This is a genomic window from Rhodococcus sp. Leaf278 (assembly GCF_001426085.1).
Classification (GTDB): Bacteria; Actinomycetota; Actinomycetes; order Mycobacteriales; family Mycobacteriaceae; genus Rhodococcoides.
On record NZ_LMRR01000004.1, the window covers coordinates 56,996 to 172,338 of the forward strand.

Genomic DNA, 115,343 nt, shown 5'->3' on the forward strand with positions numbered 1-115,343 from the left:
GAACTACGCGACGGTCGGGGCGACACCCTGCTCCGCCTCGCCGACACCTACTCGGGGCGGCTGGAGGACGGTAGCTACACGAACATCGACGACGCGTTCAATGCCGTCCGATGCGTGGACGGGCCGCCGACCACGGACCGGGCGGCGGCCGACGAGGCCGACGCCAGGTTCCGCGCTGCCGCGCCGTATCTGGACGACGGCCGAGCCACCGGCAACGCGCCGCTCGACCTGTGCGCGTTCTGGCCGGTGCCGAACACGAGCGACCCGCATGTCGTCGACGTCGAGGGGCTGCCGACGCTGGTAGTGGTGTCGACGACCAACGACCCGGCCACTCCGTATCAGGCCGGAGTGGAATTGGCTGCGCAGCTGCGAGGGAATCTCGTGACCTACGAGGGCACCCAGCACACGGTGGCGTTCTCGGGCGTGGGTTGCATCGACGATCCGCTGGTGAATTACCTCGTCGATCTGGTCCCGCCGGGTGACGGATTGCGCTGCTGACCTGCTACCTCACCCGTCGCGATGTGGGCAGAGAGTTTCACGAAGTGAGACTGAATTCACGATGTAACACAGATTTAACTCCGTTTGCTTACTCTCGCGTTCATGGATCGTCAAAAGGAATTCGTGCTCCGGACCCTCGAAGAGCGCGACATTCGTTTCGTCCGCCTCTGGTTCACCGACGTTCTCGGGTATCTGAAGTCGGTGGCCATCGCCCCCGCCGAGCTCGAAGGTGCATTCGACGAGGGAATCGGCTTCGACGGTAGCGCCATCGAAGGATTCGCCCGAGTCTCCGAGGCCGACACGGTCGCCAAGCCCGATCCCTCGACGTTCCAAATTCTTCCGTGGTCCACCAGCAAGGGCCACCAGCACTCTGCTCGCATGTTCTGCGACATCGCCATGCCCGACGGCTCGCCGTCCTGGGCCGACTCTCGCCACGTGCTGCGTCGCCAGCTGAGCAAGGCCGCAGACCTCGGATTCAGTTGCTACGTACACCCCGAGATCGAGTTCTTCCTGCTCAAGGATGCTCCCCAGGACGGCTCACCACCGACCCCCGCGGACAACGGCGGCTACTTCGATCAGGCCGTGCACGATTCGGCCCCGAACTTTCGCAGGCATGCCATCGACGCACTCGAGTCGATGGGGATCTCGGTGGAGTTCAGCCACCACGAGGCTGCACCCGGACAGCAGGAGATCGACCTGCGGTACGCCGACGCTCTGTCGATGGCCGACAACATCATGACCTTCCGCTACGTGGTCAAAGAGGTCGCCATCGAAGAGGGTGTGCGCGCGACGTTCATGCCCAAGCCGTTCAGCGATCAGGCCGGCTCGGCGATGCATACGCACATGAGCCTCTTCGAGGGCGACACCAACGCCTTCCATAACCCGGACGATCCGATGCAGCTGTCGGAGACCGGCAAGTCCTTCATCGCCGGCATTCTCGAGCACGCCAACGAAATCAGTGCGGTGACCAACCAGTGGGTCAACTCCTACAAGAGGCTCGTACGCGGCGGCGAGGCCCCTACCGCCGCGTCCTGGGGACCGGCCAACAGGTCGGCGCTGATCCGCGTGCCGATGTACACCCCGAACAAGGCCTCGTCGCGTCGCGTCGAGATTCGTAGCCCCGATTCCGCCTGCAATCCGTATCTGGCGTTCGCAGTACTCCTGGCGGCCGGTCTGCGCGGAATCGAGAAGGGCTACACCCTCCCGCCCGAGGCCGAGGAAGACGTGTGGGCACTGACTTCCGCCGAGCGTCGCGCCATGGGCTACAAGGAATTGCCCGGCAACCTCGATCAGGCGTTGAACGCGATGGAGGGTTCCGAGCTGGTCGCAGAAGCGCTGGGCGAGCACGTGTTCGACTTCTTCCTGCGCAACAAGCGTCGTGAGTGGGAGGAATACCGCAGTCACGTCACGCCGTACGAGCTGAGGGCGTACCTGGGTCTTTAACAACCCAGGTACGTCATGGGCTACGTTCTAGTCGATCGAGAATGTAGTTCCGATGCCGGCGCGGGCACCCTCGCGCCGCATTACCGACGACGGGGTAAAACTGTGGCACGCCGAGGTGGATTCTGATGGTGCGTCCTCCGACTTCGAGATCCGTCGTTCCCGGGCCGGGCCGTCTCGGTCTTGTCGAAGAATCTGCTCCGAACGACTTGCGCACCCTCGGTTGGACGGGTGAAGAAAGCCTCGAACTGCTGTGGTCGCTCTCGCGTGCCCCCAACGCCGATCTCGCGCTGCGCACTCTGGTGCGAATGTACGAGTTGCTCGGTGCCGGTTGGGCGGAGTTCGACGCCGCACTCCGTGACGACAAGGGATTCCGTGGCCGGCTCCTGGGTCTCGTCGGCGCGTCCAGCGCGCTCGCCGACCACCTCGTTGCCGACGACACCACCTGGCGATTGTTGCTGACCGCAGAAGGTCAGAGCAGCGGAGTATCGGCGAAGATCCAATTGCCCACCAAGGCAACGCTGGTCGCCGAACTGCTCGAGGCCGTCGGGGCCGAGCCGGAGACCGGGCCCAACGCCGCGCCCGATCTGTATCGGGCGTCCGTCACCGGGCCGCCCGCGGTGATCGCACTGCGCAAGAAATACCGCGACCAGATCATGGTGCTGGCGGCATACGACCTCGCCGCGACCGTCGAGAACGAACCCGTCCTGCCGTACACGGTCGTGGGAGCCCAACTGTCCGATATGGCAGACGCGGCGCTCACCGCGGCTCTGTCGGTAGCCGTGGCGACCGTGTGTCCCGATGCCCCGTGTCCGATGCGGCTGGCGGTTATCGCCATGGGCAAATGCGGTGCGCGCGAACTCAATTACGTATCCGACGTCGATGTCGTGTTCGTCGCCGAACCCGCCGACGCGCAGGCCAGCCGCATCGCGGGTGAGATGATGCGCATCGGATCGTCCGCATTCTTCGAGGTTGACGCCGCCCTGCGTCCCGAGGGCAAACGCGGCGAACTGGTCCGCACCCTGGATTCGCATGTGGCGTACTACAAGCGGTGGGCCAAGACCTGGGAGTTCCAGGCGCTGCTCAAGGCCAGGCCGATGACCGGTGACATCGCACTCGGCAACGACTACGTCGACGCGGTCAACCCTATGGTGTGGCTGGCCAGTCAGCGCGAGGACTTCGTGCCGGAAGTGCGCGCGATGCGTCGTCGCGTCGAAGAGATGGTGCCGCCCGAGCTTCGTGAACGGGAGATCAAACTCGGACGCGGCAGTCTGCGGGACGTCGAATTCGCCGTCCAGCTCCTGCAATTGGTGCACGGTCGTACCGACGAGTCGCTACGCGTGCTCGGCACGACCGACGCGTTGACCGCACTCACCGAGGGCGGCTACGTCGGCCGCGACGACGCCGCGAATCTGACGGCGTCCTACGAATTCCTGCGGCTGATCGAGCACCGCCTGCAGATGCAGAGGATGCGGCGCACGCACACCCTGCCTCCGCAGGACGACGAGGAAGCTCTGCGATGGTTGGCACGCTCGGCGCACATGCGACCGGACGGCAATCGCGACGCTCTCGGCGTACTGAACGCCGAGATCAAGCGCAACGCGCAACGCATCAGGCGACTGCACGCCAAGCTCTTCTACCGGCCACTGCTGGACTCGGTGGTCAAGTTCGACTCGGAGACAGTGCGATTGACTCCGGATGCCGCGACCCGACAGCTCGCCGCGCTCGGATACCAGACCCCGCAGAACGCACTGGGTCACCTGCGCGCGCTCGTCGGCACAGGCACCCGCCGCGGTCAGATCCAGGCCGTGCTGCTTCCGACTCTGCTGGAGTGGCTCGCGGACACCCCCGACCCGGACGCCGGTCTCCTCAACTATCGCCGACTGTCGGAATCGGCAGGTGAGCAGACCTGGTTCCTGCGGGTACTTCGCGACGAAGGCGCAGTGGCTCAGCGGTTGATGATCGTGCTCGGATCCTCGGCGTACGTACCGGATCTGCTGATCAAGGCCCCCGAGGTCATTCGGCTGTTCGCCGACGGCCCCACCGGCCCGCGACTTCTCGATGTCGAGCCCGAAGAGACCTATCGCGCCATCCTGTCGTCCTCGGCCCGTTACGAGGATCCGGTGCGGGCGATCAACGCGGCCAGGGCGCTGCGGCGTCACGAGCTGGCCCGGGTGGCGTCGGCAGACATCCTCGGCATGCTCGACGTGCCTGCGGTATGCCGGGCGCTGTCGTCGGTCTGGGCCGCCGTCATCAATGCGGCTCTTGCCGCTGCCATCAGAGCCAGCGAGATCGAGCGCGGCGAACCGGCACCGGCAACTCTGGCCGTCATCGGCATGGGGCGGCTCGGCGGCGGCGAACTCGGCTACGGCAGCGATGCGGACGTGCTGTTCGTCTGCGAACCGGTGGAGGGCATCGACGAGACCGTTGCAGTCAAGTGGGCCAACACCATTGCCGACCGCATCCGCAAACTGCTCGGAGCGCCCAGCACCGACCCGCCGCTCGAGGTCGACACCGGCCTGCGACCAGAAGGGCGCAACGGGCCGGTGGTGCGCACCCTGGCGTCGTACGCCGCCTACTACTCGCAGTGGGCGCAGGCCTGGGAAGTGCAGGCACTGCTGCGCGCGCACCAGGTGGCCGGTGACCAAGACCTCGGTATTCGGTTCCTGTTGATGGCCGACAAGGTGCGTTATCCCGAGGGTGGAGTGTCCGCCGACGCCGTTCGTGAAATTCGCCGTATCAAGGCACGGATCGACTCCGAACGGCTCCCCAAGGGAGCCGACCCGGCGACCCACACCAAGCTCGGACGCGGGGGACTGGCCGACATCGAGTGGACGGTCCAGCTGATCCAGCTCCGGTACGCGCACAAAGTTCTTTCGCTGCACAACACCTCGACGCTGCAATCTCTCGACGCGATCGGGGCGGCCGAGCTGATGAGCGAAACAGACATCGAACTGCTACGCGAAGCGTGGATCCTGGCGACGAAAGCGCGCAACGCGCTCGTTCTGGTGCGCGGCAAACCGACCGACCAGCTGCCGGCCCCCGGTGCGGTGCTGTCCGCCGTGGCGCAGGTGGCGGGGTGGGAGAACGGCGACGCGGGGGCGTTCCTGGACAACTACCTGCGCGTCACGCGTCGGGCAAAAGCAGTGGTGGAGCGGACGTTCGGCGGTGCCTAGTCCCATCTCCCTCTAGTCACCGTCGACGGTGACGAAGCCCTGCTTCACCATCCAGTCGCGCGCGACATCTGCTGGCTCACGGCCGTCTATGTCCACCTGCCGGTTGAGCTCGGTGATCTCGTCGTTCGTCAACACTGCGGAGATCGGAGCGGTGACCTCGGCGATCTCCGGGTATTGCTCGGCGATCGGCGTGCGGATCACGACCGTGGCGTTGTAGCGGGGAAAGAATCTCTTGTCGTCCTGAATCACTGTCAGATCCAGGCCTTTGATGCGGCCGTCGGTGGTGAACACTTCACCGAACGTGCACTGCGAACCGTCGGCTGTTGCTTGATAGATGATGCCGCCCTGCAACACCTGCCGCGGAACGACATTGGGGTCGAAGCCGTAGGCAGCGGCCATACCCGGAAACCCGTCCTGTCGCGAATTGAACTCGGTTTCCACACAGGTCTGTGCCGCGGCCGGATCGGTCTTGGCGAGCGCGGCATAGTCCGACAGCGTCTTGATGCCGGTCGCGTCTGCCGTTGCCTGATTCATCGCAAGTGCATACGTGTTGTCCATCGGTGCTGGGTTGACCCAGGTGAGTCCGTTGGCCGCGTCCTGGTCGCGTAGGGCTTCGAACTGCCCGGTGGCGTCCGGGATGGCGGTTTCGTTTCCCAGGAAGTTGATCCAGGCTGTACCGGTGTATTCGTAAGTGACGTCCACCTGGCCGGAGACCATAGCTTGTCGAGTGCTGTTGGACCCCGAAATGTTGGTGAGATCGCGAACGTCGGCTCCGGCGGCCACCAGTCCGAATTCGAGTATGTATCCCAGGATCACCTGCTCGGTGAATTCTTTCGAGCCGACGATCAACTTTGCGCCCTCGAGACCAGGCACAGGTTGGATGCTGCCGGGTTCCACGGACAGCGGCACCGCACTACCCGACTCCAGACCGCAACTCGTCAGCGCCGTCAGCAGAACGGCGCACAGGGCAATCGATCGTCGTACGGTGTGCCGCATCAGCTTCGGTCCTTACGGTTCGAGGTAAGAGACGGCTAATCCGCGCCGGCGGTGACAAAGCCTTCTTTGACCATCCAGTCACGGGCGACCTCGGCGGGTTCGCGACCGTCGACGTCGACCTGCTTGTTCAGTTCGGTGATCTCGTCGTTGGTCAGCTTTGCCGAGATCGGTGCCGTCAACTCGGCGATCTGTGGATACTGCTCGGCGATCGACGAGCGGATCACCACCGTGGCGTTGTACCGGGGAAAGAAGCTCTTGTCGTCCTCGACCACAACGAGATTCAGACCCTTGATTCGGCCGTCGGTAGTGAACACCTCACCGAACTTGCACTGCGAACCCTCGGCCGTCGCCTGATAGATGATTCCGGTCTGCAGAATCTGACGGGGAACAGCATTGGGGTCGAAACCGTAGGCCGCCGCCAGCCCGGGAAATCCGTCCTGCCGAGAATTGAACTCGGTCTCGACGCACAACGCCGACGCGGCCGGATCGCGCGCCACGAGAGCCGCGTAGTCCGAGAGTGTCTTCACTCCGGTCTGGTCCGCCGTCGCCTGGTTCATCGCCAGTGCGTACGTATTGTCCATCGGCGCGGGGTTGACCCACGTCAGTCCATTGGCGACATCGGCGTCGCGGACCGCATCGAACTGCTCGGTGGCGTCCGTGATGGGACTTTCGTTGCCGAGGTAGTTGATCCAGCCGGTCCCGGTGTACTCGTAGGTGAGATCGACCTGCCCGGAGACCATGGCTTGGCGAGTACTGTTGGACCCCGAAATATTTGTCAGGTCGCGAACGTCGGCACCTGCGGCCGACAACGCGAATTCGAGGATGTAGCCCAATACGATCTGCTCGGTGAAGTCCTTGGAGCCGACGGTCAATTCCGCGCCCTCGAGACCCGGCATCGCTTCGATGCTCCCGGGCTCCACCGACAGTGGCACCGCGCTGCCCGATTGCAAACCGCACCCTGCCAGTGCGAGCGTGCTGATCGCGCACAGGGCAATGAGCTGTCGTGTCGAGCGCCGCATCAGCGCAGTCCTTTCGGGCCGAGAAAGGCCTCGGCGAGCGCCCCGAGCCAGTCCACGAACAACGCGAGGGCCACGGCGAGAACGCCTCCCACGACGAGGATCAGCGGCTGATAGAGCTTGTATCCGGTATCGATCAGAACTCCGAGACCTCCCGCTCCCACGAGAAAACTCAGTGTGGCCGTGCCGACAGCGAGCACCAGCGACGTGCGGAGACCGGCCAACATGTAGGGCACGGCGAGCGGAAACTCGATACGCCACAGAATGCCGCTACTCGACATGCCTTGTCCGCGTGCGGCATCGATATAGCTCGGGTCGACCTGCTGGAAGCCGAGCATCGTGTTTCGGAGAACCGGAAGGAGTGAGTAGAACGCGATGGGGAGTACGCCGATCCAGAAACCGGTCTTGCCCGTCGCGAGGAACAACAACACCAGCAGGCCGACAGCCGGAGCGGCCTGACCGATGTTGGCAATACCGATGAAGATCGGCGCCAACTTTCGGTAGCCGTTGCGGGTCAACAGAATTCCCAGTGGAACCGCTATCGCGAGCACGAGCGCGGTGACGACGACGGTGATGACGACGTGCTCGGACAGCCGCTGGAACAAGGTGCTCGCGTTCAGTGTCTCCTTTTGCGTGGCACTCAAGTCGCGGGTGAACGTGTAGGCAAGCAGAACGACGACGACCAACAAGATGATCGCGGGTTGCACCAGCAAGCGAATCCGCTCGGCTCGCTTGGCAGCCTGCTTCGCCGCCTGCGCGCCGCTGTCGTCTCCCGCTGCATCGACGACCGAGGGGTCCGCAGAGGTCGTCACGACGGACTTCCTGCAGTCACGTCTTCCGCTGAGTTGTCCTTGTCGTGGTCGTGAGCATGCTGCGAACGGATGGTCTTGATGGTGTCGATCAGTTGCTCGATGGTGATCGTGCCGGCGTATTCACCGCGCTGACCGGTCACCGTTGCGGTCGCATTTCCCTCGGCGAGAAGCGCTTCGAGTGCGTCCTGCAGCGTCGACTGCGTCGAGACCATTTCGCCCATCGGAACACCGACGTCGCGCAGGCTCTTCGCGTTCGTGAGGTGGCGTCGATCGGTCCATCGAATGGGCCGCTTGCGCGCGTCGAGAATGATTCCCCATGCTTCCGGGTCGTTTCCGAGAGCCGCGTTCATCGACTCGACCGGCTGATCCTCGCCCATGACCGGAACATCGGACAATTCGATGTCACGCACTCTCATCAGGGTCAGTTGCTTGAGAGCTGCACCGGCACCGACGAATCCGGCAACGGTGTCGTCGGCCGGATTGGCCAGTACTGCCTCTGGGGTGTCGAACTGCAGAATCCGAGACTGATTGCCCAACACAGCGATTCGATCACCGAGCTTGACGGCTTCGTCGAAGTCGTGGGTGACGAACACGATGGTCTTGCCCAATTCTGCCTGGAGGCGCATCAGTTCGTCTTGCAACAGGCCGCGGGTGATGGGGTCGACGGCACCGAAGGGCTCGTCCATCAACAGAACCGGGGGATCGGCGGCCAGAGCGCGTGCAACACCGACCCGCTGCTGCTGACCTCCCGACAGTTGGCGCGGGTAGCGGTCTCGGTACAACGCCGGATCGAGACCGACGAGATCGAGCATTTCGTCCGTGCGATCCGAGATCCGGTTCTTCTTCCAGCCGATCAACCCTGGAACCATCCCGACGTTCTCGGAAATGGTCATGTGCGGGAACAGTCCTGCTTGCTGGATGGAGTATCCGATCGTGCGGCGGAGCTCGTTCGGGTTGATCGACAACGCGTCCTTGCCGCCGATGGTGATGCGGCCCGACGTCGGCTCGATCAATCGATTGATCATGCGCATGGTCGTCGTTTTGCCACAGCCGGACGGGCCGACCAGGACGACCACCTCGCCGGCAGGAATCGTCATCGACACGTTGTCGACGGCCGCATCCTTCTGGCCCGAGTAACTCTTGGTCACGTTCTCCAGCACGATTTCTGCACCGGATACGGTCGTTTTCTCACTCACGGATACCCCTCGAGGTGGTCAATTTGCCGATCACGACGTAGATCCCATCGAGTATCAGCGCCAGCAGGACGATGAGGATGGTGCCGGTCAGGGCCTGTGGAACGGCCGTGGGGCTGCCGACCCGCGCGAGCCCGGAGAACAGAAGGTTGCCCAGTCCAGGGCCTTTGGCGTACGCAGCGATGGCCAGAATGCCCATGGCCAGCTGTGTGCTGATCCGCATCCCGGTCAGAATCGAGGGCCACGCCAGTGGAATCTCGATGCGCCGCAATACAAGAATTCGGCTCATACCGATTCCGCGAGCAGCATCGGTGACCGCTGGGTTCACCGCATCGAGCCCTACCACCGTGTTCCGGATGATCGGAAGCAGCGAGTACAGAACGAGAGCAGTTACTGTCGGTCGAACGCCCAGTCCCAGAATGGGAATCAGCAGACCCAACAGAGCGAACGACGGGATCGTCAGTACAGTGCTCGCGAGAGCTGTCGCCACGGCTGATCCGGCCGGACTGCGGTAGACGAGGATGCCGATGGCCACGCCGAGCACGGTAGCGATGATCACGCATTGCACGACGGCCGAAACATGCAGATATGAATCGATCGCCAACTGTCTTCGCCGCCCGACGATGAATTCCCACAGTGCATCCATGCAGTTGTCGTCCTCTGTTCGCCGGTAGCGGATGATTTCTTTTACCCCGCGTACCACTTATCAAACGCCGACCGGTCCGAATTCTTTGCGGATTGCTGCAAAAGTTGCCGATCGGAAACAATCGAGAACGCGAAAACGCCCGGCCGAAAAGATTCGGCCGGGCGTTTGTTCGTGCAAATCTATCGACTCACACGTCGTAGTACAGCGAGAATTCGTACGGGTGCGGTCGCAGGTTGACCGGCGCAATCTCCTGCTCACGCTTGAGCGAGATCCAGGTCTCGATCAAGTCGGTCGTGAACACGCCACCCTCGGTGAGGTAGTCATGATCGGCCTCGAGACGGTCGATCACCGCGTTCAGCGAGGTAGGTGCCTGAGGAATGTTCTTGGCTTCCTCGGGCGGCAACTCGTAGAGGTCCTTGTCGACCGGAGCCATCGGCTCGATCTTGTTCTTGATTCCGTCCAGGCCCGCCATCATCTGAGCAGCGAAGTTGAGGTACGGGTTGCCCGAGGAGTCCGGGGCGCGGAACTCGAGGCGCTTGGCCTTCGGGTTGTTGCCAGTGATCGGGATGCGGACTGCCGCAGACCGGTTGCGCTGGCTGTAGACCAGGTTGATGGGGGCTTCGTAGCCCGGCACCAGACGATGGTAGGAGTTGATCGTCGGGTTGGTGAACGCCAACAGTGACGGCGCGTGGTGCAGGATGCCGCCGATGTAGTGGCGTGCAAGATCCGACAGTCCGGCGTATCCGGCCTCGTCGTGGAAGAGGGGCTTTCCGTCCTTCCACAGCGACTGGTGCACGTGCATGCCCGAGCCGTTGTCACCGAAGAGCGGCTTCGGCATGAACGTCGCCGACTTGCCGTTCTGCCATGCGGTGTTCTTGACGATGTACTTGAACAGCTGCAGATCGTCGGCCGCGCGGAGCAGCGTGTTGAACTTGTAGTTGATCTCCTGCTGACCGCCGGTGCCGACCTCGTGGTGAGCGCGCTCGAGCTCGAAGCCCGCGTTCTGCAGGTTGGTGGAGATCTGGTCGCGCAGGTCCACGTAGTGGTCGTACGGAGCGACGGGGAAGTAGCCACCCTTGAAGCGAACCTTGTAGCCGAGGTTCGGGCTGCCGTCTGCCTCGGTCTCGGCTCCGGTGTTCCACCAACCCGAGGAGGAATCCACCTCGTAGAAGGCACCGTTGGCCTGCGAGTCGAAGCGCACGGAATCGAAGATGTAGAACTCGGCCTCGGCACCGAAGTATGCGGTGTCGGCGATGCCGGTGCTGGCCAAGTACTCTTCGGCCTTGCGAGCCACGTTGCGGGGATCGCGGCTGTACGCCTCACGCGTGAACGGATCGTGGACGAAGAAGTCGATGTTCAGCGTCTTGGCGTTGCGGAACGGATCGACCTGAGCGGTGGCGTAGTCCGGAAGCAAGATCATGTCGGACTCGTGGATGGACTGGAAGCCACGGACGGACGAGCCGTCGAACGCGAGACCGTCTTCCAGGGTATCGGCCGTGAACGCCTTGGCAGCGATCGAGAAGTGCTGCTGCGCACCCGGCAGATCCGTGAATCGGATGTCGACGTATTCGATTCCTTCATCTGCGATGAACTTGATGACCTCTTGGGCCGTGGAAAACGCCACGCTTTTGCTCCTTTGTTGAGTCCGTCGAACTGACGTTATGGACTTGGTGTTGCCCACCCGTCAAGGTCGTGTTTCGCCCGTGTTACGCGTCCTGGTTCACGAGCGGCACGGACAACAGTACGTCCGTGTGTTTTCCCGTGTGTCCGGTCGCGCCTATCCTGGAAATCATGGCACGAATGACAGGGTCCTGGTTGTCCGGACCGGCGGCCGCGAACCCACGACAACCACAGAACTTTCGCGGCGAAGAACTGGGCCTGCCTCAGCAGGGGGTCGGAGCACTGGCTGGTGCAGGGCGCAGAATCTTGGCCCTGATTCTGGACTGGACCATGGCGACCGGCGTGGCGTCGCTGATACTCGGCGGTTACACCACGAGTGGGCTGATCTCGACGATCGTGCTCGGCGTGTGGTTCGCAGTAGGACTGGTGACCGTCTCGTTGTTCTCGTTCACCCCGGGGCAGTTCGTGGTCGGCATCCAGGTCGGCCGCATCGACGCTCACGCCCGAGTCGGTTTCGTCCGAGCCTTGGTTCGTCAGCTGATACTGCTGTTCGTCGTCCCGGCCGTCATCACCGACATGGACGGTCGCGGAATGCACGACCGCGCAACGGGAACAGCCCTGCTGCGAACCCGTTGAGGGGGCGCACCAGGGCTGCTGTCGAGTATCGATCGGGGATCTAGCGGCGCTTCATGGTCCGCTGGACGCCCTTCATCTTGGCCCCGCCGGGAACGGGTCCCTTCGGCATTGCCGGGCCGCCCTTCGTGCCGAGCGCGGAGAGCCGTGACTCGATGGTGTCCATGCGCTTGCCGTCGATGTTCTTGGGCAGCTTCGACAGATACTTCTGCAGACCCGACAGAGGAATCTGGTTCTCTCCGTTTCCGACGATGACGTCGTAGATCGGGGTATCGCCCACCAGGCGGGCGGTCTTCTTCTTCTCCTGCGCCAGCAATGCCTTCACTCGCTGGGGCGCACCCTCGGCGACGAGAATGACCCCGGGCTTGCCGATCACCCGATGCACGGCGTCGAGGTGAGTGGTGCCGGCGATCGCGTTGGTCACCCGCCACGAACCCTGCAGGTTGTCCAGGGCCCAGGCCGCTGCACCGGCCTGACCGTCGGCCTTCTTGTACACCGACTTCTGCACTCGGCGACCGAAGATGATGAAGGCGACCAACACGCCGAGCAGTAAGCCGATGGGGAGCAAGAACCACTGGAAGCCGAAAGCAAGGCCGATGAGGAAGCCGACGAGCCCGAGCCCGACCACCGCCCCGATCATCAGCGGAAGGAGAGCCTTGTCGTCCTTGCGCTGCATCTGGAACGCCTGCCACAGCTGACTGCGACGTTCCTTCGATGCCTTCTTGCGGGCCGCTTTCGCGGCTGCTTTTACTTCCTTGCTGGGCTTTGCTGCTTTGCCAGCCTTACTGCCGTTCGCCATACCTCACAGGATACGTCCTGTGCCGACGCTCACGTGCACCGCTCCGGGTTGGGAACGACGATCAGCGCGCGGCCAAACGGGCCATCAGCGAACTGGCCTCCTGTGATGCTTCGCCGCCGTCGGTCAGATGGCTCATGCTCTCGGGCAGCTCACGACCGTGGTGCGCCATGGCCTGCGCGTACAGGCGGCCGGCACGGTAGGAGGAGCGGACCAACGGCCCGGCCAGAACTCCTGCGAAGCCGATCTCGGTGGCATAGTCGGAGTGCTCGACGAACTCCTCCGGCTTCACCCACCGCTCGACGGGGTGGTGTCGCGGCGAAGGCCGCAGGTACTGGGTGATGGTCAGGATGTCGCAACCTGCCTCGTGCAGGTCGCGAATCGCTTCCTGCACCTCCTCGGGTGTTTCGCCCATGCCGAGAATGAGGTTGGACTTGGTGACCAGACCGTCGTCGCGCGCTGCGGTGATGACGTCCATCGAGCGCTGGTAGCGGAACGCAGGACGGATGCGCTTGAAGATGCGCGGCACGGTCTCGACGTTGTGGGCCAGCACCTCGGGTCGCGAGGAGAAGACCTCGGCCAGCTGATCGGGCTTGGCGTTGAAATCCGGGATGAGCAGCTCGACACCGGTGTTCGGGTTCAGCTTCTTGATGAAGCGCACCGTCTCGGCGTACAGCCACGCACCGCCGTCCTCGAGATCGTCACGAGCGACGCCGGTGATCGTCGAGTAACGCAGACCCATGGCCTGTACGGACTCCGCCACGCGGCGTGGTTCGTCTCGATCGAGGTCCTCCGGCTTACCGGTGTCGATTTGGCAGAAATCGCACCGACGGGTGCATTGTTCACCGCCGATGAGGAAGGTCGCCTCGCGATCTTCCCAGCATTCGTAGATATTCGGGCAGCCGGCTTCCTCGCACACCGTGTGCAGACCCTCGCGCTTCACAAGACCCTTGAGCTCGGTGTATTCCGGGCCCATCTTGGCTTTCGTCTTGATCCAGTTGGGTTTGCGTTCGATGGGGGTCTCCGCGTTTCGGATCTCGAGGCGGAGCAGCTTGCGTCCTTCTGGGGCCACAGTCACAGATTCGATGCTACGCGCCGAAGCGAACGGTGGTGAACTGCGGGTTGTTTGACGCGCCGACAGTCGCCGGATGCTCTATGTCGTGGTCCTGCACCGGCATCGAACCGTCGAGGGCTGCCAGTATCGCGGAGGTGACGGCAGCGACGACGTCGGCGGTTGTCACGTCACGTCCGAGTTCGAGTGACAGAGAGGTGACGCCCGCATCGGCGATACCGCACGGGACGATCGCATCGAAACCGGTCATGGCCGCGTTGCAGTTGAGCGAGAAGCCGTGCAGTGTCACTCCGCGTTGCACGCGGACCCCGATCGCGGCGATCTTCCGCTCGGGAAGCCAGCTGCCGTCGCGCATCTCGGCTGCGAGCCACACCCCGGAGCGGCCGTCGACACGTCCGCACTCGATGCCGTAGCCGGACACGACGGAGATCAGCGCTTCTTCGATACGCCGCACGTACTTGACGACGTCGATGGGCTGCGCGAGCTTGACGATGGGATATCCGACCAATTGGCCAGGTCCGTGCCAGGTGATCTTGCCGCCGCGGTCCACCTCGACGACGGGAGTGCCGTCCCGGGGCATGTCTTCATCGGCAGTGCGTCGACCAGCCGTGTAGACGGACGGATGCTCGAGCAGCAGCAGTGTGTCGGAGCCGATGTCGTCGGCCCGAGCACCTGCAAGATCACGCTGGAGAGCCCACGCCTCGGTGTACTCGACGGTGCCCAACTCGCGCACCTCCACAGGGTCGGTGCTCGCGCGTGCCGATGTTCGGACCGACGAAGAGTTCGCGTCACTCATGATTCGGAACGGTACGCCGCGTCAGCTGCCCACAGCTACTCGCAGTGCCTCTCCCACGGTGTTGTGCTCGAAGGTGTACCCCGCGTCCTCCAGAGCCTTCGGAATGGCGCGTGGACCGGTGAGAATGGCTTCCTCGGCGAATTCACCGATCACCGCCTTGAGGGCGAAGCCGGGGACGACCCACGGTGCCGGGCGGTGCACCGCACGCGACATCGCACTGTTGAACTGGGCGTTGGTCACCGGGGTCGGACCCACCATGTTGACCGGTCCACGCAAGGAATCGTTCTCTATGCCGTGAACGATGGCACCGATCTCGTCTTCCAAGGAAATCCACGGGAAGTACTGACGTCCACTGCCGAGGCGCCCGCCGAGGGCGAACAGGTACAGCGGGCGGAGCTTGCCCAACATGCCGCCGCGCTGCGACAGCACAACACCGCTGCGCAGCATGATCGTGCGAACACCGGCTTCCGACGCGGCAGACGTGGCGTTCTCCCAGTCGCGACAGACCTCGGCCAGAAAACCCCCACCGACGGGGGCGCTCTCGTCGACCACTCGATCGCCGGTGTCACCGTAGAAGTTGACGCCGCTGGCGTTGATCAACGTCGGTACTCCCGCGTCGGCGGCAGCTCCGGCGAGCACCTCGGTCGGAGCGATTCGACTGTCGCGCACCAACTGCTTGTACGCACCGGACCATCGCTTGTCGCCGATTCCGACACCACACAGATTGACGATCGCGTCGGCACCATCGAGGGTGGCCGCGTCGATGCTCCCGCGGGACGGGTCCCACTGCGACTCGTCCGGTCCCGCCGGTGAACGCCGTACGAGACGGGTGACATCGTGGCTCCGCCCCCGCAATGCTGCGACCAGGGCTGTGCCGATCAATCCCGATGAACCTGCAATGACTACGCGCATATGAACGAAAGCCTCCTTGACGCAAGCCGGGGCATCATTCGCGAACGAATGATGCCCCGGATGCTCGGTTCGTGCCCCGCTTGTCGAGACTCCGATGCGAATGTGTCGCGCTCCTACGAGAATACGTGAGGCGCGAGACCCGCCGGTTGTCTAGAGGCCGAGATCGGCCTCGAACGACGCCACTTCGAGACGCTGCTTGATCGTCGTCAGGAAGCGGCCTGCGTCGGCTCCGTCCACCAACCGGTGGTCGTAGGTGAGCGGCAGATAGCACATCGAGCGGACACCGATCGACTCGTTCCCCGAGTCGTCCTTGACCACCACGGGGCGCTTGACGATCGCACCCGTGCCCAGCATGGCCGCCTGCGGCGGAACCAGGATCGGGGTGTCGAACAGCGCGCCCTGGCTGCCGATGTTGGTGATCGTGAACGTGCCACCGGAGAGCTCGTCCGGCTTCAGCCCACCCGAACGTGCGCGGGTCGCGATGTCGTTGATCGCCCGAGCCAACCCGGCCAGCGACAGGTCACCGGCGTTGTGGATGACGGGGGAGAGGAGACCCTGCTCGGTGTCCACGGCAATGCCCAGGTGGACATCGGCGTGATAGGTGATCTCCTTGGCGTCCTCGTTGATGCTCGCGTTGACGTTGGGGTGCGCCTTGAGTGCCTCCACGACGGCCTTCGCGAAGAACGGCAGGTACGTCAGGTTGACGCCCTCGTTCTCGGCGAACTTCGCCTTCGCCTTCGTCCGCAGACCGGCGATCTTGGTGACGTCCACCTCGAAGGTCTGCGTGAGCTGCGCTGAGGTCTGCAGCGATTCGCGCGTCTTCTTCGCGGTGATCTGACGGATCCGGTTGATCTTCTGCGTGGTGCCACGAAGATGCGCGAGCTCCGGACGAACACCGGCGGTAGCCGGCGCCGCAGGCTTGGCGGCAGCTGCGGGCGCAGCCTCGGCGGCCGGGGCAGCCGGAGCCTTCTTGGCCTCGGCGGCAGCGAGCACGTCCTGCTTGCGGATGCGTCCACCGACACCGGTGCCCTTGACGGTGGCGAGATCGACGTCATTGTCCGACGCCAACTTCCGCACGAGCGGTGTGACGTACGGGCTGGAATCACCCGACGGTGCCGACTCCTTGGCGGGAGCGGCCTTGGGAGCTTCCTGCTTGGGCTCGGGCTTGGGCTCGGCCTTCGGAGCTTCCTGCTTGGGAGCCTCCTTCTTCGGCTCTTCCTTCTTCGGCTCCTCGGCCTTGGGGGCCTCGGGCTCCGGGGTGGCCTCGGGCTCGGGGGCCTTCTCGGCCGGCGATCCGGATCCGATGACGGCGAGCTGGCCACCGACGGCGACCGTGTCGTCTTCCTCGGCGGAGATCTCCAGCAGAGTACCGGCGACCGGAGAAGGAATCTCGGTGTCGACCTTGTCGGTGGAGACCTCGAGCAGCGGCTCGTCGACTGCAACCTCGTCGCCGACAGCCTTGAGCCAGCGGGTCACGGTGCCCTCGGTGACGGACTCACCCAACTCGGGCATCGTCACCGGTGTACCGGAGCCGGACGAGTCGGACGATGCACTCGCTGCGGGTGCCTCCTCCTCGGCCTGCGGCTCGGGCTCGGCTGCGGGAGTGGGCTCCTCGGCAGCCTCTTCGGGTGCGGACTCCTCGGCGGGAGCAGCGTCTTCGGCCGGTGCGTCCGACGAGGGGGCCTCGCCTGCGTCACCGATCTGGGCGAGCTCGCCACCGATCTCGACGGTGTCGTCTTCCTGAGCGACGATCTTGGTGAGAACACCGGCAGCAGGCGACGGGATCTCGGTATCGACCTTGTCCGTGGAGACTTCGAGCAATGGCTCGTCGACTTCGACGGTGTCGCCTTCTTGTTTGAGCCACCTCGTGACAGTTCCCTCGGTGACACTCTCACCGAGAGCTGGCATCTGGACGGAGAAGGCCATGTCTGTTGACTCCTCGACAGTTGTATGCGGGTGATGTAGTTCTTACGACTTGTGGTCGCAGACCATTGTGCTGGCGGAACAGGGTTCATGGACGAGAGTTGCGTGATTCGGTTCGACGGAGGCACCGGTGCACCAGACACCGACCGAGCATGTTCGGCTCGATACAGCGCCCACGTCGACACTCCCTCTCGGCAATTCACTCACTCACTTCACGAGCCTTGGTTCACTATCAAGAGAGTTGAACCCTCTACCGGCATCCTTCCATTGTTATCGCCTCGCCGTTCCCCTAGGGCGCAGAACACGCCTGGCAAACTGGCGGGTAACAACATTTCCGGCATCCGTGCCGGGAATCCATCGGCCGTACGAAAAGGATGTTCTCGTGGGATTGTTCGATCGACTCAAGCGGCGCGGCGGGGCCGCGAAACGTGGTCCCGAAGGGTCGGTCGCCCAGTACCTGGCCGATTGGACTGCGGCGCGAATCGGTGTGGAGGCCTATGTCGAGCCGAAGACGACAGTGACTCCACTGACCGTCGTCCTGGTGGCGAACGACGGCGAATGGACCCGGCGTCCGCTGGATGAAAAATATGCACGAAAGATCGGACCCGACCTGAAGATCCCGGTCTACGACGTCCGGAAGACCGGGTACCCCCAGCGAATGCGCGACCACGATGCTCGCCAGAAGATCGTCAAGAGACGCGAACAGGAACGGCGCGACCGGTGATCGCGTCCGTGCGCGCAGATCCGCGCGCACGGACGTCCGCGATCAGCCGTTCTCGACGATGTCTTCGAGAACCGCGAACATGGTCCGCACGGGAACTCCGGTGCCGCCCTTGCCGGTGTAGCCGAAGGGGCCTCCGGTGTTGTAGGCCGGGCCCGCGACATCGATATGAGCCCATTCGACGCCGTCGGCCACGAATTCCTTCAGGAACAGGGCTGCTGCCAGCATTCCGCCGGCCCTGCCATTGGTCACGTTCGCAAGATCGGCCACCTTGGAGTCGAGTTCACGTCGAATCTCTTTCGGCAGCGGCATGGCCCAGCCGTTCTCGCCGATCGCTTGGGAGATTTCGGCAACCCGGTCACGGAAGGTGTCGGTACCCATCACGCCGGGCGTTCGGTTGCCGAGCGCCACGACCTGAGCTCCGGTGAGCGTTGCGGTGTCGATGAGGTAGTCCGGATCGTCCTCGCAGGCACGCACGATCGCGTCGGCCAGCACCAGTCGACCTTCGGCATCGGTGTTGATGACCTCGACGGTGATCCCGCCGTATTGCGTCAGCACATCGCCGGGACGCTGCGCGGTTCCCGACGGCATGTTCTCCGCCATAGGCACCGTCGCGATCACGTCGAGCGGCAGACCGACCTTGGCGGCCAGCACGACGGTGGCGATAACCGCCGCGGCACCGCCCATGTCCGAGGTCATGTTCTCCATTCCCGCAGCAGGTTTGATGGAGATGCCGCCGGTGTCGAACGTGATTCCCTTGCCCACCAGAGCAACCTTCTTGGCACCACGCTTGCCGCCGGTGTGGGAAAGGCGAACCAATCGCGGCAACCGCGAAGACCCCTTACCCACTCCGTGAATACCGCCGTAACCACCCTTCTCGAGGGCCTTGTCGTCGAGAATCTCGACCTTCAAGCCTGCCGCAGTACCCAGGGCCTTCGCCTGGTCCGCAAACTCCTCGGGATAGAGGTGGCTCGGTGGGGTGTTCACGAAATCGCGTGCTAGCGCCACTGATTCGGCAATGGCGACAGAGCGTGCGAGCTCGTTCTTCGCGTCCTTCGATCGAGTGTCGGTAACGAGCAATTCGACGCGTGCGAGAGGAAGAGCGTCGGCCTTCGGTGCCGACAGTGCGGATTTGAACTCGGTGAACTGATACGCGCCGAGGAAGAACCCCTCTGCGGCCGCTCCGAGGTCGAGTGCGGACAACGTCGTCGCTACCGTATCGACACCTTTGAGCGAACGTGCCGCGGTACCGGCCGACTGACGGATGCGCTCGCTGTCGATGTCGGCAGCGTTGCCGAGGCCCACCGCCAGGACACTGGAGACGGGCAGCCCGGACGGAGCCGGGATGCGAACGAGCTCGTCGGCTTTGCCGGTGGCACCGACGGATTCGAAGGCGTCCAGGAGTCCGGCAGCAACGGCGTCGTCGGAAATGTCGTCGGTGATGGCGAGCTCGAGGCCGTCGTCACTGGTACTCAGCGCGACAACGAGAACGTCGACTTTCTTGCCGAGCTTGCCCGCGAGGACCAGGTCGGGTCCGAGAGTGCGGGATAGCGTCGAAGGTGAAGGCACGTGGCTGCTCCTGTAGGGGTTGACGTGTAGGTACCTCGATCCTAATGACGACCCATGGCGCAGCGGAGCGAGGGACGAACTCGGTCCGCAGCGCCCGCACGAGCCGTGATGTGGACTAGCGTGACCGCCATGACCGACACCGACCTGATCGAGGGACCGCTGCACGCCGTACACACCGAATTGGGTGCGACATTCGCACCTTTCGGCGGTTGGACCATGCCGGTGTCGTACGCCGGAGTGGTCGTCGAGCACACCGCGGTGCGGGAAACCGTAGGCCTGTTCGACGTCGGCCACCTGGGCAAGGCTTCGGTCACCGGACCTGGCGCTGCCGCCTTCGTCAATTCCGTCCTGACCAACGACCTCGGCCGGATCGAACCCGGTAAGGCGCAATACACCCTCTGCTGCACGGAATCCGGTGGTGTGGTCGACGACCTCATCGCGTATTACGTCTCCGACGACGACGTGTTCCTGGTGCCGAACGCCGCCAACACGGCCGATGTCGTGGCAGCGATGGCAGCGCAGGCACCTGCTGGGGTGTCGGTGGTGAACCAGCATCGCGAGTTCGGGGTGCTGGCCGTTCAGGGGCCGAAAGCGGCCGAGGTGCTACAGGAATTGGGTCTGCCGACCGAGATGGACTACATGGCATTCGAGGACGCGACCTGGAATTCGGTGCCCGTACGGGTGTGCCGAACCGGTTACACCGGCGAGCAGGGGTACGAACTGGTTCCACCGGCGGGTGAGGTGGAACCGCTCTTCCGTGCGCTGATGGCCGCAGTGCGGACTCGCGGGGGACAGGTGTGCGGGCTCGGAGCACGTGACACTCTGCGCACCGAGATGGGATACCCACTGCACGGACACGAACTGTCGCTGGACATTTCGCCCCTGCAAGCTCGATGCGGTTGGGCGATCGGGTGGAACAAGGACGCATTCTGGGGCAAGGAGGCATTGACCGCAGAGAAGGCCAGTGGGCCTGCGCGAACATTGCGCGGACTCAAGGCTCTCGACCGCGGTGTACTCCGCCCCGGTCTCACCGTCCGTGCGTCGGGCCAGGACATCGGGACGACGACGTCCGGAACGTTCTCGCCGTCGCTCAAGGTCGGTATTGCCCTGGCCCTGCTCGACGCCGAGGCAGCTCCGGCGGTCGGCTCCGAGGTCGAGGTCGACGTTCGTGGGCGGGCGCTGCGCTGCGAAGTGGTCGCGCCACCGTTCGTCGCTGCCAAGACCAGGTGACCGCTGAGGGAGCGAGTGACCTCCACGATAGGATCTCGGGCATGACAGGTGTTTCCGAATTCACGTACGTGCAGCATCCCTCGCCCGCTACACCGGCGGAGCGCGACGCCGTGCTTGCCGCACCGGGATTCGGAAAACACTTCACCGACCACATGGTGTACATCGACTACACCCGCGACCGTGGCTGGCACGACGCGACGATCGCGCCCTACGGCCCGATCGAGCTCGACCCGGCGGCGATGGTGCTGCACTACGGGCAGGCGATCTTCGAAGGCCTCAAGATCTACCGGCAGCCCAACGGTGATCTGTCGACGTTCCGGGTGAACTCGAACGCCGAGCGGTTCCGCAACTCTGCCCGTCGTCTCGCCATGCCCGAGCTCTCCGACGAGTTGTTCATCGGGTCGATCGAAAAGCTCCTCGAGCTCGATCACGAGTGGGTTCCCGCGGCCGGCGGCGAGGACGCGCTGTACGTCCGCCCGTACATGTTCTCCACCGAAGCGGGTCTGGGTGTGCGCCCGGCGGACTCGTACCGCTACATGCTGATCGCCTCACCCGCAGGTGCGTACTTCCCCCGGGGGGTCAAGCCGGTGAGCGTCTGGCTGTCCACCGAGTACGTCCGTGCGGCACCGGGCGGCACCGGTGCGGCGAAGTTCGCCGGCAACTACGCCGCATCGCTCCTCGCGCAGGCGCAGGCCAGCGACGAGGGATGCGATCAGGTGGTGTGGCTCGACGCCACCGAGCGCCGTTTCGTCGAGGAGATGGGTGGCATGAACCTGTTCTTCGTCTTCGGCTCGGGTTCCGATGCACGCCTGGTGACGCCGTCGCTGTCCGGATCTCTTCTCCCCGGCATCACCCGCGACTCGCTGTTGGCTCTGGCGACGGACGCCGGCATCCCCGTCGAAGAACGCCGAATCTCCACCGAAGAGTGGCGCAAGGGTGCCGACTCGGGCGAGATCACCGAGGTGTTCGCTTGCGGCACTGCGGCTGTCATCACTCCGGTGGGCAGCGTCAAGTCCACCGAGGGAGCGTTCGAGATTGCGGGCGGCGAGCCGGGCGAGATCACGCTGGCACTGCGCGACACGTTGACCGGTATTCAGCGTGGCACCTTCGCCGATACCCACGGATGGATGACGACACTCCGCTAGCTCCCGACGAGAATGCCGATCGCGGCCAGGGCGGTGGTGGTCTCGATTCCGGCTCCGAGTACGTCGCCGGAGAGGCCACCGAAGCGGCGGACGCAGTGTCGAGTCAGAATCACCGCAAGGGCAAGTACGGCGACGACGATCAGTGGTCCCTGCCACGGTCGGTCGGGCCGAACGTATACGGACATGGCCGTTGCCATGCCTATCCACAACGCCACGGGTGCGGCCGACTGAGTGCCTGCCACCAGCGCGCCGAAGCCGCTCGGTGCGGCCGCGTCGATCCCTCGGCGGCACGCGACGACCACCGACACCCGTCCGATCACCGAGACGCACACGATGGCCCACCACAGGTGTTGTTGAGCGAGCTGGCCCTGGCTCGCGGCCTGAACTGCGGAGACGAGGGCAATGGCAGCAACCCCGAACGGGCCGGCACTGCCGGACTTCATCACTTCTCTCGCCCGCTCGGGCGGGCCGTAGCAACCGAGTCCGTCTGCGGTATCGGCCAAGCCGTCGAGATGCATACCCCGAGTGAGCAGTGCCGAGGCCGCAACGGCGATCAGTCCGCCGAGCAGGGGCGACAGTCCGGCTGCGATCGACACCCACAACAGCGCTGCGGAGATGCCACCGAGGGTGAGGCCGACGAGCGGAGCGAGAGCAATGGCCCGTCCGGCCGAGTGCCGATCGACGTTCTCGGGGCCGCGTACCGGCAGCACGGTCAGCCAGGAGAACGCGAGCGACAGAGCACCCGCTCGCCTACTCACCGTCAGTGGTCTTCGATGGTGCTGTGGTCTTCGATACTGCTGTGGGCTTCGGTGTCGCCGGTGCTGACCCCAGCGTCGGCGAAGGTCGCCATCGAGTTCAGAGTGTCGACACCTGCGCGAACCAATGGCAGTGCCGCCAGCGCGCCCGAGCCCTCGCCGAGTCGCATGTCCAGCTCTACCAACGGCTCGAGACGCAAGTGCCGCAACGCAAATGAGTGTGCAGGCTCGACCGAGCGATGCCCGGCAACCCACCAGTCCCGTGCCCCGGCCGCGCCGTCCTCGGCCACCAGAGCTGCTGCAGTCACCACGAGACCGTCGAGGATCACCGGGGTTCGCCGATGCGCAGCCTGGGCGAGAAATCCTGCCAGCGCCGCTATGTCGGCGCCGCCCGCGACCCGCAGCAGATCGGTGGGGTTCTTCGCGACCGGACGCGCCCGGCGCATCGCGTCCCGGATGGCTGCGGTCTTTCTGATCCATCCGGCGTCGTCGATTCCGGTGCCGCGGCCGACGGCGGCGACCGGTTCGGTGTCGGTGAGGGTTGCGATCAATACCGTTGCCGGAGTGGTGTTTCCGATGCCCATATCGCCCGCGATGAGCAGATCGGCACCGCCGTCGACTTCTTCGTCGGCAATGGCGGCTCCCGCGGCGAGGGCGGCAAGAACCTCGTCCTCGCTCAACGCATCCTCGCGGTCGATCGATCCACTGGACCGTCGGACCTTGAACGCGGACACGGTGGGATCGGTCTCGGCATCGACGGCGATGTCGACCACCCGCACGGTGGCACCGGCGATGGCGGCGAGGACGTTGACCGCTGCGCCGCCGGCGCGAATGTTCTCGACCATCTGCGCTGTCACCCCGGGCGGGTACGCAGAGACCCCGTGCGCTGCGATGCCGTGGTCACCGGCGAAGACGACGACACGTACTCGCTCGAGAGATCGAGGCGGGCAAGTGTCCTGGCAGGACGCTATCCATTCACCGAGTTTCTCGAGGCGGCCGAGGCTGCCTGCGGGCTTGGTCAGCTCACGTTGCCGATCGACGGCAGAAGTACGAGCCGCGTCGGACGGAGCGGTCACCGGACGGAACGGCGACGACTTCGAGCTGTCCTCCGAAAGAGTTGTCACACTGTGCCTTTCGCGGTGATGAAATCCGCCGGTGGTTCCTTGAGGGTCAGTTCGAGTCCCGCGACGACCAGCAGAACCCTGTCACACACCGCGGCGAGTCGAGAATTGAGCAGTCCGAGCTCGTCGCGGAAGAGGCGTCCGGAATGAGACTCGGGAACCACGGACAGACCCACCTCGGGGCTGACCAGCACGAGGGTCGACGTGCAGTGCGCAACCACCCCGACCAGATCGTCGACAGCCGGCGTGATCGTGCCCCGTGGCCGTTCCCACGCCCGAGCGTCGTCGAGCATCCCGGTCAGCCACGTTCCGAGGTCGTCGACCAACGTGGTGCCGCCCCAGGGCTCCGAGATCGATGCGGCCAGCGAGGTCACCGTCTCGACGGTGGACCAATGCTGCGGTCTCGACGCCCGGTGGAGCTCGATGCGACGCTGCCAATCCTCGTCGGCGGGGTTGCGCCTACCGGTTGCGAGGTACCGAACCGGCTCGGTGACGGCACACGACTCGGCATATGCGGACTTACCGGATCGGGCACCACCGAGTACGAGGGTTCGAGTCGGTTCACCCACCGACGTCAGACAGCCGCGCCGGCGCTGACTCGCGGCTTGGGTGCGCGCATCTTGCGAATCTGCGACGCGCGAACGAAGGCGTACCACCCGATCTTGAAGCCGCCGTCCGTCGTCTCGGGGAAGCGCACGCGAATCTTGTTGTTGATCATCTTGCCCAAGTAGATGCCCTCGCCCACCATGAACAGCATCATCACGAACATGCCGAGAGTGACGTACTGCTGCACTGCAGGCTGTAGGAACAGCGCGAAAATCAGGATGAGTGCGAGCGGCATGAACAGTCCGACGAGATTGCGCCGTGCATCGACGATGTCGCGGACGTATGCGCGGACCGGGCCCTTGTCGCGGGGGAGCAAGTACTTGTCGTCACCGGCCAGCATGCGCGCACGACGCTCGGCCGCTGCGGCGCGGCGTTCGTTGGACGCGGCCTTGCGGTCTTCTTTGCTGCCCTTGTTCGCCTTGCGGCGCTCGCGTGCTTCTTTGCTCGTGAGGGGCGCCGGAGCAACAGGCCCGCGACGACGACCCTCGGCGTCACGGCGCTTGGGTGTCGGGCGGCCCTTGCCGAGGGACACCGGAGACGCAGCTTCGTGCCCGGACGCAGTCGACTCGGATTCGTTCGAGTTCTGTTCGTCCGAATTGTCGGAGTTTCCACGGCGTAGCAGCTTCACGCACCCAGAGTATGGGATGACCTATCGATATCGAACACCGGCCAGGTCAGCTCGCAGACCAGCAGATGCCGTCTGCATGCTGCAGCCCTAGACTTTCCACGATGCGAGTGATGATTGCGCCTGATTCTTTCGGAGACACCCTGACCGCTGCAGACGCGGCACACGCTATGGCGAGGGGATGGACATCGGTCAGGGGTCAGGACGAACTCGAGCTCGCCCCCCAGTCCGACGGCGGGCCGGGGTTCGTCGAGGTGCTGGCCTCGCGCATCGGCACTGTTCAGGTCGCCGACGTCGACGGACCGCTCGGCACTCCTGTTCGGGCTCACTGGCTGCTCGACGGCACAGTGGCGTACATCGAATCCGCGCAGGCGTGTGGGCTGCATCTGCTCGACGGCCCGCCGAGCCCATTGTCTGCGCTGAAGGCGAGCAGCTACGGCGTCGGGCAGTTGATCGATGCGGCGATCGGCAGCGGAGCTCGAACGATCTTCGTCGGGCTCGGCGGCAGCAGCTGCACCGACGGCGGCCGCGCACTGATACGCGCGCTGGGCGGGTTGGGATCGGCGGTCGGTCGTCTATCGGGAATCGACCTCGTCGCCGCGTCGGACGTAGAGAATCCGTTGCTGGGCGAGTGGGGTGCGGCCCGGGTGTTCGGACCGCAGAAGGGTGCCGATGCCGAGACGGTCGGTCGACTGGAGGAGCTGAACACGGACTGGGCCGCCGTCCTGTCCGCAGCGGGTCACGACGTGGCGGACAGGCCGGGTGCCGGAGCGGCGGGTGGTCTCGGTGCCGCGCTGTTCGCACTCGGCGGCACGCAGCAACCCGGAGCCGTCGTGGTGGCCGAACGGACCGGACAGCAGGACCTGTTGGGGACCGTCGACCTGGTGTTGACCGGTGAGGGCAAGTTCGATTCGCAATCGCTGCGCGGCAAGCTGGTCACCAGAATCGCGGCCGCCGGCGGCGCGACCGGCGTGGAGACGATCGTGCTTGCGGGCCAGGTGACGTTGACCGACGACGAACTGGCGTCGGCGGGTATCGAGGCGGCACATTCGATCAGCGAATTCGCGGGATCGGTCGAGTTGGCGATGTCGGACGCCGCGAACCAGCTCGAACTGCTCACCGCGCGCATCGCGGGCGAGGTCGCAGACTTTGCCGTGAATCCGAGGCGGCGAGCGTGAGGAATAGAGGCACCGAGAGTACGGTTGAGTAGTTCACGGGTTTTGTACGACTGATAGGGAGAGCCCATGACCGTTTCAAGCGAGACCACAACAACCGAAACCACGGCGCACAAGGTCACCATGACCGAGACCGCGTCGGCCAAGGCCAAGGCGTTGCTGGATCAAGAAGGCCGCGACGACCTCGCGCTGCGCATCGCTGTGCAGCCAGGTGGTTGTGCAGGACTGCGTTACCAGCTCTTCTTCGACGATCGAAGCCTCGACGGCGACCTCGCGGTCGACTTCAACGGCGTCACTCTCGCAGTGGATCGGATGAGCGCCCCCTACGTAGAGGGTGCATCCATCGACTTCGTGGACACGATCGAGAAGCAGGGCTTCACGATCGACAACCCGAACGCCACGGGTTCGTGCGCGTGCGGCGACTCGTTCAACTGAGCTGACTCGTTTTCGACTGTGACCGATACACGCATGCGTGTATCGGTCACAGTCGTGTCTGCCGGTCAGTAAACCAGCACCCCCATTCGAAAGGCTCTTCTTCGTGACTCTCGCGGTATCAGGCTCGATAGCGACCGACCATCTCATGCGATTCCCCGGACGGTTCGCCGAGCAGATAGTCGCCGACCAGATCTCGAACATCTCGTTGAGCTTTCTGGTCGACGACCTGGTCATCCGCAAGGGAGGGGTGGGCGGCAACATCGCCTACGCGCTCGGAGTCCTCGGCGGCTCACCGTTGCTCGTGGGAGCGGTCGGACCGGACTTCGCCGACTATCGCGGCTGGCTCGAAGACCACGGTGTCGATTGCAGTGGCGTGAGCATCTCCGCAACCGCCCACACAGCGCGTTTCGTGTGCACCACGGACCAGGACATGGCGCAGATCGCATCGTTCTACCCCGGGGCCATGAGTGAGGCTCGCAATATTTCCATCGAGGCGCTGGCCGGCGAGCGCGACCTCGATCTGGTGTTGATCGGTGCCAACGACCCGGATGCGATGACCGCGCACACAGCTCAGTGCCGCGCCGCGGGAATCCCGTTCGCGGCCGACCCGTCCCAGCAGCTCGCTCGCCTCGATGCGGCGCAGGCAATGGAGATGATCGACGGAGCCGCGTATCTGTTCACCAACGAATACGAGTGGGCTCTGCTCAAGCAGAAGACCGGCATGTCCGACGCCGACATCGCCGACAAGGTGGATCTGCGTGTCACGACTTTGGGCAAGCGGGGCGTCGACATCGTCACCAAAGACGGTGTGCATACCCACATCGGTGTCGTACCGGAAACGAGCAAGGTGGACCCGACCGGCGTCGGCGACGGCTTCCGGGCCGGCTTCCTCACCGCACATCTGGCCGGAGCGAGCATCGAACGTGCGGCGCAACTCGGATCGCTCGTCGCCGTTCTGGTCCTGGAAACCACCGGCACCCAGGAATGGAGCCTGAACCGCGACGACGCGATCAAGCGGCTGAGCGCGGCTTACGGCACCGAGGCAGGCGAAGAGATCGGCGCGCTGCTGCCGGCCTGAGATCGCTTCCCCCCCCAGAACGGGATCAATGTGGCCTTGTTGCAATCAGAGTGACTGAAACCCACATTGATCCCATGAGGGGAGGGGTGTACCGGTCAGATGTTGACCGGGTATTCCGGTTCGGCGATCTGGGGCACGATGCGCTTCTCGACGAAGATGCCGTGCCACACCATGAAGATCAGCAGCGTCCACAGACGTCGGCTGTGATCGGATTTTCCGGCGCGGTGGTCGTTGAGCATCGCGACTATGGCGGGCTTGTTCAGCAGGTGGTCGGTCTGGGAGTCGGCGATCTGCTGGTGTGCCCAGTCGAAGAGCTCGGTGCCGCGTAGCCAGTGGCGCAACGGCACGGGAAAGCCCAGCTTGGCGCGATGCAGCACGTGACCGGGAACTATCCCCTCGAGCGCTTGGCGTAGGGCGTACTTGGTGGTGTTCTTGGTGATCTTCTGCTCGAGGGGCAGCTTCTCGGCGACCCGATAGATCTCCGAGTCCAGGAACGGGACTCGCAGTTCGAGTGAATTCGCCATGGTGATCTTGTCGGCCTTGACCAGGATGTCGCCGCGCAACCAGGTGAACAGGTCCAGGTGTTGCATCCGGGCTACCGGATCCCATCCCTGCGACTGCGCGTAGATCGGCGCAGTGACGTCCTGGTGGGTCCACTCCGGTCGGAAATCGCGCAATACGGACCGCAGTTGTGCGTCGTTGAAACTACGAGCGTTTCCGTAGTACCGCTCCTCGAGAGTCATCGATCCACGGTTCAGCAGGCTTTTCCCGCGGGTTCCTTCCGGAATCCGCTCGCTCAACGACCCGGCAGCGCGTCTGAGGAATGCAGGAAGCGACTCGAACGGCTTCAGCGACAGCGGCTCGCGATAGATGGTGTACCCGCCGAACAACTCGTCTGCGCCCTCACCGGAGAGCACGACCTTCACGTGCTTCCGCGCCTCCTTGGCGACGAAGTACAGCGGTACCAATGCGGGATCCGCCACCGGGTCGTCCAAGTACCAGACGATCTCGGGGATGGATGCCGCGAACTCCTCCGGCCCGACGACCTTGACGATATGGCGGGCACCGATGGCCGCCGCCGACTCCGCGGCGACGTCGACCTCGGAATAGCCTTCTCGCTCGAAACCTGTGGTGAAGGTGATCAGGTCAGGATTGTGGCGAATTGCCAGCGCCGCGATGGCCGTCGAATCGATGCCGCCCGACAGGAAGGATCCGACTGTCACGTCGGCCCGCATGTGCTTGGCAACCGAATCTTCGAGCGCTTCGGCGATCTCCTGATAACGAGCTCTTTCGCTGCCGGGCGCGAAGGGTCGGACCGGAAACTTCGGCGTGAAGTATCGGGTGACCTCGGGCGCGGTACCGGGGGAGAGGGTGGCGTAGCAGCCGGATTCGAGTCGACGGATCCCCACGTGGAGGGTCTCGGGCTCGGGGACGTACTGCAGCACGGTGTAGTGCTCCAGGGCGCGCTGGTCGAGGTCGTCGTCGACCCCGACCAGATTCGTCAACTCCAGCACGCTCTTCTTCTCACTACCGAATGCAGTGCCTCCCGGGCCGGTGGCCAGGAACAACGGCTTGATGCCGAAGGGATCGCGTGCGATGAACATCTGGCGGGTCTCGGTATCCCAGACCGCGAACGCGAACATGCCCCTCAGTCGCTGCACCGCGGCTGGACCCCAGTAGTGAAACGCGGCAACGATCGATTCGCTGTCGCCCTCGGTGGCGAACTCCGCGCCGTGATCGCGCGCCAATTCCGCGCGCAACTCCAGGTAGTTGTAGATCTCGCCGTTGAAGACGAGCGCGTACCGGTTCGGTGACTCGGGCGGACCCCAGCGCATCGGCTGATGCGAGTGTTCGATGTCGATGAACGACAATCGGTTGAACCCGTAAACGACGTCGTCGTCGTGCCACGTCCCACCGGGCTCGTCAGGCCCCCGGTGGCGCATGCAGTGGGTTGCCGAGCTCACCAGCTCGACTCCGGCGGCGGTCGTTCCGTGAGACGTGAGTACTCCGAGCAGTCCACACACAGCGTCTGCTACCTCTTCTCGCAGTTGGGGACAATGCAGCGGTCCGAGTCTCCGCGAGCGGCGTCAGCGGGACGGCAGATCAGGAACCGAGTATGCCGCAGACACGCACGAGCGTAGGTGACGACCCAAGGATGGCTATCCGTCGGCTTTGGTCTACGCTGCGTAGTACTAGAGCATCTCCATGTGGAAGCTCTTATTCTTCAGTGGTGGGCAATCAGGAAGGCGTGAACGTGGCGCAGAGTCGGATCCTTCGTCGAGCGGGGCTGACAGCATTTCTCGGTGTAGCCGCGTTGATGCTGTCGGGCTGTTCCATCAGCAGCGACAACGTACTCAATTTCGGTTTCGCTTCGGGAGTCACTCCGCAGGGGCAACGCATCGGGGACCTGTGGACCTGGTCGGTTATCGCTGCCCTGGTCATGGGCATCATCGTGTGGGTCCTGATCTTCTGGGTGGTGCTGTTCCACCGCAAGAAGAAGAACTCACCGGAGTTCCCTCGCCAGACGGCGTACAACGTTCCGCTCGAGCTGTTCTACACGGCCGTGCCGTTCGTCATCATCGCCGTCCTGTTCTACTTCACCGTCGTGGTGCAGAACTACGTCGACGAGAAGCAGGCCGATCCGGACGTACAGGTCGACGTCACCGCTTACCAGTGGAACTGGAAGTTCGGTTACCGGACCATCGACCTCAAGGACGGTGCCGCCAAGTACGAGGGCACCGACGAAGAGGAGCAGGCGGCAGCGGAAGCCGCCGCCACTCCCGGTGAAGGTGCCGAGGGCAGCGAAGACGGCGAGTTCGTTCCGGGACCCATCAACGGCGCGCTGACGCAGGACTTGTCCTACCTGCACTACAACAAGATCGAAACAGTCGGATCCAGTGACGAGATCCCGGTGCTGGTCCTCCCGACCGGCAAGCGCATCGAATTCGTGCTCGCGTCCTCGGACGTTATCCACGGATTCTGGGTTCCGGAGTTCTTGTTCAAGCGGGACGTTCTTCCGAACCCCGAGGAGAACCATTCCGACAACGTGTTCCAGATCAGCGAGATCGAACGTGAAGGATCGTTCGTCGGTCGGTGCACCGAAATGTGTGGCACCTTCCACTCGATGATGAACTTCGAGGTTCGCGCGGTGTCGCCGGACAAGTTCGAGCAGTACATCGAGCTACGCAAGCCACTGTCCGAGGGTGGCGACGCACTCACCAATGCGCAGGCACTCGAGGCCATCGGTGAGAGCCCGATCGCTACGAGCACCTCGCCGTTCGAGACCGATCGCACCGTCCGTACCGCCACCGTCGCCGAAGGCAACTGACCAAGGAAGCATGCTGATATGAAAATCGAAGCCAAGATCTTCGAGATCCTCACTGTCTTCTTCCTCCTGGTCGGCATCGTGTACGCGTTGTTCACGGGCCTGAGTCGCACCGGAGTGGAGTGGGCAGGCGTTACCGCGATCTTCTTGTCTGTGGGCCTGACTCTGATCGTCGGCACCTACTTCCGGTTCGTTGCTCGACGCCTCGACACCCGTCCCGAGGACTTCGACGATGCCGAGGTGAGCGACGGCGCAGGCGATCTCGGCTTCTTCAGCCCCGGCAGCTTCTGGCCGATCGTGCTCGCCGGCGCTGCATCCGTCACTGCTCTCGGATTCGCTTTCTTCCAGCCGTGGCTGATCGCACTGGGAGTCGTTTGTGTCATCGCAGCGGCTGCCGGCTTGGTGTTCGAATACCACCTCGGAGCCGAGCGCCACTGATTGGCACACACCAGAGGAAAGGCCCCGATCGTTCGCGAGAACGATCGGGGCCTTTTTCTGTACCAAGAGTGACCGCTAGAGCAGCACCGACGTCACATGGAGCATTCACGACGTAGAGCGGTGCTCGACCATAGGCGAGTGACTGTGGATGGGCGTCCGGAACGTCAGGAGGCGTCGGCCTCGGAGTGTCTCGCCGTCGAGTCCGAAGTCGAGTCCGCCACGGCGTCCAAAGAGATGCCGAGCGCCTCGCACAGGGCCGCGACCGTGAAGAAAGCAGGTGTCGGTATGCGTCCGGTCTCGATCTTTCTGAGCGTCTCGACCGAGATGCCGGCGGAGTCGGCGACATCGGTCATGGTGCGGCTGCCTCGGTGACGACGCAGTGTTGCGCCTAGCCTGGCACCGCGAGCGAGCTCGCCGGGGGTGAGGGGAATGCGGACCATGTGCCGATAGTAATACCGGTGAGCCGTCCTGTTGCGGCGCAGTGGTGTCCCGTATACGAGGATGGCCCGCCGAGTATTCGAGTTCGGTGCGAGGGGTCGCCCGAGACCGGGGGAGGGGAGTGGCACGAACATGCCACGTGTCGATGCGACGCTTCGTTTCGTTCCAGATCAGTAGACACGAAGAAGGGCGACACCGTTGCCGGTGCCGCCCTTCCGTTGTGCTGTGTCAGATGTCAGCGATCGCTGTCGCTGTCCTGACGACCCGACGTGATCGCCGCGTCTTCGTGCCCGTTGCCGTTCGAGTGGCCGTTACCGTTCGAGTGGCCGTTCCCATTTGTGTGGCCGTTACCGTTCGAGTGGCCGTTGCCATTGGAATGACCGTTGCCGTTCGAGTGGCCGTTCGAGCCGCTGCCGAGAATTCCGGCCTGGTAATTGCGGAGCATTGCGAGCTGCTCGTGCTCGCCCTTGTGCAGTGCATCTTCCAGAGCCTTGCTCTGAGCAACAGGGTCCGGGGTGAACAGCGATCCGGAGCCGGGCTTTCCGGCCGAGCCGAGCTTGTTCATCTTCTTGGGTACCGGTGCGCCCTGGTAATCGAGGGGAATCGGATGTCCGTGATCGTCGACCGGTCCGAGCGGCTGGTGAATTTCCACGTACTGGCCGTGCGGAAGACGCTTGATGATTCCGGTTTCGATGCCGTGCTCGAGTACCGCCCGGTCGCTGCGCTGCAGACCGATGCAGAACCGGTAGGCAACGAAGTAGGCGATCGGAGGCAGGATCAGTACGCCGATGCGACCGATCCACGTCATGGCGTTGAGCGAGATGTCGAACTTGTACGCAATCAGATCGTTGACGCAGGACAGCGTCAGGACGACGTAGAACGCGATCGACATCGCGCCGATGGCCGTGCGGACCGGCACGTCGCGGGGACGCTGCAGCAGGTTGTGATGTGCAGTGTCACCGGTGAGGCGCTTCTCGATCCACGGGTAGGCGATCATGACCGTGAATACGAGACCCATGATCACTGCCACCCAGAACACAGCCGGGATGGTGTAGCGACCGGCGATGTAGATGTCCCAAGCCGGCCACAGTCGGGCCAGACCGTCCGTCCACATCATGTAGAAGTCGGGCTGCGAACCTGCCGACACCTGCGACGGGTTGTACGGACCCAAGTTCCAGATCGGGTTGACCTGAAGCAGGCCACCCATTGCTGCCAGCACACCGAACGTCACGGCGAAGAATGCACCGGACTTGACCGCGAACACCGGGAGAATACGAACGCCGACGACGTTCTTCTCGGTGCGTCCCGGTCCGGGGAACTGCGTGTGCTTCTGGTACCAGACCAATGCGAGGTGAGCTGCGATCAACGCCAGGATGATCGCGGGAAGTAGCAGCACGTGGGCTACGTACAGGCGAGGAATGATGATCGTTCCCGGGAAGTCGCCGTCGAAGATCAGCCAGTGCATCCAGGTGCCGACGATCGGGATACTCATCGTGATGCCGGAGAAGGCGGCGCGAAGACCGGTGCCCGAGAGCAGGTCGTCGGGGAGGGAGTATCCGAAGAAGCCCTCGAACATCGCCAGGATCAGCAGCAGGCAGCCGATGACCCAGTTGGCTTCGCGGGGGCGACGGAATGCACCCGTGAAGAAGATGCGGGCCATGTGCACGATGATCGACGCGGCGAACATCAGTGCCGCCCAGTGGTGGATCTGTCGCATGAACAGACCACCGCGGACCTCGAACGAGATGTCGAGGGCAGTGGCGTACGCACGAGACATGGTCACACCGTTGAGCGGGGTGTAAGCGCCCTGGTACACGACCTCGCTGAGCGATGGATCGAAGAATAGGGTGAGGAATACGCCGGAGATCAGCAGGATCACGAAGCTGTACAGCGCGATCTCACCGAGCAGGAACGACCAGTGGGTGGGGAACACCTTGTTGATCTGGCGGCGCAATCCCGGTGCCAAGTGGTAACGACTGTCTACGTCGTCTGCCTGCTTGGCTGCGAGGGTTTGCAGTGAAGGACTCATGAATCACGCTCCGGTCGACGTTCCCAGAAGGCGGGGCCCAGTGCTTCCTTGAAATCGGCTTGTGCCACTAGGTATCCCTCCTCGTTGACTGTGATGGGAAGCTGAGGCAGCGCGCGCGCGGCCGGTCCGAAGATCGGCTTGGCGTACTCGAGCGCGTTGAACTGCGACTGATGGCAAGGGCAGAGAATGCGGTTGGTCTGCTGCTCGAACAACGATGTCGGGCAACCCAAATGCGTGCAGATCTTGGAGTAGGCGTAGTAGTCGCCGTAGTTGTAGCTCTCCTGGCCCTTACGCTTGACGACCGTGCTGGCATCGTCGGGGCGGAGGCGGATGAGCATGACGGCGTTGCGAATCCCGCGGAGCGAGACGAGAAGTTCGTGCTCGCTTTCGCGGTCCGCTTCGCGGAACGGGAAGACAGTCTCCATAGCACCAGCGTCCAAGTCCTCGGGCCGAACGAGAACGACATCTTCCGGTCGCCCGGTGTCTCGTCGGAGGTAGATGGTCTCCCCATCGTACCGAGGAGTCCAGCCGGATACCCACAACGGAGAATCTTCGCCCTTCGCCCACGGGTTCTTGATCAGGCCTCCGAGCGGGAGCAATGCCATGATGCCCAGTGCGCCGCCGCCGAAGAACAGTGAGCGCTTGATCACCTTGCGACGACCGATGGTCGACGTGTCCAGGGAGTCGCCCAGCTCGGCCACCAACGTCTTGCGGTCCGTCTCCGACGAACTTCCGTCGTGACGGTCCTGGATGGAGACCTCTTCGGGAATGAACTTCTTGGTGAACTGCACAGCACCGACGCCGACGGCGAGGATTGCCAGACCCATCGTGCCGCCGATCAGCGGCGTGTACAGCGAGTAGAGGTTGTAGTTCTCGTCACCGATCCCGGCGTACTGCCAGGGCCAGAACAGGTAGACACCGATGAACGCGACGGCAGAGAGGCCGGCGATGGCGAACCAGATCGCGACACTGCGCTCCGCGCGCTTCTCCGCCCGGGTGCCCTCGACAGCCCAGCGGTTTCTGCGGAAAGCAACGTCGACACCGTCGAGATTCGTACCGAGTTCGACCAACTGGTCGCGGCTCAGAGAAGCCAGTTCCTCGTCGGTGTACTTCTTGTCGGCATCCACACCACCGGTGTTTGCCGCGTCCTTGCGGCCGGAATCGCCGTCGCTCATGACCTCGCTCCGATCCACAGTGTTGCGCCGACGACTGCGGCGATTCCGACAACCCACAACGCGATCGCCTCGGTACCGGGACCGAAGCCTGCGAGACCCCAGCCGCCCGCGGCCTTGGTTTCCTGGGCCGACTTGACGTACGCGATGATGTCGCCCTTCTCTTCGAGCGTCAGCTGACGGTCGGAGAACTTGGGCATGTTCTGCGGACCGGTGACCATCGCGGTGTAGATCTCCTGCTCGTTGGCAGGTCCGAGGTCCGGCGCGAACTTGCCGGAGGACAGGGCACCGCCCTGACCGGTGAAGTTGTGGCAGGACGCGCAGTTCAGTCGGAACAGTTCGCTGCCGCGTGCGATGTCGTCGCCGCGCAGGGACTCCTGGGCGACCTCGCCGTTCTCGTCGAGGATGACTGTGGGTCCGCCTCCGTTTGCCTGGATGTAGGCACCGAGGGCGTCGATCTGCTTGTCGTCGAACTTCGGTGGCTTGCGGAGTGCCTGCGCCTCGTTACGTACGGCGGGCATGCGACCACTCGAGACCTGGAAGTAGACGGCCGCTTCGCCGACGCCGATAAGGCTCGGTCCGCGATCTTGAACGCCCTGCAGGTTTGCGCCGTGGCACGTCACGCACGACGTGTCGTACAACTGCTTGCCCTCGCGAATGAGTGCAGCCGAGTCCGTGTCTGCCGTAGCGACCTGCGGAGTCGGAGTCAGGGCCGAAGCGAGGAAACCCGCGCTCAGAAGGCCCATCATGAGAACGAGAGCACCGGTGATGCGTCGGCGCGTCTTACGCTGACGTCGCGTCTTGACGGCGGCTTTGTCGACGGATGCTGCTGGGGGAGATGTACTCATCTTCTATCCCTTGTCGTGTCGGGACGGACCGAACGTCGGGGGCTGAATCCGTTCGTTCGTTATCTTTGGCGTGCTGACTGTCACTAGCGGATGAAGTAGATCGTCGCGAAGAGGGCAATCCAGACGATGTCGACGAAGTGCCAGTAATACGAGACGACGATGGCGGCGGTGGCCTGCGCGGGAGTGAACTTGCTGACCAGAGTTCTGGTGATCAGGAAGACGAACGCGATGAGTCCGCCGATCACGTGCAGTCCGTGGAAGCCGGTCGTGATGTAGAAGACCGATCCGTACACGCTGCTCGACAACGTCGTGCCCTCGTGCACCAGGTGGTAGTACTCGTACGCCTGGCCTGACACGAAGAAGGCGCCCATGGCCAGCGTGACGATGTACCAGCGTCGAAGTCCGAAGACGTCTCCACGTTCCGCTGCGAACACGCCCAACTGGCACGTGAACGACGACGCGATCAGCACGGCCGTCACCGGTACGGCCAGACCGAGGTTCAACTCGGTCGGTTCCGGCGGCCAGTTTCCGTTCGCCTGGGCTCGTGCGACGAAGTACATCGCAAACAGCCCGGCGAAGAACATGAGTTCACTCGACAGCCACACGATCGTGCCGACGCTGACCATATTGGGACGGTTCAGCGAGTGCACGCGTTGGGTGATTGCCGATCCTTGAGTCCCTACAGCGCTCGTCACAGAAAGAAGTATGACCCGTCGTAGTACGGAAGGCATATCCGGGTCCGCTCTGGGCGCGTCGCAACGCAACGAATCCACGAGCGTGCTTGTTCCCGGGCTGGTCAGAGACCCCGTACGGGCCGGTAGGGTCCAGTCGTGCAAGGCTGGCCTCATGGCAAAGAGCACCGAAGGTGGGTGGTTTCGGCGGCTGTTCTCGCGGTCGACCGCAGAACGTCTGGACCCCACGCGCGAGGATCTGGTGATAGTGGCGAGCTGCTTCGACGACGCGCAGGCGTGTTCCGCCGTGCTCGACGACGCGGCCCGAATTCCGCCGGTGTGGACGGCAGCGTCGGATGTGTTGCTTCGGCATCATCTGCTGCTGCCGGCGCACGAAGTAGCGGATGCGGCTGCGGTCGCGGCGCAGGACGATTACGAAGTGGGGCATGCGGTCGAATTGTCGGACATCGATGGATACCGCCCACACGTCGACGACGGCGTTCCGCTGGTTCTGCAGCGCGTGCAGGTGCTCGACGCGCTTCACTGTTCACAGGAGCGATCTCGAATGGCGGGACTCGCCCAACGCCGGGGTGGCGCTGTACTCGGCTGGGACGCGCTGCAGCCGTCTCTGCCCGACCCGGGCTCTGGCTAAGCTTCCACCGCCCCATGTCCGCCGCCAGGGACCGACGAACGGATCCAGCCATGAACGCACCGACCACTGACGAGCAGCCGCGAACCTGGCGTCGAATTCTGGGCGCGTTGAGCAGTCGCATCGACCTGTCCAGCGCCGATACCGGCTGGGCGATGGACGAGATCATGGCCGACAACGCGACAGCGGCACAGATCGCCGCATTCGGCGTGGCCCTCAGGATGAAGGGTCCTACTCCGGCGGAAGTGAACGGGCTCGCCGAGTCGATGCTGGCCCACGCGGTGCTGGTGGACACCGATACCGACGCCGTCGACGTCGTGGGCACCGGCGGCGACGGTGCCGATACCGTGAACATTTCCACCATGGCTGCGATCGTCGTCGCCGCCAGCGGAATACGAGTGGTCAAGCACGGCAACCGGGCGGCGTCGTCCAAGAGCGGCACCACCGACGTGCTCGAAGCGTTGGGTGTCCGCGTGACTCTGGGGGCCGATGCAGTGGCGTCGAGCGTCGAACAAGTCGGTATCGGGTTCTGCTTCGCGCCGATCCACCACCCCGCTCTGCGGTTCGCCGCGGCACCGCGGAAGGAAATCGGCATTCCGACCGTGTTCAATGTGCTTGGGCCACTGACCAATCCGGGTCGGCCGCGCGCAGGCCTGATCGGCTGCGCCTTCGAGAGTCTGGCCCCCGTGATGGCGGACGTGTTCGCCGGCCGGGGCAGCTCGGTTCTCGTTGTGCGTGGCGACGACGGACTGGACGAGATCACCCTCTCCACCACGACGACCGTGCACGTCGTGTCGGGTGGCTCGGTGACCGTGGAGACGATCGACCCAGTCGACTTCGGGATCGAACGAGCTCCCATCGAGGCCCTGAGAGGCGGCGACGCGGAGTTCAATGCCGCAGTGGCGCATCGCGTGTTCGCCGGCGAGCACGGACCGGTACGTGACGCCGTTGTGCTCAACGCCGCCGCAGCCATAGCCGCATATCAGGGCATCTCCGGGAACCTGCGTGAGCGAATCGAAGCCGGATTGGCAACCGCCGCAACGGTTGTCGACAACGGTTCAGCGGCTCGGCTACTCGCCGACTGGGCGCGCTGCACCACCGCACTGGCCGACTGACGAGCTGCGTCCTACTCGCCGATCGAGAACCCTGCGTCGACGTCGGCGCTCGAATACGACTGAAACGCAATGTGAGTCGTGGTGCCCCGCACGCCGCGCACACGATTGATGTGTTTGGTGACGACGTCGGCGATCGAGGCGTGATCGCGCACTTTGACGATGGCGATCAGATCGACATCCCCAGCGCACGAATAGACCTCCGTCACACCATCGACGTCGGCAACGGCCTGCGCCGCCTCCGGAATCAGGTCGGCCTCGGCGTCGATCAAGACGATGGCATTGATCATCTGTGCTCCTCATGCGTCTCGAGCCCGATGTGCGACGAGCTCCCACCCAACCCTAGTTCTACCGGTCGTTCCGCGGGCTCCACTCCTGCCGCGCGGCTTCTCTCGCCGTTCGACACCAGTCTTCCCACGACCCCGCAGAGCGTGCCGGACTGCAGTAGCCGCTGCTGGTACGCACGATACGAACCCCATCGGTGCGGAGCCAGGACGCGATGAGACCGACCTCTTCCGGCGGCGCACCTCGGAGCGGCGTCGGATCGGGAATCACCGTTTCGGCGGACGCGGTGATGGCATCTACGACGGGCATCGGGTGCACTCCGCGGGGAGCGACCGCAGCACCGGCCAGCCGGCCGAATCGCACGACGATCAACTCCCATCCTCCGTCGGTGGTTCGCCGTGCGGCCACGAGTTCGGCGATGGCGGCCACAGCCGCCGACCGATGCATTCTGCGTATCGCGTCCACGGTGATCGCGATCCGGTCTCGCAAGCGTGCGGCCGTCTCGTATAGCTCCCTGTCCGCGAGTTCGGCGACCCGTCGGCGCATCGAATAGAGGATGGCGTCGTCCTGGCCGCACACGAGCGCCAGAAACTGCGCTGGTGCTCCGGAGTACTCCTCGGCTGTCAACGGCCCGGACAGTGCCGCTGGGCAGCCGCCGACGTCCGTTGCCGGGCAGTCGTCACCGTGCCGAACCGAACGGGCCAGTCGGCGAGTGCACGTGCGGAGACGACAGAACTCCGCCACGAGCGCCGAAGCCTCTGCGGCGTCGCCGCGAACCGAGAACGGACCGAGACTGTTGGGGGCCGGCGTCCGGACTATCGACAGACGTGGGAACGCCTCGTCGGTGAGAGTGATCCACCAGCCCTTCTTCGGAAACTTCGAGCGTCGGTTGTACGGCGGGATGTGCGCGGAGAGCAGGCGCAGTTCTCGGACACCGGCTTCGAGTGCATGCGCGCACTCGACGTGATCGACACGCGTGGCGAGGGAGACCATCTCCTTCATCCGACCCCTGGTCTCCGACCCGGTGAAGTAGTTGCGTACACGGCGCTTGAGGTTGTTGGAGGTGCCGACGTACAAGACCTCGTCGGACGGGCCGCGAAAAAGATAAACGCCGGGCGTGCCCGGCAGGTGAGCAGCAAGTCCGCGTTTGGCGCGCTGGCCGGCCGACACCGCCGGAAGGTAGTCGACCAACTCGGCGTAACTGTGCACGCCCTGATTGCCCACTCGCTCGATGAGGCCGTGCAACACGTCGACCGTTGCCCGGGCGTCGTCCAGGGCACGGTGCGTAGGCCGGGTGCCGGACCTGAACAGCGTGGACAGTGCGGAGAGCTTGACCGAGGGTGCTTCGTCCCGTGTGAGAACCCGTCGCGCCAGCTTGACGGTGCACAACACCTGAAACCGGGGCCACGCTATGTCCAGACGGCTGGCGGCGGCCTTGAGGAACCCGGTGTCGAAGCCCGCGTTGTGGGCCACCAACACAGAGCCGCGAGCAAACTCGAGGAAGCCGGGTAGCACTCGTTCAATCCGTGGCGCGCCGATCAGCATCGCAGACGTGATTCCGGTGAGTTCCACGATGTACGGCGGAATGGACCTGCCCGGATCGACGAGGGTGGCGAACTCGCCGAGAATCTCGCCTCCTCGAACCTTGACCGCTCCGATTTCGGTGATGGCCTCGGTGTCCGAGCTGCCGCCCGTGGTTTCCAGGTCGACGACGACGAACGTCGTGTCGTGCAGTGGGGTGTCCAGTTTGTCGAACGACAGCTGGATGGGCAGGCTCACTCGGAAGACGGTAGGTCCGACCTCCGACACAAACACTCACCGCGGTGATGAGTTCGGGCCGTGTCGTCGCCCCGCACCGTGATGTGTCACGAAACCTGTCGGTGGTGCGCGCTACCTTTCGCTCGATCGGCCGATTCGGCCGCCGGAAACAACAAAGAGACGAGGATCACAATGATCATCGACTGCAGCGACTGCCTGGTCCGTGACATCGCCTGCGCGGACTGCGTCGTGACCGTCCTTCTGGGGCCGCCGGGAATGCCGACGAGATCGGACGGTCGATGGGTCGGTCCACCCTCGCCGATCACGCTCGAGCAGGAAGAACTCGGTGCAATGGGGGTGCTAGCGGAGGTAGGTCTGGTGCCTACTCTCAAGCTCGTGACCGACGTCGACGAGACGGCCGAAGTGTCGTCGTTACCGACTCGTGACACTCCGAAGGATCAGCGGGCCGTCTAGCGAATTTCGGGCCTGATCCGGTCGTGTCGGCGCGTTGGGGTCGACACGGGGGTATGCCATTTCGTAACCTTCCTGAGACCTTGCGGAGTCTCGCCAATCCAAACCGGAGTGGCGTCGCAAGTCACCGCCTAATCGTTCACTCGCGAGAGTGTTCGTACCGGGAACCCGATATCTACTGGGGTGAATCCCGCCGAGCCACCTCGAGTGGCCGGTGGGTAGGGCTGCTCTTCCCAGCCCGAACCCGTCAGCTAACTCGGTCGGCGGACGATAGGAAGAAACGGAGCACCATCTTTCGTGGCGTCACAACTTTCCAACCGATCATTGCGTCGAGTTCTCGTAGCCGGAGCGCTCACGGCAGGCGTGGTCATTCTTCCCGCTGCACCCGCGATGGCGGCCCCCCTCACCATTCCCGGCGTCGGAACCTTCGAGATTCCCGACATCCCGGGCCTCCCTCCACTCAACCTTCCGGGTATGCCTGCACCGGGTGCGCCGCTGGTGCCCCAGGTCACCCCCGCAGCGAAGGCCGTTCAGGCCGCTGAGTCCAAGATCGGCGCTCCGTACGTGTACGGCGCTTCGGGTCCGGATTCTTTCGACTGCTCGGGACTGATCCAGTGGGCGTACAAGCAGGCCGGCGTCAGCCTGCCGCGCACGAGCTACGACCAGGCAGCCGCAGGCACCCCGGTGTCGCGTAACAGCCTGATGCCCGGCGACGTCGTCTCGTTCTACGGTGGCTCGCATTCGGGCATGTACATCGGCGACGGCAACGTCGTGCACGCATCCACGTCCGGCGTGCCGGTCAAGGTCGCTCCGGTCGACTCGATGCCGTTCGATGGTGCTCGCCGTTACTGATACCGACAGTCGACGTTCAGCGTGACAGACCGACAGGGTCGAGCCGTATTCCGGCTCGACCCTGTCGTCGTCTCCGGGCGCGGTGACACGCCGCCCCGGTGGACAGCAGAGCGTCGAGTTCGTAATCTGATCGAGACCTGGTCGACGTTTATTTTGTGATCGGTCACCTGGAAACCCCGTCGATTTCGGACTGTGTTCACGTCCATCCCCGTAATCGCGTGGGTAGGGTTTGTTTCGGTTTACTTTTCCAACCGTTGCCTCGTTCGAGGTGGCATGTGCGAGGACGGAGAGTCGCTTTCCGTGGCGATATCGAGATCTACCCGAGTGTGGCGTCTGACCGGTAACTCGGTGGTGGCTGCCACGTTGGCGGCATGCATCGCCTTTGCGCCGACCACGCCCGCGGTTGCGCAACCGGGCTTCGATTCCGCGTCCGACGCTCAGGCCGAGCTCGCCGAGCTCTCGCGCCAGTCCGAGCAGACCAACGAATCTCTGAACAACGCTCAGATCGATCTGGACGCCAAGATGCAGCAGCAGCTCGACGCGCAGGCCGTTGTCGACCAGAGCCGGGCCGCGCTGGACGCAGCACAGACGCAGCTGGCGGCGCTGAAGCCGGCCATGGACAAGGTTGCCAACGTCAACTACCAGGGCGCTCGGACCAATCGGTTGTTTGCCGTGATGGTGAGTGATTCACCGCAGCAGTTGCTCGACCAGATGTCGGCACTCGACGTGATTTCGGCCGATACGGCCGACCAGGTCGCCCGGTTCAAGCAGGCGAGCGCGGACGCCGTCAGTGCCGAGCAGGCCGCAGCGACGGCCGCCGACCAAGCCCGAATGGCAGCAGAGCAAGCCAAGGCGGTCAGCGACGATCTACAGGCCAAGCAGAGTGAACTCCAGGGTCAGATCGCCGAGGTGATGGCCGCCTACAGTGCGTTGTCGTCCTCAGAGCAGCTCGCTCTCGCCGGATCGTCCATGCCAGAGGGTTTCGATCCGACTGTTCTCCTGCAGAATCTGACGCCCGGATCGGGAGCCAGCGCGTTGCAGGCCGGTCTGACACAGATCGGTAAGCCGTACGTCTGGGGCGCGACCGGACCGGACGGCTTCGACTGCTCGGGGCTGGTCATGTGGGCGTACAAGCAGGTGGGCAAGACCGTGCCTCGGACGAGTCAGGCCCAGGCCGAGGGCGGAACTCCGGTGGACCAGAAGGACTTACAGCCCGGTGATGTGGTGTTGTTCTATCCGGACGCGTCGCACGTCGGCATCTACGCCGGCGGCGGCAACGTCCTCCATGCCTCCACCTACGGAGTGCCCGTCAAGGTGCAGTCGATGGCATCGTTCCCGTACTACGGGGCGCGTCGATACTGAGGTGTGTCGCGACGGTCCACGTATGCGCGTATGAGCGAGCCTGATCGGCCCGGAGGGATCCGCCTCCTGGTCCGATCGGCGCGGTTGCGGTGGCTTGCACTTGCTCTCGTCGCCGCGGTGACCCTCTCGGTGGTCGTCGTGCACAACGTTCACCGCACCGACACCGAATCCCGAGCACCGTCGACCGACGCCACCGTCGGTCAGGCCCCGCCGACGTACGACCAGCAGCGTCGAGCCGACGTGACAGTCCTTCTCGACCAGTGGGCCGACGCTGTTCGCGCCGGAGACGTCGACAGTCTGCGTGCACTGATGGATCCGCGGGCCGATCCGAATTTCGTCGAGGCGCAAGTGCGGCGGGCGGCGTCCGTTCCGGGCGTACCGTTCTCCGAATTCGGCTACGTCCTGGGCGACGAGCCGGAAACGCCGGTTCCGCCTTCGATCGCAGAGCCGTTGGACGCCACCGACATCTGGGCACCGCCGGTGTATCTGCGCTACGCCGTGGCGGGGCCGGACGCGTCGCCGACGAGTCGGCCGGTCTCGCTCGTCGTAGCCGAGCGGGACGGTCGATGGCGGCTCGTCGACGATGCGGACCTGCCCGAGTATCGACGCCACACCTGGCGTGGGCCGTGGGACTTCGGATCGTTGACGATTCGTTCGGTTCCGACGTCATCGGGGACATCGGTGGTGATGGGGCATCCGGATCGAATGCAGTTCGTCGGGGCCCTGGCTGCCGAGCTCCCGTCGGCAATCGATGCGGTCACCGACTTCTGGGGAGATGACTGGGCTCGAGACGGTCTGGTGTTCGTTGCTTCGTCCGCGGAGGAGTTCGGCGAGCTGACCGAATCGGATCCGTCGACCGACGTCGCTGCGGTGACGGTGTCCGACGCGGTGGCAGCGGACGGCTCGCGTCCGACCGGCCAGCGGGTGGTGTTCGGTCCCGAAGCCGCGGCGCGATTGACGCCGTTCACCGTTCGATCGGTTCTGCGGCACGAGTTGACCCATGTGGCAGCCAGGGCGCGGACGGCGGACGGTACGGCGTTGTGGGTGGCGGAGGGGTTCGCCGACTACTCCGGGTATCGCAATTCCGGTGCCCATTTCGTGCAGCTCGCTCCCACTCTTGCCTCGATCGTGGCGTCCGGTGGGCCGCCGACGGTGCTGCCGAAGGACGAGGATTTCAGTGCCGGAGGGGCACGTTCGAGTGTTGCCTACGAGTCGGCGTGGTCGGTGTTCGCCTTCGTGGCCGATCGGTTCGGAGAGTCGACCCTGCGCAGGCTGTACGAGGCATTGGCGTCTGAACCGGACTCGGACGGCTCCATCGATGCCGCCTTCGGGTCGGTACTGGGATCGGACCGCGCCCAGTTCGTCGCCTCGTGGGGCAACTGGGTGGCTGATCGGGCCCGCTGACGTCGAGCGCTACGGTTGTCGCCATGCGTCGTACTCTTCTCGTGACGAACGACTTTCCGCCTCGCCCGGGTGGAATCCAGTCCTACCTGCACAGCTTCGCCTCGCAACTACCCGCTGACGAACTCGTGGTCTACGCTCCGCGGTGGCGCGGTGACTCGCACGAGAAATTCGATGCCGAGCAGCCGTTCGAGGTGATCCGGCATCCGACGACACTGATGCTGCCGACCCCGCTCGTGGCGCGTCGGGCAGCCCGAATCCTGAAGTCGCGTCGGTGCGATTCGGTGTGGTTCGGTGCATCGGCACCGCTGGCCGTGATGTCATCGCACCTGCGTAAAGCTGGAGCCGAGCGCATCGTGGCCAGTACCCACGGTCACGAGGTCGGCTGGTCGATGGTGCCGGGCGGGCGGGCGGCCCTCCGCACGATCGGCGAGAACACCGACGTGGTTACCTACGTCAGCAAATACACCCGGGGTCGATTCAGCTCGGCGTTCGGTCGCACCGCAGCCCTCGAGCACCTGCCGCCCGGAGTCGATACGGATCGCTTCGTCCCCGACGACGCCGCACGAGCGGAACTGCGCGCGCGCTACGGCCTCGGTGATCGACCCACCGTTCTGTGTCTCTCGCGGCTCGTACCCCGTAAGGGACAGGACTTCCTGATCCGGGCACTCCCGGGAATTCGGCGAGCCGTCGATGGTGCCGTTCTGGTGATCGTCGGAGGAGGACCGTACGAGAAGACTCTGCGTGAGCTCGTCCGATCCACCGGCATGGAGCAACACGTCGTGTTCACCGGCACGGTGCCGTCGGTGGAACTTGCCGCCCACCACACCATCGCCGACGTGTTCGCGATGCCGAGCCGCACTCGTGGCGCGGGTCTCGACGTGGAGGGCCTCGGAATCGTCTACCTCGAAGCGTCTTCCTGCGGTGTGCCCGTCGTAGCCGGAACATCCGGGGGTGCGCCGGAAGCTGTGCAGCACAACAAGACCGGGCTCGTTGTCGACGGAACTTCGGTCTCGGAGATAACCGATGCGATCGTGCGCATCCTGTCCGATCGCACGCTCGCCGCCCAAATGGGTAACGCCGGCCGCGCGTGGGTCGACGCCGAGTGGCGCTGGGACGTACTGACGGAAAAGCTGCGGTCGTTGATCTAGCGCCCGACGTTTCGGAGACCGGACGCCTCAGCGGGCGTAGATGGATTCGATGTCGTCGGCGTACGCCTTGGTGATGACGTTGCGCTTGAGCTTCATCGTCGGGGTCAGCTCGCCGCTCTCCTCCGAGAAGTCATGGGGGAGCAGTCGATATTTCTTGATGGATTCCGCATGCGAGACCGACTTGTTCGCATCGGCGACGGCTGCATCGATCTCGGCGACGAGATCGGGGTCCTTCTGCAGATCCGCCGCGGTGGCGTCGGAAGCCTTGCCGTGCGTGGACTTCCACCGATCGAACGCCTCCGGGTCGAGAGTGATGAGCGCTCCGATGAACGGCTTCTGATCGCCCACGACAACAGCCTGGCTGATCAGAGCGCCCGCGCGAAGTCGGTCCTCCAAACCGGCCGGCGAGACGTTCTTGCCGCCCGCCGTGACGATCAATTCCTTCTTCCGACCCGAAATCGTGATGTAACCGTCGTCGTCGACGCTGCCCAGATCTCCGGTGCGGAACCAACCGTCGTCCAGTGACTCTGCCGTGGCTTCCTCGTTGCGCCAGTAGCCGTCGAACACCACCGGCCCGCGCAGCTGAATTTCCCCGTCCTCGGCGATGCGAACGGTGTTGCCGGGCAACGGCCGTCCGACGCTACCCACGCGCTGGAATCCGATGGTGTTGACGGCGAAGGCGGCGGTGGTTTCGGTCAGACCGTAACCCTCGTAGATCGTCACGCCGATGCCCCGGTAGAAGTGGCCGAGCCGACTACCGAGGGGAGCGCCACCGGAGATGGCAAGTTCGCATTTGCCTCCGAGGGCGGCCCGCAGCTTGCCGTACACCAGTTTGTCGAACACGGTGTGCTTGGCGCGCAACACGATTCCTGGGCCGCCCGTGTCCTGCGCCTCGCTCCACGCCACCGCGCATTCGGTGGCAAGGTCGAAAATCTTGCCCTTGCCGTCGGAGTGCGCCTTCTGCTTCGCGGTGTTGAAAACCTTCTCGAACACTCGTGGAACCGAGAGGATGAAGTCCGGTTGGAACGTTCCGAACGTCGCGACGAGGTTGGGAATGTCGTTGGTGTGACCGAGCGTGACCCCGGCGTCGAACGACGCGATACTCACTGCCCGTGCGAGGACATGGGCCAGGGGTAGGAACATCAGGGTGCTTCGGCCCTGCGTCATCAGTGTCTTCAGGGACGTCTCGCGAATACCGAGGGACTCCGCCAGCAGATTGGCGTGGGTCAGCTGGACGCCCTTGGGGCGCCCGGTGGTGCCCGAGGTGTAGATCAATGTTGCGGGGTCGGACGCGCTCAGTGCCGCCACTCGTCGGTGCACGGAATCCTCGGTGACATCTGCGCCCCCGTCGATCAGTGCCTGCACGGCGTCGGTGTCGGTGTCGGCCGACTCGATCACGAACGTTCGACGCACTGACTGTGCAGCCGCCACAACATCTTTCGTCTCCTGCACGTGTGCATCGTTCTCGAGAACGAGCAGTACCGGCTCGGCGTCTTCGAGAATCCACTCGACCTGCCCGGCGGACGACGTCTCGTAGATCGGCACGGTCACGCCGCCGGCGGCCCAGATCGCATAGTCGACGACAGACCACTCGAACCGCGTCGACGACATCAGTGCAACTCGATCACCCTGTTCTATGCCTGCTGCGATCAGACCTCGCGCCACCCCTACGACCGATCGTTCGAACTCGGCCGCGGTGACGTCGGTCCAGGTGCCGTCCACGAGGCGCCGGAACACGACGGCATCGGGCGTGTTGCGAGCACGGAGGAAGACGGTGTCGACAGCCGAGTCGCTGTCTTCGATGGTGTACTTTGCGGCGGCGGTGAACTCGCGCACGGATTACCTCCGGATAGAACTGGGAGAACGAAAGTCGATAGCTCGGCTTCACGGATACTGTAGACCCGGCAACAGGGCGCCCGAATGTGCCTCTCGTGCGCAGCCTGCGACCCCATGTGTGAAGCTCTGACGATGAGCGGTATTCAAGTTGCGGACCAGACATTCGTGGCCGCCCCCGGTGAACGGGTGGCGCAGGCTTTCGCCTCACCCGAGAGGTGGCGTCGCTGGTGGCCGGATCTGAACCTGACCATCACGGAGGACCGCGGGGAGAAGGGGATCCGCTGGGCCGTGCGCGGCGGTGTGGTCGGAACCATGGAGCTGTGGCTCGAACCCGCGCTCGACGGAGTAGTCGTGCACTACTTCCTGCATGCCGAGCCCTCGGGTTCCGGCGAGATCACCTCGCAACAACACGCTCGTCGGGTGTCGGGCCGCGCCATGACCTTCGAGCTCAAACGCGAGCTGGAGGCCGGTCGGTCTGCGGGTGAGGCACCGAGCCACGTAGCGTCGAGTTCAGCTCGCGATTGAACCGCGCGGTACGGTCGGCCGGTTCGCGATTGTGCGTCCGCGGATCGATCGTGTGAGATAGATCCGCCGCCTGTTCCACGGCACAACACCGAACGAATCGATCGAAGTACTCGAGAGGAAGCGGACGAGAAGTCATGGCGGAGAAAACCCAGAGATCGATCGTCGTCGAAGCCCCGCCCAGCCAGGTCATGGACGTCATCGCCGATTTCGACTCGTACCCCTCGTGGGTGTCGGCCGCGAAGTCCGTCGAGGTCCTCGACGTCGGTCCGGACGGACGCGGTAAGCGAGTGAAGTTCGTGCTGGACGCCGGGATGGTGAAGGACACCTACGAACTCGAGTACGACTGGGCCGCCGACGGCAGCTCCGTGTCGTGGAACCTCGTGTCGGGTGAGATGCAGAAATCCCAGAAGGGCTCGTACACGCTTCGCGAAACCGGGAGCGGCACCGACGTGACGTACGAGCTCACCGTGGACCTGAACATTCCGATGATCGGCCTGTTCAAGCGCAAGGCAGAGAAGGTCATCACCGACACTGCACTCAAGGAATTGAAGAAGCGGGTCGAAGGCTGAGCGAAGCTCGCACCGAACCCCGCACCACGGTGATGCTGTTCCTCGGCAAAGGTGGTGCGGGGAAAACCACGCTGGCGGCGGCGTCGGGCCTGCGGCTTGCCGAAGCCGGCGAGCGGGTCTTGATTGCCTCCGTGGATCAGGCTTCGTCGCTCGTCGACGCATTTTCGGGCACGCTCGACGGCGCTGTCGATGACGAATCCTCGGAGCCGTCCCGAGTCGTGCCCGTCACGGCGGGCCTGGACATCGTCGAGATCGACACGCTGAGTCTCCTTGAGGCACGGTATCGAGGACTCGGTTCCGTGGTGGCCATGGCGTCGGCGGGCCACGAGCACGGGGTGAGCTTCGGGGCTGTAGAGCCGGAGGAGCTGGTCGGCTTCCCTGGAATCGAAGAATTGTTGGGCATGCACGAGATCTGTCGTCTTGTCGACGAAGGTCGCTGGGACACAGTGATAGTGGATATGCCTGCGTCGGCCGATGCGTTGAGAACGCTGCAGTTGCCAGACACCGTGGCCGCGTACGTGGAACGGATCTGGCCGCACCACGATCGGATGGTGGCAGGCACCGGATCCGACGTGCGTCTCACGCTCGTAGTGGCGATGATCGAGCGAGTGCTCGCCCAAGTCGACTCGGTTCGATCGCTGATCACCGACTCTGCGCGCACCGGCGCGACCGTGGTCGTCACTGCCGAACAGCTCTCGGTAGTCGATGCCGAACGAACTCTGTCGGCCGCGGCACTGCTCGGAATCAGAATCGATCGGGTTCTCGTCAACAAGATTCTGCCGCGGCTCAACTCGTCGTCGATCGGTATGGTCGGTGCCCATCCGGCTGTGTTCTGGTTCGAGAGCTGGCGGTCCGCGCAGCTCGACGCGGTCGCCGAGCTGCGTCGACGGATCGGCACCGTCCCCGTGGTCGAGGTGGAGCGAGCCCCTGGTGAACCGGTAGGGTTGGGGCCCTTGCAGGACGTGGCAGATCGCCTGGAACCGAGCTTGCTCGAACGGCGCGCGCCGGAGCGGAGTGAGCAGCCCTCCGTGGTACTCGAGTCCGGGCGCGGACTCGAATCCGTATATGCGATGAGAATGCTGCTGCCGGTAGTGGATTCGACGACCTTGGGTGTGGGGCGAGTGGAGGACGACTTGATAGTCAGTGCCGACGGGAGGCGACGGCGCATCAGGTTGGCGTCGGTACTTCGTCGGTGCATCGCAGACTCCGCCGAGCTCGACGGGCCCTGCCTGGTGGTGCGTTTCCGCCCGAATCCCGACGTGTGGCCACTGTGACAGGACGTGTGGCCACTGTGACGAGAAGTGTGGCCACTGCGACGAGACGTGTGGCCACGGTGACGAGTCCGCGCAGCATGTTCGGGGGGCAGCGATGACCTCAGGGCATTCCGAGCTGGGGGCCGATCTGCTGGCCTTGGCCGACACTGTGCTGACTCGGCTCGACCCCATCCTGCGCCGAGTTGCGGAGACGCAGCAGGAACGTGATCAACAGGGCTGCAGTTGGTGTCCGGTGTGTGCGCTTGCTGCATTGGTGCGCGGCGAGCGGCACGATCTGGTCGAACTCGTGGCTTCGGAAGGGACGGTGATCATCGCGCTGCTGCGCCAGCTGCTTGCCGACCACACGAACGCCGACCACACGAACCCCGCAACCGGTCACACCGCCGCAGCTCCGGCGGAACCCCCGCCAACAGGTCCCGAGCCGGACCCGACGGCGCCCGAGCCGGTAGACCTCTCGAACGTGTCGGTCGACACGAATATGCCGGGCGAACGTCGCCCGGCGTTCGTTCCGATTACCGTTCGAGTGAAGAATTCACGATCGGATACGCAGGATCGTCCGTGACGGGTGAGCGTGCGGATCGATCGGTGACAGCCGTGTGGGGGACGGCGGAGAAAGGCAACAACCAATGAAGCGACACCAGCAGCGACTGACGGTCGGCATCGACGTGGGCGGGACGAGCCTGCGGGCCTCGGTCGTCGACGCCGACGGGCAAGTGCTGGATTCGACGGCTGCTCCCACTCCGCACACCGCACGAGCACTCGAGCGAGGGCTGGACCGCGCAGTGCAGGAGTTGGCCGGGCGACACGACATCGCCGCCGTCGGGCTCGCGGTTGCAGGATTCATCGATTCCGAGCGCACGACAGTTCGGTTCGCTCCGCATCTGCCGTGGGTGGACACCCCCGTCGCGACCGAGATGAGCAAGCGCATCGGACTGCCGGTATTGCTCGAACACGACGCAAACTCGGCAGCGTGGGCCGAATATCGATTCGGAGCCGCGTCCGGTGGCCGCAACGTGGTGATGGTGGCCATAGGTACCGGAATCGGCGCGGCGCTGCTGATCGACGGCAGGATCTACCGCGGCAGCCACGGCGTGGCACCGGAGCTCGGCCACATTCAGGTAGTACCCGACGGCCGGGCCTGCCCCTGCGGCAAGCGTGGCTGCTGGGAGAGGTATTGCAGCGGCACTGCGCTGGTGGACACCGCGGTCGAGTTCCTCGCTGCGGACCCGTCGTCGTCGACGACCCTGGCCCGGGAGGTGTTCCTCGATCCCGGCTCGTTGACCGGTCGTCGGATTGCCACCGCCGCGCAGGACGGTGATTCGATCGCGCGACGGACGATGGAGGATTTCGCGCAGTGGCTCGGGGTGGGATTGTCGATGGTCAGTGACGTGTACGACCCCGATCTGATCGTGTTGGCCGGGGGCGTGGCCACGTCGTCGAGTCAGTTTCTCGCGCGTGCAACCGACAAGTACGCGGAGCTGGTGACCGGCGCGGGCCACCGCCCGTTGGCTCGTATCCGCAGTACGCAACTGGGCGAGGCGGCGGGCATGATCGGGGCTGCGGAGCTGGCCCGGGCCCAGTTCCTCACCGGCGTGCGCTGACCGCGTCCGCCCGGATCGTGTGAGCTCGGTCCCGGAGTCGAGGATGATGTGGCTGGTGTCATAAACCGTGGGTACAGTTCACTACGCGGCACGGTTCGAGGATGCACGGCCGCAGTCGATTCTCGTTTTCGGGAGCCGGCATCGAATGATTTCCGGACCATCATCAGGGAGCAAGTCAATGTGGTACTGGCTGGTCAAGTACGTTTTCATCGGGCCCCTGCTCATCGCCCTCGGGCGACCGACGATCGAGGGTGCCGAGAACATTCCGGCGCATGGTCCGGTCATCCTGGCGAGTAACCACAAAGCTGTTCTCGACTCCTTCTACCTCCCGCTCAAGACGCCTCGCCGCATCACCTTCCTTGCCAAGAGCGAATACTTCACCGGTCCCGGACTCAAGGGTGCGTTCCAGAAGTGGTTCTTCACTGCAGTGGGGCAGGTCCCGATCGATCGCACCGGAGCCGACGCGGCGCAGGACGCCCTCGACGCGGGCGTGCGGGTGATCGAAGCGGGGAAGGTTCTCGGCATCTATCCCGAGGGCACCCGGTCGCCCGACGCTCGGCTGTACAAGGGCAAGACCGGTATGGCACGGCTGGCGCTGCAAACCGGAGTTCAGGTGATTCCCGTCGCGATGATCGGCACCGAGAAGATGAACCCGATCGGTTCGCGTGTCTGGCGTCCGGCGAAGGTCACCATCCGCATCGGCAAGCCCATCGATTTTTCGCGTTTCGAGGGCATGGCAGGCAATCGCTTCGTCGAGCGCGCCGTCACCGACGAGGTGATGTACGACTTGATGCTGCTGTCCGGTCAGGAATATGTGGACGTGTACGCCGCTTCGATGAAAAAGGCTGCACCGGTAGACGATTCGGCTCCCGCGGCTCGGCGTATCCCCGACTCCAAGGCCAGTTGAACCTGCACGAAAACATGCGCGATCACCTAGATCGCAGCGGCCTCGTCAGCTGGCTTCGAGTGGTTGGAGAGGCCGATCGCCGCGAGGGCGACGATCGAGGCCAGAGCCCACCACACGTAGGCGGATGCCGCGAACTGATCCGGCAACGGCCAGCCGAGTCCGCTCCACCGTCCTTCGCCGAGTTTCCAATGCGGTGGGTACACCATCACAGCGAGTCCGACGGCCACCAGAGACAGCAGCAGCGCACTGCGGCGGCGATAGCCCAGAACGGCGAGCACGATGGTGAACGGAACCGCCCACACCCAGTGATGCGACCAGGACACCGGTGAGACCAGCAGGCCGAACATGGCGTTGATCGTCAGAGCCAAGGCAATCTGGCCGGCCGCGAACGCTTTTCGCATCGCCACAGCCGCTATGCCGAGTACCACCACCGACAACGCGATCCACAGGATCGAGCGGGGCAACTCGTCCAATCCCAGGCGCGCAAGCACACCGGTGATCGACTGGTTCGGCGGGTAGGCCGGGCCACCGATCCGATCGGAATCGACGATGGTCTCGGTCCAGTACTTCACCGAGTCCGACCACGTCAGCGCGAAGCCGATTCCGGTGAACAGCGCGAAACTCAGAACCGAGACCACCGCAGCGCGAAAGTCCTTGCGCAACAGAAAGAACAACACGAACACCGCAGGCGTGAGCTTGACGGCAGCCACGAGGCCGATCAGGACCCCACGCGGCCAGGGAGTCTTCTTCGGGAGGCAGTCGAGGGCCACGAACGCCATCAGCACGATGTTGATCTGTCCGTAGTTCAACGTCGAGGTGACCGGCTCAAGTACGAGCACCGACAACGCGAACACTGCTCCGGCAGACCACCACAAGAGTGTGCGGGGACGCAATCCGAGCGAGGTGAGTGTCGCCACGACCGTCACCAGCAACAGGATCATCGACAGAGCCGTCACGGTGATCGATGCGGCGTACAGCGATACCGACGACAGCGGGCTGAAGATCGCCGCGGCGATCGGGGGATAGGTGAACGGCAGCGTTGTGCCGGTGGCGATCGGCGGCAGCTGCCCGTAGAGGTCCCCGCCTTCCGCGAACACCTGACCGCCGAGTCGATAGACGTCCAGATCCAGTCGGTAGTGCTCGCCGAGAGCCCGCAGACCCGGAAAGCCGTTGAGGTGGAACAAGACGCCGACTGCGGCGGCGACCAGGACGACGATCCTGCTCGACACGACGGCCCATCGAGGCCACCGAGGTGGCGTCGTCCCGGCCGGCTCCGATGCCTCGGCTATCGGACGGTTGGTGTCGGGCGATGTCACAACGTGGGCCTTTCGGGGCTGTTCGGATTCGGACTACCGGTAGGCCGGGACGTGTCGGGGCACGCGCTAGGGTGAGCCGCGTGCGCTACTTCTACGACACAGAGTTCATCGAGGATGGTCGCACAATCGAGTTGGTCTCGATCGGTGTGGTTTCGGAGGACGGTCGCGAATTCTATGCGGTGTCCTCCGAGTTCGATCCCGAGCGCGCAGGCCGCTGGGTTCGGCGCAACGTGCTGCCCAAGTTGCCACCGTACTCGTCGCCGCTGTGGATGAGTCGGTCTCGGATCCGGGAGGAACTACTCGAGTTCCTGGTCCCGCACTACGGTGCCGAGGTCGAATTGTGGGCGTGGGTGGCTGCGTACGACCACGTGGCGCTGTGTCAGCTGTGGGGTTCGATGACCGAGTTGCCCCGTTCTCTGCCGCGGTTCACCCGGGAATTACGCCAGCACTGGGAGGATCGCGGCAGCCCCGAGCTGCCGTCGGTTCCCGACGATGCGCATGATGCACTGGCCGATGCGCGGCACAATCTGGCCAAGTTCCAGGCGATCGAGGAGTACTCGCACCGCGGGTGAACACCCGTTGTCCTGCGATGACAGTGGTGCGAATATCCTGTACTCGTGAACTGGACTGTCGACGTACCCATCGATCGCTTGCCCGACCTGCCGCCGTTGTCGCCGACGATGCGTACTCGATTGGACGATGCGTTGGCCAAGCCGGCCGCGCAGCAGCCGCAGTGGGACCCCGAGCACGCTGCGGACATGCGCAAGGTGCTCGAGAGCGTTCCGCCCATCACCGTCGCCGGTGAAGTGGAGGCGTTGTCGGACAAGCTGGCCGCCGTTGCGCGCGGTGAGGCCTTCCTGCTGCAGGGCGGCGACTGTGCCGAGACGTTCGTGGACAACACCGAACCGCACATCAAGGGCAACATCCGCACGCTGCTGCAGATGGCAGTGGTGCTCACGTACGGCGCGAGCATGCCGGTGGTGAAGGTGGCACGGATTGCCGGCCAGTACGCCAAGCCACGGTCGTCGAACATCGACGCGCTCGGTCTCCAGTCCTACCGCGGCGACATGATCAACTCGCTCGTGGCCGACGAGAGCGTTCGCGGCCACGATCCGTCGCGACTGGTGCGCGCATACGCCAATGCCAGCGCAGCGATGAACCTGGTCCGCGCGCTCACCGGCGCGGGCATGGCGGATCTGCACAAGGTTCACGACTGGAACCGTGAGTTCGTGGCCAATTCACCCGCAGGTGCACGATACGAAGCACTCGCGGGAGAGATCGATCGCGGCCTGCGCTTCATGGATGCCTGCGGCGTGAACGACCCCAATCTGCATACCGCACAGATCTACGCGAGCCACGAAGCACTTGTCCTGGACTACGAGCGTGCGATGCTGCGCCTGGACAACACCGACGATCACCCCAAGCTGTACGACCTGTCGGCGCACTTCCTGTGGATCGGCGACCGTACCCGTCAGCTCGACGGGGCACACATTGCGTTGGCCGAGTTGATCTCCAATCCGATCGGTCTCAAGATCGGACCCACGACCACACCCGAGATGGCCGTCGAGTACGTCGAGCGCCTCGACCCGACCAACAAGCCGGGCCGTCTGACGCTGATCTCACGCATGGGCAACGGCAAGGTGCGCGACATCCTGCCGGCCATCATCGAAAAGGTGCAGGCCACCGGACACCAGGTGATCTGGCAGTGCGATCCCATGCACGGCAATACCCACGAGGCGTCGACCGGATACAAGACGCGGCATTTCGATCGCATCGTCGACGAGGTGCAGGGCTTTTTCGAGGTGCACAACGGCCTCGGAACGCACCCGGGCGGAATCCATGTCGAGCTGACCGGCGACGACGTCACCGAGTGCCTCGGCGGTGCCCAGGACATCTCCGATCTGGACCTCGCGGGCCGCTACGAAACGGCCTGTGATCCGCGGCTCAACACCCAGCAGAGCATCGAGCTGGCCTTCCTCGTCGCCGAGATGCTCCGCGACTGAGTAGGTCGCTCCATCCGGCTCAGGGCAGTGAGACGACCCTCACCTCGGAGCCCGGTTCCACGCGGGAGCCGGCTCCGGGGCTCTGGGTGATCACCAATGAGCCGTCCGTGTCGACCACCTGACGCACGTCGATGGTCAGTCCCAGGGCTGTGAGCGTCGTGCGCGCCGAACCGACCGAACGCCCGAGCAGCGACGGCACGGTGACGGCGTTGGACACGTCGAGCACGGCGGTGGTCCCCGATCTGACCGTCTGCCCGGCTTCGGGCGTCGTTCCGATTGCTTTGCCGCCGTCGGTCTCGTCGTCGAACGTCTCGCGTACCTCGCCGACGGTGATTCCCACCGATTCGAGCGTCGTGCGGGCCTGGTCGACGCTCTGACCGCGCACGTCGGGCACCTCGACCGGCGGTGCGCCTTTGCTGCGCAGCACCGTCACCGAGCTTCCGGTGGTCAACACGGTGCCAGGCGGTGGGTCCAGGGCTGCGACTCCGCCGACGGGAGCGGTGGTGCTGAAGGCCTCACCGCCGTCGACGGGAGTGAACGTCCGGTCTCGCAGTTGCTGTTCCATATCTGCGACGGACGCGCTCGCGTCGATCGAGGGGACACTCGGACTACCCAGTGACACCAGCAGGAACACCGTGTCGCCCTTGGCGATTCGTGACCCGCCGGTGGGGTCGGTGCCGATGAGAAGGTCGGTGTCCACCGAGTCCGAGTAGGTTCCACGCACCGAGGCCTCGAGACCGGCCGCCTCCACGGCGCTGGTGGCACCGGTGGTGTCGAGGCCGTCGACCATCGGGACGGCGGTGTAACGGCCCGACCCCATCCACCAACCGCCGAAGCCGACGAGCACCGCGAGCAGGGCAACGACGAGCAGCCAAATCACGATAGCTCGACGCGAGCGCTGTCGGTCCGCCTCGAAGTCCGGGAAGCGATACTGCCCTCGCCCCGTCGCAGGTGGCTCGGCGGACGGCGCATCGTCGTGTTCCGCGCCGTACTCGACGCCTCTGGAAGTCGGTGACGTCACCACTCGCGTGTGCTGTACCCCGTGTTGCGGCGGCGGGGGTGGCGAGTCCTGGACCACTTGGGTGCGTGCGGACGGCGCACGATCGCCGGCCACCGTCGTCGGTGCACCTGCGGCCGCGGAGCTCAGGTGCTCGGCCGACCGTTGGGGCGCGGGCACACGGTAGTCGGGCAACGCGAGCGCGGACGCGGCCCCGCGCAGCGCGCGCGCCATGTCGTCGGCGTTGCGGTACCGGTGCTCCGGGGCGCGGACGGTCGCGTGCTGGACCACGTCGTCGAACTGCGGCGGAACGCCGGCAATGAAGGTGGAGGGAAGCGGCACGTCGTTGTCGATGCGCTGGTAGGCGATGGAGAGCGAGGTGTCGCCGGTGAACGGGGTGCGTCCGGTCAACAGCTCGAAGAGTACGATTCCGACGCCGTAGACGTCGCTGCTCGCGGACGCCGAGCCGGTGGTGACCTGCTCGGGAGATAGGTACGCGGCCGTGCCCAGAATCACACTGCTGGACGTGACGGTGGAGGCTGCGACCGCGCGCACGAGTCCGAAATCGGCGATCTTCACGTCGCCGTCGTCGCTGATCAGAATGTTCTCGGGTTTGATGTCGCGGTGCACCAACCCTGCTCGATGGGCGACCGCGAGCGCCTCGAGAACGGGCCGCACGACGGCGACCGCAGCGTGCGGTGGCATCGGGCCACGCTCACGCAGGAGCTCACGCAGAGTTCCACCCTCGACGAGTTCCATGACCAGGAAGGCATGCTCGCCGTCCCGTCCGTGGTCGTAGACGGCGACGAGACCCGGATGGCTGAGCCTGGCCACGGCCCGTGCCTCGAACTCGAATCGCTGGACGAACTGCGGATCCTCGGCGAACTTCGGATCCATGATCTTCACCGCGACCGGGCGATCGAGCCTGGTATCGAGGCCGCGATAGACCGTCGACATACCGCCCCGTGCGATCGGTCCGTCGATACGGTATCGACGATCGAGCATCGAACCCGGTATCACCGAACCTCCTCTCGTCGTCCACTGTCTGACTGCTGTGTTGTCCGCTTCGGTCCCGGACCGCTTCTGTGCGGAACCACGACGCCGATCGTATCGGGGCGTCGACCGGCCATCGGCGAACGTGTTGCTCTCCCGCCGCGTCTGCCGTTTTTGAAGTCTGGACGCCGGACCCGTTAACGTTACCTGCGTGAGTGCCATTCCCTATGCCGACGACGTGCTCGATCCGTCGGTGTCTCTGCTGCAGTTCGCCGACGTCGCGAAGATCCTCGACGTTCCCAAGACCCGCGTCGAACAGCTCGTTCGAGATCGTCAACTGTTGGCTCTGAAGCGTTCTCGCGTGCCCGGTGTTCCCGAGCAGTTCCTCGACGCGAGCAAGGGCACCATCGTCAAGGGTCTGCCCGGCTTGTTGGCCGTGCTGCACGACGGTGGCTACGAGGACGAAGAAATCCTGCGGTGGCTGTTCACCGAGGACGAGAGCTTGCCCGGCGCGCCTGTGGCCGCACTGCACGGCGATCTGATGCGCGAAGTGATCAGACGCGCACAGGCCATGGCCTTCTAGCGAACGGTCGCACGCTTGAAGCCGGTGACGGCGAACTGCGGAAGCGCGATGCGGGCGCGTGTCCACTGCGGCACCGTCGCCCGCTGGGAGAGTACGCGGTAGCCCTGCGACTCGACCTCGTCCAGAATGCGGCCGTAGAGGACGGACGCCGTACGCATCGACGGACGCACGCGCGGATCGAGCATGTCGATACCGGCATCGGACGTGCGATAGATCGAGCGGGTGACGGCGATCAGGTGGGCGAGAGCGCGAGTGACCCGGACATCGACTCTGCCGGTCGTCCGACACCACCGGAGCAACTCTTCGTCTACTCCGAAGGCAGCCAGCTCGTCGGTGGGGAGATAGATCCGGTCGCGATCGAGATCCTCGCCCATGTCTCGGATGAAGTTCGTCAGCTGGAACGCCTCGCCCAGTGCCGCGGCTGGAGGCTCGGCCTCGGATCGTTCGACCACGGTTCCCAGGATGGGCAGCATCTGCAGTCCGATGACGGCAGCGGAGCCGTACATGTACTCGCGCAGTTGCTCCATCGTTCGGTAGCGCGAGACGAACACATCGCTTCCCGGGATGTCCATGCGCATCGAGTGCATGAACGCGAAGAAGTAGTCGTGCGGAATGTCGTATCGCAGCACGGTGTCGCACAGTGCGCTCAATACTTGGTCGGTCACGCTGTGCGGCAACGGCTTTCCGGCCAGGGCGTCGCGCACTCGGGATTCGATCACATCGAGTTCGACGATGCGGCGAGCGTTGAGCTCGTCCGATCCGACGGCGATGTCGGTGCCCTCGAGGTCCACGATGTCGTCGACCATGCGGGCGAATCCGTACAGCGCGTGCACGCCTGCGCGCTTGTCGGTCGGCAGCAGGCGAGTGGCGAGGAAGTACGTCTTACCGTGCTCGGCGTTGAGCTCACGGCAGATTCGGTATGCCTCGTGCAGTGACGGGTCGATACCGTCCAACTCTTTCATCGCGGGAACCTCATGACGTGGACTCGTCTCCGGATGGTTCGGATGCAGTGTTCTTGGGAGCATTCGGCACGGCACGGTGTTCCCTGGATCGGTCCGACCGTAAACGCAGTGGGTCGACGCGTGTCAACGCGAGGGCGGCCACCACGGCCGCGACGACAGCCAGTGCCACATGCACGACGTTGTACAGGCCGATGGCACCGTCGGGTTGGAAGACGAGCATGAGCCACGTCGACAGACCGGTCAGGACCATCAGAGTCGTTCGAGACAGTGCGAATCCGGCAGCGATCGCCAGCGGCCACGAGTAGTACCAGGGCAGAGCAGCGGGGGAGAGAACGACCGTGGCGACGAGGGCGATCAGGATGCCCTTGACAGCGTTTCGCTCGGACTTGCGGCCCCACCACCAGGCTGCAGCGAGGACGACCACCAGGACGACCGAGCACAGCAGCCGCGTGACGTAGAGAACCGGATCCAGTCGAAGATCGAGGAACCAGGAGGTGCCGACAGTCACCAGGTGCGCGAGAATCGTGGGCAGGGAGAGCCAGTTGATGATCTTTGCCGACCCCGACAGCGCGGTCAGCCACCCGATTCCCACTCCGGCGACCAGCGACGAGACCGCGAACACCGCAACGAAGACCGAGGCTCCGATCCCGGCGGTCTTCGTGAACACCAGCACCGGCGATGGCGGCGTTCGGTCTTCGGCGCGGGCCTTGTCCCGTACGTGCAACATCCAGATCCAGACCAGGAAGGGCAGCGCCAGACCTGCGGTTGCCTTGATCGCCACCGCGATCGCCACCAGCGCGATGCCGGCCACGTGGCGATGTTCGAGAGCCAACACGATGCCGGCCGTCATCAGGCCCACCATGAGCAACTCGTTGTGTACCCCGCCGATCAGATGGATCAGGACCAAGGGGTTGAGCACCGCGAGCCACACAGCAGTGGTCGCTCGGCCGCCGAGGTGCTTGGCCAGCCGCGGAACCGCCCACATCATCAGCGCCAGACCGGGCAGCATGGTCAGGCGCAGGAGCATGGTCCCCGCGATGACGTTGTCGCCCGTCAACGTGGTGATACCGCGACCGAGAAGGAGGAACAGTGGGCCGTAGGGGGCCGTCGTGGTGGTCCAGACGTTGCTGACGTTGTCGAGCAGCACACCTGGATTGGCAACGGGACCAACGCCGTACGGATCGAAACCGTCACGGAGCAGGGCCCCCTGAGCCAGGTAGGAGTATGCGTCTCGGCTGAACATCGGGACCGACAGCAAGAGCGGCGCCGTCCATGCAGGAACGATCCATCTCAGTTCGCCGACCGTGGTGCGTCCGTGCAGGGTTGCGCGCCCGAGCCGGACCCAGGCGGTGATCATCAGCAGTACGCCGACCCAGACGATGATGGTCGACAGGACGAATCCGTGGCCGAATCGGAGCCACGACAGGTGCATCTCCTCGAGCAGCGGATCGCGCCGCCGCACGCTGCCTGCGCCGAACCCACCGAACGTGATGCAGACGGCCCCGACGACACCGAGGATTGCCGCTTTGCCCTCCGGGCTGCGGAGAAAGTTTCCCGTTGCAGTCATTCTCGACGGTCGTGGTGTGGTGGCCGACGCGGGGACGTCGTCCGACGATCGATCCTCGGAGGTGGAGTGCGACGAAATCGAAGACATTGCCGCCTACTCCTCCTCTGCAACGAAAGTGTTGTTCGCGAACTACATCCGAAGTCGATGCATTGTGCAGTTCGTCGAACGATCATGGTCGCAGCAATGCGCGCGACCGGCAAACGATCGCGTTCAGCTTAGTTGGTCGATGCAGTGAATCGAACGAAGCTACCGCCCCGAGCGTCCTGTCACCCGCTCGGCGGCGAGCTTTCCCGACACCAGAACCGTCGGAACGCCCACGCCCGGCGTCGTGCCGGAGCCGGCGAGAACCACGTTGTCGAGCCCGGCGACCATGTTCTTGCGCCGGAACGGCCCGGTCTGCCGGAACACGTGAGCGGACGAGAACGGCGATCCTTCGATCATGCCCTTCTGCGCCCAGGTCTCGGGTGTGTCGATGTGGTCGAGAACGAATGCGTCCAGAAGTCCCGTGTATCCGCGACTCTCCATCGTCGTCAGTATCTCGCGGAGGTAGGGGTGCGCAAGCTCTGCCCACGCCAGCGGAGCGCTGTCCAGATTGGGACACGGTGCCAATATCGACACCGGCTCACTGCGTACGCCGCCGCGCACCACTTCGAGGTTCGGATCGCTCACCGAAGGTCGGGTGATGAGCAACGAGGGATCGGCCATCAACGATCCCTTGCCCGCCTTGGCGGTGATCCTTCGGAACGTTTCGGCCCATTCGTCGCCGAAGTCGATGGTGTGATGGGCACGAGCGGGCCACTTCGCGGTCTGTTCGACGGGAACTGTCCCGTGCGCGACGACCGCCGACGGTGAGACGACGCCGTAGCCGTTGCGTCTGCCCTTCTTCGACACCGACGCCCGGTCGAGGAGTCGATCGACCACGGGTAGGTCGGCGGTGAGAACGAGTGCGTCGCACGCGATTCGATGGCCGGTCGCGGTCAGCACGGAGTCGGCACGGCCGCGGTCGACGGTGACATCGACGATCTCGGTGCCGAGGTCCAGTGTTCCGCCCGCTGTGACGAACGCGTCGGCCATGGCCCGAGCGATGGCCGCCATGCCGCCCTCGGGGAAGAAGACGCCGAGGGACGTGTCCATGTGCGCGATCGCCCCGTAGACCGCAAGCGCTTTCTGCGGTGCCATCCCTGCGTAGAGCGCTTGAAACGTGAAGACACGCCGCAGTCGGGTGTCTTTCAGGAAGCGGTCGACACGCGGTCCGAGTTTGCCGAAGCCGCCCAGTTTGATCAGCGTGGCGGTGTCGCGAACTGCGGCCTTCGAGCCCACGAGATCGAGCGGGGAATCGAAGTTCGAATCGATGTACCGGTCGAATTCGGCATCGAAGATGTCGGCCAGCCACCGACGCAGGTCGCGATATCCCTGCGCCTCGGCGGGCCCACAGGTGCGTTCCACCTCGGCCGCCATCGCCTCCGGGTCCGAGTAGACATCGATCGACGTACCGTCGGCGTACCGCGTGTGATACGACGGCGACAGGGCCGTGAGACGGATCTGGGGTGTCGTCGACTCGAAATCGGCACCCACCGCGGCCAAGGCCTCGAGCACCAGGTTCGGCATGGTCAACACGCTTGCGCCGTTGTCGATGTCGTACAGGTGCGAGCCGTCGGAGTCGGACACCGGGTACACCCCGACACGACCGCCCACGGTCTCGTCTCGTTCGACGATGGTGACCTTCTTGCCTGCCCCCAGCAGGTGCAGACCGGCAGCCAATCCAGCCAATCCGGCTCCCACCACCACTACCCGGTCGGTGGGTCCGGTGACCGTACGAATCGAAGACATGTCGCTCACTTTCAGTACTGCCGCTTGATTGCGGCGGTTGCCATGGCGCGCAGATGCGCGGCCGCGACCGGCTCGATCGAACTGTTGTCCAGGGCCGAGACTGCCCGCGCGCCGAGCTCGTCGATCTGCCGTTCGACCGCGTCGACCGCGCCCAGTTCGACCAGAATCGAACGGATATCGGCCACTGCGACGGCGTCGAGTTCGGTTCCCAGGCTGGCCCGGATCGTGGCTGCAAGATCCGGGCGGCTCTCGTCGGCCTGCTTCAGCGCCGACGCGATCAGCACGGTGCGCTTGCCCTCGGTGATGTCGTCGCCCGACGGTTTGCCGGTCACCTCGGGATCGCCGAACACTCCGAGCAGGTCGTCGCGCAATTGGAACGCGATCCCGATGTCGGCCCCGAAGCTGCGGTACGCGGCGATCAGATCCTCGTCTGCATCGGCCAGAACTGCGCCGAGGTGCAGCGGTCGTTCCACCGTGTAGGCGGCGGTCTTGTAGCGATTGACCCGCATTGCAGCCGCCACCCCTTCGTCGGTGCCTGCTTCGGCCTCGATGTCGAGCAGTTGACCACCCAGGACCTCTGTGCGCATGGCCGACCACACCGGCTGGACCCGGCGTGCTGCGTCGTCGTCGATGCCCGACTCGCGGAGTAGGTCGTCGGCCCAGCACAGGGCGAGATCTCCGACGAGAATGGCGGCCGATTCGCCGAAGTGCTCCGACGATCCGGACCAGCCCGCGTCCCGGTGCCGTCGCGCGAAGTCGACGTGCACGGTCGGAAAGCCGCGCCGTGTGCTGGACGAATCGATGATGTCGTCGTGAATCAGCGCGCAGGCCTGAATCAGCTCGAGCGCCGAACAGGCGCGCAGCACTGCATCGGAGCGCGTACCGGTGGGTTCGCCACCCGCACCGAGCCATGCCGTCCAGGCGAACGCGGGACGCATGCGCTTGCCGCCGCGCAGCACGAACGCTTCGAGATCTGCCACGGCTGCGGGATAGCCGCCGCCGACGGTGTCGACGACCTCGCGGCGCGTCGCGAAGAACTCGGCGAGCTTCGCGTCCACGGCAGCGCGGAGCGCCTCCGGTCCGAGTGCGGCGGTGGGGGTGTCGACGACGGGCGAGGACAAGTCTCCGGACAGGACGATCCTCCAAGGTGTGTGGTGGGTGCGTCGGAATGTGGTTCCCAGACTAGTAGCCGTCCACACCCACGCGCCGACGTGCAGTGAACACCGACCCCAGGGAGGCCCGACGGCCTGTTCCGACACACAACCTATGATCTTCGGGTGAGCGAAGAATCCGTCCGGGGGCGGACGAGCCGAGGGAACGCGTCGACGACGCCGTCCATCGTCGACCGACTACGCAGTGAACCGGACGCCAGAATCCCGTTCTCTGTCGAGTTCTCGCCTCCACGTGATGCTGCGGCGGAGGCCCGTTTGTGGCGTGCAGTTCGTGAGTTCGAGCAGCTTGCGCCCGCCTTCGTGTCGATGACATATGGAGCCGGAGGCTCGACCCGAGATCGAACGGTTCGCGTCACCGGGCAGATAGCGGAAGAGACCACGCTGCTTCCTGTGGCGCATCTCACTGCCGTTTCGCACAGTGTCGACGAGTTGCGGTCGATGGTCGGGTCCTACGCCGACCGCGGCATCACGAACATCTTGGTGCTACGCGGAGATCCGCCGGGAGATCCGCTCGGTGACTGGGAGAAGCATCCGGACGGGGTCGAGTACGCGGAGGAACTGGTTCGGTTGGTGCGCGATCTCGGCGACTTCCACGTCGGAGTGGCGTCGTTCCCCGAAGGACACCACCGCGCCGACGACCTCGAGCAGGACACCAGGTGCCTGGTGGGCAAGCTTCGTGCTGGGGCCGAGTACTCGATCACCCAGATGTTCTTCGAAGTGGACGACTATCTGCGTCTGCGCGATCGTGTGTCCGCGTACGACGCCGAGCAGGGTGCCAAGCCGATCATTCCCGAGATCATGCCCATCACCTCGCTCCGGTCGGTTCGCCGGATGCTCGAGCTCTCGGGCACCACACTGCCGTCTTCCCTGGACGAGAAGTTCACCCGCGCAGCGGGATCCGGTCCCGAAGAGGACCGCGCGGCCGTCCGAGAGGTGGGTATCGAACTCGCCACGAACATCGGCGAGCGGCTGATTTCCGAGGGTGCACCCGGATTGCACTTCATCACGTTGAACTTTGCCCGGGCCACCCGTGAGGTGTTGTGCAACCTGGGACTCGCGCCCGCGCGGGTCTAGCGGCGTCAGCGGCGCGGAGAGGGACGCGACTTCCACGTCAACGATCCGCGTCGCCTGCGAACGTGGGATTCCGCGACGAGTCCGGTGAAAGCGAGGATCGACACCGGATGCAGCGCGGCGTCGAGCACATCGTCGACGCCGAATCGCGGTCCCGATTCGCGTCGACGCGCGGCCAATCGAGACACCGTGCCCGCGAGGTATCCGGCCAAGCCGAGGCGTCGCACAGATCCCGAGGCCGTGAGCGCCGCCATCGGCGGCACCAGGTAGATCATTGCCGACGCCAGTGTTGCGGTGATCGAACCGACCGGGCCGCCGAACTCGTTCCACAGCCACCGGCTGTACCCGGATCGCAGGTCGGTAGCCGAGCGGTACATTCGGCAACTGACGAAACCCGCTCCCGACACCACCGCCGTCGACATGCCTCGTTGGCGCAGCGTGCGTGCCAGATCCAGATCCTCGGTCGCGCTGGCTGCGACACAGCCGTGGCCCCCGATGGCGCGATACGCGGCGGCGTCGAACGCCATGAACTGCCCACACGCGACCGCCATCGAGGGCAGCAGCGTCGAGTTGGCCACCGGCACGGGAAGAGTGGACATCCAGGACCATGCGAGCAGAGGTTGAACGAGTCGCTCGGCGATGCTGCCTACCAGCTGCTCGGGCCACGGGCACAGCAGCGCCACATCGTACTGACGCAGCGTCCTCGCAGCGGCCGCCACTGCATCGGGCGCGAGTCGCACGTCGGCGTCGACGAACATGATCAGCGACGTCTGTGCGTCGCCTTCGTCGGCCAGTCTCGCCAGCTCGGCGCACGCGGCGGCCTTGCCGGTCCATCCGGCCGGGGGAGCGGCACGAGAGGTCACGATGCGAATCCTCGGATCACCGGCGGCGGCCGCTCGGGCAGCCGAAGCCGTTCCGTCGCTGGAGTCGTCGTCGAGGACGATGACCTGCATGTCGGGGCACGATCGTTGACGTAGGAGATCGCCGATCAACCACGGAAGTGTCGTCAGCTCGTCGCGGGCGGGAATGCAGACGACGATGCGTTCGGCGACGTCACGATCCGGAGCACTCAAGCCGGGCGTGAATCGCAGATTGAGCAGCGATACTGCAGCCGACGCCGTTGCCAGGACAGCAGTGGTCGCCGTTGTTCGTACCGAGAGTCGTTCGGTCACACCGACGTTCTGTCGGTCGGACTGTCCGCCTCGGGTCCTCGCGGCTGCCGAGTGCGCAGTGGTGGGTTGCGCGAGACCCAGGCCATGGCTCCGATGATGGCTGCGACGCCGACGGTCACACCACCGACGATGCCCGCCCAGCCGGCGAAGCTCCTGGTATTCGGATCGGGGTAGTTGACCTCGGCGCGCAACGACGTCACCTCTCCTGCGGGCAACTTCCAGGAGATCGAGTTGTCGCTTTCGCGGGTGCCGTTCGTCGTTCCGATGCGGGAAGGGAACGCAATGGTGAACTGCACGTCCGAACCCTGAGCCGGAACCGAGGACAGGTCGGCGTTACCCGCCAGCGTGACGGTGTCACCCGATCGCTGAAGCTCCAGCTGGAACGATCCGGCGGCGTTCTGGAAGATCGATCCGAGGGTCTGCACATCGCCGAACGACAGATCGTCGAAAATGGCCTGTGATCCGACGTACCCATCCTGGTTGTACGGCTCGACGCGCACCTTGTTCTCGATCGAGGACGGAACCACGAGCTCCGGTCCGGTATCGGAGTCCGAGGTCGGCACACTGGCCGCCACGATCTGGCCCGCCACCCGGTCGTTCGCCGACACCCCCATCGTGACCTGTACCCGTAGGCACCCGGCCAGCATCGGCGCGACCAGCAACGCCAGTGCGACCACCGAGAGAATTCTGCGGCGGTGGGTTCGGTGAGATGTTCGCGATGTCGACTGCACAGCGACATCGTGCCAGGCCATGGAGCCGATGTCTGTCGGCAGGGGTTCTCAGCGAGGCGTGTCGGTACCGAGACCGGAGACTGCCGCGCGAGATCGTGGTGGACGCACGCGGCCGCGGCCACCGATCCACACCAGCGGTATGCCGACCACACCCATCACGAGGAACCCGTACACCGCAGAGAAGCGAAGTTCCGGACCGTCGAGGAAAACGGCATGCGCCAGTGCCGACCCGAGCCACGTCCACAGGAACAACCCGATGGGTACCGCATCGTCGAACGGTTGCAGCCGAGTGTCGGACGGGCGAGGGCCTCCGATGGCACGGTCGAGCGTCTCCACGACCGCCGCCATCATCGTGGCCACCACGAGCCAGCCGAGGTAGTTGGTCAGCGGGATGGACGGCACCCCCGGCAGGCCGACGGCACCGGCCGTCCACGTCCATTGGCCGTCGGTGACCATCTGTGGATCGAGATAGAGGTCCCAGCCGACCATGCCCACCGCCACCGCGGCGATCCGGAGTCCGGCGGCCCGGACCTGCGTCGTGCCGAGACGGCGAACGACGTAGGTCACGGCGCACCAGATCGGGTAGAAACCGGCCGTCCAGGCCAGCGGGACCACCACGGGCACCTCGAACAGGCTGGGACCCAAGCGATTCTGCGCGTAGAAGTATTCGCCGAACGGTATGCCGGTTGCGGTGCCCACCAGTTCCGACGCGAACCCGGTGCCTGCTGTCACGACGACGAGAACGGTGGCCCACACTGCTCCTCGGTGCAGCACGGCATGCAGGATCGACGCGAGTGCGAGCAACGCGACCACGGCGACTGTCACCGCGTCTCGGGTCGACCCGGACACCAGCGGGTAGACGATCTGGCAGCCGACGGCGGCGACCGCCACGACGATCGGTGCAATCCTCATATCCGCCTCCTCCGGAAGAACTCGCGTCGGCGTCCGGCGCGTGCGTCGTCGATCGCGATCCGTGCGGCCGACCGACCGCTGGCTGCAGTGACGCCGCCACCGGGGTGCGTGGATGCGCCGGTGAGATACAGCCCGTCCGCCCCCGGAACTCGATGACCCGCCAGTTGTGGGTGCGGCCGCCACATCATCATCTGATCGAGTGACATGTCCAGGTGCATGATGTTGCCCCCGATCAACCCGAGCTCACGCTCGATGTCGGGCGGTGACTGGACGTGTCGATCCAGCACAGCGCCGGCGAATCCGGGCGCGTACCGATCCATTTCGGCCACGATCCGGTCCGCCTCGAACTCGGCCAACGAGCGTTCGCCCGGAACGTCCGAACGCCATCGTCGGCCGTCGGCGAGAGTGTGCGGATGCCACTGCGACCACAGCGAGATCTGATGCTGTCCCGGCGGCGCGATGGTGGGGTCGATGGCACTGAACGACATTCCGAGCACGGCCGGAGTCGGCGGCAGATCACCGGCGAGTGCGTGGCCGTGTGCCAGGCGCAGCTGGCTGCGGTCACGTACCAGCAGCGCGAGGCCGTGGGTGCCGTCCTCGATTCGGTCGGCACTCGGATACACCGGAAGTGCGTCGGTGGCCAGCCGGACCGCAGTACCGAGTCCAGGACCCACTCGAATCGTGCTGCGCCACCGTGCGATCTGCGCCGCGTCGTGCCCGCCCTCGGCCAGCAAGTCGAGAGTGGTCAAGATATGGCAACCGGCAACGACGACTCGACTGTCGATCTCCCGACCCGATGCCGTCCTGGTGGTCCAGCCGTGCGGGCGGCGTACGAGCGAGGTCACGGCGTCGCCGAGGGTGAGTTCGGCCCCGTCCCGCTGCAACCGGGCGATCATCGCCTCGGTCAGCGCGCCACTGCCACCGACGGCGCGGCCGGGCGGAAGAGTGTGCATGAGAGCGGCGAAACCGACCATCGGTGCGGTACCCGGCTCGGACATCGGCGGCCCCGACTGTGCGCCGAACCACGCCAGTGCGGCCTTGAGACGTTCGCTCGAGAACATCTCGTCCAGCAACGAATCACCGGTGGCGAGAAATTCGCGCGAGAGCATGCTGCCCCCGTCCGGGGCCCCGAGACCCCAGAAGGAGCGGAGCAGTTTCGCTCCGGTCGGCGGCCCGCCGAACGCGCGCATGGTTCGTTCGCTCCGAGGGCCCCACACCGAGACGAACGTGCGGTAGGCGCGGGCGTCCGCGGCCCCGCACGCAGCGGCGATGGAGTCGCAGGTGCGATCGAGATCGCGATGGAAGACGAGGGCGCGCTCGTCGGTGCCGACGGCTCCCGGTGCGAACGCCCAGGGATCGCAGTCGATGTAGCGGAGGCCGAACTGTGCGAGGTCGAGCTCCTCGACTATCCCCGTGTGGCGGATCATGATGTGCGCCGACGAACCGCGGTCCACCCGATGACCGGGAAAGCGCTCCACGGTCGATACTGCGCCACCGGCAACCGTGTCGCGTTCGAGAACCTCGACGGACCAACCGGCATCGGTCAAGTAGCAGGCGGAGGTCAGGGCGTTATGGCCGGAGCCCACCACCACAGCATCGATCACACCCCTCAGGCTACTGGCCCGTCCAGTGGCAATCGGCGACCGAGCACGGCGAAGGGCCGACGATCGCCTGCGAATCTGAAGTCACGCAGCACGTCCACAAAGCCCAGCCGCCGATAGAGTCGCCAGGCTCGATTGTCCTCTCGCGCCACCTCGGGTGTGGACAACATCACGTTGTCGGCATCCACACCCTCGAGCAACCGATTACACAACTGCCAACCGAGGCCGTACCCCTGGGCGCTCGGGAGAACGTGGAGCTCGGTCAGCTCGAAGTAGTTCCCCAATGCCTTCTCGATACTCTGCGGAGGGTGTCCCGAGCGGCGCAATCCGTCTCGAACCTGTTGATGCCACCACTGATGTGGTGCGCCGTGGTAGCCGTAGGCGACTGCGACCAGTGAATCGGCCTGCCCCGGGTCGGAGTTCGGGAGCAGCGCTCCGACCGCACGCCAGCCGGGACGATGCAGATGTTCGCTCCACATCGGTGCCCGGCTCTGCTCGGTACCGCGTGGGTAACCCATGGCTTCGACGTAGATCGACAGTGCTTCGAGCAGCCGCAGGCGAAATTCCGGGGGCGTCAGATCGACCAGGTACGGCGTTGTCCGCGCATCGGTGACGACTGTCCTCAACCTTTCTTCGGAAACTTGTCGGTGGGCACAGCTATATTGAAAAGCGTCGAACGGGTGTTCGATGATCGGGGCCGAGTGCGCCGGTGGCTTCGACTCCGATCGGGGGTCGAATACTCCGGAGTTCGACTGTAAGGCTTCGTCACGGTTCCGGGCGCGTCAGGTACGCACCGGAGATTCGAACTGGAGGTGTTCGAGTATGACGATCACGAAGGCATTCGATGCCGGCGTGCGGTCGCCGGTGCCGCGTCAGGCCCGGGTTCTGCTCGGTCGAGCCGACGCTCTGTTGTCCGAGTCCATCGGCGAGAGCGACGCGGGTGACCGGTTTCTCGGGAGCTATGCCGCGGCGCTCAAGGGAGCGGCGGCGGTACTGGCGTCGTTGCCGAACTCGATCGGTGCTCGCCCGCGCTCGCGCAACGCATGGGTGTTGATGGCGAAGGCGGCACCCGAACTCGCTGTGTGGTCGGACTACTTCGCATCGTTCTCGGCCACCCGCGCCGCAGTGGAAGCGGGCGCGTCGAGCACGGTCGCCGATCTCGATGCCGACGATTTCTATCGACACGTGAGTAGCTTTTTGAACTCGGTCGACGATCGACTCGGCGGTCAGTCGCGGTTCGCCTCCGTCGACCCGATGACCACACCGTTGTCGGCATAGCTGATCGAAAGGGTCGACGGGCGTGAACTGCCACGTCACACGGTGTTCGGCCGGAGTTTCCGGGACGGCCGTCTCGAAAACTTCGGGGTTTCTCAGGAACACATCGTGCGAGTAGGTGGTAAGCAGCGGATTCAGCTCGTATCATCGTGTCTAGGTAGCCGCCAAGGTCAGCTTCCCGTCGTTTCGCAACAGAAACGACCTTCAATATCAGTGCAGGGGGAGGTACCGTGCCACTCTCCGAGCACGAGCAGCGCATGCTCGATCAGATCGAGAGCGCTCTCTACGCCGAGGATCCCAAGTTCGCGTCTCATGTGAGAGGCGGCCGCGTTCGCGCGGCGTCGAGCAGGAGGCGCTTTCAGGCCGCCGCGCTGTTCGTCGTGGGACTCGTGTTGCTCGTCGCCGGTGTTGCTTTGTCGACGAACAGCTTGGCTTTTCTCGTCGTCAGTCTCATCGGCTTTTTGTTCATGTTCGGTGCCGGGGCACTGTTCCTGTTCGGCGGCTCCAAGAAGGGAGCCGCACCGACGTCCGAGGAAGGTGGCACCACCAACAGTGCCGCCGACGCCTCCGGCCGAGGTACCGGACAGAAATCGAAGGGTGGCCGCAAAGGTGGCAGCTTCACCTCTCGCATGGAGGACCGGTTCCGTAAGAGGTTCGAGCAGGACTGAGTAAGACCGGGTCTTTCACGGCCCGCCCGATTCAGGTTCGTTCCCACAACTTCACGCGTCACTCACAGCAGCACCTCACCTTCGGGTGAGGTGCTGCTGTGTTTGTGCGGTGATCGGATCGCCTGCTGCGGCCTCTGCCGAGCGGACGTCGGCTGCCCGGTGCCGACGGGTCGTAGCCGGCGCATTTCGGGCCGCCTCCCCACTTCGCCCCACGATCAGCAAAAGTCCCCACTTCGCCCCACCTCAGCTCCACTGAGCCTCTCAGGACGGCTCTGTTTCGTCTCATATGTCGCAAAAAGCCTGCTCATGCCGTTGATGGGACGCGTGTGGGCGCTTTTCGTCGGACCTGAACCGGCCTTCCAGGGCTGGATGCTGACCGTCAATTCGAGCAGTCTTGCTGCCTTTGAACTGGGGAAATGTGAAACTGCTCAAATTATTCGCGCTCTGAATGGTTCGAAGTGGGGGAGAGTGGGGTAAAGTGGTCCGCAGCGGAGAGTCGAGGCTGGAGGTGGCGAGTGTTTCTCGGTACCTACACGCCAAAGCTCGACGACAAGGGTCGACTGACGTTGCCGGCCAAGTTTCGGGACGCGCTTGCAGGAGGTGTCATGGTGAGCAAGGGGCAAGATTTCAGCCTCGCGGTCTACACCGCGGCAGACTTCGCCGAGCGGTCACGGAAGCTGACGGCAGCGTCTCGTGCCAACCCGAAAGCCCGCGCCTACGTTCGTCAGTTCTTTTCGGGAACCGATGAGCAGAGGCCGGACGGACAGGGTCGAATCACCATCAGTCCGGAGCACCGTCGATACGCCGGGCTCGAACGGAACTGTGTGGTGATCGGTTCGATGGATTTCATCGAAATCTGGAACGACGAAGCATGGGCCCGTTACTCCGCTGAAAACGAGCAGGACTTCTCCGACGCATTCGACGAATCCCTCGGGGGAATCTTGTAGACCGCCCAGGTCGCCTGCGAGTGCAGCGAGGCCTCTGCCCGATCAGAACCCTGACGTTCTTCCCCAACGCCAGGTTTCGCAGATCAGGACCCTGACGTTCTTCCCCAACGCCAGGTTCCCTATCGGACAGGGACCTCGAAGCATTCGCACCGGCGTCCGTGGGCAACCCGCACGGCCCGGACCCGGGCGAGACGTACGTACGCACGACCGGGAGGAACCATGACGGAGGGCGACGGGCGGGACGAGAGCGCATCGTCCACCGACCGACCCGATCGTCGATCCGCAGGTCCGCTGCACGTACCGGTTCGACTCGATCGGGCCGACGAATTACTGGGCCCCGCAATCGATTCTGCTGACGGCACCCGCGTCATGATCGACGCGACTCTGGGACTCGGTGGTCACGCCGAACACTTCCTCCGAACTTATCCGCACCTGCACCTCATCGGACTCGATCGCGATCCCGACGCACTCCGACTCGCCGGTTCCCGGCTGGCCCCATTCTCCGATCGAATCACGTTGGTACACACGACGTACGACGGTATTGCCGAGGCGCTCGACGAAGCCGGCCTGCCTGCGCTCGAATCGGTGCACGCCATTCTGTTCGATCTGGGGGTGTCGTCGATGCAGCTGGACGAGTCCGATCGAGGGTTCGCCTATTCCGTCGATGCGCCGCTGGACATGCGGATGAATCCGACCGTGGGTATCACCGCCGCCGACGTGCTCAACACCTACTCGCACGGCGATATCGCGCGAGTACTCAGCACCTACGGCGAGGAGCGGTTCGCCGGGAAGATTGCCTCCGCCGTTCTGCGCCGACGTGAGCACACGCCGTTCACCACGAGTGGTCCGTTGGTCGAATTGCTCTACGCCGCAATCCCGGCCGCGACGCGGCGCACCGGTGGGCACCCGGCAAAGCGCACCTTTCAGGCCCTGCGGATCGAGGTCAACGGTGAGCTGGACTCGCTGAAGTCCGCGGTGCCGGCCGGGCTCGACGCCTTGGCCGTGGGTGGCCGGGTGGTCTTCATGTCGTATCAGTCGCTCGAAGACCGAGTCGTCAAGCAGGAGTTGGCCCCGCGGATCAAATCCCGTAGCCCCGAGGGGCTGCCGGTAGAGCTTCCCGGAATGGGTCCGGAGTTTCGACTCCTGACCAGAGGTGCCGAGCGCGCCTCGGATGAAGAAATCGACGTCAACCCACGTTCGGCTCCGGTGAGATTGCGCGCCGCCGAACGGATTGCAAGGAGAGCGGAATGACGGTTCCAGGCACAACCGTTGGAACACAACGCAATCGGGTTCCCCTGCAGGGTCATAGGGTCGTTCCGCAGGCTTCACTCTCGCGCCCTGAACGTACGGGTAAGAGCGGTGGTCGATCCGGTGCCGCTCTTCGTGCGTACGAGCGCAGGCAGCAGCGCGCGTCGATTCACACGTCGGACTCTCATCGTGGTTCCGGCACTCGTCGGTCGATCGACGGAGGTGCTATCGCTGCGCGAATTCCGTTCGTCGCGTTGATCATCGGCTTGCTGGCCCTCGGTCTCGGCCTGACGTTGTTGCTCACCACGCGGTCTGCCGGCGATTCGTACGACCTCAGCGCCGCAAAGGCCGTCAACACCGAGCTTGCTCAGCAGCGAGCAGCATTACAGCGCGATGTCGAGTTGGCAGAATCGGCTCCCGAGCTGGCTCGCAAGGCGGCCGGGCTCGGAATGGTTCCGGCCAAGAATCCTGCCCGGCTGATCGTCGCGCCCGACGGCGGTGTGCAGGTCGTGGGTACACCGGCTCCGGCCGACGGTGCGCCGGTTGCTCCGCTCGATCCGGTGGCTCCCGCCGCTGCAGGCGAGGGCACCGTCCCCTCTGCATCCGCGCAGTCGCAGCAGCAGACGCCGCGTAGCGCATCGCAGCCCAGCCGGACCTCCGGCTCGGTCGATACTCGTGCCGCCACGCCGAGTGCAAGCAATGGCGCTGGAAACACTGCGCTTGCTGAACAATTCATTCCCATGAGCATCCCCTCGCTCGAGACACCGTCGGCCGAAACTCCGTCGTCTGCTGCCCCTGCGGCTCCGGCCACCGAAGAAGCCGCGGGTGACGGGCAGTGACCAGGCCTACGCCTGCTCCGACTCGACGGCCACCGAGCCGAAAGCGTCTCGACTCGTCCACCTTTCGGTTCCGTCACGGAACCGGCAGAGTTCTCATGTACGTGGCGCTGGCTGTCGCAGCAGCGCAATTGTTGTGGATTCAGGGGTTCGACGGCCCAAGACTGTCGGCCGAGTCGGCGTCGCAGCGCACCACCACCCTTGTCGATCCCGCGATGCGTGGGTCGATTCTCGATCGGAACGGAAATCCGATCGCCTTCACGATGGAGGCGAAAGCGCTGACCTTCCAGCCGGTTCGGGTTCGTAAGGAACTCGACGAGGCTCGCGCGAAAGATCCCACCGAGCCCGAGACCGAGCAGTACCTCGAGGACATCGCCGAGCGCATCCACAACGATCTCGGTGACGTGATCAGCGAGAAGGATCTGCTCGCCAAACTGAAGAGCAACGACGAATTCACCTATCTGGCACGGGGTGTGGACGCGACCGTGGCGTCGAAGATCAGTGCCGATTTCAAGCAGGTCGGGCTCGAGCGCCAGGACATCCGGGAGTATCCCGGCGGATCTCTGGCCGCCAACATCGTCGGTGCCACCGGTTGGGACGGACACGGTCTGCTCGGTCTGGAGGATTCACTCGACGCGACCCTCGCCGGAACAGACGGTTCGCAGACCTACGATCGCGGTTCCGATGGTGCCGTCATTCCCGGCAGCTGGCGCGACAAGCAGCCGGCGGTCAACGGTTCCAGCGTGGAACTGACGATCGATGCAGACCTCCAGTACTACGTGCAGCAGCAGGTGCAGTTGGCAAAGGACCTGTCCGGGGCAAAGAACGCGTCGGCCTACGTGCAGGATTCGCGGACCGGTGAAGTGCTGGCGATGTCGAACGACAACACCTTCAATGCCGGGATCGGCGTCGGTAACAACGAGCGCACCAAGGAGATGGGCAATCTGCCCGTCACCACTCCGTTCGAGCCGGGTTCGGTGAACAAGATCATCACGGCGGCTGCGGCCATCGAGTACGGACTCACCACGCCGGACGAGGTGTTGCAGGTTCCGGGCAGCATCTTCATGTCCGGTGTGTCGGTCAGGGATGCGTGGGAACACGGTGTCGCTCCGTACACCACGACCGGCGTGTTCGGTAAGTCCTCCAACGTCGGCACGCTGATGCTGGCGCAACGCGTCGGCGAGGACCGGTACGCCGACATGCTCAGCAGGTTCGGTCTCGGCCAGCGCAGTGATGTCGGTCTGCCGAACGAGAGCGCGGGCAGTGTGCCCAGTAGGGATCAATGGTCGGGCGGCACGTTCGCCAACCTTCCCATCGGTCAGGGCCTGTCGATGACGTTGCTGCAGATGACCGGTATGTACCAGGCAATCGCCAACAACGGCGTGCGCATCCCTCCGCGCATCGTCGAGGCTACGGTGGACGCGAACGGTCAGCGGACCGAGACCGAGCAGCCGGACGGGGTGTACGTGGTCAGCCCCGATACCGCGAAAACGGTTCGCAACATGTTCCGTTCCGTCACTCAGGACGACACGGGTAACCAGCGCGGCACGGGAGTGGCCGCCGGCGTCGAGGGCTACCAGATCAGTGGCAAGACCGGTACGGCTCAGCAGGTCGATCCGGAATGCAAGTGCTACTCCAACTCGAACTACTGGATCACGTTCGCGGGTATCGCGCCCGCCGACGATCCTCGCTACGTGATCGGCATCATGCTCGACGCCCCGACACGCAGCGCCGATGGCTCGGGCGGTCAGTCGGCGGCTCCGCTGTTCCACAACATCGCCAGCTGGATGCTGCAGCGGGACAGCGTGCCCATGTCGGCAGACCCCGGACCCAAGCTGGTTCTGCAGGCGGACTGAGTTCCGGACCCGCCGGTTCTCGAGTCGGGGCGGCAACATCGCGATCCCGGTCGCCGGTAATCTGACACATCGGTTCAGGCGCGTTCGTTCGGCCGCCGCCGCGGCGTGATCGAGCCGGGGCAGGCGCGCGCCCTGCAGTAGAGAGGAAGGGAGCAGGAGTGACTGTCTCAGCGGATTCACAACCGGCTCCGGGTACACGTCCGGCGCATCCACCGCACACCGAGGTGTCCGAGGTGGCGTCCGCGGCCGGAGCCTCGATCGGTGCCGGAGACCCCGAAGGGGTGCGGGTGACCGGTATCGATCTCAGAGCGCAGTCGATCCTGTCCGGCGATCTCTTCGCGGCGTTGCCCGGCTCGACTCGTCACGGAGCCGAATTCGCGGCGGACGCGGTCGGTCGCGGTGCGGTGGCAGTTCTCACCGACCCCGCCGGACTCGACATCGTGGTGCGCGTCCTCGCCGGCATGGAACAGCAGGTTCCGGTACTCGTGCACGATCGTCCTCGGCAGGTGTTGGGCGCGGTATCAGCGCTGATCTACGGCGATCCCTCCTCGAAGATGACCGTCGTCGGAATCACCGGTACATCGGGAAAGACGACGACGTCGTACCTGGTCGAGGCAGGCCTGACGGCTGCCGGACGTCGGTGCGGTTTGATCGGCACCATCGAGACACGCGTCGCAGGTCGGTACGTACCGAGCGCACTCACCACGCCCGAGGCACCGCAGTTGCACGCGCTCTTCGCGGTGATGGTGGAGGAGGGCGTCGACACGGTGGTGATGGAAGTGTCCTCGCACGCGTTGTCTCTGGGCCGAGTAGATGGAACCTGCTTCGCGGTCGGGGCGTTCACCAATCTTTCGCAGGATCACCTCGATTTCCACGACTCGCTCGAGGATTACTTTCTGGCCAAGAGTCGATTGTTCGCGGCCGACTCTGCTGTCCGCGCCGACACCGCGGTCGTCTGTGTCGACGATGCGTGGGGTGTGCGGATGGCAGACATCGCTCGCGCTGCCGGGTCGACGGTGGTGACCGCATCGACCGGTGACGACTCGCAATGGACGGTGTCGGACTGGGCCAAGCACGACAACGGCACGCAGTCGTTCGTCGTCGCCGATCCGAACGGGCTGTCGCTGCCGGTCTCGGTCCGCTTACCGGGGCGCTACAACGTGGCGAATGCCGTGCTGGCACTGGCGACCTGCGCGGCGGCCGGGGTGGACGTGTCCACGGCGGCGGCCGGACTCGCGACGGTCGACGTCCCGGGTCGTGTGCAGCGTATCGATCGAGGTCAGAGCTTCCTGGCCGTGGTGGACTACGCGCACAAGCCCGCGGCCGTCGAGGCCGTGCTGGCGACGTTGCGTGAATCTTCCCGTGGACGGATTGCGGTGGTGCTCGGAGCAGGCGGGGACCGCGACATTGCCAAACGCCCGCTGATGGGTGCAGCCGGGGCGCGGGGCGCGGATCTCCTGCTGGTGACCGACGACAACCCGCGCAGCGAGGATCCGGCCGCCATTCGGCGGGCCGTGGAAGACGGAGCGCTGTCCGTGCCGGACGATGTTCGTGGTGAAGTGAGAAATGTGGCAGGCCGCGCGGCGGCGATCGAACAGGCCGTGGTGTGGGCGCGCGAAGGGGATGTTGTGTTGATCGCAGGAAAAGGGCACGAAACAGGCCAGGAGATCGCAGGGGTGAAGCACCCGTTCGACGACAGAGTGGTACTCGCCTCGGCTATCGACGCGCGGTTGGTCGGCACGAGCGCGGGCGTACGGTGATTCCGCTGACGATGGGCCGCATCGCCGAGATCGTCGGAGGCACACTGCATGACGTGTCGGACCCGATGGTTGTGGTGCCCGGGCCGGTGGAGTTCGATTCCCGCAAGGTGACCCCCGGCAGTATTTTCCTCGCCCTTCCCGGAGCCAAGGTGGACGGTCACAACCACGCCGCCGACGCGGTTGCCGCAGGTGCGGCGCTGGTGCTGGCCGCGCGCCCGGTCGGTGTACCGGCCGTGGTCGTCCGTCCGGTCCCGCACGACAGTCGCGCGATGGCGCTCGAGAACGACCCGGACGGTTCCGGTTCGGCAGTGTTGACCGCACTCGGAGCTCTGGCGCGGGCCTCGGTGCTCGAGCTGACCGCTGAGCACGGGCTGACCGTCGTCGGGGTGACGGGGTCCTCGGGAAAAACCTCCACCAAGGATCTGATCTCGGCGGTACTCGAACCGCTCGGCTCGGTGGTGGCCCCGCCCGGATCGTTCAACAACGAACTCGGCCACCCCTGGACGGCTCTACGGGCGGACGTCGATACCGACTTCCTGTGTCTCGAGCTGTCGGCCAGGGGAATCGGCCATATCGCCGAACTCGCCGAGCTCGCGCCGCCGAGGATCGGGGTGGTGCTCAACGTGGGCACGGCGCACCTGGGCGAGTTCGGGTCGCGTGCGGCCATCGCTCTGGCGAAGGGTGAACTCGTCGAAGCGCTGCCCGGTGCCGCCGACGGGGGAGTGGCGATTCTCAACATCGACGATCGTTTGGTCGCCGAGATGTCAACGCGCACAACGGCGTCCGTTGTCACCGTGGGCCGAAGTGCCGATGCGGACGTCAGGGCAGTCGACGTGCAGGTCGATACCGACGCCCGCGCGTCGTTCACACTCGAATGCGCGGCGGGCACGGTACCGATCACCCTGGCGGTGCACGGTGAGCATCAGGTCGGCAATGCGCTCGCGGCAGCTGCCGTCGCACTCGAATGCGGAGCAACGTTGGCGCAGGTGGCCGACGCGCTGTCGACCGCTGCGCCGACGTCGATCAGGCGGATGGACGTGCGTACCCGTACGGACGGCGTCACCGTCGTCAACGATTCCTACAACGCCAATCCAGATTCGATGCGCGCCGCCCTGAAGGCCCTGGTCTCGATGTCTCGCCGTGACGACGGGCCCAAGCGACGCAGCTGGGCGGTCCTCGGGGAGATGGGCGAACTCGGTGCCGACTCCGTGGTCGAGCACGACGCGATCGGCCGGCTGGCCGTACGACTGGACGTCGATCGGTTGATCATCGTCGACTCGGGACGACCCACTCGGGCACTGCATCAAGGTGCCGTCATGGAAGGTTCGTGGGGCGAGGAGTCGATGCTCGTACCCGACCGCGAGTCGGCGATCGCTGTGCTCCTCGACGAGGTGCGTCCCGGTGACATCGTTTTGGTGAAGGCCTCGCAGTCCGGGGCCATGTGGACAGTTGCCGACGCCGTCCTGGCAGATACGAGCGCATCCGCGGAGGGCGATCAGTGAGGCAGATCCTGTTCGCCGGCGGCATCGCGCTCGCCGTCGCAATTCTGCTGACTCCGATACTGATCAAGACCTTCTCGAAGCAGGGGTTCGGTCAAGAGATTCGAGTGGAAGGCCCGGCGAGTCACCAATCGAAGCGTGGTACGCCCACGATGGGCGGCGTGGCCATTCTGGTCGGAATCTGGGCCGGTTACTGGGGCTCGCACCTGATCGGAATCGGGTACGACGCCGACGGCCCGTCGGCTTCTGCTCTGCTCGTGCTCGGACTGACGACGGTGCTCGGGCTCGTCGGTTTCCTGGACGACTTCATCAAGATTCGCAAGCAACGCAACCTCGGTCTGAACGCGACCGGCAAGTACGTCGGGCAGATAACGGCGGCCGTGCTGTTCGCGATTCTGGTGCTGCAGTTCCGCAGCGACAGCGGTCTCACTCCCGGAAGTACTCAGCTTTCCTACGTTCGAGATATCGCAACCTGGTCGATGTCTGCCGTCGTGTTCGTGTTGTTCGTCTGTCTACTGGTGATCGCGTGGTCGAATTCGGTCAATCTCACCGACGGTCTCGACGGCCTCGCCGCCGGATCGATGACGTTGGTTCTCGGGGCCTACACCGTCATCACGTTCTGGCAGTACCGGCAAGCCTGCGCAGGCCCCGCCGGTCCTGCCCCCGGCTGCTACGACGTCCGAGACCCCCTCGACCTGGCTCTGGTGTGCGCCTCCGCTGCGGGCGCATGCATCGGTTTCCTGTGGTGGAACGCCGCGCCGGCCAAGATCTTCATGGGTGACACCGGATCTCTCGCCCTCGGTGGTCTGATCGCCGGTCTGTCGGTGGTCACCAAGACCGAACTGATCATGGTCGTGATCGGTGCACTGTTCGTCGCCGAGGCCGCATCGGTCGTCATTCAGGTGGCGGTATTCCGCTCGAGTCGCCGACGCGTGTTCCGGATGGCCCCGTTCCATCATCACTTCGAGTTGGCGGGATGGGCCGAGACGACGGTGATCATCCGGTTCTGGTTGCTGGCCGCCATCGCGTCGGCTGTCGGACTCGCCCTGTTCTACAGCGAGTATCTCGCTGCCGTCGGCGGATAGGGCATGAACGAAACTTCGATCGACCTGTCGTGGCTGCGCGGTAGTTCGGTACTGGTGACCGGTGCCCGCGTGTCCGGTCTCGCCGTGGTGCGCCCATTGCTGGACCTCGGGGCCGTCGTCACCGTCACCGACTCCGATCGTGGTGCGCTCGACAGGGCGTCGAGCATCGGTGCCGCGGTGGTGCTGCAGGACGACCTGCTCGGCGATCCCGCCGCGCTGGCAGCGTTCTCGCTTGTCGTCACCAGTCCCGGCTTCCGTCCCGATTCTCCGGTGTTGGCTGCAGCCGCCGGTCAGGGGATTCCGGTGTGGGGCGATGTCGAGTTGTCCTGGCACGTGGACCGGGCCGAGCTGTACGGCCCGAGAACTCGCTGGCTGGTGGTCACCGGAACCAACGGAAAGACGACCACCACCTCGATGCTGGCGTCGATTCTCGAGGCTGCCGCTATCGAGTCGGTAGCCTGCGGAAACATCGGACTTCCCATCGCCGACGCGCTGCGTCGCACGCCGCATCCGAGCGTTCTCGCGGTGGAACTGTCCTCGTTCCAATTGTTCTGGGCTCCGTCGGTGCATCCGGCGGCCGGGGTGGTACTCAACATCGCCGAGGATCACCTCGATTGGCACGGCGGCATGGACGGATATGTCCAGGCCAAGGCTCGAGCGTTGTCCGGTGAGATTGCTGTCGTCGGCCTCGACGACACGCGAGCAGCACGCCTGGCCGCGGGCTCGCCGTCTGGCAACGTCGTCGGTTTCCGGCTGGGCGAACCCGCCTCGGGCGAGCTGGGAGTGCGGTCGGGTGTACTCGTCGACAACGCGTTCGGTGACACCGTCGAACTTCTCGCAGCCGCGGACGTCGAGCCGAGCGGACCCTCCGGGATTCTCGATGCGCTGGCGGCCGCCGCGCTGGCTCGCTCGATCGGGGTGCAGCCCGGCGCGGTTCGAGCCGGTCTGCAGAGCTACCGGGTGGGACCGCATCGCGCGGCGGTGGTGCGCGAGCTCGGCGGAGTGACGTTCATCGACGATTCGAAGGCGACGAACCCGCATGCGGCTCGTTCGTCGATCCTGGCGCACGAGCGCGTCGTGTGGATCGCGGGAGGGTTGCTCAAGGGTGCGGTGATCGACGATCTGGTCGTGGAGATCGCGGATCGACTCGTTGCTGCGGTGCTGCTGGGCCGCGATGGGATGCAGATCGCAGAGGCTTTGGCGCGACACGCGCCCGATGTTCCGGTCGTGAGGCTCCCTTCGGGAGACGATGCTGGTGTGACTCATGGTGCTGAAGATGCTGATGCGGTGATGCGGGCCGTTGTCGCCCATGCGGCCGGACGCGCTGAGCCGGGGGATACCGTCCTGCTGGCTCCCGCGGCTGCGTCGCTGGACATGTTCTCCGACTACGGGCACCGCGGTCGAAGCTTCGCCGAGTCCGTGCAGCTGCTGGATATCGTCGACATCGGATCGCCGCGCTCGTGACCACCGCTGCTCAGCCGCCGCGCCCACCTCGCCGCACGTCCCCGCCCCGCACTCGAATCGGCCTGTGGTTCGGCCGTCCGCTGGCGTCGTTCCATCTCATTGTCACGATCGCCGTACTGCTGACGGTGCTGGGCCTGGTGATGGTGCTGTCGGCGTCGTCCGCAGAATCCTTTGCGGCCGACGAGTCCGGATACGCGCTGTTCACTCAGCAGTTGATCGGCGTGGCGTTGGGAGCGGTCGCGTTCTACGTGGCTCTCCGACTCCCGGTTCGGTACCTCAGGAAGCTGTCTTTTCCACTGTTCCTGGTCTCGATCACGATGTTGATGCTCGTGCTGATCCCTGGGATCGGTGCCGAGCGTCAAGGCGCACGGCGTTGGTTCGACTTCGGCGTCGTCTCGTTCCAGCCGTCCGAACTGGCGAAGGTCGCGCTGGTGCTGTGGGGTGCGCATCTGCTGGCCTCGCGTCGCAGCGAACACGGCAACATCAAGTCGTTGCTGGTGCCACTGCTGCCTGCCGGTCTGCTGATGTGTCTGCTGGTGGTGCTGCAGCCCAACCTGAGTACAGCGATCGCCCTCGGCATCATCCTGGTGGCGCTGCTGTGGTTCGCCGGTCTCAACGCCCGGTTGTTCGGTGCAGTGTTGATTACGGGTATGGCGCTGGCGACGGTGCTCGCGTTCACTGCCGGCTACCGCTCCAACCGCGTGAAGGCCTGGCTCAATCCGGGGGAAGACACTTCGGGACTGTCCTACCAGTCGACCCAGGCGAAATACTCGCTGGCCGACGGTGGTCTGTTCGGCCGCGGGTTGGGGCAGAGCCGCGCGAAGTGGAGCTATCTTCCCAACGCGCACAACGACTTCATCTTCGCCATCATCGGTGAGGAACTCGGCACGATCGGCTGCCTTGCCGTCATCGGATTGTTCGGACTGTTCGTCTACACCGGTCTGCGCATCGCCATGCGCTCGGTCGATCCCTTTCTGCGCCTGTTGACCGCCGGTGCCACCTGCTGGGTGTTCGGTCAGGCCATGATCAACATCAGCTATGTCGTGGGTCTGCTGCCGGTGACCGGCCTGCAGTTGCCGCTGGTGTCCTACGGCGGCACGTCGACGGCGATCACGCTGCTGATGTTCGGCATCATCGCGAGTGCAGCCCGCCACGAGCCCGAAGCGATCGCAGCCCTCCACGCCGGCCAGGAGGGGCGAATCGCTCGTGCCCTCAAGCTTCCGTTGCCCGCGGTGTTCTCGCCCCAGCGCGCCGCGATGGCTCGCTCGAAGTCCACCCGACCCACCCTGGCCGCTCAGGACCGCAAGCGTCTCGAGGCCCGCAGGGGTAAGGACGGGCGAGGAGCGCGCGCACCCGAGCCGGGACGTACCCGAGTCTCGAGTTCCCGGGCCGACACGATGTCGCCCTCCTCGACCGATCGACGGGGCGATTCGCTCCGCGGCCGGGCCCGCCGCCCCGAGCCGCAGCGTCGTGAGCCGTCGGCCGGGTACGCAGCCGGGTCTCGGACGTCTCCCCGGCCCCGTCCGGAACCTCAGGGTTCGTACCGTCCGCGTCCGGAACCACAACCCGGTCGCCCACCCGTTCGCTCGGGTGAGCGAGGATATCGACGGTGAAGCAGACATCCAGGCCGATTTCCGTAGTGGTTGCCGGGGGCGGGACGGCCGGGCACATCGAGCCTGCGCTCGCAGTGGCCGACGCCCTCCGCGTCCTCGACCCCACCGTCACCGTCACCGCTCTCGGCAGCAGTCGTGGCCTGGAGACGACACTGGTTCCGGCCCGTGGATATGCCCTCGAACTCATCCCACCCGTGCCGCTGCCGCGTAAGCCCACCGTCGACCTGTTGAAGCTGCCGGTCCGCGTTGTGCGATCGGTACGTCGAACGAGGGAGATATTCGCGGCCGTCGAGGCCGACGTGCTCGTCGGATTCGGTGGTTACGTCGCGTTGCCCGCCTATCTCGCCGCGCGGGGACGGCTGCTCGGTCGTGGTGGGCGACTTCCCGTGGTCATCCACGAGGCCAATGCCAGGGCAGGCATCGCCAACAAGGTCGGGGCCAGGTCCGCTCGACGGGTGCTTGCCGCCGTTGCCGGATCGGGCATCGCGGCGCGCGGTGCAGCCGACGCGGAAGTCATCGGAATCCCCGTCCGTCCCACCATCACCGAACTCGACCGCGCGGCGGTGCGCGCACAGGCCCGGGAACACTTCGGTCTGCCCGAGCAGGGCCCGGTACTACTGGTGTTCGGCGGTTCGCAGGGAGCACGATCCCTCAACGACGCCGTCTCCGGTGCCTCGTCTGCGCTCGCCGCGGCCGGCATATCGGTGCTGCACGCGCACGGACCGAAGAACGCGCTCGACGTAGAACAGCGCAACCCGAATGCGCCGTACGTCGCGCTGCCGTACATCGACCGGATGGATCTGGCGTACGCGGCCGCGGACCTGGCCATCTGTCGGTCCGGTGCCATGACGGTTGCCGAGGTGTCGGCGACAGGTCTGCCCGCGGTGTACGTACCCCTGCCACACGGCAACGGCGAGCAGGAGCTCAACGCCCGTCCGGTCGTCGACGCCGGAGGTGGCATCCTGGTGTCCGATGCGACACTGACCGAGCAGTACGTGACCGACACGGTGGTGGCGCTGCTGAACGACACGGAGAAGATTGCTGCGATGTCTCGGGCCGCGGCCGGTGCCGGGCACAAAGGAGCAGCAGCGGCCGTGGCGCAGATCGTGCTCGATACTGCGCACGCGGCGAGACGCTGATCCGGGCGGTGTCGCGCATGCGAAGAGAACGAGGGAGACGTCCGCGTGACAATTGACGGTGCGGCAATGTCGGAATTGCCGGCAGAGCTACAACGAGTACACATGGTGGGTATCGGCGGTGCCGGAATGTCCGGTATCGCGCGCATCCTGCTGGCTCGCGGCGGGCAGGTATCGGGATCGGACGCCAAGGAATCCCGTGGTGTGCTCGCGCTCCGAGCACGTGGTGCGCAGGTTCGCATCGGTCACGACGCCAGTGCGCTCGACATGATCGAGGGCGGCCCCTCGGTCGTGGTGACGACCCATGCCGCAATTCCCAAGACCAATCCAGAGCTGGTCGCGGCCCGCGAGCGCGGAATTCCGGTGGTTCTGCGGCCGGCCGTGCTGTCCTCCCTCATGCAGGGCTACCGCACTGTGCTGGTCTCGGGTACCCATGGCAAGACGTCGACCACCTCGATGCTGGTGGTCGCGCTGCAGCATTGCGGCTTCGATCCGTCGTTCGCCGTCGGAGGAGAGCTCAACGAGGCCGGGACCAATGCACACCACGGAAGCGGCGACGTGTTCGTGGCAGAAGCGGACGAGAGCGACGGTTCGCTGCTGCAGTACACGGCAGACGTGATCATCGTGACCAATATCGAGGCCGATCACCTGGACCACTTCGGCACCACCGAGGCCTACGTACAGGTGTTCGACGACTTCGCCGCTGTGCTGCGCCCCGGCGGCGTGCTCGTGGCATGCATGGACGATCCTGGTTCGGCAGCCCTGGCTCGCCGAGTGGTCCAGAAGAATCTGCCCGGCGTGACCGTGCTCGGCTACGGGTCGTCCGACGTAGACGCCGGACCGGTCGACATGGCCGTTCGTCTGTTGGCGTGGGAGCCCGAGGACATCGGCGGCGTCGCGCAGCTGCAGATCGCCGGCGAGGATGCGGCGCGGACGGTTCGGCTCGGTGTTCCCGGACGGCACACCGCACTCAATGCGCTCGCGGCGTTCGTCGCGGCGCGTCAGGTGGGTGCCGGCACCGAGGAACTGTTGGCCGGGCTTACCGGCTTCGGCGGGGTTCATCGACGTTTTCAGTTCACCGGGCGAGAGCACGGCGTCCGAGTGTTCGACGATTACGCACACCATCCCACCGAGGTGCGTGCGGTGTTGACCGCAGCGCAGGCTCTCGTCGCGGGCCAGGACCGCGCAGGTCTCGAGCGGGGGCGGGTGGTGGTGGTGTTCCAGCCGCACCTGTATTCACGGACCGCCACCTTTGCCGAGGAGTTCGGAGCGGCGTTGTCGTTGGCGGACGAGATAGTGGTGCTCGATGTCTACGGTGCACGTGAGGAGCCGTTGCCCGGTGTGACGGGTGCGCTGGTTGCAGCCTCGGTGACGAAACCGGTGAATTACCAACCGGATCTGTCGATGGTGGCCAAGCAGGTCGCGCAGCTGAGCAGGCCGGGAGACGTGGTCATCACCATGGGGGCGGGTGACGTGACGATGCTCGGTGGTCCGATTCTGGACGCACTTCGCTCGAAAACCGATTTCGGTGCTGCGACCGGCCGCAGTGAACCGAAGGATCGGCCGGCTCCGTGACCCGCCGCTCCGATCGAGTTCGTTCTTCCAGATCGGGAACAGCTGCAGTACAGGATGATTCGACGTCGCCGATGAGTGACAAGCAGGCGCGCGCCCGGGCCAGGGAAGACGAACGTACTCGGGTGAAGCGGTCGCGTCGCAAGGCCGTGCTGATTGCGCTTGCTGTCGTTGTCGTGGTGGTGGGATCGGCTGCGCTGGTGTACTTCACGCCGTTGCTGTCGGTTCGGAGCGTCACGGTCGCGGGGGAGTCCTCGGTGTCCGAGCAGGAGGTCCTCGACCTGCTCGACGTTCCCGCCGGTCTTCCACTGGTTCGAGTGGACACGGCTGCGGCGGCGCAGCGGGTGGCGACTATTCCGGCGTTGGCTTCGGTGCGCGTGCAGCGCAAGTATCCGTCGACCGTGCAGGTGACCGTCGAGGAGCGAACGCCCGTGGCGTTCTTCGATTCTCCGGACGGCACCCATCTGCTCGATTCCACCGGGGTCGATTTCGCGATCGCACCTCCGCCGCCGGGGGTTGTGCGGCTGGTGACCGAGAACCCGGTGTTCGGTGATCCCGTGACGAAAGACGCTCTCGCAGTGCTCGATACGCTGCCGCCGCTGTTGCGAGATCAGGTGGGTGAGTTGCGAGCGAGCACCCTGTCCGACATCTCGATTCTGTTGCTCGACGGACGAACCGTCGTGTGGGGTAGCAAAGACAACTCCGAACGCAAGGCCGCGGTGGCGATCGCGTTGCTGTCGCAGCCCGGGCAGATCTTCGACGTGTCGAGTCCGGATCTACCCACCACGAAGTAGTTCCAGCGCGAGTGACGCATATTTCCGGCGCGGCGTCGGCGCGCCTAATGGCGATAGCCGTCGGGGATGAATAGCGTTCCGAGCAGTTCAGTACTTGACATAACTCTAAGCCTGTGGTTTAGGTTGAGAGTTTTCCACATTTCACGCAACAACCCACGGAAGGCGAGAGCCCATGACGCCCCCGCACAACTACCTCGCCGTAATCAAGGTCGTCGGCATCGGCGGCGGCGGCGTGAACGCGGTCAACCGCATGATCGAACAGGGACTCAAGGGAGTCGAGTTCATCGCGGTCAACACCGACGCTCAGGCCTTGCTGATGAGCGACGCAGACGTCAAGCTCGACGTGGGTCGCGAACTGACCCGCGGGCTCGGCGCAGGAGCCGATCCCGAGGTGGGTCGCCGCGCAGCAGATGATCACAAGGACGAGATCGAAGAGGTACTCAAGGGTGCCGACATGGTTTTCGTCACCGCAGGAGAGGGTGGTGGCACCGGTACCGGCGGCGCTCCCGTAGTCGCTAACATCGCGCGCAAGCTCGGCGCGTTGACCGTCGGAGTCGTCACGCGGCCGTTCTCCTTCGAAGGCAAGCGTCGCGGCGGACAGGCCGATACCGGCATCCAGCAGCTTCGTGAGTCGTGCGACACGCTCATCGTCATCCCCAACGACCGTCTGCTTCAGCTCGGCGATGCCGCGGTGAGCCTCATGGATGCATTCCGCAGCGCCGACGAGGTTCTGCTCAACGGTGTCCAGGGCATCACCGACCTCATCACCACCCCGGGCCTGATCAACGTCGACTTCGCCGACGTCAAGGGCGTCATGTCCGGCGCAGGCAGTGCGCTGATGGGCATCGGCTCCTCCCGCGGCGAAGGTCGCGCGATCAAGGCCGCGGAATCGGCGATCAACTCTCCGCTGCTCGAAGCGTCGATGGAAGGCGCACGCGGAGTGCTCCTGTCCATCGCCGGCGGCTCCGATCTCGGTCTGTTCGAGATCAACGAGGCTGCGTCGCTGGTGCAGGAAGCAGCGCACATCGATGCCAACATCATCTTCGGAACGGTCATCGACGATTCGCTCGGTGACGAGGTTCGGGTGACCGTCATCGCCGCAGGCTTCGACGGCGGTACCCCGACGCGCCGCCCGGTGGAAGCGGCCACGTCCACGCGCGGTCCGATCGGATCGGCGCGCTCCGGTGAGGTGTCCTCGCGCACGAACGAGAGCTCCGAGGGTGCTGTGTTCCGCGACCCGGTCGGTGCACCGAGTGGCAGCAGCCTGCCGCCGCTCAACTCGTCGAGCTCGTCCAACCGTGAGTCGTCCAGCCGTGAATCCGGCGGCGGTCAGGGTCGCGAGGGCGTCGGCTCCGGCCGTCGGGTGCCGATCGCCGAGGACGAGGGCGAAGACGAAGTCGACGTACCGTCCTTCATGCGGCGGTGAGCGGTACCGCATCCGCTGGTCCGTTCCGCGTTCGACGGGTGTCGACGACGAGAGCGGGCGGTGTCTCGGCACCCCCGTTCGACACGTTCAATCTCGGTGATCATGTGGGCGACGATCCGTCCGCCGTCGAGGCCAACCGCCGTCGTCTCGGTGAGAGACTGGGGATGGGGGTCGAGCGGCTCGTCTTCATGGAGCAGGTTCACGGACGTACCGTCACGGTGGTCGACGGTCCCGTGGCCGAGCCGGTGCCCATGACCGACGCGTTGGTGACGACGCAGCGGGACCTCGGGCTTGTGGTGTTGACTGCTGATTGCGTACCGATCCTGCTGTCCGACGAGGAGGCCGGAGTTATCGCGGCCGTGCACGCGGGCCGGGTCGGTGCCCGTATCGGCATCGTGCCCCGAGTGGTGGAAGCGATGGTCGAGCTCGGTGCGCTGCCCGCGAGGATCGGTGCCTTTCTCGGTCCGGCCGCGAGTGGACGCCAGTACGAGGTGCCCGCAGTCATGCGTGCGGACGTCGACAAGCATCTTCCCGGCAGCGCGACGACGACGGTTCGGAATACGCCGGGACTCGACATTCCCGCCGGTGTCCGGGCCCAACTACTCTCGGCCGGAGTGTCCGCAGTGGCGCAGGATCCGCGCTGCACCATCGAGGACCGAACGTTGTTCAGCCATCGCCGGGAAGGGTCGACCGGCCGGATCGCCAGTGTGGTGTGGATGGACAGTGCATCGACAGACGATCGGCCCGGAACGGTCGATCGCTGAGCCGGCGGAAGAGGGATGTCATGAGTGAACCCAGCGATGACGGCGGGCCGGTAGCCGACCGTGCCATCGAGATCGAAACGGCGTTGACGACGGTCCGGGAACGGTTGACCCGCGCGTGCGCCGACGCCGGACGCAACCCCGCCGAGGTCGCTCTTCTTCCGGTGACCAAGTTCTTTCCGGCGTCGGACGTGCGCACCCTGTACCGGCTCGGGTGCCGCGACTTCGGTGAATCCCGTGAGCAGGACGCGTCGCCGAAGGTTGCCGAGACGGCCGAGGATTTCGCCGGCGATCCGCCGCGGTGGCACATGATCGGACACCTGCAGCGAAACAAGGCGAAGTCCGTCGCGGGCTGGGCCCATTCCATCCATTCGGTGGACAGCGCGCGGCTCGTGACGGCACTGTCGAAAGCGGCCACATCGGCTCTGGACGAGGGTGTGCGCCGGTCGGAACTCGACGTACTTCTACAGGTCAGCCTCGACGGGGACGTACACCGCGGAGGCGTCGAACGAGACGAGCTCCACGGGCTGGCCGAGGCTGTGTTCGAGGCCGCCGGGTTGCGTCTGGCCGGATTGATGGCGGTACCGCCCCTCGACGCCGAGCCGGACGCCGCGTTCGCCGACCTCGAGAATCTCCACCGTCGTCTGTTGCTCGATCACCCCGAGGCGCTCGAGCTGTCTGCAGGTATGACCGGAGATCTGGAAGCTGCTGTGCGCCACGGATCGACGTGCGTGCGTGTCGGTACCGCAATACTCGGGGCGCGGCCGATAACCTCGCAATAACAGTCCAGGATCACATCAGTCACAACTGACACTTGCGAACCTGGGGATCGACGGTAGACACACTCCACGGAAGGCAGAACGATGAGCACCCTGCACAAGTTCAAGGCGTACTTCGGCATGGTTCCGCTCGCCGACTACGAGGACGACTACCTCGACGATCCGGACGCGCGACGCAACTCCCGTGGCGCGCGTGACGGTTACGACGACATCGACGAGCGCGAGTTCGTGAAGCCGTCCTTCGGCGGATCTCGGCATGCTCAGCTCGACGACGACTACGACGATTACGAGGCTCCCCGCCCGGCGGCCACCCTGGCCCCGATCGGCGGCCGGGGACGTGCATCGGCACCGTCGACCCGCGGTACGGCCACGCGTGGAGCACTTGCCATGGACACTCGCATGGATGTGCGGGCGGAAACTCGTCGCAGCCCGATCGTCGACGACGGTGGTCCGTTGTCGAAGATCACCACGCTGCGTCCGCGCGACTACAGTGAGGCCCGCACCATCGGCGAGCGCTTCCGCGACGGCACCCCGGTGATCATGGACCTGGTGGAGATGAGCAACGCGGACGCCAAGCGACTGGTCGACTTTGCCGCCGGTCTGGCATTTGCGCTTCGCGGATCCTTCGACAAGGTAGCGACGAAGGTCTTCCTGCTTTCGCCCGCCGATGTCGATGTATCGCCGCAGGAGCGCAGGCGCATCGCTGAGACCGGTTTCTACAGTCAGCAGTGAGAGTTTCTCTGTTCGGAGCGATAGTTCGAGGCTGTGACCAGCGCACTTTGCTCTGCCTGTCGAAGTCAGGCAGAGTATAGCCGTGATCGTGTTCACGGTGATCAACATCGTATTGTTTCTTTTTTGGCTCCTCCTCATCGGTCGAATCATCGTCGAGTTCATCAGGACTTTTGCGAGAGATTGGCAACCGAGCGGAGTCGTCGTCATCCTGCTCGAGGCGATTTTCACGGTTACCGACCCGCCGGTGAAGTTTCTCCGCAGGATCATTCCGCCTCTGAATCTCGGTGGAGTTCGGCTGGATCTGTCCATCATGGTCCTGCTGTTCGTCGTGTTCATCGCGTGGAATGTGACCAGTGGTCTCGCGGCCTGAGGCCGAAGATGGAATGTTAGAACGCAGGACGCGCGCAAGCTGCGTGTCCTGTGTGACAGAATGGACGCCAGTTACAGTTTGATTGTTCTGCACTCGCGCGGAATGGCATATAACTGAATGCTTGCTCTACCGCCCCAAGACGCGTGAAGGGATCCTTCCATGCCGCTGACTCCAGCTGATGTGCACAACGTAGCGTTCAGCAAGCCGCCTATCGGTAAGCGTGGTTACAACGAAGACGAGGTCGACGCTTTCCTCGACCTCGTCGAGCAAGAGCTGTCGCGACTGATCGAAGAGAACGCCGATCTCCGGCAGCGAGTCGGTGAGCTCGATCAGGAGCTCGCGGACGCGAAGAGCTCGGTTCGGCAGAATCCGCAGCCTGCTCAGGTCGCGGCACCGAAGGTCGAGCCGCCGCGCCCGGTGGATCCCCCCAAGCCCGCGCCTGTGGTTCAGCAGCCGGCGCCGGTGGCACCCGTGGCCGCAGCCCCGCAGCAGAGCGGCGACTCCAACATGCAGGCCGCGAAGATCCTCGGCCTCGCTCAGGAGATGGCCGATCGTCTCACCGGTGACGCCAAGTCGGAGTCCGAGCAGTTGCTCGGCAACGCCCGCACCAACGCCGAGCGTCTGGTGTCCGATGCACGCACGCGTTCCGAGTCGATGATGTCCGAGGCCCGGCAGAAGTCCGAGTCGCTGCTTTCCGATGCGCAGACACGCTCCGAGACCCAGCTTCGTCAGGCCAAGGAGAAGGCCGACGCACTGCAGGCCGACGCCGAGCGCAAGCACACCGAGATCATGGCGACCATCAACCAGCAGCGCTCCGTTCTCGAAGGCCGCATCGAGCAGCTCAAGACGTTCGAGCGCGAGTACCGAGTGCGTCTCAAGTCGTACCTCGAATCCCAGCTCGAAGAGCTCGAGAACCGTTCGTCGGCACTTCCTGTCGACAACGGCCAGGACAACTTCAATCAGGACAACCAGTCCTCCGGCTACAGCCAGTCGTACGCCAAGGGCAACTGACGCTCGACTGCGTCTGCCGACGCTGCCGTTGACGGCAGCGTCGGACCCGGTTGTCATGGCGAGTGGTGAGCGAGGAATCCCGTGTTGGTCCTGACTCTCGGCGCAGCGGCGATCGGCTTCGGATTCTTGGTTCTCGCCCTGATGACGGGGTCCGTCGTGTGGGCTTGGGCATGTATAGCGGTGTGTATCCTCGGAGCGATTCTGCTGCTGGTCGGTGCACTCACCGGCCGTCGACCACCGCCAGAGCTCGACGGGTAGCATCACCAACCGAATACACAGTTTCAGGTGCCGATCCGGCCATCACCGGGGAGCCTTCGGAAGAACGACGTGCATGTGGAGCGCTCAGGTGCTTCGGATGGACGTTCAGTAGAACCGAACGGGTGAGCCCGTCACAGCTCACGTGGAGTGGCTCGCGCCGCCGGTGACACCGGCGGCGCGAGCAAGCGGGGTGGTACCGCGGTACTCGGCGTTCGACTCGCCGAGCGTCGTCCCCGTGCCAACAGATGTCGCGTTGCACGCGTCCGGCACGGAGGAGACAGAGATGACAGACTCGACCGCACGTCCCAAGGGCGATTCGTATCCATTGGTGGATCTGGCCGAGGGTCGGTCAGGAAGTGTTCCGTTCCCCGATCTCGAGCGCATCGTGCTGCACGAGTGGGCCGAGGACGGCACGTTCCGTGCCAGCATCGACAACCGCGCGGATGCCGAGGAATTCGTTTTCTACGACGGCCCTCCGTTCGCGAACGGCCTGCCCCACTACGGACATCTGCTGACCGGGTACGTCAAGGATCTTGTTCCGCGTTTCCAGACCATGCGGGGCAAGAAGGTCGAGCGGCGCTTCGGTTGGGACTGCCACGGTCTCCCCGCAGAGCTCGAAGCAGAGAAGCAGCTCGGCATCAAGGACAAGTCCGAGATCGACGAGATGGGCCTGGCGAAGTTCAATGCCTACTGCAAGCAGTCGGTGCTGCAGTACACCGACGAGTGGCGGGACTACGTCACGCGACAGGCCCGGTGGGTCGATTTCGACAACGATTACAAGACGCTCGACGTCGACTTCATGGAGTCGGTCATGTGGGCGTTCAAGACGCTGCACGACAAGGGCTTGATCTACCAGGGCTACCGAGTGCTGCCGTACAGCTGGTACGAGCAAACCCCCCTGTCCAATCAGGAGACCCGTCTGGACGACGCGTACAAGATGCGTCAGGATCCCGCGGTCACCGTGACGATGCCGTTGACGGCACCCGGCTCACCGTTGGACGGTGCGAACGCACTGATCTGGACCACCACTCCGTGGACCCTTCCGTCCAACTTGGCGATGGCGGTTCACCCCGAGGTGCACTACGTGCAGGTGCGAGGCACCGACGGTGAGCGTTACGTGCTCGCTGCGGCGCGACTGGCGCACTACGCGAAGGAACTGGGGGAGGAGCCGGAGGTGCTGTCGGAGCACACCGGTGCCGAGTTGGTCGGACTCACCTACGCGCCGCCGTACGACTTCTTCCTCGGCCACGAGAACGCGCACCGCATGTTGCAGGCCGACTACGTCACCACCGATTCGGGCACCGGAATCGTGCACCTCGCACCCGCTTTCGGCGAAGAGGACATGGACGTGGCCACCGCGAACGGGATCGAGGTGGTGCAACCGCTCGATGCGGGCGGCAAGTTCACTTCCATGGTGCCGCCGTACGAAGGCCTGATGGTGTTCGACGCCAATCCGGTGATCATCAAGGATCTCAAAGCCTCGGGCCGCTTGCTGCGCCACGAGACCATCGAGCACTCGTACCCGCACAGTTGGCGTAGTGGTCAGCCGCTGATCTACATGGCGGTTCCGTCGTGGTTCGTCGCGGTGACGAAGTTCCGCGATCGAATGGTCGAGCTCAACCAGGAGATCACCTGGGTGCCCGAGCACATCAAGGACGGGCAGTTCGGTAAGTGGCTCGAAGGTGCCCGTGATTGGAACATCAGCCGAAACCGGTACTGGGGCAGCCCGATTCCGGCGTGGACCTCGGACGATCCTGCCTACCCCCGTCTGGACGTCTACGGCAGTCTCGACGAACTCGAGCGCGATTTCGGCGTACGACCCAGCGATCTGCACCGGCCGTACATCGACGACCTGACGCGACCCAACCCGGACGACCCGACCGGTAAGTCCACGATGCGTCGCGTTCCCGAGGTGCTGGACTGCTGGTTCGAGTCGGGGTCGATGCCGTACGCGCAGGTGCATTTCCCGTTCGAGAACGAGGAATGGTTCCAGACGCACAACCCGGGCGATTTCATCGTCGAGTACAACGGGCAGACCCGTGGCTGGTTCTACACGCTGCACGTGCTGGCGACCGCGCTCTTCGATCGACCTGCGTTCAAAACTGTTGCCGCACACGGCATCGTGCTCGGCGACGACGGTCTGAAGATGAGCAAGTCCAAGGGTAACTACCCGGACGTCAAGGAGGTCTTCGACCGCGACGGCTCCGACGCCATGCGGTGGTTCCTGATGTCGTCGCCCATTCTGCGCGGCGGCAACCTGATCGTCACCGAGCAGGGCATCCGTGAGGGCGTGCGGCAGGCACTGCTGCCCATCTGGAATGCGTGGAGTTTCCTTCAGCTGTACGCCTCGACACCCGGCCGGTGGCGGACCGATTCGCCGCACGTGCTCGATCGCTACGTTCTTGCCAAGTTGTCGGCCACCAGGGACGCGATCACCGATGCGCTCGAGGGCAACGACATCGCCGGTGCGTGCGACGAGCTGCGCACGTTTTGCGATGCACTCACCAATTGGTATGTGCGACGGTCTCGTTCGCGGTTCTGGAGCGAGGATGCCGACGCGATCGACACCCTGCACACCGTACTCGAGGTGCTCACCCGCATCGCAGCTCCCTTGTTGCCGCTGATCAGCGAAGTGGTGTGGCGGGGCTTGACCGGCGGCCGCTCGGTGCACCTGACGGATTGGCCTGCGGCCGACGAACTGCCGTCGGATCCGGAACTCGTCGCGAGCATGGACGAGGTTCGGACCGTGTGCTCCACCGTGCTCGGTCTGCGTAAGGCCCAGAACCTGCGCGTGCGGTTGCCACTGCCCGAGGTCACGGTTGCCGCGGCCGATGCGGAGCGCCTGCGCCCGTTCGTCGACATCATCGCCGACGAGGTCAACGTCAAGAAGGTCGATCTCACCGAAGACGTTGCCGTGCACGGAAAGTTCGAGCTCGTCGTCAACGCACGCGCGGCCGGACCGCGGATCGGCAAGGATGTCCAGAAGGTCATCAAGGCCGTCAAGGCAGGCGATTGGGAAGAGGACTCCGACGGTGTCGTGAGCGCAGCAGGTATTGCGTTGCTACCGGAGGAGTTCACCCGCAAACTCGTTGCCGCAGAGCCCGAGTCGACGGCGCCACTGCCCGGTAACGCCGGCCTCGTAGTACTCGATTCCGCTGTCACCGAGGAACTCGAGGCGGAGGGCTGGGCCAAGGACCGCATCCGCGAACTGCAGGACGCGCGTCGTAATCACGGACTCGACGTCTCGGATCGCATCGACATCGTCATCGAGGTGCCCGAGCACCGACAGGCGTGGCTGGACACTCACCGGGATCTGATCGCGCGTGAGGTGCTCGCACTCTCGCTCGTCGACGGACGTGTCGGAGACGACGGCAGTGATCTCGGTGAGGGAGTTCGGGCAGCGGTCACGAAGTCGTCGTGAGCGAAGGGCATGTGACCGAGCAATCGGTGGACGGCACCGTCCGCGAGCTTCTGAACGGAGCCCGCGGCGGTGTCGTGCCGATCGTCGCCGCCGGTGATCCGGTTCTACGCTCGCGGGCAACCGCATACGACGGGCAACTCGACGCCGATACGTTCGCGGAGTTGATCCAGGTGATGCGGGCGACGATGCACGCCGCACCGGGCGTCGGGCTCGCTGCGCCGCAGATCGGCATCCCGCTGCAGATTGCGGTGATCGAGGATCTGTTCGACGTCGACCCGGCTGTCGCTCGGGCGCGGGAGCGAACCCCGCTGCCGTTCCGAGTGCTGGTCAATCCCCGGTACACCCCGGTCGGATCACGGACCGCCGGTTTCTACGAGGGGTGCCTCAGCGTTCCCGGCTACCAGGCCGTCGTGACCCGAGCAGCCGAGGTGCGGCTCGAGTGCACCGACGAATTCGGTCACGAGATCGACGAGGTGGTTCGCGGCTGGCCGGCCCGAATCGTGGCTCACGAGACCGACCACCTCGGCGGGACGCTGTACATCGACACTGCGCATACCCGATCGTTGACCACGACCGAGAACTACGGCGAGCTGTGGTCGGATCCGACACCCGAACGCGCTGCTCGGGCGCTCGGCTTCACCGTCGACCCTCGCTGACCGTGCCCAACCTCGCCGACGACACCCTGCGGAGTCGCCGATGGGTGCTGCACCTGGACATGGATGCGTTCTTCGCCTCCGCCGAGCAACTGACTCGGCCCACACTCCGGGGACGCCCGGTTCTCGTCGGCGGAGCAGGCGGGCGAGGTGTGGTGGCGGGCTGCAGCTATCAGGCGCGTGCGTTCGGGGCCCGCTCGGCGATGCCGATGCATCAGGCGCGTCGACTGGTCGGTGCGAGTGCGGTCGTACTGCCGCCGCGGTTCCCGCTGTACTCCGAGCTGAGCAGACGTGCCTTCGAGGCGCTTCGGGTTCGGATGCCCGTTCTGGAACAGCTCTCGATCGACGAGGCCTTCGGTGAGCCGCCCGAACTGGCCGGCGGGACGGTGGCCGAGGTCGAGCGGTTCTGTGCCGACCTACGTGCTTTGGTGTTGGCCGAGACCGGTCTGGTGGCCTCGATCGGTGCCGGATCGGGAAAACAGATCGCCAAGATCGCGTCGGGCCTGGCGAAGCCCGACGGAATCACCGTCGTCGCTCCGGGGATACAGGCCGAGCTGATGGCTGATCTGCCGGTGCGAAAGCTGTGGGGGATCGGCCCGGTAGCCGGAGAACGGTTGCGGCGCTTGGGAATCGATACGATCGGCAAGTTCGTGGCTACCCCCGAATCCGAGGTGGCGTCGATTCTCGGTGCCACGATGGGGCCGAGCCTGCATCAGCTGGCGCGCGGCATCGACAACCGGGTGGTGGCCGAGCGCGCCGAGGCCAAGCAGGTCAGCGCCGAGACCACGTTCGCGCAGGATGTCATCTCGCTCGCTCAGCTACGGCCTGCCATCGAGGCGATCGTCGAGTCGACGCATCGCAGACTGCTGAAGGACGGTCGGGGAGCCAGGACGGTAGTGCTGAAGCTGCGCAAGTCCGACATGAGCATCATCACGAGATCGGCGACGTTGCCCTACGCGACCGTGGACAAGCACACCATCGTGGCCACCGCCCAGCGGCTGGCAGTCGATCCCGTCGACGTCGGACCGATCCGGCTGGTCGGCGTCGGTCTGGCCGGTCTGTCGGCCGTTCGGCAAGGATCGCTGTTCCCCGAGCTCGAACACGAACCGGTCGTGGACGTGGCAGCCGCGACGGAGGAGTCGGCGGCGCTGGTCGAGGCCGCCGCGGACGTCCTCGGTTCGGACGGCCCGCGGTGGCAGCCCGGCCTGGACGTCAGGCATCCTGAATTCGGTCATGGATGGGTCCAGGGTGCGGGGCATGCGGTGGTGACCGTACGATTCGAGACGCGCACCACCGGGCCGGGGACCGCGCGTACCTTCGCCGAATCTGACGAGAACCTGGTCGTCGCCGATGTTCTCGACAGCCTGAAGTGAGTTGTGGCAGAGCTGTGGAAACTCTGTGAGGTTTCACAGGTAGGCGTTACGGGTTGTGTCTCGACCGATCCGAACTGACATAGTGGACTCCGGTCCGAGACGACCACTACCCGCAACGACCGACGAGTCACAGAACGATCGAGACGTGACTCAGAGTGAAAAGGACAAGCACTTGAAGCTTCGCAACACCCGACGGGCAATGGTTGCCGGTATCGCCATCGCCGGCGCACTGACTATGACCGCCTGCAGCTCCGGTGGCGACGAAACACCGACCGCGACGACGTCGGCTGTCACCACCTCTGCTTCTGCTCCCGCTCCCGAGGGCGGCGCTTACCCGCCGGCACCCACGGTCGAGGAGCTCAATACCCAGCTCATGCGTGGACTGGATCCCAACGTCCCGGTCGAGGAGAAGGCGGCTCTGATCCAGGGCGCGTCCGAGGACCCGGATCTGATCAACCAGGTCGCCGCGGCTGCTGTGGCCAACAACGCTCAGATCGAGATCACCAGCATCGACGACCTCGGCACCGGAGTTCTCAACGCGGGAATCACCATCACCCTCAACGGGCAGGCCAACCCCGGCACATTCCAGTTCGTCCCCGAGGACGGCGTGTGGAAGCTCTCCAAGGAGAACGCCTGCGGCATCGTTTCGCTCGCGCAGCTGACCAGCCCGGCGTGCCCCGCACCCTGAGTCCTGCCGATCGTCTCTGACCGAATCCGAACTGCCGGTGACATCCCCCCCTGGGGAACATGTCACCGGCAGTTCTTCATTCGAAGGTTCGTGCCTGCTCAGGCGCTCGGCGAGGCTGTTCGAATGCGGTCTGCGGCGGCCTCGGCCACAGCCGTGACAGTCGCGGGTTCGAGTCCACTCTGATCCGAGACGACGATTTGTACGACGGTGGAATCGACCACGGCCACCACGACGTCGGAGATCAACGTGAATCCCTCGCTGCTGGTGGTGAGACGAATGGAAGCGGACGCATCGCCGATCTGCGGCTGCTCGCGGCCTGCCAACGCGTACTCGACACTCACCCCGTCCGCATCCGTGCCGGTGAACTCGGCGCATCCGGTCCACGCCTGCTGCACCGACGCAAACGCCTCTGCGGCTCCGGTCTCCGTGTAGCTCGCCGCGTCCTCGTCGATCGACGAGAAATTGGGACCTGAGAAGCGGGCCACCGCGGACGACGCCGCGCCGCCCAGTTGTTCCGAGACCGGGGCCAGTACGGCAGCACATCCGGCCGGGTCGGTACTGGACTTGTCGGGTGAATCGTAGTCGGGGGCCGGGTCCAGCCCCAGGTCTCGGACCGGATCCGGAATCGAGGAGAAGCCGTCCGGCAGGTCGCTCAGGCCCAGCATCGCTGCCGTCAGAACGCCGCTGTCGGTGATGGGCACGCCGAGCAGGGGATCGGGAGCGGCGACGGCTGCGGGTGCGGGTCCAGTGGCCTGCGATGGTTCGTCCGAGCTACATCCGGCGGCCGCGGCGAGTCCGACCAAAGACAGCCCGGCCAGAAGACGGGTCGCGGTTCGTGTCATCGGTCACCCCAGGTGATCGAATCTCCGACCGTCTGCCGCAGCACCGTCGTGCTGTCGGGGTCGGTGTACATCTGATCGCCGCCCGCGGAGATCGACCCACCGACGGGAAGTGGCTGCGTCAGATCGATGTCCAGGGTTCCCGAGCCGGTATAGGTGTACGACGCGATGTTCAGCGTGCCGGAATTGTCGGGGAGGTTCCACACCGAAGATTCGGGCGTCTGCGTGATCGCGACGTCCACGGTCGCCCGGTCGCCGTCGAGGGCTCGCAGCGTGACGGTGGTGCGTTGGTTCAGTGTGATTCCGCTCAGCACCTGCTGATCGATGGTCCACACGGCACCGACACCGACTTCGGCGTCGGGAAAGGCGACCGAGCGGTACACCGCGGCGTTGAACGAGCGCTCGATCGCTGCCCTGGCGGTATCGAGCGCGGCATCGGCCGGCGTGATGTGCAACGCAGTGATCGCTCCGGAATCGGTGGCCGCCAGCCGCGCCGTCGAGCCCTCCGACGCGGACAGTGCATCGGTCAGTCCCTCGTCGGGCGACGTGGCTGCCCCGATGGTCAAGTCGATCGACCGGGTCGCCCCGGTCGAGGCGTCCTCTTCCGATACGGCATCGGCCGTCGACGCGCTCAGAGGCACCGTCAGTTCGGGACTGGAGAAATCCTGCGCTGCACCGACGTCGATTTGTTGTTGGACGCTGGACGTGGTCGTGAGGTCTATGTTCTGCGCGTCCGATTCGGCCGTGTCGAACGCCAGCAACCGTCGTGGCTCGGTACCGGGGTCGACGACGGTGGTGGTCGTCGGCGTCACCGCGATCGTCACCTCGTTCGTGGACGCCGGCTGCTCGGCTGCGGGTTCGGCGTCGGTGCTCGAGCACCCCGCGAGCAGACCTACCGTGCAGCATGCAGCGAGAAACCCGGCACGGACTGAGTGGACGGTGCGGGAGCGATCGATCGACTTCACGGCCACCAGGCTACTGACAGCCCCACCGGTAGCCGTATCGCGCGACACGGATGAGTGTCCACCGCGGCCGATGCGCCATGATGGACGGGTGAGTGAAGACCGCGCCGACGACCCGACACCCGAGACCAGCGGTGTCTCGGCACCGAACGATACCGCGGCCCCGAAGGGGACCGACTCCGACAGCGCTGTCGCCAGGCCCGTGAAGCCACTGAAAACTCGACTGCTGATCGCCATCGCGGCGGTGATTCTGGTGTTCGATCTGGTGACCAAGATTCTGGTCGTGCACTTCGTTAAGCCCGGAAATCCGATCGAGATCGTCGGCGACGTGGTGACGTTGCGGTTGGTCCGCAACCCGGGTGCGGCGTTCTCCATGGCCACCGGCATGACCTGGTTGCTGACGGTGGTGGCCGTCGCGGTCGTCATCGGTGTGATCAAGATCGGTCGTACCTTGCGGTCACCATGGTGGGCGCTGGGATTGGGTCTGGTTCTCGGCGGCGCACTCGGCAACTTGATCGACCGCTTCTTTCGCGCCCCCGGTCCGTTCCAGGGCCACGTCGTCGACTTCGTCTCGGTGGGCTGGTGGCCGGTGTTCAATGTCGCCGACTCGTCCATCGTCTGTGGGGCGATTCTCCTCGTTGCGCTGAGCCTGTTCGGTTTCGAGCCGAACGGCGAACGGGTGACGAAGTCCGACGATCCGAAGACGGCCGACTCGTGAGGGAATCGCGTTCCATGCCGGTGCCCGACGGCTTGGACGGAATGCGGGTCGATGCCGGGCTCGCTCGATTGCTGGGGCTTTCGCGTACCGTCGCCGCAGCACTGGCCGAGGAGGGTTCCGTATCGGTCGACAGCGGTGCCGTCGGCAAGTCGGATCGTTTGGCTGCAGGTTCGTGGCTCGAAGTGACGCTGCCCGAGCCCGCGCGTGAGTTGACGATCGAAGCGGAACCGGTCGAGGGCATGGAGATTCTCTACGCCGACGACGACGTCGTGGCCGTGGACAAGCCCGTCGGTGTCGCTGCTCATGCCAGCGTGGGCTGGACCGGCCCGACCGTGATCGGTGGTCTGGCTGCTGCCGGGTTCCGAATCTCGACTTCGGGTGCGCACGAGCGGCAGGGCATCGTGCACCGCCTCGACGTCGGAACATCCGGGGTGATGGTGGTCGCGACGTCCGAGCGGGCGTACACCGTGCTCAAGCGCGCGTTCAAAGCGCGGACCATCGACAAGCGTTATCACGCTCTTGTGCAAGGACATCCGGATCCGAGCAGTGGAACCATCGATGCCCCGATCGGACGACACGGCAGCAACGACTGGAAGTTCGCTGTGCGCGCGGACGGCAAGCCGAGCGTGACCCACTACGACACCGTCGAGGCGTTCCAGGCCGCGAGTTTGCTGGACGTGCACCTGGAAACCGGCCGCACGCACCAGATTCGAGTGCACTTCTCGGCGCTGCGGCACCCGTGCTGCGGGGATCTGACCTACGGGGCCGATCCGCGGCTGGCCGAACGGTTGGGCCTCGAACGTCAGTGGCTGCACGCACGTTCGCTCGGCTTCGCGCATCCGTCCGACGGCCGCTGGGTGGAAATCGAGAGCAAGTATCCGGCCGACCTCGAACATGCCCTCGAGGTGCTACGGAAGGCGTGATGCGCGGATTCTCGGGCGTGGTCCGTCTCCTCGCCGCCGCCCTTCTGGTGGTCGGGGGCCTGGCCGTCGTCGGGCACCTGAACCCGCAACGCCAACTGGGTGTCGGTACCGACCGGCTCGGTCCGGACAGCGGTGAGCAGGTCACCGACTACCTGGCTCGTGCCGAGACGAGCCTGCTCGCCGACGATGCCGAACCCCGCTGGGGCTCTGTGTCGTTCGATCGCGAACTCACCGCCGAACAGGCCTATGCCGCCGCGAACGACGTGCGCATCTCGATGGTGCTCTTCCGGGTACCGCTCGATCGCGTGCAAACTCCGATACTCACGGTCGGCGTTCCGGGCAGTGAACGGTCGGTGCTGAACTCGACCGCACGCGCTGCCGGCCAGATCCAGGAATCGTTCGGCGCAGGGGACCGGCAGGCGCAGATAGAGGCCGTGTCGCAGCGCCGGCTGCTGGGCGGATGCGCGTGCGTGGTGACATTGGTGGTGCGGGGCACGCCGGCCGAGCTGAGCGAGGTGGCAGGCCGCGACGGAGTGCGAGCGGTGGAGGCGCTTCCGCCCGACGCGGTGTCCGGGAAGTTCGCCGTCGAGCCGTTGCTTCCGGAGTACGTCGACACCGTCGGACCGCTCCCGGACGACGGGCCGATTCCGACCGAATGAGGTCAACTCCAGTCTCGTTCGTCACACGCGTCACGTCCTCCCAGGACACACCGACAGCTACGAAAATTCTGTCGGTTCCACCGCTTAGAGTGAGTGCATTCGCGGCTCGTATTTTCGAAAACGCACGACCTTCAGGAGAGAACCTTCGTGGCCGATTCGTTCGTTCATCTGCACAACCACACCGAATATTCGATGCTCGACGGTGCCGCCAAGATCGGGGCCATGTTCGCCGAGGCGGCGCGGTTGGAGATGACGGCGGTCGGGATGACCGACCACGGCAACATGTACGGGGCCAGCGAGTTCTACAACGAGGCCAAGAAGGCCGGGATCAAGCCGATCATCGGTATCGAGGCCTACATCGCCCCGGAGTCGCGGTTCAACAAGAAGCGCGTGCTGTGGGGCGATCGGAGCCAGAAGTCCGACGACGTCTCCGGCAGCGGTGCGTACACGCACATGACGATGGTCGCCGAGAACGCCACCGGCGTCCGAAACCTGTTCAAGTTGTCGTCACTCGCGTCGATCGAGGGTCAGCTCGGCAAATGGGCGCGTATGGACGAGGAGATCATCGCCTCGCACGCAGAAGGCATCATCGCCACCACCGGATGCCCGTCAGGGGAGGTGCAGACTCGGCTTCGTCTCGGTCAGGAGCGCGAGGCACTCGAAGCTGCCGCCAAGTGGCAGGAGATCTGGGGACCGGACAATTTCTTCCTCGAACTGATGGACCACGGCCTGTCCATCGAGCGCCGCGTTCGCGAGGGCCTGCTCGACATCGGCAAGAAGCTCTCCATCCCGCCGTTGGCCACCAACGACTGCCACTACGTCACCAAGGACGCTGCCGAGAACCACGAGGCGCTGCTGTGCATTCAGACCGGTAAGACGCTGAGCGATCCCACCCGCTTCAAGTTCGACGGTGACGGCTACTACCTCAAGTCGGCCGCCGAGATGCGCGCACTGTGGGACGACCAGGTGCCCGGTGCCTGCGACAGCACGCTGCTCATCGCCGAGCGAGTCCAGCCGTACGACGAGGTGTGGGCGCACCGAGACCGGATGCCCATCTTCCCGGTTCCCGAGGGTCATACCCAGGGCACCTGGTTGCGTCACGAGGTCATGACCGGGCTCGAGCGTCGGTTCCCCGACGGCCCGGCCGAGGACTACCTCGCGCGGGCCGAGTACGAGATCAAGGTCATCCTCGAGATGGGCTTCCCGGCCTACTTCCTCGTGGTCGGCGACCTGATCAACCACGCCAAGGCCGTCGGCATTCGCGTCGGGCCGGGCCGAGGCTCGGCCGCTGGATCGCTGGTCGCGTACGCCATGGGCATCACCAATATCGACCCGCTGCCGCACGGTCTGCTGTTCGAGCGATTCCTCAACCCCGAGCGCGTGTCGATGCCCGATATCGATATCGACTTCGACGATCGTCGCCGCGGCGAGATGGTTCGCTACGCCACCGAGAAGTGGGGCAGCGATCGTGTCGCCCAGGTGATCACGTTCGGCACCATCAAGACCAAGGCCGCCATCAAGGACTCCGCGCGTGTGCAGTTCGGCCAGCCCGGTTTCGGCATCGCCGATCAGATCACCAAGGCGCTGCCGCCGCCCATCATGGCCAAGGACATTTCGGTAGCGGGCATCACCGACCCCGCGCACGAGCGCTACAAGGAAGCCGTCGAGGTTCGAGCGCTCATCGACTCGAATCCCGACGTCGCGACCATCTACAAGACGGCCAAGGGCCTCGAAGGCCTGATCCGTAACGCAGGCGTACACGCCTGCGCGGTCATCATGTCCTCGGAGCCGCTCACCGACGCCATTCCGGTGTGGAAGCGCGCACAGGACGGCGCAATCATCACCGGCTGGGACTACCCGTCGTGCGAGGCCATCGGCCTGCTCAAGATGGACTTCCTCGGCCTGCGCAACCTCACCGTCATCGGTGACGCGATCGACAACATCAAGGCCAACCGCGGAATAGATATCGACCTCGACGCTCTGCCGCTCGACGATCCGGCGACCTTCGACTTGCTGTCGCGCGGAGACACTCTCGGCGTCTTCCAGCTCGACGGCAGCGCCATGCGAGACCTGCTCCGCCGCATGCAGCCCACCGGCTTCGAGGACATCGTCGCAGTTCTCGCTCTGTACCGCCCGGGTCCGATGGGCATGAACTCGCACAACGACTATGCCGACCGCAAGAACGGTCGACAAGAGGTCAAGCCGATTCACCCCGAGCTCGAAGAGCCACTCAAGGTGATTCTCGGTGAGACGTACGGCCTGGTGGTCTACCAGGAGCAGATCATGCAGCTGGCGCAGAAGGTCGCCGGCTACACCCTCGGCCAAGCCGACCTGCTGCGTCGCGCCATGGGTAAGAAGAAGCTCTCCGAGCTCGAGAAGGCGTACGCCGGGTTCCGGCAGGGTATGTTGGACAACGGTTTCTCCGAGGCGGCCATCAAGGCACTGTGGGACACCGTGCTGCCGTTCGCCGGCTACGCGTTCAACAAGTCGCACTCGGCGGGCTACGGCCTGGTGTCGTACTGGACGGCCTACCTCAAGGCGAACTACCCGGCCGAGTACATGGCCGGCCTGCTCACCAGCGTCGGCGACGACAAGGACAAGGCTGCGATCTATCTTGCCGACTGCCGCAAGCTCGGCATCACCGTGCTGCCTCCCGACGTCAACGAATCCGAGCTGAACTTCGCGTCGGTCGGCAAAGACATTCGGTTCGGCCTCGGTGCGGTGCGCAACGTGGGCACCAACGTGGTCGCCTCGATCATCAGGGCGCGATCGGAGAAGTCGAAGTACACCGATTTCTCGGACTACCTGGGCAAGATCGACGCCATCGCGTGCAGCAAGAAGGTCACCGAATCTCTCATCAAGGCAGGCGCTTTCGACTCGCTCGACCATCCGCGCAAGGGCCTGATGCTCATTCACGCCGACGCGATCGACGCAGTGATGGGCACCAAGAAAGCCGAGGCGATAGGTCAGTTCGATCTGTTCGGCGGCGAGGACGCCGACGAGTCCATCTCGGCAGTGTTCAACGTGCGGGTGCCCGACGAGGAGTGGGAATCCAAGCACCGGCTCGCCCTCGAACGCGAGATGCTCGGCCTGTACGTCTCCGGACACCCGCTCCTGGGCGTCGAACACATGCTCGCCGCGAAGTCCGACTGCAACATCCCGACCATTCTCGAAGGTGACATCAAGGACGGCACTCAGGTCACCGTCGGCGGAATTCTGGCCTCGGTCAACCGGCGGATCAACAAGAACGGTCTGACGTGGGCGTCGGCTCAGCTCGAGGATCTGGCCGGTGGTATCGAAGTGCTGTTCTTCCCGCAGGCGTACTCGGTGTTCGGTGCCGATGTCACCGAGGACTCGGTGGTACTCGTCAAGGGTCGGGTGTCGGTGCGCGACGACCGGGTCTCCTTGATCGCGAACGACCTTGCGGTGCCCGATCTTTCGGCGATCGGTATCGACAAGCCGCTCGCGGTCAGTTTGCCGACGCGGCTGTGCACGGCGGACAAGGTCGGAGCCCTCAAACGAGTCCTGTCCAGCCACCCGGGAACCTCGGATGTGCACCTTCGGTTGGTCAGCGGCGACAAGATCACCACGATGAAGCTGGACGACAGTCTCCGCGTCACGCCGACATCGGCGCTGATGGGAGACCTGAAGGCGCTACTGGGACCCGGCTGCCTGACCGGGTGACGCAGGTGCCGTCGGGTGTAGCTCGGTAAGGCGCAGCGTCCACCAGGCCGCGACGGCAAGTGCAGCACCGGCGAGTACCGCTGCGTGCAGCGAGCCGGCAAGGACGAGTGTCGCAACGAACACGAACGATCCCAGCGCGAGGGCTTCGAGTTTGTAGACCGGCCACGCGATTCCCGCCACGTCGACGCTGCGCAGGGCGGTGGGTCGATGGCTCATGCGGGTGCTCGTGAAGGTCATCGCGTTCTCCTCTGCTGCGCCGGGTGTGGTGATGATTCGGGTGTCCGGTGCGCGAAGTTCAGACTATACCCATCGAAAGATTCGGTCCACCGAACTTGACCGTCGGACCAGGCAATGTCGTCGATCTCGTAGCGTCACGCGCCCGGGAGGTGTTCACTGAAAACCATGCCATTGACAGGAGAATACGAACCGAGTTCATCCGACTGGGCCCGTGAGCAGGCCGAGCGTTACGAGAACTCCGGCGGGACCGAAGGCACGACGATGAACGGGATGCCGGTCGTGTTGCTGACCACCAAGGGGAACAAGAGCGGCAAGCTGCGCAAGTCGCCGTTGATGAGGGTCGAGCACGACGGCGAGTACGCCATCGTGGCCTCTCTGGGCGGAGCCCCCAAGCATCCCGTCTGGTATCACAACGTCAAAGCTGAGCCGCTCGTCGAGTTGCAGGACGGAACCGAGAAGCACGACTACGTCGCTCGCGAGGTGACCGGCGACGAGAAGGCCGTGTGGTGGGAACGCTCGGTGGCGGCCTACCCCGATTACGCGGACTACCAGAAGAAGACCGATCGCGAGATTCCCGTCTTCGTTCTCGCGCGCGTCTGAAGGCGGTTGGGGGCGCGTCTGCCCACTCGTTATTCGGATGCCCACCTGTCCAGCTGGGTATCCGAATATTCGGTGGGCACACGCTGAAGATCAGCACCGGTCGGCGCTCACCCGGTCCCGAGTTGGGGACCGTTCCACGCTGGTGGCAGCATGTGCTGGTGTCTTCATCCCCTGACCTCGCCACCCAGCACCCATCGTCGGTAGCGGTCACCGCTGCCGATATCGATGCAGCTGCGGTGCGAATTTCGTCGGTGGTGGCTGCCACACCCCTGCAGTTGTGCGAGCGGTTGTCTGCGGAGACCGGTGCGAGTGTCTACCTCAAGCGCGAGGACCTGCAGATCGTGCGGTCGTACAAGATTCGTGGTGCCTACAATCTGATGGACCAGCTGACCGATGCCGAGCGGGCTGTCGGCGTGGTCACCGCGAGCGCGGGCAACCACGCTCAGGGAGTGGCGTTCGCGTGTCGCTCGATGCAGGTGCACGGTCGCATCTACGTTCCGGCGAACACCCCCAAGCAGAAACGCGACCGAATCCGCGTGCACGGCGGTGACTTCGTGGAGCTCATCGTCATCGGCGACACGTTCGATGCCGCGGCAGCTGCCGCAGCCGCCGATGTCGCCCGCACCGGTGCCACCATGGTGCCGCCGTTCGACGATCCGCGAACCGTGGCCGGGCAGGGAACCATCGCGGCCGAGATGATCGATCAACTGGGCGGGGCACCCGATGTCGTCGTGATGCCCGTCGGCGGAGGCGGATGCATCGCCGGCATCTCCAGTTACCTCCGTGAGCGCGCACCACAGACGTCTCTGGTGGGTGTCGAACCGTCCGGTGCCGCGTCCATGACCGCCGCGCTGATCGCCGGTGGTCCGGTGACGCTCTCCGAGATCGATCCGTTCGTCGACGGGGCTGCCGTCCGCCGCATCGGCGACGTGCCGTACGCGGCGTTGCAGTCGCTCGGTGCCACGGTGGTGTCCCACGCTTCGTTGCCGCTGATCACCGCGCCGGTGTTCGACAGTTCCGGCCCCGGTGCATTTCTGATCACCCAGATCGACGAGGGCGCGGTCTGTACCGCAATGCTCGAGCTGTACCAGAACGAGGGCGTCATCGCCGAGCCTGCAGGCGCGTTGGCCGTTGCAGCGCTCGAGCATCTCGACATCGCGCCGGGAAGCACCGTCGTGTGTTTGGTGTCCGGCGGCAACAACGACGTCTCTCGCTACGGCGAAATTCTCGAGCGATCGCTCGTTCATCTGGGCCTCAAGCACTACTTTCTGGTGGACTTTCCGCAGGAGCCCGGCGCTCTACGTCGTTTTCTCGACGAGGTGCTCGGGCCCGAGGACGACATCACGTTGTTCGAGTACGTCAAGCGCAACAACCGGGAGACGGGTGCCGCGCTCGTCGGTATTCAACTCGGCGCAGCTGACGGCCTTTCTTCGCTTCTCGAGCGGATGAGGTCATCGCACCTGCAGGTGGAGCAGCTGGAGCCGGGTTCTCCGGTGTACCGCTACTTGACCTGAGTCAGCGACCGAGCAGGCGGTCGACGACGCGTTTGTGCAGTTCGGGGTCCACGGCCGGTAGATCGAGCACGGCACCGAGGTAGATCCCGTCGCCGACAAGTCGGATGATTTCGGCCTGGACCGGATCGTCGATCTCCGTGCGTAAGCCCTCGTCCCACTGCTGCATCATGTCGGTGACGGCGTCTTGCACCTCGCCCGCATTCCCGTCGACGCTGCGCAGTGCCGCCAGTGTGGAGCGATACAGCGCGATTTCCTTCTCCGAGATGAGATCGGGTGGCTGCAGATACCATTCCGCCACGGAGGTGCCACCCTCGGCGGCGTCGGCGCGCTGTTGATCGGCCTGAACGGCGAGCCGCCGGACCATGGCAGCAACCAGGGCGTCCTTGGTCTTGAAGTGATACAGCAAGCCGCCCTTCGATACCCCGGCGGCTGCGGCGACGCTGTCCAGAGTCACTTTGGTCATACCGTGCTCGAGGAGAAGCGTCTCGAGTGAATCGAGAATTCGGTCGCGGGTATCCGATGACATGAAAGTCACTTTACCGGCTGGACGGTTAGGAGTACTCTCGTTCACTGTACCGGCTGGACGGTTGGTGCGAGTGGACGCTACGGACCCGGTCATGGCCGGCACACCGAGCGCAGAACGTAGGAGACGTAGTGAGTGACATGCGCACCGGTTCGGTGCACGAGGCGACGGAAGCATTCGAGCATCGAGCCACCCCGAAGGACTGGGTGGGTTTGGTGGTCTTGGCGTTCGCCGTGTTGCTCATCGCTGTAGACGGCACCGTTCTCGATTTGGCGCTGCCCTTCATCAGTGCGGATCTGGCACCGACGAGCAATCAACTGCTGTGGATCATCGACGTCTACTCGTTCGTGCTGGCCGGCCTGCTCATCACCATGGGCACCCTTGGAGATCGAATCGGCCGTCGCCGATTGCTGTTGATCGGTGCCGCAGGCTTCGGTATCGCCTCGCTCATCGCGGCCGTTTCGACCAGCGCGGAGATGCTCATCGCAGCGCGAGTGTTGCAGGGCATTTCCGGCGCGACGCTCATGCCGGCGACGCTGGGCCTGATTCGGACCATCTTCCTGAACCCGCGGCAGCGAGTGGCCGCGATCGGCGTGTGGGGCGCGATGGCCGGTGGCGGTGCCGCTGCCGGTCCGCTCGTGGGCGGTTGGTTGCTCGAGCACTTCTGGTGGGGATCGGTGTTTCTCATCAATATCCCCGTGATGCTCGTGCTCATTGCGCTCGGTCCGCTGGTGATTCCCGAGTTCAAGGATCCGAACCCGGGCCGTTTCGACCTACCCAGCTCGGCACTGTCGATGCTGGCGATCGTCCCGATGGTGTTCGCGGTCAAGGAGATCGCAGCATACGGTCTTCACCCGGCCTACGTGGTGTCTGCCGTAGTCGGTGTGATCGCAGGTGTGCTGTTCGTCCGACGACAGCGAACTCTGGACGCTCCGATGATCGATCTGCGGCTGTTCGCCAATCGCGCGTTCTCGACGGGTGTGGCCACGAACTTCCTGTCCGTGTTCGCACTCGCCGGCGTGTTGTTCTTCGGTTCGCAGTACCTGCAGCTCGTACTGGGCAGCAGTCCGCTCGAAGCCGGGCTGCTGTTGCTACCGGGTACGGCCGCCAGCATCGTGACCTCACTGCTCGCCGCGGTTCTCGTTCGGTACTTCACCGTCGGCACAGTCCTCGGTGCAGGAATGGTCGCCGCTGCTGCGGGCGCAGGCATTCTGGTCGGTCTCGGAACGGACACGAGTCCGGCGTTGTTCATTGCCGGATTCGTTCTGGTGGGTGCAGGTGTCGGATTCGCGCTCACACTGACTTCGGACCTTGTGGTCAGTGCTGTCGAACCCGAGCGAGCCGGGGCTGCGTCCGCGGTGTCGGAAACCGCGTACGAGCTGGGGATCGCGCTGGGAGTAGCGATTCTCGGCACGGTCGTCATGGCCATCTTCCGCCGCGGGATCGATACCTCGCTGCTCACACCCGAACTCGGTGCCAGAGCCGCCGAAACGCTCGGTGGCGCGGACGCGGTGGCCCGTGAGCTGCCGGACTCGGTGGCGACGGTTCTACTGGACTCCGCGCATGCTGCCTTCGTCTCGGGCATGCATGTCGCGGCCGTCGCCACCGCGGTGGTGCTGGCGATCACCGCCGTGTTCGTGCTGGTCAACCTACGGCAGCGTCAGGACTCCAGTACAGCGAAGGAGTGACCGGGAACCGTTGTGGCAGAGCCGGTCTTGTTCGATGTCGTCGGCTCCCACTCGAGCAGTGGTGAGCCGCCGACCGGCACGGTGACAGCGGATTCCGACAGGTTGCACACCACGCTGAGACGGCTGCGGCGAATGACGATCCACTTCGCGTCCTCGTCGTAGTCCACCTTCACGTGGTCCAGCCACGGGTCGGTCAGTTCGGTCCGGTCGCGGCGCAGCCTCAGCAGATCGCGGTAGACGGCCAGCAGTCGTGCGTGGTCGCCGTCGCCCAGTTCCGACCAGTTCAGCTTCGACCGGGTGAAGGTCTCGGGATCCTGTGGGTCCGGGATATCGCTCTTGTCCCAACCGTGTTCGGCGAATTCCGCCTTGCGGCCCTCGGCGGTGGCCTTACCGAGCTCGGGCTCCGGGTGAGAGGTGAAGAACTGGAACGGCGTCGACGCTCCCCACTCTTCACCCATGAACAACATGGGAGTGTAGGGCGAGGTCAACACCAGTGCGGCCTTGATCGCAAGCTGGCCGGGGGAGAGGTAGAAACCCGGTCGATCGCCGATCGCGCGGTTGCCGACCTGATCGTGAGTGGTCGTATAGGTCACCAGCGAACTTGCCGGAATTCGGCGCGTATCCAACGGGCGGCCGTGGACCCGGCCGCGGAAGCTCGAATACGTACCGGCGTGGAAGAACCCCTGCCGCAGCGTGGTCGCCAAACCCTGAAGGGAACCGAAGTCGCCGTAGTAGCCCTGCCGTTCACCCGAGACGGCCGCGTGGATCGAATGGTGAATGTCGTCGTCCCATTGCGCGTCGAGTCCGTAACCGCCACCCGACCGTGCGGTGATCAGCGAAGGATCGTTGAGGTCGCTTTCGGCGATCAATGTCAGTGGACGACCGAGATGTGCTGACAATGTCCGGGTTTCGATCGAGAGCTGCTCGAGCAGATGCACCGCGGTGTGGTCGACTATCGCGTGTACTGCATCCAGACGTAACGCGTCGATGTGGAAGTCGGAGAACCAACGCAGCGCGTTGTCGAGTGCGTAGCGCCGCACCTCGCCCGAGTCGGCATCGGCGTAGTTGATCGCTTGGCCCCAGCTGTTGGCCCCCTCGGTCATGTACGGGCCGAAGCGGTCGAGATAGTTGCCCGACGGGCCGAGGTGGTTGTAGACCACGTCGAGCACGACCCCGATGCCGCGGCCGTGGCAGGCATCGACCAAGCGCTGCATGCCTTCTGGGCCGCCGTACGCCTCGTGCACGGTGTACCAGAGCACGCCGTCGTAGCCCCAGTTGTGCTCGCCGTTGAACCCGTTGACCGGCATGATCTCGACGAAAGTGACTCCGAGATCGACGAGGTGATCGAGCTTGGTGATGGCCGCGTCGAATGTGCCCTCATCAGTGAACGTGCCGATGTGGAGCTCGTAGATCGACGAGCCGGGCAACTGTCGTCCGGTCCAGGCCGCGTCGGTCCACAGCGTGGCATCGACGTCGAAGACCTGGGACAGCTCGTGCACGCCGTCGGGCTGCCGCGGCGACCGCGGATCGGGCAGCGCCTTGTCTGCGTCGTCGAGCAGGTAGCCGTAACGCGAGTTCGGGGTGGCATCGACGTCGGCGCGCCACCACCCGTCGGAGGACCGCTGCATGGGATGCACCGTGTCGTCGAGTTGCAATCGGACCGTCTCGGGGGACGGTGCCCAGACCTCGAATGTCCGAGTCGCTGCCCAGGATGTCACTGCGCGGACCCCTCTTCGTTGTGACGCACCAGAAGTGCGACCGGGAGTGAGGCGAATAGCTCAGCCACCGAGACGGTGCCCGTGTGTTCGGAGTCGGTGATTCGATCGCGCCATCGGCCGTCGGGGAGCGTCACGGACGTCTCGCCCCAGCCCGTTTCGGATACGCCGAGCGAGAGTCTGGTCGCCAGTGCGATCACGTCGGCGTTTCCGGGAACCGGGCCGCGTGCGAATCCGACGAGGTGCTCGGCGGCAGATCCGTCCGCGACGATCGGCGCGTAGGTGCCGCCCACGAAGCTCTCCGGCCGCTCGCGGCGCACGTGCAACGCGGAGCGAACCACGGCCAGCTTGGCTGCACCCGTACTGATGGAGAGCGCATCGGTGTTCGACGCGGAGAGCATCGACCGACGGACCGAGTAATCGACCGGTCTGCGGTTGTCGGGGTCGACGAGCGAGTCCTCCCACAGCTCGGTGCCCTGATACACATCGGGGATACCGGGGCCGGCCAGGTTCAACAACTTCTGCCCTAGTGCGTCGGAATGGCCGTGTGGAGCCAGCTTGTCGACCAGCATGGTCATCGAGCGAGCGACGGCACCGTCGAAGATGGCGTCGAGCCAGCCGTGTACCGCGGACTCGAACTCCTCGTCCGGAGCAGTCCACGTCGTGCGGAGGGCGGCCTCGCGAATTGCCTTCTCCGCGTAAGCATGAACGCGCTCACGGAACGTGGAGGTGATCACGCCGTCGACCGGCCAGACACCGAAAAGGTTCTGCCACAGGAACATTCCCGTTGTTCCGTCGGGGCTCGGGGTCAGCTCTTCCCAGTCGGTGATGCAGCGAGCCCACAACTCGGGGGTCTGCGACAGCACGCCGATGCGCGCCCGCACGTCCTCGCCGCGTTTGGTGTCGTGAGTCGACAGGGTGGTCATCGCCGCCGGCCAGCGACGCGCCCGATCGGCATTGGTCAGGTGGTAGTACGCAGTGCTGCAACCGAAGCGGCTCGGGTCGCCGCCCACCTCCTGCAGGGAGATCAACCGGTTGGCGCGGTAGAACAGGCAGTCCTCGACGCCCTTGGCGGTCACAGCACCACAGACCTGATCGAATCGGACCGGCGATTCGGTACCGGTGACGAGGGCGGTCGCCAATGCGCCCAAACCGCCGGCCAGTTCCGGCTGCTCCTCGCCGACAGCAGCGATCACGCCCGGCAGCACACCGGCGAGCGGGGCGTAGTCGGTTCGGTAAACCGGGACGGCCGCGACGACGGCAACTATCGCGTCGATGACGGACTCGAGGTCGACGGTGGTGCCGGACTCTCGAACTGCGGCCCGAGCGAGGCGTCGCACCTCGGGTGACAGGTCGCCGCGCGCAACGGCGGTCTTGAGATCCAACTCGGTCTCGTGCAAGGTCTCGGCGTCGTAGGCGATGCCCGAGCGCACCTGGGACAGCGCGGTGAGCGCATGCACGCCCTCGGGGTCGACGAACACTCCGCCGACCGCGGCCAGGGCGTCGTATCCGGTCGTACCGTCGACGGGCAGCGACTCGTCCAGTGGTTCACCGTCGGCCAGAATCTTCTCGATGACCAGCCAGCGGTCGGGACCGAGCAGTCCACGCAGTTCGGTCAGGTAACCGGCAGGGTCGGCCAGCCCGTCGGGATGGTCGACGCGAAGTCCGTCGATCAGACCGTCCTCGATCCAGCCGGCCACCTGGCGATGGGAGTCGGTGAAGACGTCGAGGTCTTCTTGCCGGATTCCTGCCAGGCCGTTCACGGAGAAGAATCGTCGGTATCCGATCAGCCCATCGGACCAGCTCACCAACCGGTAGGCCTGACGGTCGTGCACGGCCTGCGCGTCGTCGCCGTCGGTGCCGTCTGCGATAGGAAAGCGGTGCTCGTAGAACGCGAGCAGAGGCTGCTCCTCGGAGCGGTCGACGGTCAGCTCACCCACGTCGCTCGAGCTACCGAGAACGGGGATCGCGATCTTGCCGTCGACGCCGTTGTCGGCTCCGAAGTCGATGTCGAAGTACGTCGCGTACTCGGAGTCGCGGCCGCGTCGCAGCACGTCCCACCACCACGCGTTCTGCCGCGGATCCTCCACTCCGACGTGGTTGGGGACGATGTCGACGATGATCCCCATGCCCAGCTCTGCGGCACGAGAGTGCAACTGCGTCAACGCATCTCGACCGCCCAGGGCGGCCGAGACCGTCGAGGTGTCGGTGACGTCGTAGCCGTGAGTCGACCCGTCGGTCGCGGTCAGGATCGGCGAAAGGTACAGGTGCGTGACCCCGAGGTCGTGGAGGTAATCGACCACGTCGGAGGCGTCGGCCAGGGTGAAGGCATCGCCCCGCAGTTGTAACCGGTATGTACTGGTGGGCAGCGGCATGTGTCAGGCAGTCTTTCGTAGAACGAGCAAGGAACGAGCGGTGACTTCCACCGGTGTACCCGCTTCTATCGATTTCTCACCCGCTCCCGTTCGGGCTGCTGTGTCCAG

At 64.9% G+C, this 115,343-nt stretch carries 104 protein-coding genes and 1 riboswitch (2 of these 105 running past the window's edge); of the genes, 61 read left to right on the forward strand and 43 right to left on the reverse strand.

Translation table 11 applies throughout. The features are described 5' to 3' along the window. The 3 genes from ASG84_RS05775 to ASG84_RS05785 form a co-directional block, all read left to right on the forward strand. Positions 1 to 498: the 3' portion of an alpha/beta hydrolase gene (locus ASG84_RS05775; RefSeq protein ID WP_057476224.1), read on the forward strand. Its footprint begins 1,065 nt before the window's first position; the window shows 498 of its 1,563 coding nt (coding positions 1,066-1,563); its start codon lies off the left edge, out of view; the stop codon is at positions 496 to 498. A gap of 102 nt (positions 499 to 600) precedes the next feature. Next, positions 601 to 1,941, forward strand: coding sequence for a type I glutamate--ammonia ligase (gene glnA, locus ASG84_RS05780; RefSeq protein ID WP_057476065.1), 1,341 nt, complete (start codon positions 601 to 603; stop codon positions 1,939 to 1,941). Positions 1,942 to 2,066: 125 nt separating this feature from the next. Then, positions 2,067 to 5,114, forward strand: a complete 3,048-nt coding sequence (locus ASG84_RS05785) for a bifunctional [glutamine synthetase] adenylyltransferase/[glutamine synthetase]-adenylyl-L-tyrosine phosphorylase (protein WP_057476066.1) — start codon at positions 2,067 to 2,069, stop codon at positions 5,112 to 5,114. Positions 5,115 to 5,126: 12 nt separating this feature from the next. Here the strand turns inward: ASG84_RS05785 and ASG84_RS05790 are convergent, their stop codons facing one another. The 6 genes from ASG84_RS05790 to glnA (ASG84_RS05815) form a co-directional block, all read right to left on the reverse strand. After that, complete coding sequence (locus ASG84_RS05790) at positions 5,127 to 6,110, reverse strand: glycine betaine ABC transporter substrate-binding protein (protein ID WP_057476067.1); 984 nt, start codon at positions 6,108 to 6,110, stop codon at positions 5,127 to 5,129. Between the two features lie 35 nt (positions 6,111 to 6,145). Beyond that, complete coding sequence (locus ASG84_RS05795) at positions 6,146 to 7,129, reverse strand: glycine betaine ABC transporter substrate-binding protein (RefSeq protein ID WP_057476068.1); 984 nt, start codon at positions 7,127 to 7,129, stop codon at positions 6,146 to 6,148. Further along, positions 7,129 to 7,839 carry an ABC transporter permease gene (locus ASG84_RS05800; RefSeq protein ID WP_442970910.1) on the reverse strand — a complete coding sequence of 237 codons (711 nt, stop codon included), beginning with the start codon at positions 7,837 to 7,839 and terminating at the stop codon, positions 7,129 to 7,131. Before ASG84_RS05800 ends, ASG84_RS05795 begins: the two co-directional genes overlap by 1 nt. Before the next feature lie 95 nt (positions 7,840 to 7,934). Next, positions 7,935 to 9,134 carry an ABC transporter ATP-binding protein gene (locus tag ASG84_RS05805; protein ID WP_057476069.1) on the reverse strand — a complete coding sequence of 400 codons (1,200 nt, stop codon included), beginning with the start codon at positions 9,132 to 9,134 and terminating at the stop codon, positions 7,935 to 7,937. Then, complete coding sequence (locus ASG84_RS05810; protein ID WP_057476070.1) at positions 9,127 to 9,777, reverse strand: ABC transporter permease; 651 nt, start codon at positions 9,775 to 9,777, stop codon at positions 9,127 to 9,129. Before ASG84_RS05810 ends, ASG84_RS05805 begins: the two co-directional genes overlap by 8 nt. 187 nt (positions 9,778 to 9,964) lie before the next feature. Beyond that, entirely contained in the window at positions 9,965 to 11,401 is a 1,437-nt protein-coding gene (gene glnA / locus ASG84_RS05815; RefSeq protein ID WP_032368128.1) for a type I glutamate--ammonia ligase, read from the reverse strand. Positions 11,402 to 11,568: 167 nt separating this feature from the next. Between glnA (ASG84_RS05815) and ASG84_RS05820 the strand changes: the two genes are divergently transcribed. After that, a complete protein-coding gene (locus ASG84_RS05820) occupies positions 11,569 to 12,033 on the forward strand; it encodes an RDD family protein (protein WP_057476071.1) in 465 nt (154 codons plus the stop codon). A gap of 40 nt (positions 12,034 to 12,073) precedes the next feature. On the opposite strand, the gene ASG84_RS05825 is transcribed toward ASG84_RS05820, so the two are convergent. The 5 genes from ASG84_RS05825 to sucB all read right to left on the reverse strand — a co-directional run bounded on the left by ASG84_RS05825 (position 12,074) and on the right by sucB (position 17,532). After that, positions 12,074 to 12,829: a DUF4191 domain-containing protein gene (locus ASG84_RS05825; protein ID WP_057476072.1), complete on the reverse strand. Its 756-nt coding sequence runs from the start codon at positions 12,827 to 12,829 to the stop codon at positions 12,074 to 12,076. Between the two features lie 61 nt (positions 12,830 to 12,890). After that, positions 12,891 to 13,904 carry a lipoyl synthase gene (lipA, locus tag ASG84_RS05830; protein ID WP_200936507.1) on the reverse strand — a complete coding sequence of 338 codons (1,014 nt, stop codon included), beginning with the start codon at positions 13,902 to 13,904 and terminating at the stop codon, positions 12,891 to 12,893. A 10-nt stretch (positions 13,905 to 13,914) separates the two neighbouring features. Further along, positions 13,915 to 14,694, reverse strand: coding sequence for a lipoyl(octanoyl) transferase LipB (gene lipB / locus ASG84_RS05835; protein WP_057476074.1), 780 nt, complete (start codon positions 14,692 to 14,694; stop codon positions 13,915 to 13,917). 21 nt (positions 14,695 to 14,715) lie between these two features. Continuing rightward, a complete protein-coding gene (locus ASG84_RS05840; RefSeq protein WP_057476075.1) occupies positions 14,716 to 15,606 on the reverse strand; it encodes a TIGR01777 family oxidoreductase in 891 nt (296 codons plus the stop codon). 150 nt (positions 15,607 to 15,756) lie between these two features. Next, positions 15,757 to 17,532, reverse strand: a complete 1,776-nt coding sequence (gene sucB, locus ASG84_RS05845; RefSeq protein WP_057476076.1) for a 2-oxoglutarate dehydrogenase, E2 component, dihydrolipoamide succinyltransferase — start codon at positions 17,530 to 17,532, stop codon at positions 15,757 to 15,759. 379 nt (positions 17,533 to 17,911) lie between these two features. Here sucB and ASG84_RS05850 point away from each other — a divergent pair, with 379 nt between their 5' ends. Continuing rightward, complete coding sequence (locus ASG84_RS05850) at positions 17,912 to 18,253, forward strand: hypothetical protein (RefSeq protein WP_057476077.1); 342 nt, start codon at positions 17,912 to 17,914, stop codon at positions 18,251 to 18,253. 42 nt (positions 18,254 to 18,295) lie between these two features. On the opposite strand, the gene ASG84_RS05855 is transcribed toward ASG84_RS05850, so the two are convergent. Beyond that, the gene (locus ASG84_RS05855) at positions 18,296 to 19,819 is read right to left on the reverse strand and encodes a leucyl aminopeptidase (protein WP_057476078.1); all 1,524 of its coding nucleotides are present in this window, start codon (positions 19,817 to 19,819) and stop codon (positions 18,296 to 18,298) included. A 129-nt stretch (positions 19,820 to 19,948) separates the two neighbouring features. Between ASG84_RS05855 and gcvT the strand changes: the two genes are divergently transcribed. Together gcvT and ASG84_RS05865 are read left to right on the forward strand one after the other, a co-directional pair. Beyond that, a complete protein-coding gene (gcvT, locus tag ASG84_RS05860) occupies positions 19,949 to 21,049 on the forward strand; it encodes a glycine cleavage system aminomethyltransferase GcvT (RefSeq protein ID WP_057476226.1) in 1,101 nt (366 codons plus the stop codon). 41 nt (positions 21,050 to 21,090) lie between these two features. Continuing rightward, complete coding sequence (locus ASG84_RS05865; protein WP_057476079.1) at positions 21,091 to 22,194, forward strand: branched-chain amino acid aminotransferase; 1,104 nt, start codon at positions 21,091 to 21,093, stop codon at positions 22,192 to 22,194. On the opposite strand, the gene ASG84_RS05870 is transcribed toward ASG84_RS05865, so the two are convergent. Genes ASG84_RS05870 through ASG84_RS05885 form a run of 4 tightly spaced genes read right to left on the reverse strand, consistent with a single transcriptional unit; the run spans position 22,191 to position 25,304 of the window. Beyond that, on the reverse strand, positions 22,191 to 22,952 hold the full coding sequence (locus ASG84_RS05870; protein WP_200936508.1) for an adenosylcobinamide-GDP ribazoletransferase: 762 nt from the start codon (positions 22,950 to 22,952) through the stop codon (positions 22,191 to 22,193). The genes ASG84_RS05865 and ASG84_RS05870 overlap by 4 nt on opposite strands. Positions 22,953 to 22,954: 2 nt before the next feature. Next, positions 22,955 to 24,073, reverse strand: a complete 1,119-nt coding sequence (cobT, locus tag ASG84_RS05875; RefSeq protein ID WP_057476080.1) for a nicotinate-nucleotide--dimethylbenzimidazole phosphoribosyltransferase — start codon at positions 24,071 to 24,073, stop codon at positions 22,955 to 22,957. Further along, a complete protein-coding gene (cobU, locus tag ASG84_RS05880; protein WP_057476081.1) occupies positions 24,070 to 24,639 on the reverse strand; it encodes a bifunctional adenosylcobinamide kinase/adenosylcobinamide-phosphate guanylyltransferase in 570 nt (189 codons plus the stop codon). Before cobU ends, cobT begins: the two co-directional genes overlap by 4 nt. A gap of 5 nt (positions 24,640 to 24,644) precedes the next feature. Beyond that, the gene (locus tag ASG84_RS05885; protein WP_057476082.1) at positions 24,645 to 25,304 is read right to left on the reverse strand and encodes a DUF3043 domain-containing protein; all 660 of its coding nucleotides are present in this window, start codon (positions 25,302 to 25,304) and stop codon (positions 24,645 to 24,647) included. Positions 25,305 to 25,405: 101 nt separating this feature from the next. Here ASG84_RS05885 and ASG84_RS05890 point away from each other — a divergent pair, with 101 nt between their 5' ends. The 3 genes from ASG84_RS05890 to ASG84_RS05900 all read left to right on the forward strand — a co-directional run bounded on the left by ASG84_RS05890 (position 25,406) and on the right by ASG84_RS05900 (position 27,989). Continuing rightward, positions 25,406 to 26,479: a glycerate kinase family protein gene (locus ASG84_RS05890; RefSeq protein ID WP_057476083.1), complete on the forward strand. Its 1,074-nt coding sequence runs from the start codon at positions 25,406 to 25,408 to the stop codon at positions 26,477 to 26,479. Between the two features lie 66 nt (positions 26,480 to 26,545). Next, positions 26,546 to 26,911 carry a HesB/IscA family protein gene (locus ASG84_RS05895; protein WP_032379078.1) on the forward strand — a complete coding sequence of 122 codons (366 nt, stop codon included), beginning with the start codon at positions 26,546 to 26,548 and terminating at the stop codon, positions 26,909 to 26,911. Between the two features lie 103 nt (positions 26,912 to 27,014). Then, positions 27,015 to 27,989, forward strand: a complete 975-nt coding sequence (locus tag ASG84_RS05900; protein WP_057476084.1) for a carbohydrate kinase family protein — start codon at positions 27,015 to 27,017, stop codon at positions 27,987 to 27,989. 95 nt (positions 27,990 to 28,084) lie between these two features. Here ASG84_RS05900 and asnB read toward each other — a convergent pair whose 3' ends face one another. Further along, positions 28,085 to 30,013 carry an asparagine synthase (glutamine-hydrolyzing) gene (gene asnB / locus ASG84_RS05905; RefSeq protein ID WP_057476085.1) on the reverse strand — a complete coding sequence of 643 codons (1,929 nt, stop codon included), beginning with the start codon at positions 30,011 to 30,013 and terminating at the stop codon, positions 28,085 to 28,087. Positions 30,014 to 30,237: 224 nt separating this feature from the next. Here asnB and ctaC point away from each other — a divergent pair, with 224 nt between their 5' ends. After that, positions 30,238 to 31,317 (forward strand): aa3-type cytochrome oxidase subunit II, encoded by a 1,080-nt coding sequence (ctaC, locus tag ASG84_RS05910; RefSeq protein ID WP_057476228.1) that lies wholly within the window; start codon positions 30,238 to 30,240, stop codon positions 31,315 to 31,317. Between the two features lie 18 nt (positions 31,318 to 31,335). Then, positions 31,336 to 31,752: a cytochrome c oxidase subunit 4 gene (locus ASG84_RS05915; RefSeq protein WP_057476086.1), complete on the forward strand. Its 417-nt coding sequence runs from the start codon at positions 31,336 to 31,338 to the stop codon at positions 31,750 to 31,752. A gap of 164 nt (positions 31,753 to 31,916) precedes the next feature. Here ASG84_RS05915 and ASG84_RS05920 read toward each other — a convergent pair whose 3' ends face one another. From ASG84_RS05920 to ctaE, 5 genes are all read right to left on the reverse strand, one after another. Beyond that, positions 31,917 to 32,192, reverse strand: a complete 276-nt coding sequence (locus tag ASG84_RS05920; RefSeq protein ID WP_057476087.1) for a helix-turn-helix domain-containing protein — start codon at positions 32,190 to 32,192, stop codon at positions 31,917 to 31,919. A 233-nt stretch (positions 32,193 to 32,425) separates the two neighbouring features. Next, entirely contained in the window at positions 32,426 to 34,219 is a 1,794-nt protein-coding gene (gene qcrB / locus ASG84_RS05925) for a cytochrome bc1 complex cytochrome b subunit (RefSeq protein WP_057476088.1), read from the reverse strand. Further along, on the reverse strand, positions 34,216 to 35,394 hold the full coding sequence (gene qcrA / locus ASG84_RS05930; protein WP_057476229.1) for a cytochrome bc1 complex Rieske iron-sulfur subunit: 1,179 nt from the start codon (positions 35,392 to 35,394) through the stop codon (positions 34,216 to 34,218). Before qcrA ends, qcrB begins: the two co-directional genes overlap by 4 nt. Further along, positions 35,391 to 36,239, reverse strand: coding sequence for a cytochrome bc1 complex diheme cytochrome c subunit (gene qcrC, locus ASG84_RS05935; protein ID WP_057476089.1), 849 nt, complete (start codon positions 36,237 to 36,239; stop codon positions 35,391 to 35,393). Before qcrC ends, qcrA begins: the two co-directional genes overlap by 4 nt. 83 nt (positions 36,240 to 36,322) lie before the next feature. Next, positions 36,323 to 36,934, reverse strand: a complete 612-nt coding sequence (ctaE, locus tag ASG84_RS05940) for an aa3-type cytochrome oxidase subunit III (protein ID WP_057476090.1) — start codon at positions 36,932 to 36,934, stop codon at positions 36,323 to 36,325. 151 nt (positions 36,935 to 37,085) lie between these two features. Here ctaE and ASG84_RS05945 point away from each other — a divergent pair, with 151 nt between their 5' ends. Next, the gene (locus ASG84_RS05945) at positions 37,086 to 37,562 is read left to right on the forward strand and encodes a hypothetical protein (RefSeq protein WP_057476091.1); all 477 of its coding nucleotides are present in this window, start codon (positions 37,086 to 37,088) and stop codon (positions 37,560 to 37,562) included. A 50-nt stretch (positions 37,563 to 37,612) separates the two neighbouring features. Continuing rightward, positions 37,613 to 38,674 (forward strand): anthranilate phosphoribosyltransferase, encoded by a 1,062-nt coding sequence (gene trpD, locus ASG84_RS05950; RefSeq protein ID WP_057476092.1) that lies wholly within the window; start codon positions 37,613 to 37,615, stop codon positions 38,672 to 38,674. A gap of 11 nt (positions 38,675 to 38,685) precedes the next feature. Here trpD and ASG84_RS05955 read toward each other — a convergent pair whose 3' ends face one another. Both ASG84_RS05955 and ASG84_RS05960 read right to left on the reverse strand, forming a co-directional pair. Then, positions 38,686 to 38,961 (reverse strand): Lrp/AsnC family transcriptional regulator, encoded by a 276-nt coding sequence (locus ASG84_RS05955; RefSeq protein WP_057476093.1) that lies wholly within the window; start codon positions 38,959 to 38,961, stop codon positions 38,686 to 38,688. Positions 38,962 to 39,019: 58 nt separating this feature from the next. After that, positions 39,020 to 40,735 carry a DEDD exonuclease domain-containing protein gene (locus ASG84_RS05960; RefSeq protein ID WP_057476230.1) on the reverse strand — a complete coding sequence of 572 codons (1,716 nt, stop codon included), beginning with the start codon at positions 40,733 to 40,735 and terminating at the stop codon, positions 39,020 to 39,022. 171 nt (positions 40,736 to 40,906) lie between these two features. Here ASG84_RS05960 and ASG84_RS05965 point away from each other — a divergent pair, with 171 nt between their 5' ends. The 5 genes from ASG84_RS05965 to ASG84_RS05985 all read left to right on the forward strand — a co-directional run bounded on the left by ASG84_RS05965 (position 40,907) and on the right by ASG84_RS05985 (position 45,951). After that, positions 40,907 to 41,188, forward strand: a complete 282-nt coding sequence (locus ASG84_RS05965; RefSeq protein ID WP_057476231.1) for a hypothetical protein — start codon at positions 40,907 to 40,909, stop codon at positions 41,186 to 41,188. Positions 41,189 to 41,303: 115 nt separating this feature from the next. Further along, a riboswitch (cyclic di-AMP (ydaO/yuaA leader) is annotated at positions 41,304 to 41,466 on the forward strand. Between the two features lie 16 nt (positions 41,467 to 41,482). Beyond that, positions 41,483 to 42,037, forward strand: a complete 555-nt coding sequence (locus tag ASG84_RS05970) for a C40 family peptidase (RefSeq protein ID WP_057476094.1) — start codon at positions 41,483 to 41,485, stop codon at positions 42,035 to 42,037. A 273-nt stretch (positions 42,038 to 42,310) separates the two neighbouring features. After that, a complete protein-coding gene (locus tag ASG84_RS05975) occupies positions 42,311 to 43,399 on the forward strand; it encodes an NlpC/P60 family protein (protein WP_442970907.1) in 1,089 nt (362 codons plus the stop codon). A gap of 30 nt (positions 43,400 to 43,429) precedes the next feature. Then, positions 43,430 to 44,803, forward strand: coding sequence for a hypothetical protein (locus ASG84_RS05980; RefSeq protein ID WP_156399402.1), 1,374 nt, complete (start codon positions 43,430 to 43,432; stop codon positions 44,801 to 44,803). Between the two features lie 23 nt (positions 44,804 to 44,826). Then, positions 44,827 to 45,951: a glycosyltransferase family 4 protein gene (locus tag ASG84_RS05985; RefSeq protein WP_057476096.1), complete on the forward strand. Its 1,125-nt coding sequence runs from the start codon at positions 44,827 to 44,829 to the stop codon at positions 45,949 to 45,951. A 27-nt stretch (positions 45,952 to 45,978) separates the two neighbouring features. On the opposite strand, the gene ASG84_RS05990 is transcribed toward ASG84_RS05985, so the two are convergent. Then, positions 45,979 to 47,787, reverse strand: a complete 1,809-nt coding sequence (locus ASG84_RS05990) for an AMP-dependent synthetase/ligase (protein WP_057476097.1) — start codon at positions 47,785 to 47,787, stop codon at positions 45,979 to 45,981. Between the two features lie 132 nt (positions 47,788 to 47,919). Here ASG84_RS05990 and ASG84_RS05995 point away from each other — a divergent pair, with 132 nt between their 5' ends. From ASG84_RS05995 to ASG84_RS06020, 6 genes are all read left to right on the forward strand, one after another. Continuing rightward, complete coding sequence (locus ASG84_RS05995; RefSeq protein WP_082520834.1) at positions 47,920 to 48,312, forward strand: polyketide cyclase / dehydrase and lipid transport; 393 nt, start codon at positions 47,920 to 47,922, stop codon at positions 48,310 to 48,312. 134 nt (positions 48,313 to 48,446) lie between these two features. Next, positions 48,447 to 48,881, forward strand: coding sequence for an SRPBCC family protein (locus ASG84_RS06000; protein ID WP_057476099.1), 435 nt, complete (start codon positions 48,447 to 48,449; stop codon positions 48,879 to 48,881). 32 nt (positions 48,882 to 48,913) lie between these two features. Next, positions 48,914 to 50,155: an ArsA family ATPase gene (locus ASG84_RS06005; protein WP_082520820.1), complete on the forward strand. Its 1,242-nt coding sequence runs from the start codon at positions 48,914 to 48,916 to the stop codon at positions 50,153 to 50,155. A 94-nt stretch (positions 50,156 to 50,249) separates the two neighbouring features. Further along, a complete protein-coding gene (locus ASG84_RS06010) occupies positions 50,250 to 50,717 on the forward strand; it encodes a hypothetical protein (RefSeq protein ID WP_057476100.1) in 468 nt (155 codons plus the stop codon). Positions 50,718 to 50,781: 64 nt separating this feature from the next. Continuing rightward, positions 50,782 to 51,756 (forward strand): ROK family protein, encoded by a 975-nt coding sequence (locus tag ASG84_RS06015; RefSeq protein ID WP_057476101.1) that lies wholly within the window; start codon positions 50,782 to 50,784, stop codon positions 51,754 to 51,756. A 178-nt stretch (positions 51,757 to 51,934) separates the two neighbouring features. Further along, positions 51,935 to 52,663 (forward strand): lysophospholipid acyltransferase family protein, encoded by a 729-nt coding sequence (locus ASG84_RS06020; protein WP_057476102.1) that lies wholly within the window; start codon positions 51,935 to 51,937, stop codon positions 52,661 to 52,663. 26 nt (positions 52,664 to 52,689) lie between these two features. Here the strand turns inward: ASG84_RS06020 and ASG84_RS06025 are convergent, their stop codons facing one another. Then, complete coding sequence (locus ASG84_RS06025; RefSeq protein WP_442970908.1) at positions 52,690 to 53,979, reverse strand: glycosyltransferase 87 family protein; 1,290 nt, start codon at positions 53,977 to 53,979, stop codon at positions 52,690 to 52,692. Positions 53,980 to 54,059: 80 nt separating this feature from the next. Between ASG84_RS06025 and ASG84_RS06030 the strand changes: the two genes are divergently transcribed. Both ASG84_RS06030 and ASG84_RS06035 read left to right on the forward strand, forming a co-directional pair. After that, entirely contained in the window at positions 54,060 to 54,551 is a 492-nt protein-coding gene (locus tag ASG84_RS06030) for a polyadenylate-specific 3'-exoribonuclease AS (RefSeq protein WP_057476103.1), read from the forward strand. A 45-nt stretch (positions 54,552 to 54,596) separates the two neighbouring features. Beyond that, positions 54,597 to 55,982 carry a class II 3-deoxy-7-phosphoheptulonate synthase gene (locus ASG84_RS06035; RefSeq protein WP_057476104.1) on the forward strand — a complete coding sequence of 462 codons (1,386 nt, stop codon included), beginning with the start codon at positions 54,597 to 54,599 and terminating at the stop codon, positions 55,980 to 55,982. A 19-nt stretch (positions 55,983 to 56,001) separates the two neighbouring features. On the opposite strand, the gene pknB is transcribed toward ASG84_RS06035, so the two are convergent. Beyond that, positions 56,002 to 57,984 (reverse strand): Stk1 family PASTA domain-containing Ser/Thr kinase, encoded by a 1,983-nt coding sequence (pknB, locus tag ASG84_RS06040; protein ID WP_057476105.1) that lies wholly within the window; start codon positions 57,982 to 57,984, stop codon positions 56,002 to 56,004. Positions 57,985 to 58,183: 199 nt separating this feature from the next. Between pknB and ASG84_RS06045 the strand changes: the two genes are divergently transcribed. Beyond that, on the forward strand, positions 58,184 to 58,555 hold the full coding sequence (locus tag ASG84_RS06045) for an Rv2175c family DNA-binding protein (RefSeq protein WP_057476106.1): 372 nt from the start codon (positions 58,184 to 58,186) through the stop codon (positions 58,553 to 58,555). On the opposite strand, the gene ASG84_RS06050 is transcribed toward ASG84_RS06045, so the two are convergent. The 4 genes from ASG84_RS06050 to ASG84_RS06065 all read right to left on the reverse strand — a co-directional run bounded on the left by ASG84_RS06050 (position 58,552) and on the right by ASG84_RS06065 (position 64,035). Further along, positions 58,552 to 59,517, reverse strand: coding sequence for a phytoene/squalene synthase family protein (locus ASG84_RS06050; protein ID WP_057476107.1), 966 nt, complete (start codon positions 59,515 to 59,517; stop codon positions 58,552 to 58,554). The genes ASG84_RS06045 and ASG84_RS06050 overlap by 4 nt on opposite strands. A 10-nt stretch (positions 59,518 to 59,527) precedes the next feature. Beyond that, the gene (locus ASG84_RS06055; RefSeq protein WP_057476108.1) at positions 59,528 to 61,171 is read right to left on the reverse strand and encodes an alpha-(1->6)-mannopyranosyltransferase A; all 1,644 of its coding nucleotides are present in this window, start codon (positions 61,169 to 61,171) and stop codon (positions 59,528 to 59,530) included. Between the two features lie 159 nt (positions 61,172 to 61,330). Beyond that, positions 61,331 to 62,914 carry a phytoene desaturase family protein gene (gene crtI, locus ASG84_RS06060; RefSeq protein ID WP_235581552.1) on the reverse strand — a complete coding sequence of 528 codons (1,584 nt, stop codon included), beginning with the start codon at positions 62,912 to 62,914 and terminating at the stop codon, positions 61,331 to 61,333. A gap of 11 nt (positions 62,915 to 62,925) precedes the next feature. After that, on the reverse strand, positions 62,926 to 64,035 hold the full coding sequence (locus ASG84_RS06065; RefSeq protein ID WP_156399403.1) for a polyprenyl synthetase family protein: 1,110 nt from the start codon (positions 64,033 to 64,035) through the stop codon (positions 62,926 to 62,928). Between the two features lie 156 nt (positions 64,036 to 64,191). Here ASG84_RS06065 and metF point away from each other — a divergent pair, with 156 nt between their 5' ends. Then, positions 64,192 to 65,160, forward strand: coding sequence for a methylenetetrahydrofolate reductase [NAD(P)H] (gene metF, locus ASG84_RS06070; protein WP_082520821.1), 969 nt, complete (start codon positions 64,192 to 64,194; stop codon positions 65,158 to 65,160). A 5-nt stretch (positions 65,161 to 65,165) separates the two neighbouring features. Here the strand turns inward: metF and ASG84_RS06075 are convergent, their stop codons facing one another. The 5 genes from ASG84_RS06075 to ASG84_RS06095 are packed head-to-tail and all read right to left on the reverse strand — an operon-like array spanning position 65,166 to position 70,199. Then, positions 65,166 to 66,329 (reverse strand): glycosyltransferase, encoded by a 1,164-nt coding sequence (locus ASG84_RS06075; RefSeq protein ID WP_057476109.1) that lies wholly within the window; start codon positions 66,327 to 66,329, stop codon positions 65,166 to 65,168. Further along, positions 66,326 to 67,081, reverse strand: coding sequence for an LppM family (lipo)protein (locus ASG84_RS06080; RefSeq protein ID WP_200936511.1), 756 nt, complete (start codon positions 67,079 to 67,081; stop codon positions 66,326 to 66,328). Before ASG84_RS06080 ends, ASG84_RS06075 begins: the two co-directional genes overlap by 4 nt. A 27-nt stretch (positions 67,082 to 67,108) precedes the next feature. Continuing rightward, positions 67,109 to 67,972: a carotenoid biosynthesis protein gene (locus ASG84_RS06085; protein WP_057476110.1), complete on the reverse strand. Its 864-nt coding sequence runs from the start codon at positions 67,970 to 67,972 to the stop codon at positions 67,109 to 67,111. After that, a complete protein-coding gene (locus ASG84_RS06090; RefSeq protein WP_057476111.1) occupies positions 67,969 to 69,576 on the reverse strand; it encodes a phytoene desaturase family protein in 1,608 nt (535 codons plus the stop codon). Before ASG84_RS06090 ends, ASG84_RS06085 begins: the two co-directional genes overlap by 4 nt. 5 nt (positions 69,577 to 69,581) lie before the next feature. Further along, a complete protein-coding gene (locus tag ASG84_RS06095; RefSeq protein ID WP_057476112.1) occupies positions 69,582 to 70,199 on the reverse strand; it encodes a GNAT family N-acetyltransferase in 618 nt (205 codons plus the stop codon). 196 nt (positions 70,200 to 70,395) lie between these two features. On the opposite strand from ASG84_RS06095, the gene ASG84_RS06100 reads away from it, so the two are divergent. From ASG84_RS06100 to ASG84_RS06215, 25 genes are all read left to right on the forward strand, one after another. Beyond that, the gene (locus tag ASG84_RS06100) at positions 70,396 to 70,851 is read left to right on the forward strand and encodes an SAV_6107 family HEPN domain-containing protein (protein WP_057476113.1); all 456 of its coding nucleotides are present in this window, start codon (positions 70,396 to 70,398) and stop codon (positions 70,849 to 70,851) included. A 227-nt stretch (positions 70,852 to 71,078) separates the two neighbouring features. Further along, complete coding sequence (locus tag ASG84_RS06105; RefSeq protein WP_057476114.1) at positions 71,079 to 71,516, forward strand: DUF3040 domain-containing protein; 438 nt, start codon at positions 71,079 to 71,081, stop codon at positions 71,514 to 71,516. Between the two features lie 515 nt (positions 71,517 to 72,031). Further along, complete coding sequence (gene mraZ, locus ASG84_RS06110; RefSeq protein WP_027497352.1) at positions 72,032 to 72,463, forward strand: division/cell wall cluster transcriptional repressor MraZ; 432 nt, start codon at positions 72,032 to 72,034, stop codon at positions 72,461 to 72,463. 219 nt (positions 72,464 to 72,682) lie between these two features. Further along, complete coding sequence (gene rsmH / locus ASG84_RS06115; protein WP_082520822.1) at positions 72,683 to 73,714, forward strand: 16S rRNA (cytosine(1402)-N(4))-methyltransferase RsmH; 1,032 nt, start codon at positions 72,683 to 72,685, stop codon at positions 73,712 to 73,714. Then, positions 73,711 to 74,550, forward strand: a complete 840-nt coding sequence (locus ASG84_RS06120; RefSeq protein ID WP_442970909.1) for a hypothetical protein — start codon at positions 73,711 to 73,713, stop codon at positions 74,548 to 74,550. Before rsmH ends, ASG84_RS06120 begins: the two co-directional genes overlap by 4 nt. Beyond that, positions 74,547 to 76,403 carry a peptidoglycan D,D-transpeptidase FtsI family protein gene (locus tag ASG84_RS06125; RefSeq protein WP_057476115.1) on the forward strand — a complete coding sequence of 619 codons (1,857 nt, stop codon included), beginning with the start codon at positions 74,547 to 74,549 and terminating at the stop codon, positions 76,401 to 76,403. The genes ASG84_RS06120 and ASG84_RS06125 overlap by 4 nt, the downstream gene beginning before the upstream one ends. A gap of 158 nt (positions 76,404 to 76,561) precedes the next feature. Continuing rightward, positions 76,562 to 78,163, forward strand: coding sequence for a UDP-N-acetylmuramoyl-L-alanyl-D-glutamate--2,6-diaminopimelate ligase (locus ASG84_RS06130; RefSeq protein ID WP_057476116.1), 1,602 nt, complete (start codon positions 76,562 to 76,564; stop codon positions 78,161 to 78,163). Then, positions 78,160 to 79,665 carry a UDP-N-acetylmuramoyl-tripeptide--D-alanyl-D-alanine ligase gene (locus tag ASG84_RS06135; protein ID WP_057476117.1) on the forward strand — a complete coding sequence of 502 codons (1,506 nt, stop codon included), beginning with the start codon at positions 78,160 to 78,162 and terminating at the stop codon, positions 79,663 to 79,665. Before ASG84_RS06130 ends, ASG84_RS06135 begins: the two co-directional genes overlap by 4 nt. After that, positions 79,662 to 80,747: a phospho-N-acetylmuramoyl-pentapeptide-transferase gene (mraY, locus tag ASG84_RS06140; RefSeq protein WP_057476118.1), complete on the forward strand. Its 1,086-nt coding sequence runs from the start codon at positions 79,662 to 79,664 to the stop codon at positions 80,745 to 80,747. Before ASG84_RS06135 ends, mraY begins: the two co-directional genes overlap by 4 nt. Positions 80,748 to 80,750: 3 nt before the next feature. Beyond that, complete coding sequence (gene murD, locus ASG84_RS06145; RefSeq protein WP_057476119.1) at positions 80,751 to 82,211, forward strand: UDP-N-acetylmuramoyl-L-alanine--D-glutamate ligase; 1,461 nt, start codon at positions 80,751 to 80,753, stop codon at positions 82,209 to 82,211. Next, positions 82,208 to 83,824 carry a putative lipid II flippase FtsW gene (gene ftsW / locus ASG84_RS06150; RefSeq protein ID WP_057476120.1) on the forward strand — a complete coding sequence of 539 codons (1,617 nt, stop codon included), beginning with the start codon at positions 82,208 to 82,210 and terminating at the stop codon, positions 83,822 to 83,824. The genes murD and ftsW overlap by 4 nt, the downstream gene beginning before the upstream one ends. After that, positions 83,821 to 84,963: an undecaprenyldiphospho-muramoylpentapeptide beta-N-acetylglucosaminyltransferase gene (gene murG, locus ASG84_RS06155; protein WP_200936512.1), complete on the forward strand. Its 1,143-nt coding sequence runs from the start codon at positions 83,821 to 83,823 to the stop codon at positions 84,961 to 84,963. The genes ftsW and murG overlap by 4 nt, the downstream gene beginning before the upstream one ends. 66 nt (positions 84,964 to 85,029) lie before the next feature. Then, the gene (gene murC, locus ASG84_RS06160; protein WP_057476121.1) at positions 85,030 to 86,535 is read left to right on the forward strand and encodes a UDP-N-acetylmuramate--L-alanine ligase; all 1,506 of its coding nucleotides are present in this window, start codon (positions 85,030 to 85,032) and stop codon (positions 86,533 to 86,535) included. A gap of 71 nt (positions 86,536 to 86,606) precedes the next feature. Further along, positions 86,607 to 87,326 carry a cell division protein FtsQ/DivIB gene (locus ASG84_RS06165; RefSeq protein WP_235581553.1) on the forward strand — a complete coding sequence of 240 codons (720 nt, stop codon included), beginning with the start codon at positions 86,607 to 86,609 and terminating at the stop codon, positions 87,324 to 87,326. Positions 87,327 to 87,498: 172 nt separating this feature from the next. Then, positions 87,499 to 88,752 (forward strand): cell division protein FtsZ, encoded by a 1,254-nt coding sequence (ftsZ, locus tag ASG84_RS06170; RefSeq protein ID WP_032403952.1) that lies wholly within the window; start codon positions 87,499 to 87,501, stop codon positions 88,750 to 88,752. After that, on the forward strand, positions 88,749 to 89,516 hold the full coding sequence (gene pgeF / locus ASG84_RS06175) for a peptidoglycan editing factor PgeF (protein ID WP_057476122.1): 768 nt from the start codon (positions 88,749 to 88,751) through the stop codon (positions 89,514 to 89,516). The genes ftsZ and pgeF overlap by 4 nt, the downstream gene beginning before the upstream one ends. A gap of 20 nt (positions 89,517 to 89,536) precedes the next feature. Beyond that, positions 89,537 to 90,295, forward strand: coding sequence for a YggS family pyridoxal phosphate-dependent enzyme (locus ASG84_RS06180; RefSeq protein WP_057476123.1), 759 nt, complete (start codon positions 89,537 to 89,539; stop codon positions 90,293 to 90,295). Between the two features lie 81 nt (positions 90,296 to 90,376). Beyond that, complete coding sequence (locus ASG84_RS06185; protein WP_057476124.1) at positions 90,377 to 91,024, forward strand: cell division protein SepF; 648 nt, start codon at positions 90,377 to 90,379, stop codon at positions 91,022 to 91,024. A gap of 82 nt (positions 91,025 to 91,106) precedes the next feature. Next, the gene (locus ASG84_RS06190; RefSeq protein ID WP_057476125.1) at positions 91,107 to 91,394 is read left to right on the forward strand and encodes a YggT family protein; all 288 of its coding nucleotides are present in this window, start codon (positions 91,107 to 91,109) and stop codon (positions 91,392 to 91,394) included. 159 nt (positions 91,395 to 91,553) lie between these two features. Beyond that, on the forward strand, positions 91,554 to 92,405 hold the full coding sequence (gene wag31, locus ASG84_RS06195) for a DivIVA-like cell division protein Wag31 (protein WP_032379035.1): 852 nt from the start codon (positions 91,554 to 91,556) through the stop codon (positions 92,403 to 92,405). 81 nt (positions 92,406 to 92,486) lie between these two features. Continuing rightward, positions 92,487 to 92,663 carry a hypothetical protein gene (locus ASG84_RS27905; RefSeq protein ID WP_200936513.1) on the forward strand — a complete coding sequence of 59 codons (177 nt, stop codon included), beginning with the start codon at positions 92,487 to 92,489 and terminating at the stop codon, positions 92,661 to 92,663. A gap of 283 nt (positions 92,664 to 92,946) precedes the next feature. Next, positions 92,947 to 96,084, forward strand: coding sequence for an isoleucine--tRNA ligase (gene ileS / locus ASG84_RS06200; protein ID WP_057476243.1), 3,138 nt, complete (start codon positions 92,947 to 92,949; stop codon positions 96,082 to 96,084). Beyond that, a complete protein-coding gene (locus ASG84_RS06205; protein ID WP_235581554.1) occupies positions 96,081 to 96,740 on the forward strand; it encodes a peptide deformylase in 660 nt (219 codons plus the stop codon). The genes ileS and ASG84_RS06205 overlap by 4 nt, the downstream gene beginning before the upstream one ends. Before the next feature lie 59 nt (positions 96,741 to 96,799). Next, on the forward strand, positions 96,800 to 98,110 hold the full coding sequence (locus ASG84_RS06210) for a DNA polymerase IV (RefSeq protein ID WP_057476244.1): 1,311 nt from the start codon (positions 96,800 to 96,802) through the stop codon (positions 98,108 to 98,110). A gap of 199 nt (positions 98,111 to 98,309) precedes the next feature. Continuing rightward, positions 98,310 to 98,798: a hypothetical protein gene (locus tag ASG84_RS06215; protein WP_200936516.1), complete on the forward strand. Its 489-nt coding sequence runs from the start codon at positions 98,310 to 98,312 to the stop codon at positions 98,796 to 98,798. Positions 98,799 to 98,896: 98 nt separating this feature from the next. Here the strand turns inward: ASG84_RS06215 and ASG84_RS06220 are convergent, their stop codons facing one another. Further along, positions 98,897 to 99,640 carry a sensor domain-containing protein gene (locus ASG84_RS06220; protein ID WP_057476127.1) on the reverse strand — a complete coding sequence of 248 codons (744 nt, stop codon included), beginning with the start codon at positions 99,638 to 99,640 and terminating at the stop codon, positions 98,897 to 98,899. Continuing rightward, entirely contained in the window at positions 99,637 to 100,602 is a 966-nt protein-coding gene (locus tag ASG84_RS06225) for a hypothetical protein (RefSeq protein WP_235581556.1), read from the reverse strand. The genes ASG84_RS06220 and ASG84_RS06225 overlap by 4 nt, the downstream gene beginning before the upstream one ends. A gap of 70 nt (positions 100,603 to 100,672) precedes the next feature. On the opposite strand from ASG84_RS06225, the gene lspA reads away from it, so the two are divergent. The 4 genes from lspA to dnaE all read left to right on the forward strand — a co-directional run bounded on the left by lspA (position 100,673) and on the right by dnaE (position 106,583). Beyond that, complete coding sequence (gene lspA / locus ASG84_RS06230) at positions 100,673 to 101,317, forward strand: signal peptidase II (RefSeq protein WP_200936514.1); 645 nt, start codon at positions 100,673 to 100,675, stop codon at positions 101,315 to 101,317. Continuing rightward, positions 101,314 to 102,240, forward strand: coding sequence for an RluA family pseudouridine synthase (locus ASG84_RS06235; protein WP_057476129.1), 927 nt, complete (start codon positions 101,314 to 101,316; stop codon positions 102,238 to 102,240). Before lspA ends, ASG84_RS06235 begins: the two co-directional genes overlap by 4 nt. Then, positions 102,240 to 102,899 carry a hypothetical protein gene (locus ASG84_RS06240; protein ID WP_057476130.1) on the forward strand — a complete coding sequence of 220 codons (660 nt, stop codon included), beginning with the start codon at positions 102,240 to 102,242 and terminating at the stop codon, positions 102,897 to 102,899. Before ASG84_RS06235 ends, ASG84_RS06240 begins: the two co-directional genes overlap by 1 nt. A 147-nt stretch (positions 102,900 to 103,046) precedes the next feature. After that, on the forward strand, positions 103,047 to 106,583 hold the full coding sequence (gene dnaE / locus ASG84_RS06245) for a DNA polymerase III subunit alpha (protein WP_057476131.1): 3,537 nt from the start codon (positions 103,047 to 103,049) through the stop codon (positions 106,581 to 106,583). On the opposite strand, the gene ASG84_RS06250 is transcribed toward dnaE, so the two are convergent. Next, positions 106,554 to 106,820 (reverse strand): hypothetical protein, encoded by a 267-nt coding sequence (locus tag ASG84_RS06250; RefSeq protein ID WP_057476132.1) that lies wholly within the window; start codon positions 106,818 to 106,820, stop codon positions 106,554 to 106,556. The genes dnaE and ASG84_RS06250 overlap by 30 nt on opposite strands. A gap of 165 nt (positions 106,821 to 106,985) precedes the next feature. Here ASG84_RS06250 and ASG84_RS06255 point away from each other — a divergent pair, with 165 nt between their 5' ends. Next, positions 106,986 to 107,420 carry a nitroreductase family deazaflavin-dependent oxidoreductase gene (locus ASG84_RS06255; RefSeq protein WP_032379532.1) on the forward strand — a complete coding sequence of 145 codons (435 nt, stop codon included), beginning with the start codon at positions 106,986 to 106,988 and terminating at the stop codon, positions 107,418 to 107,420. Between the two features lie 158 nt (positions 107,421 to 107,578). Further along, complete coding sequence (gene ilvA / locus ASG84_RS06260; RefSeq protein WP_057476247.1) at positions 107,579 to 108,934, forward strand: threonine ammonia-lyase IlvA; 1,356 nt, start codon at positions 107,579 to 107,581, stop codon at positions 108,932 to 108,934. A gap of 1 nt (position 108,935) precedes the next feature. Here the strand turns inward: ilvA and ASG84_RS06265 are convergent, their stop codons facing one another. After that, positions 108,936 to 109,460 (reverse strand): TetR/AcrR family transcriptional regulator, encoded by a 525-nt coding sequence (locus tag ASG84_RS06265; RefSeq protein WP_057476248.1) that lies wholly within the window; start codon positions 109,458 to 109,460, stop codon positions 108,936 to 108,938. Between the two features lie 137 nt (positions 109,461 to 109,597). On the opposite strand from ASG84_RS06265, the gene ASG84_RS06270 reads away from it, so the two are divergent. Beyond that, positions 109,598 to 111,145 carry an MFS transporter gene (locus ASG84_RS06270; protein ID WP_057476133.1) on the forward strand — a complete coding sequence of 516 codons (1,548 nt, stop codon included), beginning with the start codon at positions 109,598 to 109,600 and terminating at the stop codon, positions 111,143 to 111,145. Here ASG84_RS06270 and treZ read toward each other — a convergent pair. The 3 genes in view from treZ to glgX are tightly spaced (at most 3 nt apart) and all read right to left on the reverse strand, a layout consistent with a single transcriptional unit that may run on beyond the window. Beyond that, a complete protein-coding gene (gene treZ / locus ASG84_RS06275) occupies positions 111,118 to 112,863 on the reverse strand; it encodes a malto-oligosyltrehalose trehalohydrolase (protein ID WP_082520824.1) in 1,746 nt (581 codons plus the stop codon). The genes ASG84_RS06270 and treZ overlap by 28 nt on opposite strands. Continuing rightward, positions 112,860 to 115,235 (reverse strand): malto-oligosyltrehalose synthase, encoded by a 2,376-nt coding sequence (gene treY / locus ASG84_RS06280; protein ID WP_057476134.1) that lies wholly within the window; start codon positions 115,233 to 115,235, stop codon positions 112,860 to 112,862. The genes treZ and treY overlap by 4 nt, the downstream gene beginning before the upstream one ends. Positions 115,236 to 115,238: 3 nt before the next feature. Further along, positions 115,239 to 115,343, reverse strand: partial view of a glycogen debranching protein GlgX gene (gene glgX / locus ASG84_RS06285; protein ID WP_057476135.1) — the 3' end only. The gene runs 2,187 nt beyond the window's last position; the window shows 105 of its 2,292 coding nt (coding positions 2,188-2,292); its start codon lies off the right edge, out of view — the gene reads right to left on this strand; the stop codon is at positions 115,239 to 115,241.

Excerpts from the sequence above, each read along its gene's own strand:
- glnA (WP_057476065.1), top strand. The coding sequence starts at position 601 with ATGGATCGTCAAAAGGAATTCGTGCTCCGGACCCTCGAAGAGCGCGAC.
- ASG84_RS05785 (WP_057476066.1), top strand. The coding sequence starts at position 2,067 with ATGGTGCGTCCTCCGACTTCGAGATCCGTCGTTCCCGGGCCGGGCCGT.
- ASG84_RS05790 (WP_057476067.1), bottom strand. The coding sequence starts at position 6,110 with ATGCGGCACACCGTACGACGATCGATTGCCCTGTGCGCCGTTCTGCTG.
- ASG84_RS05795 (WP_057476068.1), bottom strand. The coding sequence starts at position 7,129 with ATGCGGCGCTCGACACGACAGCTCATTGCCCTGTGCGCGATCAGCACG.
- ASG84_RS05810 (WP_057476070.1), bottom strand. The coding sequence starts at position 9,777 with ATGGATGCACTGTGGGAATTCATCGTCGGGCGGCGAAGACAGTTGGCG.
- ASG84_RS05820 (WP_057476071.1), top strand. The coding sequence starts at position 11,569 with ATGGCACGAATGACAGGGTCCTGGTTGTCCGGACCGGCGGCCGCGAAC.
- ASG84_RS05825 (WP_057476072.1), bottom strand. The coding sequence starts at position 12,829 with ATGGCGAACGGCAGTAAGGCTGGCAAAGCAGCAAAGCCCAGCAAGGAA.
- lipB (WP_057476074.1), bottom strand. The coding sequence starts at position 14,694 with ATGAGTGACGCGAACTCTTCGTCGGTCCGAACATCGGCACGCGCGAGC.
- ASG84_RS05840 (WP_057476075.1), bottom strand. The coding sequence starts at position 15,606 with ATGCGCGTAGTCATTGCAGGTTCATCGGGATTGATCGGCACAGCCCTG.
- sucB (WP_057476076.1), bottom strand. The coding sequence starts at position 17,532 with ATGGCCTTCTCCGTCCAGATGCCAGCTCTCGGTGAGAGTGTCACCGAG.
- gcvT (WP_057476226.1), top strand. The coding sequence starts at position 19,949 with ATGACCGACACCGACCTGATCGAGGGACCGCTGCACGCCGTACACACC.
- ASG84_RS05865 (WP_057476079.1), top strand. The coding sequence starts at position 21,091 with ATGACAGGTGTTTCCGAATTCACGTACGTGCAGCATCCCTCGCCCGCT.
- ASG84_RS05890 (WP_057476083.1), top strand. The coding sequence starts at position 25,406 with ATGCGAGTGATGATTGCGCCTGATTCTTTCGGAGACACCCTGACCGCT.
- ASG84_RS05895 (WP_032379078.1), top strand. The coding sequence starts at position 26,546 with ATGACCGTTTCAAGCGAGACCACAACAACCGAAACCACGGCGCACAAG.
- ASG84_RS05915 (WP_057476086.1), top strand. The coding sequence starts at position 31,336 with ATGAAAATCGAAGCCAAGATCTTCGAGATCCTCACTGTCTTCTTCCTC.
- ASG84_RS05920 (WP_057476087.1), bottom strand. The coding sequence starts at position 32,192 with ATGGTCCGCATTCCCCTCACCCCCGGCGAGCTCGCTCGCGGTGCCAGG.
- qcrB (WP_057476088.1), bottom strand. The coding sequence starts at position 34,219 with ATGAGTCCTTCACTGCAAACCCTCGCAGCCAAGCAGGCAGACGACGTA.
- qcrA (WP_057476229.1), bottom strand. The coding sequence starts at position 35,394 with ATGAGCGACGGCGATTCCGGCCGCAAGGACGCGGCAAACACCGGTGGT.
- qcrC (WP_057476089.1), bottom strand. The coding sequence starts at position 36,239 with ATGAGTACATCTCCCCCAGCAGCATCCGTCGACAAAGCCGCCGTCAAG.
- ASG84_RS05945 (WP_057476091.1), top strand. The coding sequence starts at position 37,086 with ATGGCAAAGAGCACCGAAGGTGGGTGGTTTCGGCGGCTGTTCTCGCGG.
- trpD (WP_057476092.1), top strand. The coding sequence starts at position 37,613 with ATGAACGCACCGACCACTGACGAGCAGCCGCGAACCTGGCGTCGAATT.
- ASG84_RS05955 (WP_057476093.1), bottom strand. The coding sequence starts at position 38,961 with ATGATCAATGCCATCGTCTTGATCGACGCCGAGGCCGACCTGATTCCG.
- ASG84_RS05965 (WP_057476231.1), top strand. The coding sequence starts at position 40,907 with ATGATCATCGACTGCAGCGACTGCCTGGTCCGTGACATCGCCTGCGCG.
- ASG84_RS05975 (WP_442970907.1), top strand. The coding sequence starts at position 42,311 with ATGTGCGAGGACGGAGAGTCGCTTTCCGTGGCGATATCGAGATCTACC.
- ASG84_RS05980 (WP_156399402.1), top strand. The coding sequence starts at position 43,430 with ATGAGCGAGCCTGATCGGCCCGGAGGGATCCGCCTCCTGGTCCGATCG.
- ASG84_RS05985 (WP_057476096.1), top strand. The coding sequence starts at position 44,827 with ATGCGTCGTACTCTTCTCGTGACGAACGACTTTCCGCCTCGCCCGGGT.
- ASG84_RS05995 (WP_082520834.1), top strand. The coding sequence starts at position 47,920 with ATGAGCGGTATTCAAGTTGCGGACCAGACATTCGTGGCCGCCCCCGGT.
- ASG84_RS06000 (WP_057476099.1), top strand. The coding sequence starts at position 48,447 with ATGGCGGAGAAAACCCAGAGATCGATCGTCGTCGAAGCCCCGCCCAGC.
- ASG84_RS06005 (WP_082520820.1), top strand. The coding sequence starts at position 48,914 with ATGCTGTTCCTCGGCAAAGGTGGTGCGGGGAAAACCACGCTGGCGGCG.
- ASG84_RS06010 (WP_057476100.1), top strand. The coding sequence starts at position 50,250 with ATGACCTCAGGGCATTCCGAGCTGGGGGCCGATCTGCTGGCCTTGGCC.
- ASG84_RS06015 (WP_057476101.1), top strand. The coding sequence starts at position 50,782 with ATGAAGCGACACCAGCAGCGACTGACGGTCGGCATCGACGTGGGCGGG.
- ASG84_RS06020 (WP_057476102.1), top strand. The coding sequence starts at position 51,935 with ATGTGGTACTGGCTGGTCAAGTACGTTTTCATCGGGCCCCTGCTCATC.
- pknB (WP_057476105.1), bottom strand. The coding sequence starts at position 57,984 with ATGCTCGATCGTCGATACCGTATCGACGGACCGATCGCACGGGGCGGT.
- ASG84_RS06050 (WP_057476107.1), bottom strand. The coding sequence starts at position 59,517 with ATGAAAGAGTTGGACGGTATCGACCCGTCACTGCACGAGGCATACCGA.
- ASG84_RS06055 (WP_057476108.1), bottom strand. The coding sequence starts at position 61,171 with ATGTCTTCGATTTCGTCGCACTCCACCTCCGAGGATCGATCGTCGGAC.
- crtI (WP_235581552.1), bottom strand. The coding sequence starts at position 62,914 with ATGTCTTCGATTCGTACGGTCACCGGACCCACCGACCGGGTAGTGGTG.
- ASG84_RS06080 (WP_200936511.1), bottom strand. The coding sequence starts at position 67,081 with ATGGCCTGGCACGATGTCGCTGTGCAGTCGACATCGCGAACATCTCAC.
- ASG84_RS06085 (WP_057476110.1), bottom strand. The coding sequence starts at position 67,972 with ATGAGGATTGCACCGATCGTCGTGGCGGTCGCCGCCGTCGGCTGCCAG.
- ASG84_RS06100 (WP_057476113.1), top strand. The coding sequence starts at position 70,396 with ATGACGATCACGAAGGCATTCGATGCCGGCGTGCGGTCGCCGGTGCCG.
- rsmH (WP_082520822.1), top strand. The coding sequence starts at position 72,683 with ATGACGGAGGGCGACGGGCGGGACGAGAGCGCATCGTCCACCGACCGA.
- ASG84_RS06120 (WP_442970909.1), top strand. The coding sequence starts at position 73,711 with ATGACGGTTCCAGGCACAACCGTTGGAACACAACGCAATCGGGTTCCC.
- murD (WP_057476119.1), top strand. The coding sequence starts at position 80,751 with ATGAACGAAACTTCGATCGACCTGTCGTGGCTGCGCGGTAGTTCGGTA.
- murC (WP_057476121.1), top strand. The coding sequence starts at position 85,030 with ATGTCGGAATTGCCGGCAGAGCTACAACGAGTACACATGGTGGGTATC.
- ASG84_RS06165 (WP_235581553.1), top strand. The coding sequence starts at position 86,607 with ATGAGTGACAAGCAGGCGCGCGCCCGGGCCAGGGAAGACGAACGTACT.
- ftsZ (WP_032403952.1), top strand. The coding sequence starts at position 87,499 with ATGACGCCCCCGCACAACTACCTCGCCGTAATCAAGGTCGTCGGCATC.
- ASG84_RS06180 (WP_057476123.1), top strand. The coding sequence starts at position 89,537 with ATGAGTGAACCCAGCGATGACGGCGGGCCGGTAGCCGACCGTGCCATC.
- ASG84_RS06185 (WP_057476124.1), top strand. The coding sequence starts at position 90,377 with ATGAGCACCCTGCACAAGTTCAAGGCGTACTTCGGCATGGTTCCGCTC.
- wag31 (WP_032379035.1), top strand. The coding sequence starts at position 91,554 with ATGCCGCTGACTCCAGCTGATGTGCACAACGTAGCGTTCAGCAAGCCG.
- ileS (WP_057476243.1), top strand. The coding sequence starts at position 92,947 with ATGACAGACTCGACCGCACGTCCCAAGGGCGATTCGTATCCATTGGTG.
- ASG84_RS06210 (WP_057476244.1), top strand. The coding sequence starts at position 96,800 with ATGGATGCGTTCTTCGCCTCCGCCGAGCAACTGACTCGGCCCACACTC.
- ASG84_RS06215 (WP_200936516.1), top strand. The coding sequence starts at position 98,310 with ATGGTTGCCGGTATCGCCATCGCCGGCGCACTGACTATGACCGCCTGC.
- ASG84_RS06220 (WP_057476127.1), bottom strand. The coding sequence starts at position 99,640 with ATGACACGAACCGCGACCCGTCTTCTGGCCGGGCTGTCTTTGGTCGGA.
- lspA (WP_200936514.1), top strand. The coding sequence starts at position 100,673 with ATGCGCCATGATGGACGGGTGAGTGAAGACCGCGCCGACGACCCGACA.
- ASG84_RS06240 (WP_057476130.1), top strand. The coding sequence starts at position 102,240 with ATGCGCGGATTCTCGGGCGTGGTCCGTCTCCTCGCCGCCGCCCTTCTG.
- ASG84_RS06250 (WP_057476132.1), bottom strand. The coding sequence starts at position 106,820 with ATGACCTTCACGAGCACCCGCATGAGCCATCGACCCACCGCCCTGCGC.
- ASG84_RS06255 (WP_032379532.1), top strand. The coding sequence starts at position 106,986 with ATGCCATTGACAGGAGAATACGAACCGAGTTCATCCGACTGGGCCCGT.
- ASG84_RS06265 (WP_057476248.1), bottom strand. The coding sequence starts at position 109,460 with ATGTCATCGGATACCCGCGACCGAATTCTCGATTCACTCGAGACGCTT.
- ASG84_RS06270 (WP_057476133.1), top strand. The coding sequence starts at position 109,598 with ATGCGCACCGGTTCGGTGCACGAGGCGACGGAAGCATTCGAGCATCGA.
- treY (WP_057476134.1), bottom strand. The coding sequence starts at position 115,235 with ATGCCGCTGCCCACCAGTACATACCGGTTACAACTGCGGGGCGATGCC.